Here is a 115,343-nt window from a genome sequence, read left to right as displayed (position 1 = left end):
TTTCGCGGGCTACCTGAGCGGCTGGTTCAACCTGATGTGGGAGTGGCGCTTCTTCTATCGCGATGCGGCGTCAATCCGCGGCCTGGCGCCAACGCTGAGGCTGCGCACCGAAGCGCTGGCCAACGATGGACAACACCATGTCCGTCGCGTGTTCGGCGCCATGCAAGCGCAAGGATTGCTGCGCGCCACGCCCGAACAGCTTGACCAACTGGTCGTCAACACGTGGATCGTTTCGACCTACTGGATCGACTACCTGCGGTCCCGACACGGCATCGATGCCATCAAGCGTGAGCACATCAATTGGGGCGCGTCGCAGGTCATGAGCTTGTTCTCGCCGTTCCTCACGCAGGCCGGCACCGGCTTGCTGAATATCCAGCCAAGCGAAGGCTGACGCAGCGCGCCGCGACCTTGAGAGGCGGCCCTCCACCACCCTCTAATTGCCAACTCCAGCATGCCATGCCATTAAAGGTATGTTGAAGTCAATAAGGCAATTCTCAATTTTTCTAAAAAAAGTCACTAAAGTCACTTTTGCTGTTTTTCTACAGTAGAATCCCGGCCTTGCGAGCGCGCGAGTCCTAAGACATTTCGGATTTAGTCCTACGACATTTCCGAATGCCCACCAAGTTTCATAGGCCGGCGCGTTCGCTTGAATGCGCGGCACCTTGCATCTCTCGCTGCCTTCCCTTCATTTTTGACTCCGCCCATGCAAGCTTTCCGACTTGTCGTTTTGCTGTTTACTGCCCTCGCGGCTACCCAGGTGGCCGCTGCCGATAGCGTCGCCTTTGCCGGCTTCGCCTATGCCGGCGACGCTCAGCAGATCGCGGCCCGCTTCCCGGTTACGCGGCAGGTAGAGGCCGAGCTGACCGCCTCCGGCAGCGCGCCGAACAAGGCCATCAGCCGGTCCCTGGCCGCGCGCCCGCCCGCCAGTTTCACGCTCTCCAGCGACGGCATGGCCAGCTTGAAGAATAGCGACCAGGCTCTCGCCACTGCACTGGTGGTGACCAGCGAGACCATCTCGTCCGAGCGCTTCGGCCGTCTGTACAAAGTGCTGGCCAACGTGCGTGGCCAAGCCCTGGTATTCGATTTCAAGGCCATGACGGTGTTGCGCGCCTACCCGATCAATGTGACCTACCTCGACGTGCTGGACCATCAGCCCAGCGAGCGTGAGAAGCGCGACCGCGTCAAGCGCCTGTTGATCGGCGGCGACAAGCCGGGCCTGTTCGATCGTTACGCTCAGGTCCTGTCTGGCGCGAAGCTGCCGTCGTCGGGCACCCGCTACCTGCAGGTGTCGCAAGTCAACGTGGCGCCCGAAGCGTTGGCCCAATTGCCCGACGGCCTGAAGACGGGCTCCGGCGTGGCCGAAGGCTGGCTCGCCGACATGTTCGGCGAAGCCCTGCTGGATAAGGCAGGCGTACCGATCCTGCCGTTCACCAAAGGCTATGCCATTGGCAATGCGATGGCGATGCGCTTTGCCGACGGCGAGGTCTTCAACCTCAAGCTGCCTGAGCCCGACTACACCATCCAGGTGGACCTGAAGGGCTTCAAGCGGGTCGAGTACGGCAGCTCTGCGGCCGGCACCAGCTACATCTATGCGGTGTACAGCCACGTCAAGCTGGGCGAGCCGATGTCCGGCAAGCAGTACCTCGACGCCGATTTCAAGAACGGCGAAGTGAAAGCCGTCCCCGTCACGCAGTCAGAGATCGATGATTTCCCGGCTTACGCGGATTCCCTGCGAGGCCTGTTCACCAAGCTGTCCAGTTCGCTGGGCGGCCAGGACAGCGACTGGCTGGCCGCGGCTTCGTCGGGCGATAACGTTAGTAAACAAGTAGATGTCACAAGAGGAGTGGTCAAGTCATGCAAGTAATCCGTCAGCTCTGTTGGCTGTTTTTGTTCGCGTGCAGCCTGGCGTCGGCACAAGTGGTGTCATCCAAGGGCATGGCAAACGTGAAGTACGACAGCTCGGTGTTCTCGAGCAAGGCCAGCGCCGAGGACAAGGACCGCGCTTTCAAGACCGCGCAGGTCAACGCCATCGAGCGCTACTATGCCGAGAGCGGTGAGTCGCAGGCCGAGAATTTCGACAGCATCCGCGACAAGGTCGCCGCCAACCTCGACAAGTTCGTGCTGGGCGCGACCATCATCAGCGAGGAAGACAAGAAGGACGCCAACCAGTATTCGGTGGTGGTCCGCGTCGACATCAACGTCGCCAAGCTGCGCAACGCGGTCAAGGGCGGCGCGGCAGTGGCCACCGCCTCGGACGCGCAGAAATCCCCGCTGACCTTCCTGTTCGTGGCGCGCCAGCAGGACTCCGTCAAGTCCTTCGACACGCGCGTCTACAAGCGCGCGGACGTGAAGGAAAACGTCAACGAGAAGTCGACGCGCAACAGCTATTCGGCTAATGCCTCCGTCTCCGTCGAAACCGGCGGCAGCCGTACCCGCAAGGCGGATGACGTGAGCTGGCGCCTGGTGCCGTCGGGCAACCTGAACTCGGTGTTCACCGGCGTGTTCGCGCAGTCGGGCTTCCAGGTGGTGGAAGCCGCCTATGTCGAGCCCTCCTCGGGTGGCCACCTGCGCATCAGCGCGCTGGAAAACGACTACAAGAACGGCAACGACCTGCAGCCCGCCACCATGCGAGAGGCCGTGCTGGGCTTGCAGACCGCTCAGGTCCCTTACCTGGCGCTCGGCACGCTCGACATCGGCATGCAGGACAGCGACCCGGTCACCGGCCTGACCCGCGTGTACGTGACGGTAACGGCCAAGCTGCTTGACGTGACCACGCGTTTCCCGCGCACGGTGTCGTCGGTCGGCCCTGTCCAGTACGCCGGCACCGGCCCGGATGCCAGCGTGGCACAAACCAACGCGCTCAAGCGCGCGGCCGATTCGGCCGCACGCGAGCTGGCGGCGCAACTGAACAACGCCAAGGTCCGCTAATCGCTCCCAGGCCGGCGCAAGCGCGTCACGGTACCGTACGGCCGGCCCCCTACCCCTTTGCTTTCCCTGGAGAACAAACATGTTGAAGAAAGTCATCTCGATCGCTGCACTGTCCCTGCTGGCCGCTGGCCAGGCCCACGCCCTGCCTTCGCTGGGCAGCCTGACGGGTGGTTCGTCCTCGTCCAGCAGCGGCGCCACCGCCGATGCAAGCGGCGCGCAAGATCAGTTGTCCAAGGCCTACGTGGCCGCCGGCCGCGAAGTGCTGGTCGCCCAGTCCTACCTGGCGGACGCGGTCGGCCTGAAGGAACTGTCGGCCAAGGCAAAGGCGACGGCTGACGCGCTGACCGACGGCGCCACCAAGGGCAACCTGGAAGACTCCGACAAGCTGCAGAGCGAAGCCTCGGCCGCCATCGAAGCCAAGCTGAAAGACTCGAACACCAAGATCGACGCCGCCGGCAAGCAATCGTACGCCGAAGGCATGAAGCACCTTGGCCTGGGCGTGCTGCGCTATGTGGGCCTGCGTCCCAGCCTGATCGCCTTCAAGGATGCCGCACAGTCGCAACTTACCAGCGCATCGGTGATGGAAAAGCTGACGCTGACCAACAAGCTGTCGACGGGCACCTACATCGCTAGCGAAGCGCCGGGCCACGTGACCCGCCTGGGCAGCACGCTGCAGGCTGCCACCGCCTACGCGAAGAGCAACGAAATCCCCGTGCCGAAGGATGCCACCGCGGCACTCTCGGCCAAGTTCTAAGCCTGTTGCCATCGTGAACCAGAGCGGAACACTCCCCATGAATTGGCATCGTGCGCTGGCCGTCTGCAGCCTCGCATTGACGGTGTCGGTGGCTGGCTGCAAAGGCCGTGACGCAGAGCCGTCACCTGCCGCCGCATCCGCCGGCGCTTCCGCGCCGGTGGCGAGCGGCAGCGGCGCACCCGACGTGGGCCAGGTCGAAAAGGTGCGGGTCACCACCACCGGGCTTGGCCATACGCCGGCCGAAGCCATCGACCAGGCACTGCGCCAGGCCGTCATGCAGGTCAATGGCATGACCATCGAGCAGTCGTCGACGCAATTCAAGTCCGTGCTGGGCCTGGCCGTGGGACGCGATCCGCTCACGCTGAGCTCGGCCGGCTTCGCGGAGCTGGTCAGCCAGAGCAGCCGTGGCGCCATCAGCAACTTCAAGGTGATCGAGATCAGCGAGCCCGGCCTGACCGAGCGCATGATCAAGGCCACCATCGAAGCCAATGTGGCCAAGTACAAGGCGCCGGCAGACCAGGGCAAGCTGCGCATCGCCATCGCCCCGCTGCGCGTGGACAGCCGCGCCGGCGGCGACACCGTGCACATCGCCGCCGAGCTGCGCCAGCGCATTATGGACGCGCTGACGCAGAGCGGACGCTTTACCGTGCTGGAGCGCGATTTCGCGCCGGAGCTCGGTGACGAAATGGATCGCATTTCGAACGGCCAGACTTCGGCGGACCAGTTCGCCAAGCTCGGCCAGGGACTCGGCGCGGACCTGATCTGGTTTGGCCGCGTCAATGCATTCGAGCCGGGACGCCGCGCCAATGCAGACGGTGAGGGCAGCGTGCCAGGGCACTGGTCGGTCTCGCAGAAGTTCGTCAACGTGACCACCAGCGAAGTCCTGTTCAGCAACACCGCCAAGGGCGACGCCGGCCGCGCGGCAGGCGAGCGCGTGGAAGCCATGGAAGGCGCCGTCGTCTCCAAGGTGGTAGCCGACATCCTGGTGCGCCTCTACCCGGTCAGCGTAGCCTCCCGCGATGGCCACAACGTGGTGCTGAGCCAGGGTGGCCAGTCGGTGAGCAGCGGCACGGCCTATCAGGTCGTCATGCTGGGCAACGAGCTGCGCGATCCGCAGACCGGCCGCTCGCTTGGACGTACCGAGCAGGAGTGCTGCACCGTGGTGGTGGACCGGGTCACGCCCTCCTTGTCATACGGGCATCTGGAAGACGTCAAGGTAAAGCTCGACGATATTCCCGCTGGCTCCCTGCAGCTGCGCGCGGAAATTCCGCCGGCGCCGCCGGCGGCGGATGCCAAGCCCAAGAAGAAGGCAGCACCGCGCAAAGAGGAGTCGTTGGGTCCGCCCAAGAGCGACTCGAACTGGTGACCGGGTGATCTGTTGAAGCCTTAGCGCCGGCCGATCTGAAAGGCGGCTCGCATTACAAATGCCGCACGCCGTCCTAGCGTGCGGCTTTGTCCATTCTGGGTGCCGCCTGCGCATACCATCGCCATTGACGACAGGCAAGCGCGCGAAATGGTCATAAGGTAAGAGTTGGCCCCCTCCTGCGCGACTGGCAGTTGGGGTTCTTTGAGTCACTTACCGGAGAGGAACATGTCAGTGACGCTCAGGTATTGGTCAGAAGACGGCGATGAGGAAACCGTCAATGTATCGTCGGCTCAACTCCTGTCTCAGATTGCGCCCCAACCCCCTTCGCGATCGCAGAAGCCGCCACCGGCCACTGAAGAAAAGCCAATCAAGTGGACCATCCCGGATAACCCGCCGGGTGATTTCGCCTAGCGCACAACGGCAGGGCGACAAAGCAAAAAGCCCGTGCGGCTTGAACCGGACGGGCTTTTGGAATTTGGTTGCGGGGGCAGGACTTGAACCTGCGACCTTCGGGTTATGAGCCCGACGAGCTGCCAACTGCTCCACCCCGCGAATGAGAATATACGCGGATTAGCGGCATCTGGATAGCCCTAATACAAAAAGAACTGAAAAGTGCTAGCGCCCATTCTTTTGGCGTGCGTCGACTGCCGCTCCATGTACGCTCGCGAGTGCACGCAGCCGCGTCAGCGCCACTCAGCTATTTTCATCTATCCACTGCTTCGCCCATTCGTAAGCCGCGGTTTTTGCGTCGGCTGCGGTGGCGTGATTTCGGCCAATGGATTTGGAGTCCTGCACTACCGCGCCGTCCTCCCAGATCGCGCATGACGCGATGTGCAAACCGTCCTTGATCGTCTTGCAGAAGACGTGGACTACGTACCCTTTGTACTCTGTGATGCCGCTTTCCATCTCTGTCCTGGCTCCCCTGCATGCTTCTCGTCGAAATCTCGCTGGATCCTAGCACGCGCAGTTTTTCATTCACATTGGCGCCGGCGTATCCCCGACACGAAATGCCAATTGTCATTTTTTGCAAAATTGCCGAATCACCCCACCGCCGGGGGGGTGCCTTCGACGTCTCTTCCTGTAATCTGCATGCGCAGCGTGGTCAGGGACTCGAAAAACCGCTGTATCTACAGATAATAATGAAAGGGAAATCCAATGAATATTAGAGGGAAATCCAGGTCGGGGATGAATCGCCGCACCCTGCTCACGCCCGCAGTTGCAGCGATCACGCTTGCCGTATTGAGTGCGTGTGGCGGAGGCGGAGACGGCAGCACGGCGACGACCCCGGCGACCCCGGCTGGCAAGGTAACGCTGCAAGGCACGGCAGCCAGCGGCGCCTTTATGGCCAATGCCCTGGTCACCGTCTATGACGCCGACGGAAAAGTCGTGGGCAGCAACACGGCGGATGGCGGTGGCCATTTTGAATTCGATGTCACCGCTTTCCGTGCACCGTTTGCGGTTGTCGCAACGGGCAGCAGCGGCGGCGACCAGTTGACCTATGTCTCGGTGCTGGCGACCAAGCCAACCAATGGCTCTGCAGTCGTCAATGTCACGCCACTGACGACTGCCGTGGCTGCGCTGCTGGTTGGTGGCAACCCCCTGGACCTGACGAAGCCATCGGTGCTTGGCAGCAAGGCAAGCAGCGCCCAGGTGCAGCAAATCGTCAGCTTGCTGCGCTCCGTGCTTGCCAATGTCACGAGCGATGCCGGGCTGGACCCTGCCGCCTTTGATCCGATCTCCACGCCGCTCAGCAAACAGGGGGAAGGCGCCGATAGCGTGCTCGACGTCATCCGGGTCACGCTGACAACGAGTGGCGCAAAGCTGACGAGTACCGGCTCGGTGATCTCGGACAACAATGCCGCACACGAAGTCATCCTGACGGCGGACTCGCTGACATCGCCTCCGCCTGCTTTGCCCAAGCCCGAAGTCAAGACCAATGCCGCAACGTTTGAAGGCATCCGTGCTGCCCTTCAGGCCTGCTTTGCGCTGGACCCTGCCGCTCGCACGGATGGCAACAGCCTGCTTGGCGCTTGCAGCACCGCATTCTCGAGCGATTACCTGAACAACAGCTACGTCGCTCGCGACGACCTGTCCACCCTGCTGGCTGCGAGCGACATGAAGGGCGCGAAGTTTGAGGCGCCAGTTGTCCTGTTCAATTCGACCAATGCCCAGAACCAGGCAACCGCGCTGGTACGCCTGCCCTTCGTTCGCGCCGACAAATCCACCGACCACATCACACGCCTTGTCACCAATCGCGCGCCCGCCGGCTGGCAGTTGACGGGCAACCAGCGCAGCTACGAAGCTGCGGTCACGCGGCGAATCAGCAAGGTCATCGAGCTGAATCCGCTATCGGCGCAGGGGATCGTATCGCGCTATGAGAGTTCGCTGCGTTTTCTGTTCAACCCCGCCCGGGGCGCAGGCACGAACGTGCAACTGGTACGGGTGACGGGCCCGGGATTGCCGGCCGCGGGCATTACCCTCTCGCGCTCGCGCGTTTGCGGCAGCTACAACAATCTGGTGGTACAAAATCTGGCCGGATCGCTGACCTACGCCACAGACGATCCTGTGACGCCCAACCAGGTCATCGGCGACAGCGGGCAATCAAGCAGCACCGTGGTCCTGGCGGCCTCGGCAATCGATAGCAGCCAGGCAGCAAAGTGGGGCGGGCTATCCTCCGGCGGCAACACGTACCTGCCTGCAGCCCTGTCGGACTCCGCCATCGAGAGCCTTCCGGCCTATGGCCGCTACAAGTTCGAGGTATGGAACCGCAACCTCGACTCCAGCTACAAGACCAGCCTGGCTGCGGCTGACGATACGTTCCACGTGACTACGTCGGGCAGCGTGCTCACGCCGTCGGTACTGGCGCGGCAGACCTGGAACAGCATCGACGCAGGCAGCCTGGATTTTGTCACCACGGGGGGCAGCAAGACTGCGGCGCAGTCCGGCACGCAGATCAGCTGGACGCAAAACGCAGAGCCTGTCGACCGCGCCCTGGCGTTTGGGGCGCTGCAGAGTGCGGTACCACTGCCGGAGCGCGTGCTGATTCAGGGATCGCCTGTCGCGCGGTCCGCTCGCAGCGATACGGTCAGTGCAACCAATTCGGCATCGAGCGCGCAGCAGACGCCCTGCAACACCGCGATGTTCCCGGCATTCCGCCTGGCGGGCGACCAGCGCACTGTCGAAATCCGATCCACGACTGCGGACGACACGCAGAAGTTCGTGCGTATTGTTGGTACGGTGCGGTAACTGAGATGCTATCGCCGCTGACAATGGTCAGCGGCGATTACGCATGGAAAAAGGCCGGCGCTTGCCGGCCTTTTTTATCACGCATGATCTGGAATGATCTGGATATCTCCATCTCGGCAATTCATCGTTATTTCCGCCGCTATTTCGATCGCACTTTCGATCGTACAAAAGCAAAACCCCCCAGTACTTTCGTACTGGGGGGTTTCAAGGGAGAGCCTGGCGATTACCTACTTTCACACGGGTATCCGCACTATCATCGGCGTGGAGTCGTTTCACGGTCCTGTTCGGGATGGGAAGGGGTGGTTCCAACTCGCTATGGTCACCAGGCATAAACGGTGGCCGCGTTGAGGTGTGCTCAACGCAGCGAATAGGGATGTAGTAGGGGTTGTGCGTATCGGCCAAGCTGCTTGTTGCTGCGGCAGCGGCACGCGACACTCACACCAGGTAGAAACACACTGGTTATAGGATCAAGCCTTACGGGCAATTAGTACTGGTTAGCTTAACGCATTACTGCGCTTCCACACCCAGCCTATCAACGTCCTGGTCTCGAACGACCCTTCAAGGAGCTCAAGGCTCCAGGGAATCCTCATCTTCAGGCGAGTTTCCCGCTTAGATGCTTTCAGCGGTTATCTCTTCCGTACATAGCTACCCTGCGATGCCTCTGGCGAGACAACAGGTACACCAGCGGTACGTCCACTCCGGTCCTCTCGTACTAGGAGCAGCCCCCGTCAAGATTCCAACGCCCACGGCAGATAGGGACCAAACTGTCTCACGACGTTTTAAACCCAGCTCACGTACCTCTTTAAATGGCGAACAGCCATACCCTTGGGACCGGCTACAGCCCCAGGATGAGATGAGCCGACATCGAGGTGCCAAACACCGCCGTCGATATGAACTCTTGGGCGGTATCAGCCTGTTATCCCCAGAGTACCTTTTATCCGTTGAGCGATGGCCCTTCCATTCAGAACCACCGGATCACTATGTCCTGCTTTCGCACCTGCTCGACTTGTCGGTCTCGCAGTTAAGCACGCTTTTGCCATTGCACTTTAGGTACGATGTCCGACCGTACCAAGCGTACCTTCGAACTCCTCCGTTACACTTTGGGAGGAGACCGCCCCAGTCAAACTGCCTACCATGCACTGTCCCCGACCCGGATTCACGGGCCAAGGTTAGAACCTCAAACAAACCAGGGTGGTATTTCAAGGACGGCTCCACGCAGACTAGCGTCCACGCTTCAAAGCCTCCCACCTATCCTACACAGATCGGTTCAAAGTCCAATGCAAAGCTACAGTAAAGGTTCATGGGGTCTTTCCGTCTAGCCGCGGGGAGATTGCATCATCACAAACACTTCAACTTCGCTGAGTCTCGGGAGGAGACAGTGTGGCCATCGTTACGCCATTCGTGCAGGTCGGAACTTACCCGACAAGGAATTTCGCTACCTTAGGACCGTTATAGTTACGGCCGCCGTTTACCGGGACTTCAATCAAGAGCTTGCACCCCATCATTTAATCTTCCGGCACCGGGCAGGCGTCACACCCTATACGTCCACTTTCGTGTTTGCAGAGTGCTGTGTTTTTATTAAACAGTCGCAGCCACCATTTTATTGCAACCCCTTCACCCTCCTGGCGCAGGCCAGTCAAGCTACAAGGGCGTACCTTATCCCGAAGTTACGGTACCAATTTGCCGAGTTCCTTCTCCCGAGTTCTCTCAAGCGCCTTAGAATACTCATCTCGCCCACCTGTGTCGGTTTGCGGTACGGTCTCGTATGACTGAAGCTTAGAGGCTTTTCTTGGAACCACTTCCAATTGCTTCGCAGCACTAGGCCGCTCGCCCCACATCCTTGAATTCCGCGCCCGGATTTGCCTAAGCGCCTTCTCCAATGCAGGGACCGGGACTTCCAACACCCGGACAACCTTCCGCGATCCGTCCCCCCATCGCATCATACGACGGTGCAGGAATATTAACCTGCTTCCCATCAGCTACGCATCTCTGCCTCGCCTTAGGGGCCGACTCACCCTACGCCGATGAACGTTGCGTAGGAAACCTTGGGCTTACGGCGAGGGGGCTTTTCACCCCCTTTATCGCTACTCATGTCAGCATTCGCACTTCTGATACCTCCAGCATCCTTTACAAGACACCTTCACAGGCTTACAGAACGCTCTCCTACCATGCACTTACGTGCATCCGCAGCTTCGGTGACTGGCTTAGCCCCGTTACATCTTCCGCGCAGGACGACTCGATCAGTGAGCTATTACGCTTTCTTTAAAGGATGGCTGCTTCTAAGCCAACCTCCTGACTGTTTTAGCCTTCCCACTTCGTTTCCCACTTAGCCAATCTTAGGGACCTTAGCTGGCGGTCTGGGTTGTTTCCCTCTTGACACCGGACGTTAGCACCCGATGTCTGTCTCCCGTGATTGCACTCTTCGGTATTCGGAGTTTGCTATGGCGGGGTAATCAGCAATAGACCCCCCAACCATGACAGTGCTCTACCCCCGAAGGTGAGACACGAGGCACTACCTAAATAGTTTTCGGAGAGAACCAGCTATTTCCAGACTTGTTTAGCCTTTCACCCCTATCCACAGCTCATCCCCTAACTTTTCAACGTTAGTGGGTTCGGTCCTCCAGTACGTGTTACCGCACCTTCAACCTGGCCATGGATAGATCGTCTGGTTTCGGGTCTACACCCAGCGACTGAACGCCCTATTCGGACTCGCTTTCGCTACGCCTTCCCTAATCGGTTAAGCTTGCCACTGAATGTAAGTCGCTGACCCATTATACAAAAGGTACGCCGTCACCCGTTTCCAGGCTCCGACTGTTTGTATGCATGCGGTTTCAGGATCTATTTCACTCCCCTCCCGGGGTTCTTTTCGCCTTTCCCTCACGGTACTGGTTCACTATCGGTCGATCACGAGTATTTAGCCTTGGAGGATGGTCCCCCCATCTTCAGACAGGATTTCACGTGTCCCGCCCTACTTGTCGTACACCTAGTTCCACAACGCTGTTTTCGCATACAGGGCTATCACCTGCTATGGCCGGGCTTTCCATCCCGTTCTGCTAACAATGCTGCTAAAGAGTACAAGGCTCTTCCCATTTCGTTCGCCACTACTCTGGGAATCTCGGTTGATTTCTGTTCCTGCAGCTACTTAGATGTTTCAGTTCGCCGCGTTCGCTTCCCTGACCTATGTATTCAGTCAGGGATGACCCATTCGGGCCGGGTTTCCCCATTCGGACATCTCCGGATCAAAGCTTGTTTGCCAGCTCCCCGAAGCTTTTCGCAGGCTACCGCGTCCTTCATCGCCTGTGATCGCCAAGGCATCCACCACATGCACTTGTTCGCTTGACCCTATAACGAGTGTGTCTCAAACTTGCGTTCAAGCCGTGCTCGCTACAGGATGAGTTCTCGCATTTGTGCCGTATTCCAAGTCATCTTTCGATCACTTAAATACATTTTGGTTGATACAATCACAACCCGGTATCGTGTTTTACTGCAGCGTCTCATCAACGCTCACGACACCTTTACTACATCCCATATTTTTAAAGAACAGCCGACTGAGACTGGGTCTCCGGTCGTCTTGGCAAAGCCAAATGCAAGCGCTCAATGCTAAGCGCTTGCATTTGACCATGCTACGCAAGACACGCACTGCGCATCCTGGCTCTAACAACTAACAAACCGATAAGTGTGAACGCTCGACTTGAGATGCACGCTCTGAAAGGAGGTGATCCAGCCGCACCTTCCGATACGGCTACCTTGTTACGACTTCACCCCAGTCATGAACCCTGCCGTGGTAATCGCCCTCCTTGCGGTTAGGCTAACTACTTCTGGCAAAACCCACTCCCATGGTGTGACGGGCGGTGTGTACAAGACCCGGGAACGTATTCACCGCGGCATGCTGATCCGCGATTACTAGCGATTCCAGCTTCACGTAGTCGAGTTGCAGACTACGATCCGGACTACGATGCGTTTTCTGGGATTAGCTCCCCCTCGCGGGTTGGCAACCCTCTGTACGCACCATTGTATGACGTGTGAAGCCCTACCCATAAGGGCCATGAGGACTTGACGTCATCCCCACCTTCCTCCGGTTTGTCACCGGCAGTCTCTCTAGAGTGCTCTTGCGTAGCAACTAAAGACAAGGGTTGCGCTCGTTGCGGGACTTAACCCAACATCTCACGACACGAGCTGACGACAGCCATGCAGCACCTGTGTCCACTTTCCCTTTCGGGCACCTGATGCATCTCTGCTTCGTTAGTGGCATGTCAAGGGTAGGTAAGGTTTTTCGCGTTGCATCGAATTAATCCACATCATCCACCGCTTGTGCGGGTCCCCGTCAATTCCTTTGAGTTTTAATCTTGCGACCGTACTCCCCAGGCGGTCAACTTCACGCGTTAGCTACGTTACTGAAGAAATGAATCCCCAACAACTAGTTGACATCGTTTAGGGCGTGGACTACCAGGGTATCTAATCCTGTTTGCTCCCCACGCTTTCGTGCATGAGCGTCAGTGACGTCCCAGGGGGCTGCCTTCGCCATCGGTATTCCTCCACATCTCTACGCATTTCACTGCTACACGTGGAATTCTACCCCCCTCTGACATACTCTAGCCTTGCAGTCACAAGCGCCATTCCCAAGTTGAGCTCGGGGATTTCACGCCTGTCTTACAAAACCGCCTGCGCACGCTTTACGCCCAGTAATTCCGATTAACGCTCGCACCCTACGTATTACCGCGGCTGCTGGCACGTAGTTAGCCGGTGCTTATTCTTCCGGTACCGTCATCCCCCCGCCGTATTAGGGCAAGGGATTTCTTTCCGGACAAAAGTGCTTTACAACCCGAAGGCCTTCTTCACACACGCGGCATTGCTGGATCAGGGTTGCCCCCATTGTCCAAAATTCCCCACTGCTGCCTCCCGTAGGAGTCTGGGCCGTGTCTCAGTCCCAGTGTGGCTGATCGTCCTCTCAGACCAGCTACTGATCGTCGCCTTGGTGGGCCTTTACCCCACCAACTAGCTAATCAGACATCGGCCGCTCCTATCGCGCGAGGCCTTACGGTCCCCCGCTTTCACCCTCAGGTCGTATGCGGTATTAGCTAATCTTTCGACTAGTTATCCCCCACGACAGGGCACGTTCCGATGTATTACTCACCCGTTCGCCACTCGCCACCAGGATTGCTCCCGTGCTGCCGTTCGACTTGCATGTGTAAGGCATGCCGCCAGCGTTCAATCTGAGCCAGGATCAAACTCTTCAGTTTAATACCTGTGTGATCCTTCGGTTTCCCTATGGATCTCGCTCTTTCGAGCGGTCGCTCACTCTCAGAAAACTGACTGGCTACATCCGCGATTTGCACCCCGGACATAACCAACATGTTTTACTGTGCGAGCACTTTATAACTTGTAAGCTAAAAGACCGAAGTCTTCCGCATCCGCTATCAAGCGCCCACACTTATCGGTTGTTTGTTTGTTAAAGAACTGGTCGCGGTTCGCTTTGCTTACCGCGTCGCTGCGTTTGCTGCAGCAGAGAAACGAGACTATAAAGAACTTTCTACGTTTCGTCAAACACTTTTAATCTTTTGCTGCTTCGGGAAGCCTTGCTATTTTTGCTCTGCCCACCCTTGCCGCTAACCCCACAACCCTTGCCCCGCCTGCTTTGCAGACCGTTGCCGTGTTGCGAGGGGGCGAATATTAAAGGGTCCGGGCCAGCCTGACAAGCCCTTTTCGGCAAATATTGTGAGAGCCTCCTCGATCACCCTGTGTCGCGCACTTTCGGCGCAACCCGGGCCGACCACATCGCGCCGCCAGCCGGCTATACGGCAGTCCGGCAAACCCACCCCAACGGCACGAACGAAAAAATGGCCTGGAGCGCTTAACGCTTCAGGCCATTTTTGTGCTTCTTTTGCTGCTCAGAATAAGTGGTGCGGCTGGCAGGATTCGAACCCACGACCCCTTGGTTCGTAGCCAAGTACTCTATCCAACTGAGCTACAGCCGCACGCGAAGACGGCATTCTAGCGCAGTCAGAGAAAAATGCAAGCCCCTTTTTCCCTGCCCGCCTTGGCTACCAGCGATAGCGGGCGCCCAGCGTGCCCCCAGGATTGCGCCCGGCTTTCAACTTGACCCAGAGCTTGACGCCCCCGTTCGTGCTGCCGTGCGCACCAAGGTTGACGGAGAGTAGCCCACGCAGCATGTCAGGATCGATGCGGGTGCCGTTGATATTGATCACCTGCCTGCGGTCCTGCCAAAGATCCGCCTCGACAAAGGGGTACACCCCGCCGACGCCGGTCAGCCGGGTTGGCTGCGTCCGGTAGACCCGCACCACCACCTCCGCGGCGCTTGCGTCCGCAGGCTGCCCGGACAGAAAACCGGTTGCATTCTTATCGAGGCCGGGCTGATAGGCGAGTTGCAGGCGCGGCTGTATCGTCAGGCCGCCGCTGCGCGGCAATACGGTATCCATCGCGAGCGCCATGCTCTGCATCCGGCCGCCAACGACCCCGGTCGCCGAAGTGGCATCGTCCAGCCGCAGGAAGAACTCGGCGTGTCGCGGCCGGCTGGCGGGTTCAGCATAAACCGGATCGCGCAAGGCCGCCGAAAGCCCGGGGGCATCGTCGTCCGCGCTGGGCGGAGCCGATGCAACTGAAGTACTGCCGCTCCAGGAGGACCATTTGCCGATCGACGCGACCAGCGGTGCCTGCACATCACCGCCACCGGCTGGCGCCGCCGGCGACGGGGATTCACTTGCAAGCTGTGCAACTGAATCGGGTTCGAGCTGGTCCCAGCCGAGGCCGGCGTTGCTACCGGAGGGACGCTCTTCGGCCTGCGCCAGGGAGGCCACCAACATCGCTAGGATCGAGCAGCAACAAAGCCGGCAAGGGTGGGGATGGGCGGCGTATGTGCAAAGCCCGGTCCCAGCGGTGCCTGCACCACCCTGCGTCGCGCACGCAGATGACACACTCCTGGCCATGACTGCAACCCCTGGCTGAAATGAACCATGTCGACTCTGCTTTTGAGCATAGATCAAACAAAGCGCAAGCGTTAGGGGTTGGGCGCGCCTTGCGTGGGGCGCCGCACAGGGCCACCTGGCGAGCGGCCGGACCGTGCCGGCCGCTGCCACATTGCTATGCAAACCAGAGGCGCTCCGCTAGGATCGCGGCTGGCCGCCGGGGCGCAGGACAAAAGCCCCGCGAGCCAGCTGTAGCAGCACAAGAAGAAGCGAAACAACGGAACAGCGGAAGATCCTGATGACCAACGACCCCATTGACAGGCCTGGCAATCCTGGCGAGCCCGATGCTTCAAAAATGAAACAGATTGGCGCCGTCAGCAAGTTGCCGATCGCCCCGGTGCACAGCGTCCTGCGCGATACCCGCGAACTGCTGGGCAGCAGCGGCGAGCTCGAAGCCGGGCGCGGCATGATCACCGCCATCCTCGCGCTCGCCCTGGGCGGGCTGAGCCTGCTGGGCGTGATTGCCTTCCATTTTCCGCAATACCTGACCACGCCCGAGCTACGCCACAAGTATTCGGTCGACGTGTTGCGGCACGTACTGTTTGCCGCGCTGCTGGTGTCCGGCGGCATGTCGCTGAGTAACCTGGTGCTGGGCCGCAAGCGCAGCCTGAACGCCGCGGCATTCGCACTGGTAGCGCTTGCGGTGGCGTTGGGCGGCTCACGCGTAGCCGTGGGCGACTTCCCGGACCACACGCCGTACATCGGCCTGGACTGGTTCATCCTCGACCTGCTCGGCTCGACGCTGATCTTCGTGGTGATCGAAAAGCTGTTCCCGCTCTATCGCGGGCAGGCCGTATTCCGGCGCGAATGGCAGACCGATCTGGTGCACTTCGCGGTCAACCACTTCATCGTTGGCCTGATCCTGTTGACGGTCAATTTCCTGATCTTCCGCTTGTTCGGCTGGCTGGTGCGCGACAGCGTGCACGCGTTCGTGGGCGGCATTCCCTTCGTGCTGCAACTGCTGCTGTGCATTCTCGCGGCCGACCTGGCGCAGTACTGGACCCACCGCGCGTATCACGAGGTACCGTTCCTGTGGAAATTCCACGCAGTGCACCACAGCACCAAGACCATGGACTGGCTCGCAGGCTCGCGCCAGCACATGCTGGAACTGGTGTTCACGCGCGTACTGGTGCTGGCGCCGCTCTACGTGCTGGGCTTCAACAAGGGCGTCATCGATGCGTACATCATCATCGTTGGCTTCCAGGCGGTGTTCAACCACGCCAATGTCCACCTGCCGTGGGGCCCGCTGCGCTACCTCGTGGTCACGCCGGATTTCCATCACTGGCACCATGCATCGGATGAAGAGGCGATCGACAAGAACTACTCGGCGCACTATGCCTTTCTCGACTACCTGTTTGGCACCGCGGTGAAATCGGGCAAGCGTTTCCCTGAAAAATACGGCGTAGTCGGCGACTACATGCCGGACGGCTTCGTGCGCCAGCAGCTATTCCCCTTCCGGCCGATGCCGCCTGCACGCAAGGACGACCAGGCATAAGACGGTCCGGCGTGCTGGCATCGACGCACGCCCGCTCGAGATCGAAGCCCCGCAGGCCGGCGATATTCTGCTGCCGGCCGCCGCCCCATCGCGAATGGGGGCGAAACCAGGTGGCGTGCGTGGGGTGCGGGAAACAGGCCGCCATGGGAGGCGGTGCCTTGCAATGTGCCACCGAAAGGGGCCGTATGCCGTGCGGGCAGGAACCGCATGAAAGCGCGGCGCAAAAGAAAAAGGCCGCTGCATAAGCAACGGCCTTTTTCATCGAGTCTTGGTGCCCAGAAGAGGACTCGAACCTCCACAGTGTTGCCACCGCTAGGACCTGAACCTAGTGCGTCTACCAATTTCGCCATCTGGGCTTCGTTTTGCTGCTTTGCCGCAGCGCTGCGAAGAACGACATTATGCAGAACGCGGAATCTGCTGTCAACTCCCGCCCTGAAATTTCTTTGGCGGCCGCGATCAAGGCTGAAAACAGACGTGCCCAGGCCTGCCATCCAGGTGCAAGGTGGCCGTGGCGGGACGCGTGCTCGCCACCACCTTGCCGGCACGCAACACCAGCAGACGGGTGGCGCGCAGCCGGATCGCCTCGACCGCGTCGCGTGCCTGCAGCAGCACCAGGTCGGCCCGGCAGCCCGGTGCGATACCATAGCCTTCCAGCCCAAGGATGCGCGCCGGTGTTTCGGTGACGGCAGCAAAGCACGCGCGCATGGCGTCCTGCCCGGTCATCTGCGCCACGTGCAGCCCCATATGCGCCACCTCCAGCATGTCACCCGAGCCCAGGCTGTACCACGGGTCCATCACGCAATCATGGCCGAACGCCACCGGCACGCCGGCGGCCAGCAACTCCGGCACACGGGTCATGCCACGCCGCTTCGGATAGCTATCGTGCCGGCCCTGCAGTGTGATGTTGATCAGCGGGTTGGCGATGGCCGCCACGCCAGACTCCCGAATCAGCGGAATCAGCTTGGAGACGTAGTAGTTGTCCATCGAATGCATCGAGGTCAGGTGCGAGCCCGTCACCCTGCCCTGCAAGCCAAGGCGCACGGCCTGGCTGGCCAGCGTCTCTATATGACGGGACATCGGATCGTCGCTCTCGTCGCAGTGCATGTCCACCCGCAGGCCTCGCTCGCAGGCCAGCTCACACAGGATGCGCACGGACTCGGCGCCATCGGTCATGGTTCGCTCGAAATGCGGGATGCCGCCCACCACGTCCACGCCCATGCCGAGCGCCCGCTTGAGATTGTCGAGCGCGCCCGGCGCGCGCAGCACGCCGTCTTGCGGAAAGGCCACCAGTTGCAGGTCGAGGTAAGGCCGGACCTTCTCGCGCACGTGCAGCAGCGCCTCGGTGGCAAGCAGGCGCGGGTCGCACACATCCACGTGCGAACGGATCGCCAGCAGGCCCTTGGCGACCGCCCAGTCGCAATAGGCCAGCGCGCGTTCGACGATGGCGTCCTGCGTCAGCAGCGGCTTGAGCTCGCCCCATAGCGCGATGCCTTCGAGTAATGTGCCAGACTGGTTGATGCGCGGCAGGCCGTAGGACAGCGTCGAGTCCATGTGGAAATGCGCATCGACAAATGGCGGCGTCACCAGTTGACCTGCGGCATCGACCTCGGCAGCGGCAGGCGCCTTGAGCGCCGGCTCCACCGCCTTGATGCGGTCGCCCAGGATGCCGATGTCGATGCCGGTACGGCCATCGGGGAGCGTGCAGTTGCGTAGGATCAGGTCGAGCATGGTGGGGGCCTTGTCATGATGATTGCTTGCCTGGAATCAACGTTCGCCCTTGCGATAGGGCTTCATCAGCGCCTGCGGGTAGGCGGCGCGGCGCGCCACCAGCACCAGCGCGAGGATCGACAGCACATACGGCAACATCAGGTAGAGCTGGTAAGGCAGCGGCGGCAAGCCGGGCAGGCTCGCGCCGCTTTGCTGCAGGCGCAGTTGCAGCGCGTCGAAGGCGGCGAACAGCAGGGCGCCGGCCAGCGCGCGGCCCGGCCGCCACGAAGCAAACACCACCAGCGCCACGCAGATCCAGCCCCGGCCGTTGATCATATTAAAGAAGAATGCGTTGAACGCGGATAGCGTAAGGAACGCGCCGCCCACCGCCATCAAGGCGGAGCCCGCCATGATGGCACCGATACGCATCGCGCCTACGCGAATCCCCTGCCCCTGCGCCGCGGCGGGATTCTCGCCGACCATGCGCACGGCCAGCCCGAGCGGCGTCCGGTAGAGCAGCCAGGCCACCACGGGCACCAGCCCCAGCGCCAGCAGCGTCAATGCGGTCTCCTCACCAAACACCGGACTCAACATACCACCAATTAGCGGAATGCCGCCGATCCAGTGCATCGGGGCAAAGGGCGTGATAGTGGGCGGCGTGGACACCGAAGCAAAGCCGAGCCGGTAGGCATAGTAGGACAGGCTGGTGGCCAGCATGGTCACGCCCAGCCCAGCCACATGCTGGGACAGCGCCAGGCTCACGGTCAGCCAGCCATGCAGCAGCCCGAAGGCCAGCCCGATGCCGGCTGCCACTGCCACCCCGCCCCATAGCGGCGCACCGTGATAGACCGCCAGCCAGCCACCGAAAGCGCCAGCTACCATGATGCCCTCGATGCCAAGGTTGAGTACGCCGGCACGCTCGCACAGCAGCACGCCCAGCGTGCCGAAGATCAGCGGCGTGGCCACGCGCAGCACCGCGATCCAGAATGGCGCCGAGGCCACGATATCGAGCAGTTCCATCAGGCCACCTTACCCGGGGCATCGAAGCGGATGCGAAAGCGTGTCAGCATGGTCGCCACCAGCATGGCGAGCAGGGCCACCGCCACGATCACGTCGGCAATGCTGTTGGGCACGCCCACCGCGCGGCTCATGCCATCCGCCCCCACCAGCACCCCGGCCACGAACACCGATGCCGCCACCACGCCAAGCGGATGCAACCCCGCCAGCATGGCGATGACCACACCCGCATAGCCATAGCCGGGAGAAATATCGAGCGTGAGGTAGCTGGTACGCCCCGCCACCTCCACCACGCCCGCCAGCCCCGCAAGCCCGCCGGACAACAACGCGGCCCACATCGTCACCCTGCGCACCGGCATGCCGGCGAAGGCCGCGGCCCTTGCATTGGCGCCTACCGCGCGCATGTGCAGGCCAAACACCGTGAAGCGATTGACCGCCCACAGAATCACGGCCAGCGCGCAAGCCAGCAACAAGCCGCTGTGCACGCGCGAGCGCTCCACCAGCTTGGCCAGCTCCAGCTCCGGCACCAGCGCCACCGATTGCGGCCAGCCCATCGCGGTGGCGTCCTTCATCGGGCCATCGAGCATCATCGAGACATACAGCAGCACGATGAAATTGGCCAGCAGGGTCGTGACCACCTCATCCACACCGAGCCGGGTCTTGAGCCACGCGGCCCCAAGCAACAACATGGCGCCGGCCAGCATGCCGGCCACCACCATCAGGACAAAGAGCAAACCCATGGGCAGTTGCTGCGCCCAGGGCGCAACCGCGCCATCGACCTGGCCGCCAACCGCCACGGCGGCCAGCGCACCGAGATAGAGTTGCCCTTCCGCACCGATATTGAACAGCCGTGCGCGAAAGGCCACCGCCACCGACAGGCCGGTCAGGATCAGCGGCGTGGCGCGCGTGAGCGTTTCCGACCACGCAAAGCGCGAGCCAAAGCCGCCTTCCAGCAGCAGCGCATAGGCCCGCCCGACCGGTGCGCCGGCCCAGCGCACCAGCAAGGCGCAGATCAGCAGCGTGGCAAGGATGGCGACGATGGGCGCGGCCAGCATGCCCACGCGCGAAACGCTGGTTCGGGCTTCAAGCCGCATGGAGCACCTCCCCCTTGCCCGCTTGCGCGTGCTGGCCACCGCCCGAGCCGGCCATGGCCAGGCCGAGTTCGCCCAGCGTCCATGCCGCCGTAGGCCGGGCTTCGGTCAGGTGTCCGGCATGCATCACGGCGATGCGGTCGGCCAGCGCGTGCAGCTCATCCAGGTCCTCCGAGATCAGCAGTACGGCAGCGCCTTCGCGCGCCGCCTCGAGCAGGCGGGTGCGCACATAGGCCACCGCGCCGATATCGAGTCCCCAGGTTGGCTGGCTGGCCACCACCAGCCTTGGCGCGCTGCCTTCGCCGCGCACCGAGAGCGCCCGGCCCAGGATCAGCTTTTGCATATTGCCGCCCGACATGGTTCGCGCCGGCACCTCGATGCCGGCGGTGCGCACGTCGAAACGCGCGACCAGGTCCCGCGCGAATCGCTGCGCGGCGGCTCGCCGGATGATGCCCCAGCGCGAAAAGCGCGGCTCGCCGAGTTGTTCACTAACGGCGTTCTCCCACACGGCAAGATCGCCCACCACGCCGATCGCATGGCGATCCTCCGGCACGCGTGCCACGCCAGCCCCAATCCATGCGCGGGGCTTTGCGGGCATGGGCTTGCCTGCCAAGGTGACACGCCCCTCGCTGGCCTCGAGCGTGCCGCTGGCCAGCTCCGCCAACGCGGCCTGTCCGTTGCCTGAGACACCGGCAATGCCGACGATCTCGCCGGCACGCACCTGCAGGCTGACCTCACGCAGCAGCGCGCGCCCGTTGGCGGCGCGCGCGCCTACGTGCTCCAGCGCAAACACGGGTGGCGCCGCGCTGCCATTGGCGCCATCCCCGACGCTCGGCCGTGCCGCGCGTTCCGGCATCGCGACCACGCGGCCGACCATCAACTCTGCCAGTTCGGCCTTGGTGGTCTGCGCCGCGGCGCACTGCGCCACCAGCTTGCCACCACGCAGTACCGCGATGCGGTCGGAAACACGCAGCACCTCGTCAAGCTTGTGGCTGATAAAGATCACTGACAATCCTTCGGCGATCAGTTGCGCCAGCGTGGCGAACAGCGTCTCGGCCTCGTGCGGCGTCAAGACGGCAGTCGGCTCATCGAGAATCAGCACGCGGGCGCCGCGATACAACGCCTTCACGATCTCCACGCGCTGGCGCTCTCCCACCGACAGCTCGCTAACCATTGCCTGGGGGCGCACCGCCAGGCCGAAGCGCTCAGCCAGGGCCAGCACCTTGCCGCGCGCGGCGCGCCGTTCCAGGCGCCATTGCCACAGCGGCTGGGTGCCGAGCATGATGTTGTCCAGCACCGAGAGATTGTCGGCTAGCGTGAAATGCTGGTGCACCATGCCGACGCCGGCTGCCAGCGCCGCGCGTGGCTGGCCGGGCGGCAACGGCTGACCGTCCACCTCCACCGTACCGGCGTCGGCCACGTAGTGCCCGAACAGGATGCTGACCAGCGTGCTCTTGCCGGCGCCGTTCTCGCCCAGCAAGGCCAGCACCTCCCCGCGCTGCAACGCCAGCGAGATATCGTCGTTGGCCACAAGCGGGCCGAATCGCTTGGTAATGCCGGCAAGGCGCAGGATAGGGGTGGGCATGGATGGCTGATGATGGCGTTTAAAAGCGTCGACGGTTTGCTCCCCTAGCCCAGACGCGGGCGAGGGGAGCAAACGCAGCCGGGCACTTCAGGTGGCTCTGGCCACCTTACTGCGACGACTTCGGCTCCGTTTCCACCACCTTGACCGCGAACTTGCCATCGAGGATCGCTTTCTCTTTCGCCTTGACCTTGGACATCACGTCGCCCGGCACCTTGCCGTCAAACGTGCCCAGCGGCGCCAGCTCCGCGCCCTTGAACTTCATCAGCGAATAGGGGCCGTAGTCCTCGCTCTTGAACTGGCCGGCCTTGACCTTGCCGAGCGCGGCGCCCACGGTGGGCTCCATGTTCCACAGCGCCGAGGCGACCACGGTAGCGGGATACTGCGGCTGCGTGTTGATGACATTGCCGATCGCCAGCTTGCCCTTTTCCTTCGCGGCGTCGGATACGCCAAAGCGCTCGGCGTAGAGCACGTCGGCGCCCTTGTCGATCATGGCGAAGGCCGCTTCCTTGGCCTTGGGCGGATCGAACCACGAGCCGATGAAGCTGACCGTAAACTTCACCTTGGGATTGACCTCGCGCGCGCCCTCCATGAAGGCGTGCATCAGCCGGTTGACCTCGGGGATGGCATAGCCACCCACCATGCCGATATGGTTGGTCTTGGTCATGCCGCCGGCGATCATGCCAGTGAGGTAGGACGGCTCCTGGATGTAGTTGTCGAACACCGAGAAGTTAGGCGCCTGCGGCTTGCCGGAAGAGCCCATCAGGAACGCGGTCTTGGGATAGTCCTTGGCCACCTTGCGCGCGGCCGCCTCGACGGCGAACGATTCGCCCAGGATCAGCGACGAGCCCTGCTCCGCGTACTGGCGCAGCACGCGCTCATAGTCGGCGTTGGACACGCTTTCCGAGAACACATAGTCGATCTCGCCGCGCGCCTTGGCCTCGTTGAGCGCCTTGTGAATGCGCGACACCCATTGCTGCTCGACGGGCACGGTGTAGACCGCCGCCACCTTCAGCTTGGCCTGCGCCTGCGCCGGCACGACGCCACCGAGTGCGGCCACGCCGGCGGCAGCCGCCGCGAATTTCAACCAGGACCTGCGCTTACCCTCAATACTCATGGCTCTCTCCCCTTGTTGACGATAACTCCACGGCCAGGCCAGCCGGTTCCAGCCCGCAGCCTCGCAGCAAAAGCCGCACCAGGTGGTCGGTGGCCTGTTCATAATCGCGCTGGCCCAGGTGGCTCACCCCAAGCACGGCGCAAACTTGCGACTCAAAATCGGCGTAGGTCTGGGTGGCGGCCCAGATCGTGAAAAACAGGTGCTGCGGATCGACGCTGGCCATCTCGCCGCGCGCGATCCATTCCCGGATCACGCCGGCCTTGCGCGCCACCAGCGCGCGCAGCGCGCCGCTGAGTACGTCGCGGATCTCCGGCGCTCCGTGCAGCAGCTCGTTGGCAAACACGCGCGAGGCATCCGGATGGCTGGCAGACAGCCGCATCTTGGCGCGGATGTACTGCTCCAGTGCCACCTGGGGCCGCTGCTCCGCGCCGATGATGTCGGTCTCGGACAGCCACAGCGCGAGCGTATGCGCCAGCACGGCCCGATATAGCGCCTGCTTGGTGCGGAAGTAGTAATGCAGGTTGGACTTCGGCACGCCGGCGCGCGTGGCGATCTCGTTCATGGTCGCGCCAGCAAAGCCGGCCCGGGCGAACACGTATTCGGCCGCGCGCAGGATCAGCGCCTCGTTCTCCTGGCGGATGCGCCCCCCCGCCACCTCCCGCGGCGGCGGAAAGCATGGCGGCGGCGCCGTAGCCGGCGCTCCCATTACTTGGTGCCGTAGAGGCGGTCGCCGGCGTCGCCCAGGCCTGGCACGATGTAGCCGTGCTCGTTGAGTTCCTCGTCAATGGCCGCGGTGACGATGGCTACGTCGGGATGCGCCGCTCGCAAGGCCATCAAACCCTGCCGCGAAGCGATCAGGCACACGTACTTGAGCGTGCTCACACCGGCTTCCTTCAGACGGTTGAGCGCGGCGATGGCGGAGTTGCCGGTAGCCAGCATCGGGTCGACCACGATCACCAGCCGCTCATGGATGTCTTCCGGCATCTTGAAGTAGTACTCGATCGGCTCCAGCGTTTCCGGGTCGCGGTACAGGCCGATATGCCCGACCCGCGCGGCCGGCAGCAAGTCCAGCATGCCATCCAGGAAACCATTGCCGGCCCGCAGGATCGACACCAGGCACAGCTTCTTGCCCGAGAGCACCGGCGACTGCATGGGCGCGATCGGCGTCTTGATGGCGATGGTCTCCATCGCCAGGTCGCGGGTTGCCTCGTAGGTCAGCAACTGGCTGATCTCGCGCACCAGCCGGCGAAAATTGTCGGTGGTGGTGTCTTCGCTGCGGACCAGCGTGACCTTGTGCTGCACGAGCGGATGATCCACTACCATCACGGACGCGGTGGCGGGCGGTACGGCGGAGAGGTCGGTCATGATGCGCTCCTGGAGGGCGGTAGCGGATAGCACTTGCTGGCTGCTCATGCTGGTTGCTCATGCTGTTTGCTGCGGCGCGGGTCTGGCAAACCCGCTAGAACACCGTGCCGTCGCTGTTGATGGCGAAAGGCGGCGGACCACCTGGCCTGCGCTTGGCGGCAATGCGCCGTCCCGCGGCCCAGGTGCCACCCTCCAGCACGCGGGCCAGCGGGAACAACTCTGCCGACAACCCGAGCGCCTCGCGCACCGACGCGGCCACGAGGTCGAGTCCCGTCACCGTCAGCGCGCGCCATTCCACGATAACCGGCTCATCCACCGTGTGCGCCACGGCAGTAAAGCCAGGGTCGCGCGGCACCATCAGCTCGAAATCGAACAGCAGCCCGCCGTTGCGGTATTCGGGCAAGCCCGTCAAGGCCTCCAGCCCGGTCACAGTCAGGCCGGCATCTTCCAGCGGTTCCAGCAGCGAGTAGGTCAGCCACTGGGTCAGCTTGTGAAAAGGCACCAGGCCATCCGTACAGGCCGGGTGGTGCCAGCAGTCGCCCAGCGACACGCCTTCCAGGCTCACACGCCCGGGCCATACCGGCCCCAGCGCCACCAGCAGCGTGGTCAGCACGAAGCCGGCCTCGATCTGCCCAGAACTGGCATGCGCCTTGAGGTAGTCGAACAGGTTGCCCAGCCGCGCCGGCGAACCAAAGACCGCTGGCGTGGCTTGCGCAACCTCGCCAAGGCGGCGCAACAGCCCGGCGCGTCCATCCAGGCCCACCAGCGGGTTGTGCTGGGCCACCTGGAATGCGGTTGCGATGGAGGATGCATCGATACGCATCAGGCGCTCGGTATCGGAGCGCAGCGGCTGCCCCGGCTGTGCGGAAAAGCCGCCGCGCGCGAACAGGTCGAAGCTGGCCACGCCGAGCCCTTCGGAGCGCGTGAGCAACAAGTCGCTGGCAGGATCGCGATAGCGCCAGTCCGGGCCTGCGCCGGCATCCAGCAATACGCTGGGGATCACCAGGTCGATGCCGATGCGGGCGCGCTCCTCACGGTCGGCCTCGCCGGAGAGCCCGCCGCGTTCGCACAGGATCTGCCAGCGGTCCAGCTTCTCGCCAGGGCCGCCGCTCTCGAAATGACGCCAGCGGCTGTGGTACGGCACGTTGAGGTCGGGATAGCGCTGGCGGATGGTGGCCGCCACGTAATCGGCCACTGCCGGGATCCGCTCCGGATGCCAGGTAAACAGCTCGGACGCGCCGGCTGCGACATGATCCGTCACGGCAGCGCAACGGGTGCGTACCGCATGGCCCGTGAGCAACGCGGCGGCCGGATGGCCCGGCGGCACGGGACTGGCCCAGCCACCGGCATCATCCTCGCCGTTGATGAAGGGATTCGCGGCGCCGCGCACGCCACCCGCTTCGGGTATCTCGTTCATTCGTGCAGTCCTCTACCCTTGGCCAGCGCGAGTTCTTCCGCGTCAGGCGGGGTATAGCTCGTGAAGTAGCCAGCTGCCACCTTGGCGTCGATTTCCACGCGGGCATCAGCCGGGATCAGTGCATCGGGAATCGCAACCTGCTCGACCACCTCGATACCCTGAGCGGTCAGCGCCCCGTGCTTCATATTGCTCATCGAAGCCCAGCGGTCGATACGCTTGATGCCGAGCCAGTGGAACACGTCGGGCATGAGCTCCTGGAAGCGCATGTCCTGCACGCCGGCGATACATTCCGTGCGTGCGAAATAAGTCTCGGCCCGGTCGCCGCCAACCTGGCGCTTGCGGGCGTTGTAGACCAGGAACTTGGTCACCTCGCCCAGCGCCCGGCCTTCCTTCCGGTTATAGACCACCAGCCCCACGCCGCCCTGCTGCGCCATCTCGATGCACACCTCGATGCCGTGGGCCAGGTACGGCCGGCAGGTGCAGATATCGGAGCCAAACACGTCCGAGCCGTTGCACTCGTCGTGCACGCGGCAGGCCACCTTGGTCTCGGGCTTGCCAAGCTGGCTGACATCGCCAAAGAAGTACAGGGTCATGCCGCCGATCGGCGGCAGGAACACTTTCAGGTCGGGGCGCGTGACCAGTTCCGGGAACATGCCGCTGGTCTGCTCGAACAGGCTGCGGCGCAGCATGCTCTCCTTGATCTCGAAGCGGCGCGCCAGCCCCGGCAGGTACCAGACCGGATCGATCGCGGCTTTGGTGACCCGCACGTCGCCATTGGCATGAAGGATCTGCCCATCAGGCGTGAGCCGGCCGGCCGCAATGGCGCCCATCAGTTCCGGCATATTGATGTGGGCGCGCGTAATGGCGATCGAGGGACGGATGTCGATGCCCGCGGCGATCCGGTCGCCGAAGGCGCTGGAAACCAGGTGGCCCCAGGGATCCATCGAGACGATCTTGTCCGGATCGCTCCACTGAGGGTGAGGCCCGATGACCTCGGCCGGCGAGGTATCGGTGAGATCAGCGCGGTGGTCTCGCTGCAGCTTGCCGGAGGCCACCGCCAGCGCGCGGTAAACCGCGTATGCGCCGGAATGGGTGCCGATCACATTGCGCTGAGCCGGATTGGTCAGGCTTGCGATCACGGGGCCGCGCTCCGCAGCCGTGGCGGCCCCCCAGTGGATTGGCTCGGCCGGCTTGTCGCGGCGCGCGTGCGAGGTCAGGACAATATGATCGGACATGGCAGCCTCGGAACAAGAATCCTGACCAAACGGTCAGGTTTACGATTCCATAGTAGGCAACCTTCGTGCCATATCCCAATGCTCGTTTCTACCTTGTGTTGCACGCCGCACGATGCCGCTTGCGCACTGCGCCTGTGCGCAAGCGCCGCGGCTAGCACCACTCCTGGTGCATCGGCACCATGTAAAAGCGGCACCGGGCCACTCGGGCCGGGTGCCGCTGGATATGCCTTCGGATAAACCGGAAGCGATATCGGTGCTATCGGTCGGTCAGGTTGACCGTTGCTGCCCCGCCTGCTGGACCGGCTCGGGGGCCGCTGGCCAAAGCGCCAGGCGCAATGCGCGCAACGGCGCACCGCTCTCCACGTAGCGATGGAACAATGCCCCAGCGGCATTGCTCAGCAGCCAGGCCAGCACCATGCCGAGCGCATTCAGGACGGGCTGGTGCGGAGCCAGATGGAAGACCAGGGCATTCACTACCAGGCAAATCGGGAAATGCACCAGGAACACCGAGTAGGAAATGCGCCCGAAAAATGCCAGGAACCGGGCCTGCGGCCAGTGCTCAAGCCAACTGCCACGGCGCGCCGTGCCGAGCAGGAGCGCGATGGCCAGCGCCACCGCGATACGCAGCCGGAAATCCACGGCCAGCGCTGCCAGCACCACGGCGCACAAGACCAGCAGTGCCACCGGCGAACGCTCTGGCTCGGATGCCCAGAAGGCCAGCGTGCCCAAGCCGTAGGCGCCGAAGAAGTAAATCGCCCAGATATCCCACGTGGCATCACGGTTGAACCAGAACAGTGATGCCAGCACCAGCCCGGCCACCACCAGCGGGCCCATCGGGCTGCCGCCCACGTCGAACCATCGCTCGCAGCGACGGGCAGCCCACAATGCCACCATCAGCAAGGCGAACAACTGCAGGTCGATGGCCACATACCAGACGCCGGCAGACAAGGCTTCGAAATCCAGCACGTTATGCAGCAGCAGCACATGCGCCAGGAACTGGTGCAGGCCGGGGGCGCCGGGAATGGAGTCGTGATGCATCCAGGTGCGCGCAATGGCGGCACCGGCAATGGCAATCAAGATCGCCGCGGTATAGGGCACCACCAGCTTCTGGTAACGGCGCCAGATTGCCAGTAAGGGGCGCGGCACCATCAAATGCCCCGCGGGCGCCAGGCTGCGCGCCGCCAGGAAGCCGCTGATGACGAGGAATACCTGCACGGCAATGCGCGCGTACTGCGAGAACCAGTCGAGCAGACCGGGCGCCAGCACGTGGGCCGCATCGGACATGGGGCCATAGAAGGCAAGATGGTGCAGCACGATCAGCTGTGAACTGATCGCCTTGAGAGCGTCAATGCACGCCATGCGCGAAGGACGGGGGCTCATTTGTTATAAGAATGCTACAAAGTACACAAGGGCCGGATTCTACTCCCAGGAAACAGGATGGCGCCAAAATGGGCCACGATGCACCGCCGCAAAATGGCGAAAAGCGTTGTATTGGTCACACATTGCACCGCAACATATGTACTAGACAGCATATTGACGGCATTCGCCTAAAAACTGTAACGATTCCCCACCGGCCCCCTGCATGACAGCCAGAGCAACACCGCCGCCACGCCCAGCGAAACCCAATAATCGGTAGGCGCGCCGGCCCACCAGTGGATGTGCCAGGGCACGAAACTCGGCGCAAAGCGCGCCAGACCGAACGCCGGGTTCAGCACGAACCAGAGAAAATCCTCGCTGATCCAGAACACCATGATGCAGGCGATCACGCGCGCCTCGGCGCGCCAGTTCCAGCGCCCGCCGAACACCAGTGAAAAATGGAAGAACAGCGCCACGCAGGGGAATACCCACGCGTGATACCCGGTCATCGGGCGCCCGCCCCAGAAGATATCCAGCAGCCAGTGATGCTCGATGCGCCAGGTGGGCAGGTTGGCCGCCCAGCCCGCGGCACCCTCGATCTGGATCTCCACGTTAGCGAAGAAATAGGCCAGCAGCAGGGTCCACGCCACGGTCAGCACCAGCACCATGGGATGGCGCGACGGATAGGACTGGCCCGCGTGCCGGGTGGAAGAAGACAGGTTCAGCGCGCGCATCTCAACGCCCCGCCGTCGCAGCTGCGCCACCGTGGCCGGCTAGCTGGCCGCACCGCGCCAATTGCCCGAGCACGGTTTCCAGCACGCGGCGCGCCGCCGCCGGTTGCCCGAGCGCGCTAGCCCGCGCACGCATCTGGTCGAGCCGTGCCGGCTCCGCCAGCAAGAGGCGCACCCGGTATTCGAGCGATACCAGGTCGACCGCCTTGAGCGCGGCGCCTTGCTCCAGCAGGTAATCGGCATTGCGCTCTTCCTGCCCTGGAATCGGCGCATTGACCACCATCGGCACGCCCATCGCCAGGCATTCGGACGTGGTCAGGCCGCCCGGCTTGGTAATGACAAGGTCGGAGCACGCCATCAGGCGTTCCACCTCGTTGGTAAAGCCGAAGGGAAAGAGGCGTCCGGGGTATGCGGCGGCCAGGGTCTTGAGCCGCGCCAGGGCGTTCTCGTTGCGTCCGGCTAGCACGATCAGCTGGAAATCGTGGTCCAGCCGCATCAGCGCGCTGGCCACCTCGTCAAGGCCGCCAAGCCCTGCCCCGCCGCCCATCAGCATGATGGTGCGCCGTGCCGGATCGAGCCCGAAATGCTGTGCGCAGGCCTGGCGATCCTGCGGGTGGGAAAACGCCGGCACCACCGGAATCCCTGTGGTGTGGATGCGGCCAGCCTCGATCCGGCTGGCCCGCATGCGAAACGCGATTTCCTCGCTGGCGGCAAAGTAACCTGTCATATGGGGAATCACCCACATGCCGTGCAGGTCAAAGTCTGTCACCTGCACCCACACGGGCACCGCCAGCCGCTGCCGGCGCACCTCATGCATCAGGATCTCGGCGGGCAGGAAGTGCGTGCAGACGATGGCATCCGGGGCGAACTCGTCGATCGCACGGCGCAGCGCCCGCGTGCTCAGGCGCTCGGCGGCGCGCCGCAGCTTTTGCATCGGTGCGGCCGGGTCGGCATCGGAAGTGTGCTGGTACAGCATGCCCCAAAGGGCCGGATAGCTGTTCACCAGCTTGATGTAGAAGTCGGTGTAGAGCTTGCGAAACGTCGCCGGGACGTATTCCATCACGTCCAGGTGAAGCGTCTGCACACCGGGGAATTCGGCTTCGGCGGTCAGGCGCAGGGCTTCAGCGGCGCGCATGTGGCCGGCGCCGGCGGAAACACTGAGGAAGAGGATCTTCTGCTGCTGCATGGGAATTGGGGGAAATTGGGCTGCCGGGGTGATCCCGGAGGTGCCGGGACACTGGGGTGCTGGGGCGTTGGAGAGTTTCGGCGCGGTGCTCACTTCATGACAAAGGACTTGATCAGCGTCAGTTCACCGGGCTTGCGCATCGGCACGCGGAACACCTGCTGCTTTTCGTTGGGCGTGTTTTCATCGGTGATCAGCGCCACTTGCGCCACGGTAATGGCTTCGGGGCCGGCGCCGCTGCCGTAGTAGTTCACATAGACCAGGTAGGTACCGGGTGGCGGCGCGGCAATCGAATAGATCTCCGGGCCATAGCCGGTGGTGACGTCGACATCGAGCGCGCCGCCGTTGCTGGCCACGCGATTCGCATAGAAGGTGTGCTGGCCGTCGGGGGCCACCACATGCAGGTCCAGGTCGGTCTGATCGCTGTCCCAGGACAGCACCACCCGCAGGCGCGGACGGGTCTTGCCCTGGTAGCCGTCGTAGAACTGCACGCGCTTGCTGGCGCCCTGCGCACTGCGGATCTCCACGCTGTTGCTACCGCCCGAGAAGGCGTAGGGCCGTGAGAAGCGGCCATCCTCCTCGACCCGCTGCGGCATCGCCACGCCGTTGACCACCAGGGTGGCAACCGAGCCGCCACCGCGCCGCCCGCGCCCGCCGGGTGCGGGGCTCGACGCGGCGCTCGCGGCATCCGCCTCGGCCTTGGGCGCCGCGCGGATGCGCCCGGCAATCATGGCGCTGGCGGCTTGCCCAGCTCGCGTGGAGACCGCCACCGCCGGGTAATGCACTTCCTGCGTATAGGCCGAAGCATCACCGGCCGAGTTGCGCCAGCCGTTGCGCGGCGTGGTGAACTCGATGGCATCGTCGGCTCGCACGGCGCCGGCCAGCAACAGTGCCGGCAGGGTCAGGCTGATCAAGGCTAGTTTTGGCGAGTGCTGCATATCCACGGTTCCTTCCTGCGTTCTTTGCGACTGCTTTCTGGCTAGGCGTCGGTCTGGCTATCAGTGTGCCTGATCGATATGTCGGCTCAGAAACGCACCGACTTCATCAGCGCCAGTTCGCCCAGCTTGCGCAGCGGCACCACGAGCGTCTCACGCTTTTCATTGAGCGTGTTCTCGTTGTAGATCAACGTGAGCTTGGCGGTAATCAGGTCGCGATCGTTCTTGCCTTTCTCGAAGTTGTAGCCATCGGCGTTGAAATTGCCCCAGTAGTTCACATAGAACAACCACACCCCGGGACGCGGCGCCGCGCTCGAGAAAATCTCCGGCCCCGCACCATCCACGCTATCCACGTCCAGACCGCCCCCCTCCGGCAGCAAGGGGCTGGCAAAGAAGGCATGGCCACCGTCAGGTGAAATCACATGCAGGTCGACCTCGGCCTTGGGATCGTCCCAGGTCAACACCGCGCGCAGCTTGGCCTGGATCTTGGTCGCGTCGGCCTCATAGAACTGCAAGCGCTGGCGCGAGGCGCCATCAGCGGACACGATCTCCACACTGTTGGAGCCCCGGCCAAACGCCCACGGCCGCGCGAAGCGCCCCTGCTCGTCGGCATACAGCGGCATGGCCGTGCCGTTGACCACCAGCGTGGGCGGCTTGCGGCCCTCCTTGCCGACCTTGCGCAGGCGCCCCTCGATCAGCGTGCGGTACTTCTGCGTGCCCCGGTCCACCGGCGGCTTGGGATAGGCGGCGGTATAGCGCTCGAGCTCGTTGGACAAGCCGCCGTGGCGCCAGCCGCCCACCGGGCCGTCCAGATCGGCAACCGGCTCGGCCGTGGCCACCAGCGGCACCGCGACGCAGGCCAGGGCCAGCACGCCGTGGCGCCAGTTGCGGGACAAATTGCGGGTGAGATTCATGATGGGTTTTGCGTACGTACCAGCTTGCGCGCCATGGCTTCGACAAAGCCTTCGTCCTGCCCGCGCGGGTGGCGGGCAAATGCAAGATGGAGATATTCGTGGGCCAGCGCAATGCGGTCGTCCTCGCTGGCCAGCCGGTGGATATAGAGCCGGTTGCGGCGCGCGTCGGCATAAGGGCGGCCTTCGCGCACTTCGCACACCGCGGGCAGCGGCGGCGTTTCATAGCCCGGCTCCGCCGCCAGCCAGCGCTCCCAATGCGGCGCGCGCTGCGCCAGCCACTGCCGCGCATTGGCCACCGCCAGGCAATCGCCGGCCACTGGGCTCTGGAACGAGGTGAGCGTGGCCTGAGGCCACCAGCGAGCCAGGATGGCATCGAACGACTGCCCCTGCCCGGCCGCGCGCCGGGCCTCCAGCCAGGCCATGCGCCCCTGGCCGCTCGCGTCGTGGTGATAACGCACGGCCACGCCGGACAGCACCAGCGCATCGGTCACATCAGCGGCACGTCGCGCCGCGGCGGTAGGGACACGCGGCAGCACACGCTGGGTGCGGCTGCTATCGGCAATATGAAAGCAGCCTTGCTCACGCGTGGCTTGCTGGATCAGGTAGCTGCGCGCGGCCACCGCCAGGGCACGGGCGGCTTCGGGCTCAGTGGTGTCGCCCTCGCGCTCGACAACCCGCGCCACGTAGTCATTGAGGCCGAAGCGGCCCACTACGCGCGGCGCAGCGCCGGGCTTGCGCAGCAGCGTCAGTTCGCCACGGCTTTCCACGCGCAGGGTGTTGCCATTGGCAAACTCCGCGCGGTAGGTGCCGTTGAGCGGGCCATCCGCCACGGCCTGGCGACTTGCGCCGGTGCCGTTGCCGGTACCGGCGGCTTGCAGATCGCGCAGCGCATAGCGCTCGAACATGTCGACCAGCACGCAGGCGCCATCATCAGGCACCGGCACGGTGGCCAGCAACGGCTGCAGGCGGGGCGCCGCACGGCGCAGCACATTGGCACTGGCGCCGGGGCCGCCCAGCCAGACCGGGCTGCCATCGGCAAGCCAGCCGGCCGCGCCGCCGATGGATGCGCCCGGCCGCGCCGGGTCCGGCATGGTCCAGGTCTTGGCGCGCAGCAGGCTGCCATAGTTGGCCAGCGTGCCTTCGCCGCGCCCCACCGTCAGTACCGAGACCAGCGTCGCGGCGGCTGCCTGTTGCGCGGCGGGGGACACGGCATGCAGCCCGGCAAGCAGATCGGCAACGGCCACGTTGCGAGCCGGCTGCATCGCCTGCATGTCCTGTAGCCACGCGGGTGCGCCTGCCTCCTTCCAGAAACGGCGCCAGTCGGCAGCGGACAAACCCAGCCGCCGCGGCTCGAAATAGCGTCCGCAGGATTGAATCAGCGCACGCTCGCGGTCGATGCTCTGGCCGGGCGTGCAGCAGTAAACCTCCTCCGGGTCACCACCACGGCAGGTGTAGTCATCGGATGGCTTGTCGCGGCCGACCAGGTAGCCATAGACGAACAGCTTCCACACGCTGCCCAATGGGGTCTGCAAGCTGGCAGGCAATGGCGTGGCAGCGGGCGCGGCGGCGTTGCCGTCGAGGCCGAACAATTGCGCGTCCGCGCCCGCGAGCCGCGCGAAGCGCAGGGGCTCGGCGGGCGCGAGCGTGGCAGCCAGCGCAGGCCCGGCGCACGCCGCGCCCACGGCGGCCAGCACCGCAAGCCGTCGCCACCAGGCACGGCCGGCCGCCATGCGCGCTGCCCCGTTCATGCCCGCCTCACTCCACCGTGAAGGGGAAGCCCGCCGTCTTGCCGTCGCCTTGCAGGGCTTTGGCATCTGGCTGGTACATGCGGAAGTAGCGCACCGGGGGCAGGTTGAACTTGCCTGGCAGCGAGAAGCGTACCAACTGGCGCAGCACCACCGGGCGCTCCAGCGAGACTACCGGCTGGTGGTATGACAGCATGCCCATCTCGTACGTCACGGCGCGCTGGAACGGCTGCAGGCCGGTGGCCTTGTTGTCCGGATCGGGCAAGCCGTCGATCCGCAGGCCCCACGTCGTGCCCTCGACCTCGCCGCCGGGCGGCAGCGGTGCTTCGACCAGCCCGTAGCGGTAGGTGCCCTGGCGCGGGCTCAGTACGATCTCATCGACGTAGAGCGTGTTGCTGTCGAGCTTGTCACCCGGCTTGACCGGCTTGGCCGAGAAGGTCAGGCCGGCCGTACCCGCGGCGGCGGCTTCGGCTGGCTTGCCGTCTTTCGCTGCGCCATCGCTCGTGGGCACCAGGCGATAGAGCTTGCGCTCGATGCCGATCGGCAGGCGCGAGGCTTCCTGGGCACGGCTGCGGTAGGACACCACGGCATTGGTGTTGAACGACTGTGAGGCCGCATCCATGTTCTGCGGCACGGTAAGCGCGAGCGTCTCGGGCAGTTGCGCCCCGCTCCAGCGCCATTCCGGCAGGCCGAGCGGGCTGCGCGCAGCCTTCCAGTTGCCCTGCGGCACGCGCAGCGCGGGATCGCCCTCGCCGGCCAGCCCGCGGCCCAGCCCACCGCCAAGGGCCTTGTTGAGCCACACCAGCGTCACGGCCCGGTCAATCGTCGGTGAGGCAGCGCCGGCGCGGGCCAGCAGCGCCTGCACCTCGGAGGTGGCCGCGCCCTTGCCCGCCATCAGCAGCAGGCTCTGCACCAGCGGCGAAGGATCGCTCGCCAGCGTCTGGCGCGCGGCCTCGGCGGCGCTGGCCAGGCCTTCCGGCATCGGCTGGCCGATCTGCCTGTAGAGCTGCGCGGCCAGCACGGTCGCCACGCGGCGGCCTTGCGGCGAATCCGGCGCGGCAAACACCAGGCTTTCGCCCACCGCCGCGCCAGGCGCGTCGGCGCCGGGGCGAGCGAGCTCGCCGGCCACGCCACCGAGCTGCGTGGCCACCGGCAGGCCCATCTCGTTGATGAACCACAGCGCGAGTGCACGGTGCAGCAGCGGCTCCTTCATGGCCTGCTTGTAAGCTTCCAGCGTGCGCTTCCAGTGATCGGGCGGCAGGCTGATGCCGACGGCGCGCGTTGCCAGCCAGTCGGCGTAATAGGCATACGCCGTCAGCAGCGCGCTATTGCCCACCGTATCGCCCCACCATCCAAACTGGCCATTGACCCCGGCCAGCAGCGCCAGGCGCTGGCGCTGGGTGCGTAGCAGCGCGTCGATGCCCTGGGTGCCGCCGCCCGTGTCCGCGCCGGTGGCGGCCAGGCTGCGCTGGGCCAACGCCAGCGGAATCAGCCGGCTGGCGGTCTGCTCGGTGCAGCCATAGGGATAGGCCAGCAGATCGTCCGCCACGCGGGCGAACTGGCTGGCGGCGCCATCGACGAAGCGCAGGCGTATGTCTTGCGCATCCGCCGGCAGCTTGAACGCCGCATTGGCGCCGGCCAGCGGCAGCGTCAGCTCGCGCTGCGAGAGCCAGCCGGTGGGCTCGACCGTGAGCGTGGTCTGCAGTCGGTCCAGCACCTTGCCCTGCAGCTTGATCTCCGCATTGACCACGCCACCCTGCAGAGCACCCTGCGCAACCGGCAGGCGCACGTAGTTGGCACCACGCTTGAGCGTCACGCTCTGGTTGACATTCAGGCCGGCGCCGATCACCACGAGGTCCGCGGCCACCTCCTGCTCACCCTGGTTGAAGGCCACCATGTCGATGCGCGGCGCGTCCTCGGCGCGGTAGCGTTGCGGCCCGGTCCATTTGAGATACAGGCCCTTGTCGGACCGGATGCTGGCGGTGCGCTGCCCGACCATGCCGTCGCCCGACATCGCGCGCACCGTGATGCGCCAGCGAGTCAGGGAGTCGGGCATGGTGAAGCTCATGCGCGCGCGGCCGTCTGCGCTGGTACGCAGGTTGGCCTCCCACGCGGCAGTGTCCTTCTCGTCCCGGCGCGGGCGCTCCAGCACCTTCACGCCCCGCTCGTTATAGCGGCCGCGCTCAGGGCCACCGGCGCCGGGCTGGCCCGACACGGCGAGGTCGTAGCCGATGAAGTTCAGGCTGGAAGTGGTGCGCACGCTGTTGCGGCGCGGATGGTAGAAGAAGTCGACAATGCTCGGGGCGATTTCAGGCTGCAGCACGTAGACCATCTCATCCACCACGCTGACGGTGAGATTCGCCGGCACGGGCTTGCCATTGAAGGCACTGGTGAGGTCCAGCGTGACGGTCTCGCCGGGGGCATAGACAGGCTTGTCGCTCTTGACCGCCAGCTCGATCGTGGGCTGCACCACGGCAATGCCGGCGTTCTGGAACACGTAGTCGCCGTCCTTCACGTACAGCACGGAGAACGTCATATTGGGGCTGAAATCGTTGCCCACCTTGATCCGCGCCCGCCATTGCTTGTCGGTAACCTTCTCCAGCGACAGCCAGTCGCCGCCCTTGGACAGCAGGCCGCGCCGCTCCACCCGGTCACGCTCCAGCGTCAGCAAGGCATCCTCGACGGCGAGCGGGAACGTCACCAGCGCTTCGGCCGTGTCGCCGATGCGGTAGCGGTCCCGGTCGAACACGATCTCGATATTGCCCGGCACGGTCTGCAGGCCCTCGCCCGCCACCCAGTGGCTGGCGGCGGCCAGCAGATTGCCCGCGCCGTCCTTGACGGAGAGCGTGTACGAGCCCGGCTCGCCGAACTTGACCGGGAACGACACAGTGCCATTGGCGGCGGGGCTCAGCGTGCCCTCGCTGCGGGTGCGGGACTCCAGCCGCACCAGTTCCCACTTGGCCGGCGCCTGCGCCGAAGCCTGCCCGGCGGCGGCCAGCGCCTGCAACTGGAAGGTCACGCTCTGGCCCGGGTTAGTGAAATTGGCCGGCGCCGTCAGCTTGTATGGCGTGGCGCCACGCGCGATCAGCAGTTCGCGCGTGACCTTGACCCGATAGGCCGCGCCGTCGTTGGCGAACACCGTCACCACATAGCGGCTCGGGTCCTTGGCGGCAGGCAGCACCAGCGCGGCATTGCCGCTGCCGTCGGTGGTCAGTTCCTGCTGCTCCAGCTTGACCGGGAACAGGCCGGCATATTGCAGCTCGCCCTCCACCATCGTCACCTGCTGCGCGCGCAGGCTGACGGACAGCTTGGCGTCCTTGACCGGCTTGCCGTCGGGATAGCGCAGCTGGATCTTGCCCTTGACCGCCTCGCCGGTGGCATAGTCGGCCTTGTCCAACGCAAGATTCACGTCGAAATGCGGCTTGATGTACTCGGCCACGCGGAAGGCGCCGCCGTAGGTGTTGCCACCGTAGTCGAAGCGCAGCGTATAGCCGCCGGCCAGGGCATTGGCGGGCAGCGTGAAGCGCGCGTCGGCGCCATTGTCAGCGGCTAGCGCGGTAGCGACCGAGGCCAGCGGCGCGCCGTTGGGGTCCAGCACCTCCAGCTTGATATCACCGGGCGCTGCGGGGCCGGATTCGGTGGCATTGCGGAAATTGCGGCCGATGAACTTGACCCGGACTTCGTCGCCGGGGCGGTACAGCGGCCGGTCGGTGAAGGCGTACAGCTTGGTGTTGTAGATCTCGCTGTCGTAGTAGAAGTTTTCCGAGATAAACGCGCCGCCGGCCGGATCCACGCCCAGCAGGTAGCTGCGCTCCGGGCTGGCGTGGGCCAGATCTGCCGCACCGTCAGCGCCAGTGGTAGCGCTCTGGAGCACGCCGAGGCCGTCGGTCCAGGCGAGGCTGGCGCCGGCGACCGGGCGGCCGCTCTTGCGCTGCGCGGCCCAGACCAGCATGCCGTTGCCGGAGCTCTTGGTGATGGCCACGGTATCGGACACAAACAGCAAGGTATGGGCGCGGTAGGTGCCGATGATGCCTTCGACGATGTACAGGCCCGGCTTGAGCTTGCCCAGCGGCACCATCACGTTGCCCGCATCTCGCGGCAGGAATTCGCTGCTGCTGCCTTCCAGCTTGACATCCTTGGGCGGCGCGATTTCCTTGGCGTCCCAGATCGGGTAGCGGAAGCGCTCGACCACGTCGTAGCCCTTGAGCGGCTCGTACTGCGGGTTGTTCTCGAAGCGGGTCGGCTGGGCAATCTGGTCACCCATGCTGAACTGCGGCGCGTCCTCCACCGCCTTGCTGCGGGTCGCGAACGACAGCACGCGTTGCCATGCGCGGCGCGCCTGCTTGTACCAGCTATCCCACAGGTAGGACAGGGTATTGGCCAACCCTTCGCCGCGGTAGTTCGCCTTGACGTCGATCCGGTGCAGGTTCTTTTGTGCCTTCAGGAAGGCGATCGGATCGGCGACCCGGTAGACGAGGATGTCGGCGCCGCCATAGCGCTGCAGCTCGCTCTTGTATTCGCGTCCCGGGGCTTCCAGGCGCACCTGTGCCGTCTGGTCGCTGCCGTAGCTGGCGTCCGACAGCAGGAAGAATGGCTGCCCTTGGAAAGCGCTATAGCCGCTTGACGGCACCGTGTCGAGCGTGACGCTCGGCCGCTCGGCGGCGCCCGCCGCCTGGGCGCCTGCCGCCTGGGCGCCTGCCAGCAAGGCAAGCGCCAGCAGCATGCGGGGGATGGAGGAACGCAGAAGCGCGCTTGCGCGCGTCATGACGACAAGCATCGTCTTTACCTCGACAAAAAGGCGAAACGGAATACGCCGATGAAATTGGGATTGCCGTCCTGCGGCTGCCAGCGCGAATCGTTCCATTGCATCAAGCGAGAAAGGGTGACGGCACGCAGGCCGTTATCGGTACGGGTCACGGTGCCGGTGTGATAGGCCAGGTACTGGCCCATCCAGATCATCAGGTGCTGTTCATCGCCCTGGTCGTAGAAAAGCAGGTCGCCGGGCTGCGCCAGGTTGACGTTCCTGGCGACAAAGCGGCTATTGCCCTGCACCAGGGCCAGGGCGGAGGCATAAGCCCCGGTGCTGCCGTCGGCGCGGGTCCAGCGCTGGCCAAGCGTGCGCTGGCTCGGGCTCAGGCTAAGCTCCGGCGGCAACTGGCGGGCCGAGGCGCTGCCTTGCATGCCGTTGGCGCGCAGCCAGCGCGCGTCATGCACCTTGAGCGCCTCGCCCACGGCAAAGCGCACCAGGCCCGCACAATCGCGCTGGACCCAGCGCGGGGTCGGGCCCTGGCGCAGTTGCTCGCCAACGATGCGCACGAACCAGGCACGAAACGCCGCCGATTGCGAGGCATCGAGCGCATCCGCGTCTGGCGTGTCCGACGCCAGGCCCGACAAGGCCCAGGCCCGATTGCCGCCGGCCAGGGGCAAGGCAAGCGCCAGCGCCGCCAGCATCGAGCGGCGGCCTCGGCTCACAGCTATCACTGCGCGGCCTCTTGCGGCGCCGGTGCTGCCGGCGCTATCGACGGGGCCGCGGCCAGCACGCCGCGCGGCGGCGTGCCTGCCTGCTGCCAGGTCACCGGCACCCACGCACGCCCCGAAGGCAAGCTATCGGGCAGCACCAGCGAGACCGTCGGGTAGGCCGCTAGGGTCTTCAGCTTAGGGAACAGGTGAGCGCGCGCCGCGTTCAGGAACAGGGCTTCCTGGTCCGCGGGCAACGCCTTGGTGGCTTCGCGGCGCACCAGCGGCGCCAGCGTCGACGGGGTGAAGCTGAGCACGGTACGGGCCTGCTGGCCGCGCTGCATGGTGTCGGCCACCGCCGGGAAGCGCTTGCCCTGCACCGCCAGCGCGTCATCCACCAACGCGCCGTCAGGCGAGAACAGCACCGTGTTGCCAGCCAGTGCCAGCGTCACGGGGAAATAGGCACCCGCCGAAAGCTGCGCCGCGAACGGCGCCCCCTTGGCCTCACGCGTGCCGTAGGGCGAGCTGACCGCGCGCGACCACAACACCGCGCCGCCCGCGCCCTGGCGGCTCTGCACCGGCAGGCGCGCATAGGCGCCCTTTTCCGTGCCGGCATTGGGTTCATAGGCGCCAATCACTTGCTCGAACAGGCTCGCCAGTACCGGGCGCAGCGCGGCAGCGGCATCGGCCGACTTGACCCGCGCCATGAACAACGGCGCCACCAGCGCCGACTTGCTGTACCAGCACACGGCAGCCGGCCCGTCGAAGGCCTGGGCCACCTGCGTAGCCAGTTCGTCATTGCCGCCGCTGACCTTCTGCAGCATCTTGCCTGCGGCCTGCCAGTCCACCGGCAGCGTGGCGCACGCCGCGGGGTCGGCCGGCAAGGCCTTCCAGAGTTCGGCCGTGTTCCACTTGCCCGGCAGGCGCGCGCCATCGACCAGCACCGCGCTGTGCCAGGCGGCATCATCGGCGCCGGCCTTGGAATCGGACTTGGAATCGGACTTAGAATCGGACTTAGAATCGGCGCCAGCAAAATCGAAACGCAGCGCTTCGATGCCCGGGAAGAATGCCTGATAGCCAAACGAGAGGTAATTCGCGCCCACCAGCACGCGATGGCCCTTGGGCGGACCCTTGGCGGCGTCGAGCGCGAACGATTGCAGCGGGGTCTCGCGCGCGCCGGCATCCTCGGACAGCCAGGCGGCCACCGCCTTGGCGCGTGCGCCGATGGGCTTGCCTTCCGCGTCCAGCAGCATGCCGGCTTCCGAAAGGACTACCAGGCGATCACCCTTGCCCGCCAGCAGCAGGCTGCGCGCCGGGCCGATCCGCAGTGCATACAGCGGCGTGCCGCCGACTTCACCGGCACGGCTCAGCTGCGTGTCAGCCGGGGCGATCGTGCCAAGTGTCTGCAGCACCTTGGCCAGCCCGTTGCGCTCCATCGACAGCGCCCAGTAGCGCAAGGTGCCATCGGCGCCGCGCCAGGCCATGAGCCGGCCCGGTTCGTCGAACACGCGCTTGAGCAACGCATCGCCCCAGTCCAGGTCGTGCTCGAAGGCAATGCGACGCAAGGCGCCCGAGGCAGACAGGCGGCCTTCGTTGTCTTCGTAATATTTGACGAAATCTTCGGTGAGCACATCGCGCAGCAGCGGCACGCGCAGCATGTCGCGCGGCAGGCTGGACAGGCTTTCGCTGTCGACCAGCGCATCGGGGCGGCTGAAATCGAGTTCAAGCTGGCGGGGCTGCCCCTTCCAGGCGCGCCCGAACGGGTGCCAGACCATTTGCACGGCCACACCAGCGGCAATCGCCAGCGCGGCGGTGCCAAGCGCGATTTTCTTGCGCGAAATCTTCATGATTCCCTTGACGATCGTGATCACTGCACGTCACAGACGCAGCGAACCCGGTAGCGTACCGCGCACATCAATCAAACCGCAACCCAGCCACCGTGAATTTTTGTGACTGCCTGCGCAGCCGCGCGCTCGGCGCCACCCGCCGGCGTAGCGCGCTTTCCGACCGGACGCCTTTTCCCAGGCGGCTCTCCGGGCGGATATTTGCTTATGACGAAGATGTACTTTGCCGAAGCAGGCCACAGGGGTAGCCTCGCCACTTTTGAAATATTCGACATATGTTCTCGTTTGCCACATTCGCCAGTGCCGGCACGTTCCGTGCCCCCCGCCTGCTGGCAAAGCTAGCGTTCGTCGCTGCCGCCGCCCTCTCGATTTCCGCCCCACACGCCGCCCAGGCCCAAAGCCCGGTGCTGGACAAGATCCGCAACACCGGCACCATCGTGCTGGGCTACCGTGAATCGGCGCTGCCCTTCTCCTTCGCCAACGACAAGGGCGAGCCCGCAGGCTACGCGGTGGACCTGTGCCTGCGCGCCGCGGAGGCCGCGCGCGTGAAGCTCGGGCTGAAGACGATCAAGGTGCGCTGGATGCCGCTCACCCCGCAGAACCGGATCCCCGCCGTGGTCAATGGCCTGGTCGATCTCGACTGCGCGCCCAACACGAACTCGCTGGAGCGCCAGAAGCAGGTCGCCTTCAGCGTCTCGCATTACATTTCCACGGTCCGCATGCTGGTGCGCGCGGATTCGGGCATCAAGTCCTTCGAAGACCTGCGCGGCAAGAACGTGGTGACCAGCGCCGGTTCCACGGGCGATCGCCATGTGCGCCGCCTGAAGGGCCAGTATGGTTTCCATGACATCTACGCGAAGGACCATGGCGAATCCTTCCTGCTGCTCGAATCCGGCCGCGCGCAGGCATTCGTGATGGACGATGTACTGCTGTCGGGACTGCGCGCCCGCGCCAAGGACCCTTCGCAGTTCGTGATCGTGGGGCCCGCTCTGTCGATCGAGCAGAATGCACTGATGATGTCCAAGGCCGATCCGGAGTGGAAGCAACTGGTGGACCAGACCCTGGCATCGGTATTCGCCGGCCCACAGGTGATCGCCTTGCAAAAACAATGGTTCCAGCAGCCAATCGGCGCGCGCAACATCAACCTTGCGCTGGCACCGAGCCCGGAAGTCCGGGATGCGTGGAAGCATCCTTCGGATGTCGCGACCGAGTAACGGCCTTCGAAGCCCGGCGATCCACCAAAATCAACGCCCCCGCAGACCATCACGCCTGCGGGGGCTTTTTTTCACATTACGCAAACAAAAAGTGTGCGGTTAGGCGCACGGAACGTCAGGCGTCAAGCAAGTCTTGGCGATAAAGGCAATAGCGGCTTTCCATAGGACGATACAAAGCGTGCATTTCACAATACAGCGCATGTTGACAGCCAGGCGAAATGTTGGCGACACTGAGGACCAGCGGACAACGCGGCAACGGTATCCCACGCAATCGGCGTGGCGGCCTTAGCCGTCAGTTTCCGTGTATTCGAACCGCCGGAAGGCGGCATTTACCAGGAGAAAACATGAACAAGTTCGTCGCGACAGCCATCGCGCTGTGCATTGGCGCCGTCTCCGTGGCTGCCCAGGCGCAATCGACCGGGAAGAAGCAATTCGACCCGTATAGCCAGGGCGCCAAGTCGGGCGATAAGTTCGACCCGTATAGCCAGGGTGCCAAGTCCGGTGACAAGTTCGACCCGTATTCCCAGGGCGCGAACAAGAGCACCCGCACGGACCTGACCGACGCCTCCGCGCCGCCGGCCAAGAAGTCGACCAAGAAGAGCAAGAAGAGCAAGAGCAAGAAGCCCGCCGCATCAGCCGCAGCCGCGAACTGATCGGCAAGGGCGCCGCGCAGGTACCGGGCGCCCTGACAGCAGAAAGCCCGCCAATTCAAACTGGCGGGCTTTCTGCTGTCTGCTGTCTGCTGCCGGAGAATCCGCTTTGGCGCGCGGGAAAGGCCTCAGGGCGAAGTCGTATCCAGATCCATGCCGGTGACGTCGATCCGTTGCACCTTGTCCTGCTGGCGAATCTCGGTGCGCAGCACGAATGCCTCGGCGGGGCAATACCAGTCGGTAACATGCATCAGCGTGGGCTCCACCTGCACCACCTCCTCCCCCACCATCAGCGGCCCCAGCGAAGTCCGCTTCTCGTAGGTGATCGGCATGCACTCCTTGCGGCCCAGCACGGTATCGATCATCTGGCGCTTGCCCACGTGGCGGGATCCGACGCTGATCGAGGCATATAGCGCCCGCATGCTGCCCACGACCTCGTCCGCGCCCACCGGATAGATCTGCAGCGAGACGCTGGACTCGAACGCCTCGCCCTCCAGGGTGCCGCCTTCGCGGATATCCATGCCTGCGTAGCTGAACACGCCCTGGCCCCTGAAGGCGGCTTCGCCGTACATGCGGGCATAGCGCCCTTGTGCATTGATGACGGCATGCTCGCTCTCGATACTGCTCTTGGCAGAGTCGGGGCTGCGGTCGATATTGACCATGTGGACCTGGTCCATGATGACCGGCGGCCCCATCAGGGCAGACAGCGCCGACTTGGAGCGCACCTCGAGCTGCGCCCGGCACCCGGTCTGGTTCTTGGTCGCCCGGCGCAAGGTCATGGTGATCGACATGGGCATGGCGCCGTCGCCTTCCATCTGCACCCGCGAGCCGGAGCGGAACCATGGCGCGTCGCACAGCGGGGCAAGCGCCCGCGCCGGCGCCTCCTCGGACGCGGCAGCAGCCACCGCCACTGTCTGAGCCTGCGCAAGGCTGCCCATTGCCAGCAGCACTGCGCTGGCCATAGAAGCAGCCCTGAACCGTTGCGCCTTTGTCCTCACATGAATCCTGTCTAGAATGATTTCGCGCCCCCGCTCGTTCCGACCCGGTGCCCCACACGCAAGGCCAGCCAGACGTTGTAGCTCGCGCTGGCTAGAAACTAGCGCTTTTTTGCCCGCGTGTGTCGGCAATCTTAGTCGGTCACCGTCGCTGCCGGCCCATGCGGGCAGCTTGCCAGGGAGTTCCTATGCTTCAGTATTACGCCAAGCTTTGGTGGGTCGTGGCCTTGCGCGGCATTCTCGCCGTTCTTTTCGGGATTTGTGCGTTTTTCGCTCCTATTGCCACACTGGCTGCACTCGTGCTCTTGTTTGGCGCCTTTGCCGCCGCCGACGGCGTCAGCGCGCTGCTGATGGCCATCTCGGGCAGCCAGCGCGAGGCTAGCGACCGCGGCATCCTTGCACTGCAGGGCCTGCTTGGCCTGGGCGTGGGCTTGCTGACCTGGTTCAGCCCCGTGGTCACGGCGTTTTCCCTGCTGTTATATATCGCCGCCTGGACGCTTGCCACAGGGGTGCTGCAAATTGTCGCGGCGATCCGCCTGCGCAAGGACATTCCCAATGAATGGTGGCTGATCCTGGCCGGGCTGGTGAGCATCGTGTTCGCTTTCCTGCTGCTGTGGCAACCCCTTGCCGGCGCGCTGGCGGTGCTGTGGATGATCGGAGCCTGGGCGGTGGTTTGCGGCATTCTGCTGATCGGCGTCTCGCTGCGCTTGCGCCGGGCCAGAAATATGCCTATTGCACCACTTTCAAGCTAAGCCACGCGCGCTGCCCGGGCTGTCCCGCGTGCGCCGACCCCGCGCGCGACGGTGGGTTGCGGCGGTCGTGCTAACATTGCGCGCCGCGCCACTTGGCAACCACGGTTGGCCATGGGGTAACGGCTATAAGGAAGGACGAAGCAGAAGGCGCGTGGAAACGGGCACGATCGCTTGCTTCTTTTGTCTACCAAAGCCGTCGCTGCTGCGTTGTGATGTTTTCGCCCGGTGCCCGGGCAGCGCGAAACCGTCAAACAGCCTGGCAGCGCGCTGCGGCAACAACCTGACTCCGCTTTTTTAGCGGGGCCAAGACGGTATACCAAGCTTTGATCATCATGCAGGTGGCCGCGTCATCGCGAGCCAATGCAATGATTGTGTGGCAGCTGGCGGGACAAGCCATCCGGTCCGCCAGCGCGCGGATCGCCGCACCCGCAAGCCCGAGAACCGGTCGTCATGTGCGCAAGCCAGGGCGGTCACCCGATCCCTTTCCAGGAGACGTATGCGTAGTTCCGTGACCTCGCGAGACACCTCGCGAAGCACCGCACAAGGTGTTTCGCAATCTGCCGGCTTGCCCACGACCACCATCGTCCTGGTTTGCCTGTTTATTCTCCTGGTCTGGTTCGGCACGCTCGACGCTCGCCACCTGCTGCGCTCCGATGAAGGCCGCTATGCCGAGATCGCCCGCGAGATGTTCTCTACCGGCGACTGGGTAACCATTCGCTACAACGCACTCAAGTACTTCGAGAAGCCGCCCTTCCATATGTGGGTGACGGCGCTGTCCTACACCGTGTTCGGCGTAGGCGACTGGCAGGCCCGGCTGTGCGTGGCGCTGTCCGGCATGGTCGGCCTTGTGGTTTCGATGCTCGCCGCCCACCGCTGGTATGGCTTCCGGGCCGCCTTCCTGACCGGGCTGGTGCTGGCCGCCGCGCCGATGTGGAGCGTGGCCTCGCACTTCAACTCGCTGGACATGACGCTGTCCGGCGCGATGGCCTGCGTGCTGGCCTTCATGCTGCTCGCGCAGCACCCGGCTGCTACGCCGGCCGCGCGGCGCTACTGGATGTGGGCCTGCTGGATAGCGATGGGCGTGGCGATCCTGACCAAGGGGCTGGTAGGCATTGCCCTGCCCGGTCTCGTGCTGGTCATCTACACCCTGATCTCGCGGGATTTCGGCCTGTGGCGCCGCCTGCACCTGATTACCGGCATCGCGCTGATGCTGATCGTCACGGTGCCCTGGTTCTGGCTGGTGTCTGAGCGCAACCCCGAATTCCTGAATTTCTTCTTTATCCACGAGCACTGGCAGCGCTATACCTCGACGGTACACTCGCGCAAAGGCCCGCTGTGGTACTTCGTGCCGTTGCTGGTGGCGGGCTTCATCCCCTGGCTGGGCCTGGCGCCGCGCATGTGGCAAGTGGTCCGTGGCGAAGGCGCGGCGGCACGCGTGGCGCCGGCACGGCCATTCCAGCCGGCGCTGTTGCTGGCCGTGTGGGCCATTGCCATCTTCGTCTTCTTCAGCCTGTCCGGCTCGAAGCTGCCCGGCTACATCGTGCCGATCTTCCCGGCGCTTGGCATGCTGGCAGCCGTGGCGCTGCAGCACATCGATGAGCGCAGCTGGAAGCGGCAGCTCAACGGCATGCTGGTCATTGCGGCAATCGGCTTGCTGGCCAGCCCGGTGGTGGCCACGCTGAATTCCGACAACACGCCCAACGAGCTGTACCGCTTGTTCGCAGTCTGGGTCGGCGCCGCCTTCGTGCTGATGCTCGGCGCCGTGTTCCTCGCGCGCAAGCTGCTGGCGAGCAAGGGCCTGATGGTCAGCATCACCGTGTACTCGCTCGGCTTGTTCACCAGCTTCACGGTGGCGCTGCTGGGACACGAGGTCATGGGACGGCAGACTTCGGGCGTGGACATGGTGCCCGCCATCAACGCCGTGCTGACGGATGACATGCCGATCTACGGCGTGCGCATGCTGGACCACACGCTGCCGTACTACCTGCGCCGCACCACCATCATGGTGGAATGGCCGGACGAACTGGAGTTCGGCACCAAGCAGGAGCCGCAGAAATGGCTCCCCACGCTGGATGCCTTTATTGCAAAATGGCAGGATGGCCAGCACGCCGTGGGCATCATGTCGGCTGCCACCTACAAGTTGCTGCAAGAGCGCAAGGTGCCGATGTACAAGATCGGGCAAGACAAGCGCCGCGTCGCGGTCACCAACTTCCCGCCTCCCGGCCAGGCGCCGGCGGCCCCGCAGCAAGAACCGAACCGCGCGCCATGACGCTCTCTACCTTCGCTTTCATCTTCACTGGCGTGCTGCTCAATGCGTGCGCGCAGTTGCTGCTCAAAGCCGGCACCAACGCCGTGGGCGCCATCACCATCGAGCGCGCGACGCTGTTTGCCACGGCGTTTCGCGTGCTGACGCAGTGGCCGGTACTGGCTGGCCTGACACTGTACGTAGTCAGCGTCGGCGTGTGGATCGTCGGGCTGTCGCGGGTCGATGTATCGATCGCTTACCCGATGCTGTCGCTCGGTTATGTGGTGAACGCCCTGGCAGCCTGGTGGCTGTTCGGTGAAATGATCGGCCCCCTGCGCGTAGCAGGCATCCTGCTGATCCTCGCCGGCGTGTTTCTCATCGCGCGTTCCTGATCACCGCACCTTCGCACCATCGCAACAAGAACCTGATCGCCATGACCGCTTCCGCTGCGCAAGCCTTCCTGCCCTTCGTCAAGCCGAATATTGACGCCGCTGCCATCGCCGAGGTGGGCAAGGTGCTGGCCTCGGGCTGGATCACCTCCGGCCCCAAGATGCACGCCTTCGAGGCCGCCCTGTCCGAGCTGTTCGGGGGCCGCCCGGTGCGCACCTTCGCCAATGGTTCGGCGACGATGGAAATCGCGCTGCGCGTGGCCAATATCGGCCCCGGCGACGAAGTCATCACCACCCCGATCACCTGGGTTGCCACGGCCAATGTCGTGATCACGGTCGGCGCCAAGCCCGTCTTCGTCGACATCGACCCGCGCACGCGCAATATCGATCTCGATGCCGTGGAAGCCGCCATCACGCCCCGTACCCGCGCCATCATGCCGGTCTACCTGTCGGGCCTGCCGGTGGATATGGACCGCCTCTACGCCATCGCGAACAAGCACAACCTGCGTGTGATCGAGGATGCCGCGCAGGCCATCGACTCGCGCTGGCGCGGCCAGCGCATCGGTGCCTTCGGCGACCTGGTCAGCTTCAGCTTCCAGGCCAACAAGAACATCACCAGCGTCGAAGGCGGCTGCCTGGTGATGAACTCGCCCGAAGAAGCCGAACGCGCCGAACGCCTGCGCCTGCAAGGCGTGATCCGTACCGGCATGGACGGGATGGATGTGGAAGAGCCCGGCGGCAAGTTCAACCTGACCGATGTCAACGCCGCCATCGGCCTGTCGCAACTGGCGCAGCTTGACGCCATCACGGCACGCCGCGCCGAACTGGCCGAGGCTTACTACCGCTGCGCCGCCGACAGCGGCCTGGCCGAACTCGGCATCGAGCTGCCGCTGCCGCGCGACGGCGAACTGGCCACCACCAACTGGCATATGTTCCAGGTGGTGCTGCCGGCCGAACGCATCGAAGGCGGACGCACCGCGGTGATGGAGGCCATGCGTGAGCAAGGCGTCGGCACCGGCGTGCACTATCCCGCCGTGCACCTGTTTTCTTATTACCGCTCCCTGGGCTGGCGCGATGGCATGCTGCCGCACGCCGAGCGCATCGGAAGGGGGATCGTCACGCTGCCGATGTTCCCCGCCATGCAAGCCGCCGACGTGGAGCGGGTATGCGCAACTCTTAGTGAAACATGCAAACGCCTCTTCAAATGAGCCCTGTCGAAGTCTCCGTCGTCATTCCCGTCTATAACGAGGAAGATGGCCTGCAAGCCCTGTTCGACCGGCTCTACCCGGCGATGGACGGGCTCGGCTGCAACTACGAGATCATCTTCGTCAACGACGGCAGTCGCGACCGTTCGGCACAGATCCTGGCCAGCCAGTTTCACAAGCGCCCGGACACAACCCGCGTCGTGCTGTTCAACGGCAACTTTGGCCAGCATATGGCCATCCTGGCCGGCTTCGAGCATACCCGCGGCCAGATCGTGATCACGCTGGACGCCGACCTGCAAAACCCGCCGGAGGAAATCCCCCGGCTGGTGGCGACCATGCGCGAAGGCCATGACTACGTTGGCACCATCCGCCGCGAGCGCAACGACACGGCGTTCCGCCGCATTGCGTCCCGCGCCATGAACCGGCTGCGCGAGCGCATCACGCGCATCAAGATGACCGACCAGGGCTGCATGCTGCGTGCCTACGACCGCAATGTGGTCGACACCATCAATGCCTGCCGTGAGGTCAATACCTTTATCCCCGCGCTGGCCTATACCTTCTCCTCCAATCCGGTGGAAATCGTGGTCGAGCACGAGGAGCGCCACGCCGGCGAATCCAAGTATTCGCTGTTCCAGCTCATCCGGCTGAACTTCGACCTGGTGACCGGCTTCTCCATCGTGCCGCTGCAGTGGTTCTCCGCCATCGGCACCTTGCTGTCGCTGGCGTCGGCGGGCCTGGTGGCGGTGCTGCTGGTTCGGCGCTTCGTGCTTGGCGCGGAAGTGCAGGGTGTGTTCACCCTGCTCGCCTTCAACTTCTTCCTGGTTGGCATCATGCTGTTCGGCATCGGCCTGCTGGGCGAGTACATCGGCCGCATCTACCAGGAAGTGCGCAACCGTCCGCGCTATCGCATCCAGGCGGTGCTGGAAGGCACGCCAGAACAGCAAAAGGCGACGGAGGCCTCGTGCGCGCAGTAGTCTTTGCCTATCACAACGTCGGCGACCGCTGCCTGCGCGTGCTGCACGCGCGTGGCGTGGAAGTGGCGCTGGTTGTCACGCACCGCGACCGCCCGGATGAAAACATCTGGTTCCGCCGCGTTGCCGATACCGCCGCCGAACTCGGCTTGCCCGTCACCTACGGCGAAGACCCGGCCGATCCGGCGCTGGCCGCCGCGGTGGCCGCGGCGCGCCCCGACGTGATCTTCTCTTTCTACTACCGCGCGATGATTCCCGCGGCAGTGCTGGCGCTGGCGCCGCAAGGCGCGTTCAATATGCACGGCTCGCTGCTGCCCAAGTATCGCGGCCGCGTGCCGGTGAACTGGGCCGTGCTGCACGGAGAAAGCGAGACCGGCGCCACGCTGCATGCGATGGAAGCCAAGCCGGATGCCGGCTTCATCGTCGACCAGACGTCAGTGCCGATCCTGCCCGACGACACCGCCGGCGAGGTCTTCGAGAAAGTGACCGTGGCCGCCGAGCAAACGCTCTGGCGCGCCCTGCCCGCCATGATGGCCGGCAACATCAAGCCGCTGCCCAACCGCCTTGCCGAAGGCAGCTACTTCTCCGGGCGCAAGCCGGAGGACGGCCGCATCGACTGGCAGCAGCCGGCCGCGCAGGTCTACAACCTGATCCGCGCTGTCGCGCCGCCCTATCCCGGCGCCTTCACCGATGTGGGCCCGCGCCGCTTCGTGGTGGCACAGGCGCGCCTGCCGCATGCCGGCAGTGCAGCCGCAGCAACCCAATTGCAGTCCACCAGCGCCGCCCGCCCGGGCTTGCACGTGATCGACGGGCAGATCGTCGGCGTGTGCGGCGATGGCGGCCTGATCCTTGTACGCGAACTGCTGGACGATGGCGCCCAACCCGCGCCCGTCTCGCCTGCCGCGCTTTCCACATTTCTTACCGCATTGTCCAAAGAGGAAAACCGATGAAAAAGGTCCTGATTCTTGGCGTCAACGGCTTCATCGGCCACCACTTGACGCGCCGCATTCTCGAAACCACGTCGTGGGAAGTCTACGGCATGGACATGTCCAGCGATCGCCTTGGCGACCTGATCGACCATCCGCGCATGCACTTCTTTGAAGGTGACATCACCATCAACAAGGAGTGGATCGAGTACAACATCCGCAAGTGCGACGTGGTGCTGCCGCTGGTGGCCATCGCCACGCCCGCCACCTACGTGCGCCAGCCGCTGCGCGTGTTCGAACTCGACTTCGAAGCCAACCTGCCGATCGTGCGCGCCGCCGTGAAGTACGGCAAGCACCTGGTGTTCCCGTCCACCTCCGAGGTGTACGGCATGTGCCATGACGACGAGTTCGATCCCGAGACGTCCGAGCTGATCTGCGGCCCGATCAACAAGCCGCGCTGGATCTATGCCTGCTCCAAGCAGTTGATGGATCGCGTGATCCACGCCTACGGCATGGAGCAAGGCCTGAACTACACCCTGTTCCGCCCGTTCAACTGGATCGGCGCCGGCCTGGACTCGATCTTCGAGTCGAAGGAAGGCTCCTCGCGCGTGGTCACCCAGTTCCTCGGCCACATCGTGCGCGGCGAGCCGATCAAGCTGGTGGACGGCGGCGCGCAAAAGCGTGCCTTTGCCGACGTCACCGACGGCATCAGCGCACTGATGCGCATCATCGAGAACCCGAACGGCATCGCCACCGGCAAGATCTACAACATCGGCAACCCGCGCAACATCCACTCCGTGCGCGAGCTGGCCGAGATGATGCTGAAGATGGCCGGCGACTACGCCGAGTACGCGGAAGAAGCCAAGAAGACCCAGATCGTGGAAACCTCCTCGGGCGACTTCTACGGCAAGGGCTACCAGGACGTGCAGAACCGCGTGCCGAAGATCGACAACACCGTGGAAGAGCTCGGCTGGAAGCCCGAGGTCAGCATGGAAGACGCGCTGCGCGCCATCTTCGAGGCTTACCGCAGCAAGGTGATCGAGGCGCGCACCCTGGTCGATTCGGCCAACTGAGCGCACGCACCCGATGGCCCGTATCGCCCTGAAGGTCGACGTCGACACGCTGCGCGGCACTCGCGAAGGCGTGCCGGCGCTGCTCGCCATGCTGGCCCGCGTGCGGGCCGAGGCCACCTTTCTGTTCAGCCTTGGCCCCGACCATACCGGCTGGGCGCTGCGGCGCGTGTTCCGTCCCGGCTTCCTGAAGAAGGTGTCGCGTACCTCGGTGGTGTCGAACTATGGCTTGCGCACGTTGATGTACGGCGTGCTGCTGCCTGGTCCCGATATCGGCCGCAAGGGCGCGGCCGAGATGCGCGCGGCGCGCGCGGCGGGGCACGAGTGCGGCATCCACACCTGGGACCACGTCTACTGGCAGGACAACGTGCGCGAGCGCGATGCGGCCTGGACCCGGCGCCAGATGCAGAGTGCGTTCGACCGCTACGTCGAGATATTCGGCGAAGCACCGCCCACCCATGGCGCGGCCGGTTGGCAAATGAACGATGAGGCCTTCCGCCAGATCGACGACTGGGGCATGGTGTACGCGTCCGATGGCCGCGGCACCGGTCCGTATATCCCCACAGTCGACGGTGTGGCATGCCGCCACGTGCAGATGCCAACCACGCTGCCGACGCTGGACGAACTGATCGGCGTGGGCGACCTGACGGAAGACAACGTCCATCAGGCCGTGCTGCGCCTGAGCGAAGACGGGCGCGACCACGTGTTCACCCTGCACACCGAACTCGAGGGCGGCAAGCTTGCGCCGGTGTTCAACCGCCTGCTGGATGGCTGGCGCGCGCAGGGGCATGAACTGGTGTCGATGGCCACGCTCTACCGGCATATCGATCGCAGCGCCCTGCCGCAACTGCCGGTGACATGGGGCGCGATCGAGGGAAGAAGCGGCGAGCTGATCCTGCAGCCGTAGGCATCCGACCGGGACGGCTTGTCGCCCGCGCCCGCCCACATCAAAACACAGTCAGTACCATCAACGATCGTCAATGGCCGGCAACCGGCCATTGACGATGCGTTCATGCGCGCACCGCTTGCGTGCCCGCGTGCCTCGCGGCCTCGCTTCGGCCCGTTGGCGAAGGCCCCGGCGGACCCTCGGCAACGCTCAGCTACGGTCCCTCCCCGCCAGCCTCAGGCCGTTGAAGACCACCAGCAAGCTCGCCCCCATATCGGCGAACACCGCCATCCACATGGTGCCCAGGCCCATGACCGTGAGTGCCAGGAAAATCGCCTTGATGCCAAGCGCCAGGGCAATGTTCTGCTTCAGGATCGACGAAGTCCGCCGCGACAGCCGGATAAAGGCAGGGATCTTGCGCAGGTCGTCATCCATCAGCGCCACGTCGGCGGTCTCGATCGCCGTATCGGTCCCGGCCGCGCCCATGGCGAAGCCGATATCGGCACGGGCCAGCGCGGGCGCATCATTGACGCCGTCACCCACCATGCCCACCACGACGCGCTTGCTACCATTGCCCGGCGCTCCTTCTGCCCCCTTCACGCTCAGCGCGGCGATGGCGTCTGCCTTGTCCTGCGGCAACTGATTGCCGCGTGCCTCGTCGATCTGCACCTGCGCTGCGATGGCTTGCGCGGTATGCGGGTTGTCGCCCGACAGCATCAGCGTCTTGACGCCCAACGCGTGCAGTTCAGCCACCGCCTCGCGGCTGCTGTTCTTGACCGTGTCGGCCACGCCGAACAGCGCCTCGACGCCGTGATCCGCGCCCAGCAGCACAACGGTCTTTCCCTGCCGCTCCAGCGCTTCCAGCGTGGCCTCCAGTTCCGGCGAGCACAGCCCGCGGTCATGGATCATGCGATGGTTCCCCAGATAGTAGCTGCGCCCGTTCACGCTGCCGCTGACCCCGTACCCGGGCAGCGCCGCAAAGTCCTGCACTTCCAGCGGCACGATGCCGTGCGCACGCGCGGCGTTGACCACGGCCATCGACACCGGATGGTCGGACCGGGCAGCCAGGCTGGCCGCGATCACGCGCGCCGCATCGCTCGCGGCCGCACCTGCCGCGGCGGTTGCGCCCAGGGGCTGGAAATCGGTCTGGGCCGGCTTGCCGTGGGTGATGGTGCCGGTCTTGTCCAGCGCCAGCCATTTCAGATCCTTGCCCTGCTCCAGGTAGACGCCCCCCTTGATCAGGATGCCGCGCCGCGCCGCGGCCGCAAGGCCGCTCACGATCGTGACCGGTGTGGAGATCACCAGCGCGCACGGGCAGGCAATCACCAGCAGTACCAGCGCCTTGTAGATCCATGCGCTCCAGTCGCCGTCCATCGCCAGCGGCGGCACCACGGCCACCAGCACCGCGCCAAGGAAGACCAGCGGCGTGTAGATGCGGGCAAAGCGGTCGACAAAGCGCTGCGTGGGCGCGCGGCTGCCCTGCGCCGCCTCTACCGCGTGGATGATGCGCGCCAGCGTGGAGCCGCTGGCCGGTGCGGTGACTTCGTACTCCAGTTCGCCAGCCTGGTTGATGGTGCCGGCGAAAAGCGCATCGCCGATGGTCTTGTCGACCGGGACGCTTTCGCCGGTGATCGGTGCCTGGTCCAGCGTGGACTGGCCACGCAACACCCGCCCGTCTAGCGCTACGCGTTCGCCAGGGCGCAGGCGCACCAAGGCACCGATGGCCACCGCGCTTGCCTCCACGGGCAGCCAACTGCCGTCCGCCTGCCGCACCGTGGCCTGCTCCGGCGCCATTGCCATCAGGCCGCGCACGGCGTTGCGGGCACGGTCCAGCGACGCCGCCTCGATGCGCTCGGCCAGCGCGAACAGCACCATCACCATGGCCGCTTCCGGCCACTGCCGGATCAGCATGGCGCCGGTGACAGCGATGCTCATCAATGCGTTGATATTCAGGTTGCCATTGGACAGCGCAATCCAGCCCTTCTTGTAGACGCCCAGCCCGGCTATTGCCACTGCCGCCAGCGCCAGCAGGGGCGCAAGCCATTCCTGGCCGGGCACTTGCAGCCACTGCACAGCCTCCGCGCCGAGCGCGGCCACGCCGGCGAGTGCCAGCGGCCACCATGGCTTGGCGGCTTGCGGCGGCAGCGCCGCGGCCTGCTCCGACAGCGGCTCGGCCCTCATGCCGAGGCTCTCGATGGCCCGCACCACGGGCTCCAGGGAGTCCAGCGTATGGTGCACCGTCAGCACGCGCTGCATCAGGTTGAACTGCAGCGCGGCCACGCCGGCCATGCTGCCCAGCTTGTTGCGGATCAGGGTCTCTTCCGTGGGGCAGTCCATCGCGTCGATGCGATAGCTGGCCGCGGCTGCGCCGGCAGGAACGGCTACGGCAATCGGCGGCGTCGCGCTGGCGCTGCCGCAGCAGGCGGCGGCGCCAGCCTGAGCGTGCTGGTGGCCGTGGTCGTGGCGATGGTCGTGCTGGTGACCATGATCGTGAGCGTGGCCATGGTCGTGCTGGTGTGCTTGATCGTGCTTATGCGCGTGTTCGTGTGCATCAGAATGCCCATGACCGCAGCAAGATGGGTCACGGAGCGAAGCTTGGTCTGGCGTTGCGCTAGGCATGGCGGATTTCCCTGCTTGTTTTTGCTTACCGCCCATTTAAGACCCTGAAGCGACTACAGGGTCAAGCGCTGTCTGCACATCGGTCGATGCGAGCGCGCGAGGTCACCGTTGCGCCACGGTTTAAGCCACAGTCGCGCCAGGGTCATGCTTGCTGCCTATATAATCCGCCGCATGCGCCGTTTCCTGATCCTGCTTTTCGCCATCATGCTGCCCGTCCAGTTCGCCTGGGCCGGGGCTGCGGCGTATTGCAATCACGAAAGCACGCAGCAGGGCAACGGCTCCGCCGCAGCCAGCACCAGCTGGCATTTCGGCCACCATAGCCACGCCCATCAGGGCAAGCTCAGCCAGCACGGCAGCAATGACAGCAACGACAGCAAGAACGGCAAGGACAACATCAAGCTGCCCGACCTGGACTGCGCCGTGTGCCACTTTGCCAGCGCCCAGCTGGTCTTGCCGGACATGCCCACAAGCGCCTCGCACCACGGAGTGGCCATCAGCTACCGGGCGCTAGCCGCGTCCTACCTGTCGGCGCCCGGCGCCACCCCCGACCGCCCGCAGTGGCCGCTCGCCGCCTAAACGGCGAGACGACTCCCTTTACCTCCAGACTCTCGTCTCGCCGAACTTCCCTGGCTTTTTCCCGGTGAAATTCGATGAGAACACTTGTGATGCCGCTCGGGCTGGCGGCAGCTTTGCTCAGCCCTGCCGCGTTCGCCCAGAACGCGGCGACGACCCCATTGCCCGCAGCGCAAGCGGCGCAACAAATCCCCGAGCCCGCCGGCACGCTCACGCTGGACGATGCGCTCGCCCTCGCGGCCGGGCGCAACTTCACGCTCTCGGCCGCCGGCCATGAGCTCGATGCCGCCGAGGGCGGCATCATGCAGGCCCGCACCATCCCCAACCCGGAAGTCGCGGTGCTCTTCGAGGACAACCGCCGCGACACCCGCACCACTACGGCCCAGGTCAACCTGCCGATCGAGCTCGGCGGCAAGCGCGCCGCGCGCATCGGCGCCGCGCAGAAGGCGCGCGAGCTGGCCCAATCGCAACTGGGCGCAACGCGCACTGACCTGCGCGCGGCCGTGGTTGGCGGCTTCTTCGCGGTGGTCATCGCGCAGGAGCGCGTCAAGCTGGCGCGAGGCTCGGCCGAGATCGCCGCCAAGGGCGCACAGGCGGCAATCCGCCGCGTTGCCGCCGGCAAGATCGCGCCGCTCGAAGAGAGCAAGGCGCGCGTGGAGCAGGCCAATGCGGAACTCGAGGTCGCCGACGCCGAGGCGGCACTTGCGCTGGCACGCCAGTCGCTGGCCGGCCTTTGGGGCAGCAGCGAAGCTCGCTTCCAGGTAGCCGCCGGCAACCTGGACACCCTGCCCGCGCGGCCCGACGGCGCCAGCCTCGCCCAAGCCCTGGACAGCGCGCCGGAACTCGCAAGCCAGCGGCTGGAACTGGAACGCAGGCAGGCCATCATCGGCGTGGAGCGCAGCCGCCAGTACCCCGACCTGACCGTCAGCCTGGGCAGCAAGCGCGACAACGGCTCGGACCGCGGCACCATGCCCGTGCTGGGCGTGTCGCTGCCGCTGCCGCTGTTCGACCGCAACCAGGGCAATCTCTACACCGCACTGCGCCAGGCCGACAAAGCGGCCGACGAGTATCGCGCCACGCAGGTGCGGCTCGCCAATGAGTTGCAGCAAGCCACGCGGCAACTGAGCGTATCGCGGACCTCGGCCGACTCGCTCAAGGACACCGTGCTACCGGCCGCCCAGCAAGCCTATGAGGCCGCTACGCACGGCTTCGAAGCCGGCAAATTCAACTTCCTCGACGTGCTCGATGCGCAGCGCACCTGGTTCCAGGCGCGCATCCGCTATCTCGGCGTGGTCGCCAATGCCTATCAGGCAGCGACCACCATCGACCGCATTCTTGGCCGCTAGCACCAAAGGAATTCCATCATGGCAATCAGCAACAAGCAGAAAACGAGCATCGCCATCATCCTGGCAGGCGGCGCCATCGCCGCCGCGGGACTGATCTTCGCCGGGCGCGGCAGCGCCGACGCCACGACCGAGGCCGGCCACGCAGCAGGCGCACATAGCGAAGAGGCGGCCCACGGCGACGGCGAGCACCACGGCAGCCCGGCCAGCGCGGCGCACGGTGACGCCGCCCGGCACACCGACGGGGAGCACCACGAAACGCAAGAGAAAGAAGGCCACATCGAGATGACCCCGGCACAGGTCCAGGCGGCCGGGCTCACGCTGCGCACGGCAGGACCAGCGCACATCGAGGGCACGACATCCTTCCCCGGCGAGATCCGCTTCAACGAGGACCGCACGGCCCACGTGGTGCCGCGCGTAGCCGGTGTGGTGGAAGGCGTGTCCGCCAACCTGGGGCAACAGGTGAAGAAAGGCGATTTGCTGGCGATGCTGGCTAGCACCGCGCTGTCCGACCAGCGCAGCGAACTGCTGGCCGCGCAAAAGCGCCTGGAGCTGGCCGAGTCCACCTTCCAGCGCGAGAAGAAGCTGTGGGAGGACAAGATCTCCGCCGAGCAGGACTACCTGGCCGCGCGCACCGCGCTGCAGGAAGCCCGCATCGCCACGCAAAACGCCACGCAGAAGCTGACCGCCATCGGCGCCAGCGGCAACGCGGGCAGCGCCAGGTCGCTCAACCGCTTCGAGCTGCGCGCGCCCTTCGACGGCACCGTGGTCGAGAAGCACCTGGCGCTGGGCGAAGCCGTGGCGGCCGACGCCAACGTGTTCGTCATCTCCGACCTCAGCACGGTATGGGCCGAGTTCGTGATTGCGCCCAAGGACCTGGATCGCGTGCGGGTTGGCGAGAAGGTGAAGATCGCCTCCACCGCCTTTGACGGCAAAGCCGAAGGCACGGTCTCGTATGTCGGCTCGCTGCTGGGCCAGCAAACGCGCACCGCCACCGCCCGTGTCACGCTGGCCAACCCCAAGGCGGCCTGGCGTCCCGGCCTGTTCGTCACCGTGGGCGTGACCGACTCCAGCGCCGAGGTGCCAGTGGCGATCGAGGCCGAAGCCCTGCAGAGCAACGGCGATCAGCAGGTGGTGTTCGCTGTCGTTCCAGGCGGCTTCCAGGCGCAGCCGGTCAAGACCGGCCGCAGCGACGGCAAGCTGGTGGAGATCACCGACGGCCTGAAAGCCGGCACGCAATACGTGGCGGGCAACAGCTTCGTGATCAAGGCCGAGCTTGGCAAGGCCGGCGCCGAACATAGCCACTAAGCGGAGAATCCCTCATGTTTGAAAGACTGGTCCGCTTTGCCATCGAGCAGCGGTGGCTGGTGCTGCTGGCGGTAGTCGCCATGGCGGCGCTCGGCATCTACAACTACAGCCGTCTGCCCATCGACGCCGTGCCCGACATCACCAACGTGCAGGTGCAGGTCAACACCTCCGCACCGGGCTATTCGCCGCTGGAAACCGAGCAGCGCGTCACCTACCCGATCGAGACCGCGATGTCCGGCCTGCCGGGCCTGGAGCAAACCCGCTCGCTGTCGCGCTATGGCCTGTCGCAGGTGACGGTGATCTTCAAGGACGGCACCGATATCTATTTCGCGCGCCAGCTGGTCAACCAGCGCATCCAGGAAGCCGCGCAGAACCTGCCCGCGGGCGTTGCGCCACAGATGGGCCCGATCTCCACCGGGCTCGGCGAGATCTACCTGTGGACGGTGGAAGCCGAGGACGGCGCCAGGAAGGCCGATGGCACGCCCTACACGCCCACCGACCTGCGCGAGATCCAGGACTGGGTCATCAAGCCGCAGTTGCGCACGGTGCCCGGCGTCACCGAGATCAACTCCATCGGCGGCTTCGCCAAGGAGTACCTGGTGGCGCCCAGCCCGGAACGGATGGCCTCATACGGCCTGAGCCTGCAGGACGTGGTGGCAGCGCTGGAGAAGAACAACGCCAACGTGGGCGCCGGCTATATCGAGCGGCGCGGCGAGCAATACCTGGTGCGCGCGCCGGGGCAGGTCAGGTCCGTCGACGATATCCGCGAGATCATCGTGGGCAGCGCGCAGGGCCAGCCCATCCGCATCCGCGACCTGGCGGACGTGGGCATCGGCCGCGAACTGCGCACCGGCGCGGCCACCGATAACGGGCGCGAAGTGGTGCTGGGCACCGTCTTCATGCTGATCGGCGAGAACAGCCGTGCCGTGTCGCAAGCGGTGGACCAGCGCATGGCCGCCATCAACCGCTCGCTGCCGGCCGGCGTCAAGGCCGTCACCGTGTACGACCGCACCGTGCTGGTGGACCGCGCCATCGCCACCGTCAAGAAGAACCTGGTCGAGGGCGCGATCCTGGTGATCGTGATCCTCTTCCTGTTCCTCGGCAACCTGCGCGCCGCCATCATCACCGCGCTGGTGATCCCGCTGTCCATGCTGTTTACCTTCACCGGCATGGTGACCTACAAGATCAGCGCCAACCTGATGAGCCTGGGCGCGCTGGACTTCGGCATCATCATCGACGGCGCGGTGGTGATCGTGGAGAACTGTGTGCGGCGCCTCGCCCATGCCCAGCAACAGCACGGCCGCCCGCTCACCCGCAGCGAACGCTTCCACGAAGTCTTTGCGGCCTCGCGGGAAGCACGCCGCCCGCTGATCTTCGGCCAGCTCATCATCATGATCGTGTACATCCCGATCTTTGCGCTGACCGGCGTGGAGGGCAAGATGTTCCACCCCATGGCGATGACGGTGGTGCTGGCGCTGATCGGCGCGATGATCCTGTCGGTCACCTTCGTGCCGGCGGCCGTGGCGCTGTTTATCGGCGACAAGGTAGCCGAGAAGGAAAACCGCCTGATGCTGTGGGCCAAGCGCGCCTACGCGCCGATGCTCGGCAAGACCATCGCCAACACACCGGTGGTGCTGACCCTTGCCGCGGTGGCGGTGCTGTTGAGCGGCCTGGTGGCGACGCGGCTGGGCAGCGAGTTCATCCCCAACCTGAACGAAGGGGATTTCGCCGTGCAGGCGCTGCGCATTCCCGGCACCAGCCTCACCCAGTCGCTCGCCATGCAGCAGCAGATCGAGACGCGCCTCAAGGAGAAATTCCCCGAAATCGAGCGCGTCTTCGCCCGCACCGGCACAGCCGAGATCGCCTCGGACCCGATGCCGCCCAATGCCTCGGATGGCTACATCATGCTCAGGCCGCAGGCAAAGTGGCCCGATCCGTCCAAGACGCGCGAACAATTGCTGGCGGAGATGGAGGCCGAACTGGCAACCATCCCCGGCAACAAGTACGAGTTCTCGCAGCCGATCCAGCTGCGCTTCAACGAGCTGATCTCCGGGGTGCGCAGCGACGTGGCCGTGAAGATCTTCGGTGACGACAACGCCGTGCTGGAGGACACCGCGCAAAAGGTCGCCACCGTGCTGCGGGCCGTCCCCGGCGCAACCGAGGTCAAGGTCGAGCAGACCAGCGGCCTGCCGATGCTGACGGTGGACGTGGACCGCGCCCGCGCGGCCCGCTACGGCCTCAACATGATCGATGTGCAGGACACCGTGGCCATTGCCGTGGGCGGCAGGGACGCTGGCATCTTCTTCCAGGGCGACCGCCGCTTCAATATCGGCGTACGCCTGCCGGAAGGCATCCGTGGCGATGTGGAGGCGCTGCGCCGGCTGCCGATTCCCTTGCCCAAGGGAAATACGGCAGCCGCCAGCTATATCCCGCTGGGCGAAGTGGCCACGCTCACGCTCGCCCCGGGGCCCAATCAGGTCTCGCGCGAGAACGGCAAGCGCCGCATCGTGGTCAGCGCCAATGTGCGCGGGCGCGACGTGGGCACCTTCGTGCCCGAGGCGATGGCGTCGCTGGATCGTCAGGTCAAGGTCCCGGCGGGCTACTGGGTCACCTGGGGTGGCACCTTCGAGCAGTTGCAATCGGCCACCACGCGGCTGCAGATCGTGGTGCCCGTGGCGCTGCTGATGGTGTTCGTGCTGCTGTTTGCCATGTTCGGCAATGTGCGCGATGGCCTGCTGGTCTTTACCGGCATCCCCTTTGCGCTCACTGGCGGCATCCTGGCGCTGTGGCTGCGGGGCATTCCGCTATCGATCTCGGCGGCGGTGGGTTTTATCGCTTTGTCCGGCGTGGCTGTGCTCAACGGACTGGTGATGCTGTCCTTCATCCGCAGTCTGCGGGAAGAAGGCAAGCCGCTCGATGAAGCCATCCATACCGGTGCGCTGACCCGGCTGCGTCCCGTGCTGATGACCGCGCTGGTGGCGTCGCTGGGCTTTATCCCGATGGCGATTGCCACCGGGACCGGGGCCGAGGTACAGCGTCCGCTCGCCACGGTGGTGATAGGCGGCATCCTGTCGTCCACCGCGCTGACCCTGCTAGTGCTGCCGGTGCTGTACCGGCTGGCGCATCGGCGCGATGAGGATGAGGCTGGCGTAGCAGATGACGCAGGCAACACACGCCTGGCTGGCGGCGTCGTGGTGCCGCCGGCCTTGCCGCTCGGTTAGCCTTGCTTGCAGGAGTCCCCCTGTGCATAAGGCGCCCGGCGATGCCTGCACGATTTCCACCCGGCAGTTCATTACGCGCCCGGTGGCCGTGGTCTTGTCGGCGAGCGGTTGAACGTTTCAACAGGGCTCCTCTGGTCTGAAGAATCCAAAATGAGAATCTGAAATCTCCGAATCCTGCCGACGTTTGAAATCGATATTCTTCGCCGGGCACCGATTCTGGTCGAGCGTGCAATGCCAAAGCGCTATCGCACGCTCCCTATTTGGAAAGGACAAGAAAGAGGATGAATCATGCGCATTTTTGTGCCAGATGCAGTCTGCCATTGAGCCGTTGCGCTGGCTGCGCGGCGCCGTCCCAGATAATCATCTGGCGGCGCTTGAGGTGTGCGCGCAGTGCCTTGAGGAAATCCACGATCTGTGCGCTCTTGATCGCGCCGTCGTAAATGCGGAACAGGCAGTTGTGATAACTCAGGCCCGCGATGGCCGAGACATGTTTCCAGTTGCAATGAAACCGGATGACTGGCGTTTGTCCTTCCGGAGCCCAGGTGCACGCGCGTGGGTCGTTACGAGAGCCCAAACTCGTCAATGAAGACAATCGGCCGTTGCTCCCGCATACACTTTTTGAGCGCGGGCCAGGTCTTTTGCTTCCACACCAACACGGCGTCCTCGTCGCGTTCGATAGCGCGTCGGTCTGGCCGTTGGGCGAGAAGCCGAGCGAATCCAGGATGCGCCTGACACGGGCTTCGTTGTATGACACCCCGAAGCTTTGATCGATGAGTAGGCGCACCCGTTTGAGCGTCCACAGTTCGGTGTCAAGCCATGCTCGGTGGGGCGCTGCAGCAAGGCACGACACAACTCGCGCTGGGCGTCGTCGAGCAACAACGACCGTCCACGGGCCATGGCGCGCAGCGCGTCAACCGGATGGTCTGCGGGGTAACCGCACACTCATAGTCGCGCGCGTCATTGCGGGTGGGAGCCGGAAGCCTGGCGATGGCCTCGTCGCGGCCGGAGCGGACGAAGTGTCGCACGGCGGTAAAGCCGCTGCCGTCGGCGCGCATGCAGAAAAGAAAACTTTCGTTCGTTGAGCACAGCCCCAAGCCAGCGGGCGGTCCAGATGCTCGAACAGGATCTGGCGTTCGTTCTCGTGCACGCTGTGCAGCGAAGCAGCGAACATGATTGCCCCGCCGTGCACCCTGAGCACGCACGCGTTGTTAAGTGTGGCGACAATCTCAGTTCATTTATTTTTTGCTGAAAACAAGAACTATCCTGTTTCGCTAAAGGGAAATTCTGGCGAATATCTGCTGACGCACACGCGCCATACCGGGGTTTTGGCGGCCAATATGACTTTCATGGAACCACGCCTGCCCGCCTCAATCCACCCAAGCTAGGCCTCAGCAAGCCTTGTAGGCAGCATGTGGATGAGGCTTGTGACGAGGCGGTCGAGGTTTGTCGCGATCGGATCGTACTCGATGGGTGCGTGTTGCGATCAGCGCAGCTTTGGCCCAGGGCAGGCCATGCAAAGCAACAGGCTGGACACATTCGAGTGCGGAGATGGCGTAGGTACGATTGATTCGATAGTCCGAACCGATGTCATGCTCTTGCGCAGCGGTAAAGCAGCACAGGGCGTGTAGGTTGTCACAGAGAACTTTGGAGCCGAATTCCTGTATAGCGGCCAACCGTGGGGGTCAGACAGGTGTTCGAACAGGATCTGGCGTTCGTTCTCGTGCACGCTGTGCAACGACGCGGTGAGCATGATCTCGGCCCCGGGGAGATACAGGCCGAAGGCCAGATGATCGCGGGTGGCCGATCGAGGGACATGGCTGTGACGGATGGCAAAACGCAAGTACGAGGCAACAGCGGCGATCAACTGGAAGCATGCCAGCGCGGGAAATAGGCACAGACGCACTGGAGTAGCCAGTCATTGAGACGAGCGAAGACATCGCCACTGAGCTTGCTGCGGGCCTGAGCAAAGGCCTGCTCGCTAACCTGCCGACACAGAGTGCTCTGGCGAGTGAGTGGGCGAAGAATTGACCGAGTTCTGCTTGGACGTTCATGCGCATGGTGCCGAGCAGGAAGGCGATCAGCGGCGGCAGGGAGAGCTTGCGCTGCCGGGTGAAAGCCGCGGGACGCTTGGGATGGCTGGCGAGGTCGTGAACGGTCTTGGTGTGCAGATAGTCGGCAAGGGCGGCGAACAGTTTGGACAGGGACATGAGGGCCAAGCGAAGATCGAGAAACGATCCGCTATTGGCCACTGTCCTTGCCTGTCATGACCTTGCGTTGATCAATCGCGGCCTTTTTGGGGACCATGCAGGCGCGCAGCGCGAGGTCCTTCAGAGCAGCTATCTCGACTCAATGGGAGCGATCAAATGCAACTTAACTGGTGACAGGAGGGCCTCAATGACTCTGAAGTAACTGCCATCTCACCTTTTCAAACCAATCAACGGATAGGAGGCAATATGAGCGCGATTTTGAATATTGGGAGCAGCGTTGATAATTTTTTGTATCCAGATGAATTGGATCGATATCAACATGAAGGAGTTATCGGTAAATTTAGAGACGAGTGGGATATTGACGACAAGGAAGCTCTCGACATATTTTCGGAGATGAAGAAATTTCTTTATGTGTCACATTACGCACAAAAACAATGCATGGAACTAGAAATTGATGAGCCACTTTTAATGATAGATAAAATGTGGCACCATTTCATTCTATTCACCAGTGATTACGAGAAATTTTGCAATCGCTTCTTTGGAAAGATGCTGCATCATATACCATTCTGCTCCGAACACTTGACACAGAAAATCAAAACGCTGTCAAAAAACGGGATAACGTTAAACGAATATAAGCGCGACAGACTGGAAAAACAAATCCAAGTCATTATATCGACTTTCGGCTTCTACACATTAAAAAAATGGTATGTTCACTATGGCAACAAATACTCTCCAGATAAGGTTAACATGCTGCAGCGACCGGTTTATCACGGGGATTTAGATAAACTGGGCTCACCAATCGAGCAGAAAACTGCAGATAAAATGACGGCCGGCGAGCTAATTAATTGCCTAATTCAGCAGACATCCCCATCAATGTACTGTGGCGGCAGTAGTTGTGGAATGTACTGCACATGCAATTCAGGCAACCTTTATACCTAAAACTCTCGACAGAGATTAAGTGTGACGCCCAAGATCTTGTGAAATTTCACATGGATCTTGGGGGAAATAAGCCGCGGAGTCGACAATTGGAAGAAAAAACGAATGCATCACATTACCTTTTGCTGCTATTGGTTCGCTATAAATACCACTTCTTTAGCGTAGTCACTTTAGCATGCCTAACTGCGATATTGAACACATCGTTCGGAGCTATGCTGAAATGGCTTACAGATGGCCTACAAAAAGGATCATCCAGCGTACTATTTCCTTTTATATCCTTGTTCGCACTGCAAAGATTTCTCCTTCCAATTACGGGCGCTAGCGGCGCATTGATATCAAATAGGCTAGCAAACAAAATTGAGAGTGACATTCGAAAGAGCTGGTATGAGTACGTTGTTGGCTTAGACTACGGCAGCTCCAAGCTAAAAAATTCAGGAGAATACCAAAAAAAAATGCAGGAAGCCGTCGCTTCAGTTAGAACTCTATTAAACAACACATTAAGATCACTTCTATCCATAACCTTAGATGTCATATCCATCACTCTATTTGCCATTTTTTTTATAGGCGCGAAGGCGGGACTTCTTTTACTTTTCTTCGCCATATTTTATTCAGCATTTGTTATCAAATCGACAAGAAAGAGAATGCCAGTCATGAAAGAAATTGCGCAGTCAGATGCCGAATGCGCTGCTTTTATGCACGATAGCTTTATAAACTCAGGCGTAATATCCCCGGATGTTCGGAAAAATAGAGTTAACCAACATGAGATCTTGCTTTCAAAACTAGAAGGCAGGAAGAATTTCAATTCCAGGAAATTATTTTTCGATAGTTCTTTTTCTGCTGTAATTTGCCTATCTGCGTCCTTCTTTTTGCTAACCGCATACTATCAAGAAGGATCAACCTCGATTGGCGTTATCATTATGCTAGCAACCAGCCTGGCGCAATTAATAGTCCAAATCAATACACTCGGATTCAATTATCGCAGCATCCTAAGCGCCAGAATCGACATTATGCGGATTTCCGACGGCCTGAAAATTAAAGAAAAATCCAATTCGGGCGCCGCCCCTCCGATCTTTGGCGCAAAAAACTATATATTTTCATTTCAAGAATTTATGGCTTCCGATGTTTCCGCAGACAACACACCGTCAATACATGGATCAATCAGCCTCAATTATGGAATGATAAATACCTTACGAGGAACCAGCGGCATCGGCAAGAGTACCGCTGCGCGCGCGATGCGCGGGGAACTTCGTGCTTCGGCGAGGCAATTGCTTATTAATGGTATGGATTCAAGCGGCATACAGGCAGATATCCTTCTGGAAAAAATTGGTTATGTTTCCCAGGACAACACCATTTTTAACGAATCAATAATTAAGAATTTACGGTATGGAAAAAGCAACGCAACGCAGAATGAAATCGTTGAATCTCTTTCAAAGGTCGGATTGGGAAAATTCAGCAACAGCCTTGAATTCGTAGTTGGAGAGAAGGGAGGACTTCTCTCCGGAGGAGAGCGGCAACGGCTAGTTATAGCTAGGGGATTGCTGCAAGATTGTGAAATTCTGATACTTGACGAACCATTTTCAGGACTGGACGAAGAAATGGCTTATGAGCTCGCGGGCACCATAGTGAGCTTGGCGTGCGAGATGTGCATCTTTGTGATAATGCATCAGCGCCCGGAACCGCTCTTTGGCCATAACTCCAAAATTAATCAGCACACCATGGAAGAAAAAGGGGGAAGAGTTTATATTTCAAACTTGGAGGAAAAATTTTGAATTCTCTTAATTTCCTGACCGATGAGTTGCATATCAGACCTTACATTTTTGAATCTCCTGCGACCGAAGAGATTACAACATGGAGCGAAATTAATTCCCTTTTGTCTAGCGGGATAATTGATTACCCAAGAGTAAGGATTATCGGCGCAAATAATGAATATAGCAAAAGCTATAGCGGATTTTTGCGCTATTCATTTTCGGAGAGAGGCGAGAGGCGACCCCAGCTCGTTCCTGGAGTCATTCATAAGACAATGCGGGATGGATGTGCGGTAATAATTGATCGGTGCGAAGCGTTTCTTCCTGGGGTTAGATCTCTGGTTAGTGAAATAAGTTCTACTTTATGCTGTCAGGCGTGGGCTAACCTGTATGTTTCTCCGAAGGGGCCAAGTGGATTTGGTTGCCATTTTGACGACCATGACATCTTCGCAATACAAATTCACGGTAGTAAACGATGGTCGATTCATCCTCCTACGTATCACGCGCCAAACCGGGGGGACAAGAGCTTCCACTTGACATCACCCAAGGGCAAGCCACTGAGAGAACACGTGCTTTCCGCTGGGGATGGCCTGTATCTGCCGTTTGGCTATTGGCACGATGTCGAGACGGTAACTGAAATCTCCATGCATGTGACGATTGGTCTGGATTTTGCTAGAAAGCTAGACGCCTTTGAATTAATTTACGATGAACTTGCCAAAGACAGATTCTTCCGAGATAAAATAGATTATTCGAATACCTTGGTTGAGGCTCGCGAATTTAAAGATCGGTTGGTTGAAGCGATACGAGATTTAGAAATGGAGAGCTTCCTTTCGAGACTGCGCGAACAACGTCTCGACAAGCGCCAAAAATTCAATCTCCCAAAATTTTAGGATACACCATGGATAGTTATAAATTTGATTTAATTAAGTTCTCCTCAGAAGTCCGCGAACTACTTAAAAGTGAATTGGAAATTTCGGTTGGAAATATGGAAGTTGTTCCATTCGGGGAAAAATTGTACAAATTGGTGAGAGCCCATGCGTACAATGAAGGCGTGCAAGACGCTCAGCGTTTGTTGGATAGAAAACTGTCAGATATATCTGAACAACTTGATTTGTTGCTTCAGCATGAATAGTAAATATTTACTAAAACAAATAAGGGAGGTTTGGATTGACGCTTATCTAAATGGTGAGGTGGACTGGCTCTCATATTTGGAGTCCCCTTCATTCTTCATCAAAAGAGGCGAAGAACTTATATCCAAATCTGAACAAATATCCTATATAAAAAGAAGTAGATCTAAATTTCCCACAAAAAAACAAGAGGGAGTAGAGTTTAGAGAATCAATTATCGAAATTCGAGAACATAATGGCTGGTCCACTATCTTTGGATCCGCCTCCTTCAAGAGAAACGGAGAGATCGTTAGTCAATGTAATTTCTTTGAACTGTGGCTAATTATCGAGGAACGCTGGCAGATCGCGTCGTTGTGTATCGAGGATTTCGATCAGGCTAGCGAAGCGTAACGATGACGCATATGCGCCATGGAGATGGTCAATCTATGTCAAACGTCTTGGCTTTCAACGGTAATTATGGAGGGGCAAGAAAAGGCTCTGATTTTCTGCAGCACCTTGAACGCCGTCCTCCGGAACTTTGGTATCAGGGTAAGCTGGTCGAGAATGTTCGTAATTTTGAGCCTATCAGAAATGGCGTAGAGACTCTGGCTGCACTATATGATTATCAATGGAGTCACAGTGATCGGATGCTTGAGACCTTTGATGGTAAGAAGGTGAGCCGATCGTTTTCAATTCCAAAAGAAAAGAGCGACCTCTTTGCATTAGGCAAGGCGCTTCTCACTAGCGCGAAGTTTAGCCAAGGTATGCTTGGCCGAGAGCCCGCTTATTTAAACAGGTCAATTGCCTCATTCGCTGGAAGCGCTGATTTTTTCGATATTGGCGGTAAGATTTTTTCGAATAATATTAAGGAATATTTCAGATTTGTTCGCGACAACGATCTTTCTCTAACGCACACAATATTGAATCCCAGGGTAAATCGTCGAGTCGGACCTGCTTTTCAACATGATCCAACAGTAGCGGCCCACGTAACCAAGGAATCAGATTCCGGCATCTTTGTTACCGGGGCTCGGCTAGTGGCAACTCTTCCTTTTGCTGATGAAATCGCAGTTTTCCCGGCGCGGCTGATGGATGTATCGGATGCATCTAAGGATTACGCATTTGCTTTTGTGCTGCCTACCAATTGCAAGGGGTTAAAATTCATTTGTCGTGATTCGATTGATTACGGACTCGGTCGCAACAATCATCCACTCAGTGCGAGATATGAGGAGATGGATGCAGTAGCGCTATTTGACAGTGCTTTTATTCCCTGGGAAAGAGTTTTTTGTTATCGTGATATAGATGTTTGTAATCAATTTTACGATGCCACTGGGGCTACCGCACACGTTACATACCAGGTTGTATGCAAGAATATAGTCAAGATCGAGTTCTTTTTGGGATTGATCTCACTTATGATACGCGGATCTGGGTTGGAGGCATTTCAGCACATTCATGAGAAAATGGCCGAAATTTGGGCCGGATGGCAGGCGATGAAGGCTTTCAAGTCCGCATCTGAGGCTGGGGCAAGATTAAATGATTTTGGTATGCTTGTTCCGGATTGGAGCCCATTGGAAGCGGCTAGATTTATGTTTCCTCGCCTATACCCTAGGATGGTGGAGATAGTTCAACAAATAGGAGCCAGTGGCCTGGTTACTTTGCCAACGAGTGAGGATTTGGATGGGCCATTACGTGATGAAATTGATAAGTATTTTCAAAGTGTAAGACTGGAGGCAGCTGAGAAGATTGATTTGTACCGGTTGGCTTGGGATGCCTCGGTTTCTGCGTTTGCGGGCCGACAGGTACTATATGAAAGATTTTTCTTTGGTGATCCTGTGCACATGGCAACACGTATATTTCGGAATAATAAATGCTCTGAGTTGATGGAACGAGTTAATAATTTTATCCGCGATAATGGTGTTTAGGCTTGAAACCGATGCATATCGGCTGCATATTTTTTGACGCCGAGGCGGATCCCACAATACAAAATCGACTCACTCAGCGAGTTTTCTCTTCCAAACGGATGAACGATCCGCTCTCCACAGCTTCCTTGGTTAGACCCGAGAAGAGGTCAGTTGTGTAATTCTCCTAACGGTCGTCGATCGCGTCTGGGTAATCCGCTCCGAGCAATCCGTAAAGTTTGGTGGAGTAAAGCAGTTACGAAATAATCCATTGACTGGAATTGCATGGAGACGGCGAATTCGAGGCGTGAATCCTGCAAATTCTGGCGCGTTCTGGGTCAACAGCGCGTACCGTAGAGCTATTCAAGCGGCGTCAGCTAAGCAAATTCACCGGCCAGCGTTGGAACTCTCGATCAGCTTCAGGTCGCGGCGTTCGGCGGCATGCTCCTTCTTAGCGAACTGACAGGACGGAATTTTAACGCCCTAGGGCCTGCCGGTGCTTGCGATATTCGCTGTCGGCGCCAGACTGTCTACCGTGTGTGGGTGGTACGGTTATCTCCACCGGCGCTGCCCTATCTATCTCCTCCTCCGGATTTCTCGTCGTCCGAAGTCCGATGCTCAAGTAACACTATATGTGTGTTGACGATGTTCGGTTTCTTTGCCACTACAAATAAAGGTCAGTATGGTTTACGCCGCTTTTCGGTTTATCCGTGCTCTATCTGCATTCATTCTTTGTGCGTCCTTTGCGTCTAGCTGCGCTCACGGGGAAACTGGTTGGATATTACCTAGCACGTCGATTATTTATGGCCCCGGTGTAATTACATTTGATGCGGCTATATCAAAATCACTTTTTGTTGCGGACAAACTACCTATGCGTCTGGATAATTTGTCGATAACAGCACCGGATGGAAAAAAAATCAATACTATCAATTCTTTTAAATTAAGAAGACGCAGCGTTTTTGATCTGTATTTTCGACAAATCGGCACCTATAGAGTGAGCGTTGCGGTCAAAGAGATATCTGCCACTTGGAAGGGTAAGAATGGTCGAGATGAAAGTATTCGAGGCACTGTTGAGCAAGTCCTTAGCAAACTGCCGGCGGATGCGGAGTTTGTTGTTTTGACTGAGCGCCTTCACCGAAATGAGACTTTCGTGACCGTCGGTCAGCCGTCGGACGTAGCCCCTGTTGGCTCTGGACTCGAGTTGGGGTTTGTGGAAACGGACGCGTCGACTTTTCGAGTCAAAGGGAATGGATCTCGATTCGTGTTTCTGATCGATGGAAAGCCCGCTGCCAAAGTCTTGGTGACAGTCACACGTGGAGGCATGCAGTGGCGTGACAGAGTGGAAGCGCGTGAGTTCATCACCGATACCGCGGGTCAGTTCTCTGTTGATTGGCCTGAGGCTGGGTTCTACTTGCTGGACGCCCAGGCGATTGACGACAAAACCACCATCCCGAAAGCCAAAGAGCGCATCCTGACTTACACGGCCACGTTCGAGGTGCTGCCCTTAAGACCCACCCCTCCGGTGATCAAGCGGCACGTCCAGCCTTGAGGACAAGCATGGTCGAATAGTGGCATCGCGCCTCGCAGCCAGGGCAACCTAGCCTATCGTCTTGGCGCTTGGCTCCACGCGGATGTTCTGCGAAGCGCGCGGGGGCAACGCGAGCCACCAATTTTCTCGCGGCCCGGTAAAGCTGGCTCGGCGTGGGTCGATCATAGGCACGCCGGAGTTCGGCTAGGACAGCGATGATCATGTCAGCGTAGGTCGCCCTGATATCCGCATACGGTGAGAGTTCGATTTCGCTTGTATCCAACTCATGTGGGATTCACACCGCGGTGGCGATCACACTCAGCTGAGCGCCACCGCGCCGAAGGCCAGGAGCGTGCGCGTGGCTGACTCAACAAACGGATTTTACTGTTGAGCACCGACTTGAGACGCCGAATCAGGTTATCGATGCGCCAGCGCCGCCAGTATAGGCGCGGGGCCGTGATGTGCGAGGCCGGTACACTAGTCAGCGGGCTGACACAGTGTCGCCATCCTCCAAACCAGCGCCAACGCCCGTTGTAGCGCCGGGCGCGCCATCACTGTAATTGGGCTCTGATCGAGAAGGCGTTCCACCTCTGCGCCGAGTACAAAGCCATCGCCTCCGACTCCAATTTGATAGAACCGAAGTTTCCTGATTTTCGCCACATTGAAGGCGGTGGCTCCTAACCCCTGCGTGTCGAGTCTGCCGCGGACCCGGCATATTGCGTCGGAAACTCCAGCTCCGCCACCGTCTCGCCGGGCCGGCTGCGCATGCTCACACTGCCCCCATGCAGCCGCATGATCGTATCCACGATGGCCAGCCCAAGGCCGGTCGAACCCGCCGAATTGCTGCGCGCGGGGTCGCCTCGGTAAAAACGCCCGAACACATGCGGCAGCGCCTCGGCGGCAATGCCGGCGCCACCATTGCTCACCTGGATCCGGGTAGCGGCGGTGTCCGCCACTACCCGGATGTCCACGGCGCTGCCCGCGGGCGCATGCCGCAAGGCATTGTCGACGAGGTTGGTCACCGCGCGCCGCAGCAGCGTCTGGTCAGCACGCACGGCGCCCTGGCCTGCAAGTTGCACCTTGATGTCGCGGTCCGCCGCCACGGCTTCGTAGTACTCGGCAACCTTGTCCAGCTCCGCGCGCGCGTCCAGCTCTCGCATCTTCATGGCCACCTGGGCATGGTCCGCGCGCGCAAGGAACAGCATGTTCTCGATCATGCGGGCCAGCCGTTCGTATTCTTCCAGGTTGGATTCCAGCAGGTTCTCGTACTCCTGCACCGGGCGGCTATGGCCCAGCGTGACCTGGGTCTGGCCGATCAGGTTGCTGATGGGCGTACGAAAATCGTGCGCCAGGTCGGCAGAGAATTCGGAGAGCCGATGGAAGCCGTCTTCCAGCCGTGCCAGCATGTCGTTCAGCGCGGCGACAAGCGCGCGCAGCTCGGTGGGCGCCTGGCCGGCATCGAGCCGCGTGGCGAGCCGGCTCATGGTGACGGCGGAAGCGTCCTGCGCCATGCGCCTGAGCGGGCGCAGGCCACGCCTGGCCAGCAGGTATCCCAGCCCCGCCGCGACCGCTGCGCCGCATAGCGTTGCCCACAGCATCTGCGTCTGGTAGGCCTTCATCAGCGCCACGCGGTACCCGGCATCACGCAGCACCACGATCTCGACCGCGCGCTCGGAATCCCCCAACTGCCCCAGCGCGGAGATGCCGCGCGAGGCGACGCCATTGCGGGGATACCAGGTATGCAGCTGGGATTTGTCGGGCGGTGTGGCCGCGGGCAGGACTGGCAATGCCGGCACCGGCTCATGGCGCGGGTTCAGGGTGACCAGCGGCTCGCCGCCGCTGCCACGCACCAGCAGGATCAATCCTTCATGGCCCAGTGCGAGATCGGCGAAGCGATGCGTGTCGGCACGGATCTCCGCCTCCGAGCCCACCTCGCGCAGCAGATGGCGCACCAGCAGCACTTCGCTGACCAGCTCGCTCTCGTCGCGATCCTGCAACTGGGCGGCAAGCGCGCTTGCCAGGTAGGTGCCAACGGCCACCAGGATAGCCACGGTGGCGGCGCCGTAGGCCAGCGCCAGCCGTGCCGTGAGCGATGCCGGCAGGCGGAGTACGGCGCGGATCAAGCGGCGGCCCCTGACATGGACCGGCTCACCGGGATTCCTCTTCCAGCACGTAGCCCATGCCGCGGCGCGTGTGGATCAGCTTGGCGGGAAAGGGATCGTCGACCTTGGCACGCAGCCGGCGGATGGAGACATCAACCACATTGGTGTTGCTGTCGAAATTCATGTCCCAGACGTGGGAGGCAATCAGCGAGCGCGACAGCACTTCGCCGCTGCGGCGCGCCAGCAGTTGCAGCAGCGCGAACTCCTTGGAGGTCAGTTCCAGCTTCTGGCCATTGCGCGTGACGCGGCGCTTGACGGTATCGATCTGCAGGTCCGCCACTTCGATCAGCTCACTTTCACGCAGCGGGCCACGCCGCAGGATGGTGCGGATGCGCATGACCAGCTCGGCGAAGGCGAAGGGCTTGACCATGTAGTCATCGGCGCCCAGCTCCAGGCCCTTGAGCCGGTCCGGAAGCGCATCGCGCGCGGTGAGGAACAGGACCGGCGTATCGCGCTCGCGCCGCAGTTCCTGGAGCACCTGCCAGCCATCCATGCCCGGCAGCATGACATCCAGCACGATAAGGTCGTACTCCTGCCCGCGTGCGTGGGCCAGGCCGTCCACGCCATCGCGCGCCAGGTCCACCACGAAACCGGATTCGCTCAGGCCCTTGCGCAGGTAGTCACCTGCCTTGGGTTCGTCTTCGACAATCAATATGCGCATAGTTATTCACTCCGGGCCATCCACTTGCCCTGCAAGACCGACACGCTATACGAGCAAGCCCCGCCGCGGCGGAAGATGTCAGCATTGTCATGTTGGCGTCACGCTACCGCACCTTTCGATGCAGGTACAATACCGGCTGCTGATTCCCCTGCCCCGATGAAACGCGTCCTTAGCTACTTCCTGTTGTGCCTTGCCATGATCGCGCTGCCCGCACAGGGTGTCGCGGCGGCAGTCATGATGGTCTGCAGCGCGGCGCAATCCGTGCATTCGGGGCATTCGGGGCAGGTGCCATCCGTCGTGCTGCCGGCCGATTCGCCGGCCGTGGAATCGATGATGTTACGCCATGCGGCCATGAAGTCGCAGGCGGAGGCCGCGCTTGGCAGCCATGCCGGCGCGCATTGCCATGACGCGGCCGACCCGGCCCGGCAGACGGACGGGACGGCCAGCCTGTCTGGCATGACTCACCAGCCCGCCCATCAAGAGCATCAAGACCATCAGGATCACCATGCCAGCCATGGCGCCGGTGGCGCCTGCAGCGCCTGCTCGGCCTGCGCGCTCGGGGCCGTCATGCCCACCATCCTGCCTGAACTCGCCCTGGCCAGCCACGGCCATGCCGCACCGGTAGCCACCCTGGCCACCTACGCCGGCTTCCTCCCCCCCCCCCCGACCGCCCGCCCGCCGCACGCTGCTGACACCCGAGGTGCGTCCAGCGCACGCTCGCCCCCGGTTCGTCTTACCCCGCGCCGTCATTCGCGCATCCCACGAACACTGAGGTTGTCATGCATTTCGTCCGCATTCTTGCGGCGGCTTGCCTGGTGCTCGGGCCGACCTTGTCGTCGGCCCAGTCCAGCGCGCCCGCCGCCGATCCACTCGATCCGCGCGCATCCGTGCCGCCGCTGCCGGCACCGAACGTGCTGGCGGGCTACGTGCCGTTCCAGGCGCAAGCCATCGCCCCGTGGCGCGAGTCCAACGCGCAGGTCACGCCGATGGCGGGCAAGGACGCAACGGGCGCCAATGCGCCCATGTCCATGCCCGCGTCGACACCAGCGGCCAAGCCCGCCGCCGCCGGCCACGGCCACCACCACTAAGGAGGCCGCATGTCTTTCCCATTGCCAATCCGGCCGGGACTGGCCGCGGCGGCCTGTGCCCTGCTGCTGGCCGGCTGCGCCGGATTTACCGCCGATGGTGGCTTCGGCACCGCGGCCACCGCCGCGCGCGAGCGCCTCGGCAAGGATGCCATCTGGGTCCGCTCCGACCAGGACCGCGCCGCCGTCTACGAGCGCACCCAGGCCTTGCTGGCGCAGCCGCTCGACGCCGACAGCGCCGTGCAGATCGCGCTGCTCAACAACGCCGGCCTGCAGGCGGCCTTTGCCGACCTGGGCATTTCCGAGGCCGAGTACGTCCAGGCAACGCGCCTGCCCAACCCGGGATTCTCCTTCAGCCGCACCCGCCAGGGCGACGACCTCAAGATCGACCGCGCCATCTCCGTCGGCCTGATGAACCTGCTGGTGCTTCCGCTGGCGGCCCGCATCGAGCAGGACCGCTTTACCCAAACCCGGCTCGCCGTGGCAGACACCTTGCTGCGCCAGGCGCTGGAAACGCGCAAGGCCTTCGTCAACGCAGTGGCCGCGGAGCAATCGGCGCGCTATGCGGAGCAGGTCAAGAACGCCGCCGAAACCGGCGCGCTGTTCGCCCGCGACCTGGCGCGTGCAGGTAACGTCAGCGCGCTTGACCACGCGCGCGAGCAGGCCTTTTACGCCGAGGCCGCGACCCAGCTGGCCCGCACCCGCCAGCAGGCACTGGCCGCGCGCGAGCAGCTCACGCGCCGGCTTGGCCTGTGGGGCACCGGCGCGCAATACCGACTCCCCGAACGCCTGCCGGACTTGCCGAAGGGGCGTCCCGTCATGGCGGACCTGGAGGGCTATGCCATTGCCAGCCGCCTCGATCTGCAGGCCGGCAAGCTGCAACTGGATAGCCTGGCGCGCTCGCTTGGCCTGACCCGCGCTACGCGCTTTATCAGCGTGCTGGACGTGAGCTACCTGCACAACTCGGAAACCGGCAAGCCGCGCGAAACCGGCTACGGCATCGACATCGAGATCCCGTTGTTCGACTGGGGCGGCGCCCGCGTGGCGCGGGCCGAGGCGGTCTACATGCAGGCCGCCAGCCGGCTCGCCGAGCGTGCCATCAATGCCCGCTCGGAAGTGCGCGAAACCTACGCCAGCTATCAGGCGCGCTACGACATCGCCCGGCATTACCGCGACGAGGTAGTGCCGCTGCGCAAGCGCATCTCCGACGAAGGCATGCTGCGCTACAACGGCATGCTGGTCAGCGTGTTCGAGCTGCTGGCCGACGCGCGCGAGCAGGTCGGCGCCGTCAACGGCTATCTGGATGCGCTGCGCGAATACTGGGTGGCCGAAACCGAGCTGCAGGGCGCGCTCGGCGGACGGCTGCCGGACGGCAGCGCATTGCCTCTGCCTGCATCCGCCTCCCCGCCCTCGCCGGCCTCGCCCGCCACGCCCAAAGGACAATGACCATGGTTACCCGAAGACAATTCCTGCATGGCTCCGGCGCCACCATGCTCGGCGCGGCGCTGGTGACGCGCGCCGGCGCCGCGGTGCTGCCCGAGGCCGCGCTGCAAGCCAGCCCCGCCACCCAGCCGCCGCTCGCGCCTGCCACCGGCCGCCCGTACAACCCGGTGGTGACGCTCAATGGCTGGACCCTGCCCTGGCGCATGCGCCAAGGCTGGAAGGAGTTCCACCTGGTGGCGGAGCCCGTCGAGCGCGAGTTCGCGCCCGGCATGAAGGCGCACCTGTGGGGCTACAACGGCCAGAGCCCTGGCCCCACCATCGAGTGCGTGGAAGGCGACAAGGTGCGGATCTTCGTCACCAACAAGCTGCCGGAACACACCACCGTGCACTGGCACGGCATCATCCTGCCGGCTGGCATGGACGGTGTCGGCGGCCTCTCGCAGCCGCATATCCCGCCCGGCAAGACCTTCGTCTATGAGTTCGAGATGAAGCACGCCGGCACCTTCATGTACCACCCGCATTCCGACGAGATGGTGCAGATGGCGATGGGCATGATGGGGTTCCTTGTGGTGCATCCGAAAGACCCGGCGCAGATGCGGGTCGATCGCGATTTTGTGTTCCTGATCTCGGCCTACGACATCGACCCCGGCTCCTACACGCCGCGCGTGGCCGAGATGACGGATTTCAATATGTGGACCTGGAACAGCCGCGTGTTCCCGGGCATCGACAGCCTGCCGGTACGCCTGGGCGATCGCGTGCGGATCCGCTTTGGCAACCTGACCATGACCAACCACCCGATCCACCTGCACGGGCACCGCTTTGAGGTGAGCGGCACGGACGGCGGCTGGGTGCCCCCGTCCGCGCGCTGGCCGGAGGTGACCACCGACGTGGCGGTGGGACAGATGCGCGCCATCGAATTCATCGCCGACAACCCCGGCGACTGGGCCTTCCACTGCCACAAATCCCACCACACCATGAACGCGATGGGCCATCAGCTGCCGACCATGATCGGCGTCAAGCAAAAGGACCTGGCCAAACGGATGAACGCGCTGGTGCCGGATTACATGGCGATGGGCGAGGCAGGCATGGCGGACATGGGCGGCATGGAGATGCCGTTGCCGGACAACACCTTGCCGATGATGACGGGACAGGGGCCATTCGGGCCGATCGAGATGGGCGGCATGTTCACGGTGCTCAAGGTGCGCGCCGGCCTTGGCCGCAACGATTACCGCGACCCCGGCTGGTATCGCCACCCCAAAGGCACGGTTGCCTTCGAATACGCCGGCACGCCGCGCGCCAGCCAATGACCACGCCAGCCAGAAAAAGGAAAGACAACATGCGAAACAGGAAATCCCGCGCCGCTACCGCCTGGATGGCGGTGGCCAGTGCCGTCGCCCTTGCCCTCCCGTGCGCCGGCGCCTTCGCCGCCGGCGACCACGGCGGCCATCATGCCGGCGAGGCCACCAGCGCCGCCAGCGCGATTGGCGAGCCTGGCGACGCGGCCAGCGTGAGCCGCACCATCCAGGTGAACATGACCGACAACATGCGCTTCAGCCCGGCCGATATCCAGGTCAAAGCAGGTGAGACCGTGCGCTTCGTGGTGCGCAACGCCGGCAAGCTCCGGCATGAGATGGTACTCGGCACCGAGGCCGACCTGAAGGCGCACTACGCCGAGATGCTGAAGCTGCCCGAGATGGAACACGCCGACCCGAACGCCGTCACGCTCGAAGCCAGCCAGCGCGGCGAAATGGTGTGGCGCTTTACGCGCAGTGGCCGGGTGGACTTTGCCTGCCTGCAGCCCGGCCACTATGACGCCGGCATGCGCGGCAAGGTCAGCGTGCGCTAAGCGATTTCGCGGCGCGGCGACGCCGCGCCCTGTATGCAATACCAGCCAACCAGGAAGGAGTGCAAATGAACCCCAGCAAGAACCTGCTCGCGCTGCTGCCGCTACTGGCAGCCTTCGCCGCCTTGCCGGCCCAGGCCGCCACCGATGCCTGCAATGCTCTCGCCCCGGCCAGCGCGGCGCAAGCCGAGGCTGTGCCAATGACCGATGGGGAAATCCGCAAGGTAGACGCCGCGGCCGGCAAGCTGACCATCAAGCATGGCCCCATCGCCAACCTGGATATGGGCGCCATGACAATGATCTTCCGCGTGCAAGACCCAGCCCTGCTGGGTCAGGTCAAGGAAGGCGACCACGTGAGCTTCAGCGTGATCCGGGCCAACGGCGCGCTGACGGTAACCACGCTGGTGGTGCAGCCGCCGGGGAAGTGAGAGGGTTTTTATCCGCCGTTTATCCGACCCGGAAGAAATCGACCGTCTGCCCCGCGTTGACTGCCCGCTGCAGCCACTCCGGACGCTCGCCGGTACCGTCCCAACTCTGGCCCATGGCATTGCGGTAAAGCGCCCGGGCTGGCTTTTCCGCCTCGGGGGCTGCCGCCGGCGCGGCGGCCGGGGGCGTAACGGCCAGCGTGGCCCTTGGCACTGCCTGAGCCGGTGCCGGCGGAGCCGGGGGGGCAGCGAAACAGCCCGCTTCGAGTAAATCGTCGAGCGTGAGGCCGTGGCGATCCATCTGCTCACGGACCCACGTCGCCGCGGCTAGTTTGGCTTCATCAGACTCTGACATGACTTTCGTAATTGACTTTGCCGCCGGACAGATGGCCGGCAAAGCGGAGGAAGGGGGGCAATCCGGCGGGTCAAGCCGCCTGTGAGGCAGGATTTTACAGGGTCTTGCGCCTTTGCTGGCGCAGACATTTCCTAAGCGTTAATGCCAGTTGCCGCGCGGCCCCTGGCACGCCCTCAGATCCCGCCAACGCACCGCAAGGTGCACACTCCGTCTCTCGGAGCCCGCCCGCATGCCAAGGCAGCGGCGACACTAGGCCAGGCACGCGGCATTGACGATGCCCGCCGCCAGCGATACCACCCCCATCAGCGCACCCATGCCGCGATTATCCGCGGTGATTTCCTCGCTGACGCCGCGCAGCGCCCGCGCCACCAGCACATAGGCCAGCACCTGCACCACGAACGCGCCAAAGCCCCACAGCACGAACATCGAGAAGGCTGCGTTGTGCTGGATGCTGGCCGAGAGCGTCAGAGAAAACCCCAGCACGGCGCCGCCCAGCGACAAGGCCGCCGCCACATTGCCCCGGCGTATCAGTTCGAACTCGCGGTGCGGCGTGATCCGCGTGTACACGATTAGAAACAGCCCCAGCATGGCGAAGCTGGAAAGAATGTAGATCAGGTAGGCGTAGACCGGTTGCATGGGCAATGTCATGTGGATTCCTGGTTGGGTTGGACCGGATTTGGAGCAGATTTGGAGCGGATCAGAAAGGATGCGATGCTGCCTTAGCCGCCGCCGGAGCGCCCAGACCCGCCAAAGCGGCTGGTAAAGCCGCCGCGCGAGGACACGGCAGGCGCCCGGCTGACAGCGGCCGCGCGCATCGACATGCCGCTGCCCGCGCCACGCCCGAGACTGCCGCGGCCCAGCGTGGCCTCCTCGACCATCGTCGCATGCGGCGTGCCTGGCGCTTGGCTCACGCGGGTCAGGTTGCCGTTGCTGTCATAGACGCCCATGGGCCGCGAGTTGCCGCTCGACATGTCGCGCCGGGTCTGCGTGCCATCTGGGTGGTAGACGGTGCCGGACTCGGTGTAGTACGGGCCGTACCAGCGGGCCATGCCGCCGTGATACCCGCCGTAGTAGCCGCCGCCATGGCCACCGCTGCTGGTGCTGGCGCTGCTGCCATCGCTGCCAGCCGTATCCGCCAGGCTGGAGGCGTAGATGTTGTCGAGCGGCACGCCTTCGCAATCCTCGGGCGCATTCCAGTCAGCCACGCAATCGGCTTGCGAGGCATAGCTGGCGCGCCGCACGGTGACGGCTTCGTCGTCGCCATCATCGCTGCATGAACCGATCACCGCCACGCCGGCCGCCAGCGCGCAGGCGCCGATCAGCCATAGCGCCGGCGAGCGGGACTTGCGCCGGAGCGCGGGCTGGCCGGACCGCGCGGACCGGCTGGAGCCGCTTGCCCGCGGCTGGTAGGCGCTGCCGTACTTTGACGGCTGGCCGCCCTTCTTGCCTTTCTTCTTGGCCATTGCGCTGCGTTTCTCCTTTCTTCGGATTAGCCGTGCTGAAAATAATGCGGGACGAAGAAGCTGGTGTTCTTGGCGATCGGTCCCAGTTCCTCGCGCACGCACAGGCCGCTGGGCACGTCGTCGACCAGCCACACGCCGAGCGTGGTGTAGCGATCGTCAAAGCGCTGGGCGCTCGCGTAGGCCTGGTAGATAAAGCCTTCCTCGCCGTACTCGCCGGGATTCTCGAAACGCCCCTGCGGGGTCACCAGCGCCACGCTCTCGCCCTCGCGCGACAGGAACGGCTTCCTGGCATAAGAGCGCCCGGCAAAGGTGGCTTCGCGAAACGAGGCCTCGAGCAGATTCGGATGGCCTGGGAACAGGTCCCACAGGATCGGCAGGATGGCCTTGTTGGAGAGCACTGCCTTCCAGGGTGGCTCCACCCATCGCACCGCGCTGCCTGCCAGCTCCGTGCGATAGTCGGAAGTGGCCATCCATTCCCACGGGTAGAGCTTGAAGACCAGCTCCATCGGCTGGTCGTCGCCGTCGTAGAAGCCGCCGCGCCCATCGGAGCCAACCTGCTCCAGGTCGGTCAGCTTGACCGACCACCCTGCCTGCAGCGCCGTGTCCATCAGGTACTCGACATTGCAGACATCCTCCTGGCTGTCGAACATGCAGGCGAAATGCAGGACCTTGGCGTCGCGATAGTGGCGGCGCAGCCATTGCCAGCGCGACACCAGCGCTTCATGCAGGCTGTTGAACTGGTCGGCATCCGGGCGCACCGCCGCCTTCCAGAACCATTGCGCCAGGCTCGATTCGATCAGCGAGGTGGGCGTATCGGCGTTGAACTCGTACATCTTGGGCACGCCAAGCGCATCCATGGTCATGTCGAAGCGGCCGAACAGCGTTGGCTCGTCGCGGTCCCAGGAGGTACGGATCAGCTCGGCAAAATCCGGGGCAATGGCGAGCTGCGCAAACAGGTCGTGGTCAATCACGTGCTGCACGGCTTCCAGGCAGCGCTGGTTCAGATCGAGCGCGGCGGCATACAGCGCCTCGATCTCCTGCGCCTCGAACTCGTAGGCGACGTCTTCGCGCCAGTAGAAGAACGTGTTGCGATCCACCTGGCGCGGCAGGTTCTGCTCGTCGAGCGAGTGGAAGTGAAAACCGATGCGCTCAAGCTGCTGCGGCCAGTCGGCACGCGGGGTCTGGGCAATGCGTTTCATGGCAGGGCGATCTCCGCGGTGCCCGGCGCTGGCGCCGGCGCGGATGCGGTAATGAGGAATTCGTCGAAGGCCAGCGAGCGACGGCCCGGCCAGGGGGTCCAGTCGGTGAAGCGCGTGACGAGAGGCGCCCACCAGCCGGCTGCGTGCTCCAGCACCATGTGGTGATCCATGGCATCGGACTCGGTCACGCCGCGCACCGGATTGGCCTGTGCCCAGCGCATCGCGGCGACGATGCTGGAGGCCACCTGCAGGCTGGTGGCGGAGTTGTGCGGCGCCAGCGCGCGTGCCCGGTGGATGTCGAGCTGCGAGCCGTGCCACACCGCGCCATGGCGCCCGCTCATCAGCAGCACGCCAAGCTCATCCACGCCATCGACGATCTCGTCCTTGAGAATGCGGTGGCTGGCAATGCGGCTGGCGTCGCGCTCGCCCAGCCACTGCATGGATGCCATCGTGGCGCGGGTGGGGCGGTAGGCGTAGTAGGCCGTGGGCCGGTATTGCGGCTCGCCGGGCGTGGCACAGCTGAAATACTCGGCGATCGAGATCGATTCGTTGTGCGTGATCAGGTAGGCATCGAACGGACCGTGCAGCGCGGACCAGGAGCGCACACGGGTACGGTGCCCGGGCCGGTCCAGCACGATCGCCGCATCGCTGCCGTAGCCATGGCGCCGGCCACCGGCAGGCAGCGCGGGCTCGTGGCTGCCCCAGCCCAGTTCGGCGTCCTGCAGGCATTCCGTGATGAAGCCCTCGGCCGACCAGGTATTGGCGAATTCGCCGTGCGCCGGATAGCCCGGGGCGCACTGGCTGTCGTGCTCCGCCACCTGGATCACGCGCACGTCGAGCCGGCGCGCGAGCCGGGCCCAGCCAGCCTGGTCCCGCGGTGGGGTGTCCGGCACGCCGGCGTGCCGCGCGAGTTTCAGCAAGGCGGCTTTGACCAGCAGCGAGACCAGCCCGGGATTGGCGCCGTGGGCAACCAGCGCGGTGGACATCCGCTCGCGGCCGCGGGCGAATGCCAGCATCTCGCTGCGCAGGGCGTAGTTGCTCAGATGGGATGAGGCTACGCCGTCCTCGTAGTCCCATGGCTCGATGCCGCTATCCAGGTAGAGCGCGTGGTGTGCCTGCGCAAGCGCAATCAGGTCGCGGCTGCACACGGCGGGCGCCAGGTTAAGCAGGCAGGTTTGCGCCCCCAGCAGCGGACTCAGCACCCGTGCAAAGTTGTCCGGCGCCACCGTGGCATGCAGCGGCGTGGCGCGGTATTGCCGGGCCAGCGCCAGGCGGTGAGCGTCCATGGCCCGGTCGACAACCGTTACCGCCGCTTCCGGGTGAGCCCGCGCCAGCAAGGGCAGGATGGCCTGGCCGATGCAGCCAAAACCGACAATGACGATATGCTCGATGCACTTGCTAGACATGATGACAACGTGCCGGGCCAACACGCAGGCTGGACCGGAAAAATTCAAGAAAAATAACGACGAAGGCGATGGACCCGCTCAGGGCACCCACCAGTACCGCGTGATGTGAAAGAAGATCGGCGCGGCGAACACTACCGAGTCCAGCCGGTCAAGCATGCCGCCGTGGCCCTGGATCATCTGGCCCCAGTCCTTGATGTTGCGGTCGCGCTTGATCGCCGACATCACCAGCCCGCCCAGGAAGCCCATCAAGGCGATCACCAGCGCGATCAGCCCCGCCTTCCAGGGTGAGCCGTAGGGCGTGATCCACCAGAGCGAGGCGCCCAGCGCGGTGGCGCTGGCCACGCCGCCGACAAAGCCTTCCACGGTCTTGGACGGCGACAGCAGCGGCGCGATCTTGGTCTTGCCTAGCAGCTTGCCCCACACGTACTGCAGCACGTCGCTGCCCTGCACCACGATCACCAGGAATGCGATCAGCAGCAGGTTGCGATCCTCGAAGCCGGGAATCGGCAAGGTCAGCAACGCCGGCACATGCGATACGCAGAACACGCAGATCATCACCGCCCACTGCACCCCCGCGCAACGCTCGAGAAAGCGCGTGGTCTCCGCGGACAGCGCGGAAAGTATGGGCAGGATCAGGAAAGCGTAGACCGGGATGAAGATGGAAAACAGCCCGTACCAGCCGGTGTACACCAGCACGTATTGCAACGGCAGGAAGACGAAGAAGGCGGCGACGATGGCGCGATGGTCCCCCCGCCGCGTGGTGGTGATGGTGATGAACTCGCGCAAGGCGAAGAACGACAGCAGGTAGAACAACACGATGATGGCGGTGCGCCCCATCACGAACGCTACCCCTAGCACGCCGATCATCCACCACCATGCCGACACGCGCGCGGCAAGGTTGTCGATGACCGCGTGCGGGCCGCCCCGGGCCACGCGCCAGCGCAGCAGCGCGGTCACCGTGGAAGCCAGCACGAGTACGCCCAGCACGCCGCCAAACAGCAGCCACGTCTCATGCATCATGGTCAGGTGAGGAAAGGTCATGGGTTCTTAGTCCAGCGCGGGCGCCAACGTCAGCAGGCCGTCCCGGCAGCGCGCCAGGAAGTCATCCTTGGCTTCTTCCGCGCCAAGGGTCAGCGGCTTGCCGAACGTCACGGTACATAGCAGGGGCACCGGCACGATCTCGCCCTTGGGCATCACGCGGTTGAGGTTGTCGATCCACACGGGCACGAACTCGATCTCTGTGCAAGCCTTCGCCAGGTGGTAGATGCCGCTCTTGAAGGGCAGAAGCCGTTCGTCGGTGGTATTGCGCGTGCCCTCGGGAAACAGGATCAGCGAGTCGCCTTTGCGCACCGCCTGCTGCATCAGGGCCACGGGATCGCTGCCCGGCTCGCTGCGGGTGCGATCGATCAGCAGCGCGTTGAATACATCCTTGCCGATAAAGCGGCGCAACGCCGACTTGTTCCAGTAGTCCGCGCCGGCCACGGGCCGCGTAAGCGAGCGCAGCTCCGGCGGCAGGCAGCCCCAGATCAGCACGAAGTCGCCATGGCTGCTGTGATTGGCAAAATAGATACGCTGCGCCGCGGCGGGCAGGCAGCCGTTCCAGCGCGCCTGCATGCCAGTCAGCAAGCGCGCGAACAGGATGATGGCGCGCGCCACCAGTCTGGAAATCCACATCGTGTGTTATCTCAGCAGCAGTAGCAGCAAGGCCACCAGCAATTGCAGGGCGGCGAGTCCCGCGGCCCAGTGGAGAAAGCGCAAAGCGCCGCGAACGCGCCGCGCCAGGGATCGCCCGGCGGCCTCGGGAGCCGCCCATCCGAGCAGCGCCAGCGCCTGGTCCAGCGAGGCCAGCGTCGAGACTGGATCGGCGATGCGCAAGGCCTCGGCAAGCGCGGCAAACAAGCGGCGATCGATTGCCACGCGGATCAGCAGCCACAGCTGGACCGCGCCGAGCAGCGCCGCCACGATGCCAAGCACCAGATAGATCTGCCCCGCCGGCGACAGGGTACCGGCCAGCAGCAGATTGATGAGTGCCAGCACCAACCCGGCCCAGAGCACGCGGCCCGCGCCATCGAGTCCACCCACTGCGGCCTGCGCCATCCAGTGCCCGGCGGCGGCATCCAGGTGATGGTCGTCATGCATCGGAACGGACATGGCCTGCTCCCCCAGAAGACTGTGCAGCCGCCTGCCGGCGGCGGATGAATTGCGACAGCGCTGCCACGCTATCCGGGCCCAGCACCACCGCCGGACGCCCCTTGCGCAGCAGGGCCAGCGCCTGCCCGGCATCGCGCGCGCCAGCGTGGCCTGCGATCCAGGCGGCGGCCACCAGCGCGCTGCGCGAATACCCCAACGCGCAGCATACAAGCACCTTGCGGCCATCGCGATGCCAGGCTTCCAGCACGGCCACCGCTTCGTCCAGCTGCGCCGGCGCGGGCACGGTCAGGTCCAGCACCGGCACGCAGCGGTACCAGGCGGCATCCGCCAGCCGCGGCAGCTCGGCGGTCAGGTCGAGCACGGCATCGGCCCCGAGGCGGCGCAGTTCGGCGCCGCCAGGGAAGCGGCCGACCCAGAGGCCGGGCACGATCTGGCTGGCGCCGGGCTGGCGGCGCGTCCACCAGCGCGAGTTGGCCAGCGCGCCCAGCAGGTAGGGCGCCAGCACCCAGCGCGTGGCCATCGGCATGGTGCCGTCGTGGCGCTTCTGGAACATGGCCGCAACGCCCTGCCGGTAGATCGCCGCGACGCAAGCCAGCGACAGGGCCAGCCAGCCCAGCAGCAAGGCGGCGAGGGCCGAGGCGGGCAACAGCGCCAGCGCTACCCCCCCGACGGCCAGTGCGCCCACTGCGTAGCGCCCGGCCAGTTGCCGCGTGCGCACGCGGGCAGCGGGCTCTGCATTGCCCTGCCCCATCCCGAAGGGAAACAGGAAAACGCAGAACCAGCCCACCAGCCAGCCGGTGGGCACATCGATGACATGGTGCTGGTACGTGGTCAGCACCGACACGCCGATCAGCGCGAACCAGCCGTGCAGCAGCCAGCGCCAGGCGCCGCGCGCGTGCATGGCATAGGCCACCCACAGGATCACCAGCAGGCTGATGTGCAGTGACGGCGCCTGGTTGAACGGCTTGTCGAAGCCGCCCAGCAGCGTGAAGAGGTGGCCGGGCACGCCGTCGGCCTGCGGGCGATCAAAGGCGAAACGCAGCGGAAAGGCGATGAAGCAGGCCACCGAGATCAGTTGCGCCGCCAGCAAGCGCTTGGCATGGACAAGCAGATCGGCGCGCGTGCGCCAGAGGAAAAAGGACAGTCCGTAGAGCAGGTCGATCGACCAGTACGGCACGATGCTCCAGGGCACAAAGGGAATGTGCCGCTCCCATGCAAAGTAGAAGAACGGGACCTCGGCACGCTGGCTCGCCAGCCAGTTGGCCAGCCCATAGGACGAGAAAAACAAGGCGCCCATGCCAGCCAGCAGGACCACGGCAAGGCCCCAGGGGCGAGCCTGGGCAGCGCCCGGCTCCCCTGCGGCCATGTCCGCGGCCCGGTCTTCGGCCTGCTGGCGCAGCATCACGCGGCCCTGCGCGCCAGGCTGACCGTGAAGATGCCCCACGGGTCGATACGCTGCGCGATCTTCTCGAAGCCGGCTTGCCGCACCAGCTCATCCATCTCCGCCTGCGAGCGGCGCCGCATCACCCAGGCCGAGCCTGCGCGATGGCTGGTGAGCGCGCGCGCGATGAACTCGAGCTGCGGGTGCCAGGGCTGCCCGGTATAGACGAGGTAGCCGCCCGGTGCCACCGCCCGCGACAGGCCGCCAAGCGAGCGAGACACCATGCCGTTGTCGCCGAACAGCTCATACAGGCCCGAGACGATGGCCAGCGTGGGGGCCGGATCGAGCGCGGCGAGGTCGTCGCCGTCGAAGGCGTCGCCCTTCTCGAAGCGAGCAATGTCGGACAGGCCCTTGCTGCGGATCAGCGCGCGGCCCTGTTGCACGTTGATATCGCTGTAGTCGCGCAGCAGGATGCTCTGTACCTGTTGCGCAGCCGCTCCGTCGATGCTCTTGGCGGCCAGCGCCTCCAGCACATAGCGGCCATGGCCCGCGGCGATGTCGACAATGCGCACCGGCACGCCGGCGGCGCGCAGGCTGTCGATGGCAACGCCAAGCAGCTCCTCGATGTTCACCTTGCGCTGGCGGATGCCCCGCCAGCCGATCGCGTCCAGGTAGTTGCGGTCGACCATCGGGCCGACGCCAAACCGCCCCTGCGCCTTGTTGCAGTAGACGTAGTCAAGCGTGGAGCCAGAATCGAAACCGGTCTTGTGCCCGAGCCGCACCCCGTCGGACAGCAGGCCGCCGAACTTCAGGCCGGCGCGCGCGAGGCCCCAGTAGATGCCTGCCGGGCTGGCCGGGGACAGCGGCTGCGCCAGCCGGTCGGACTCATCCTTGAAAGCACCGCTGCGATCGGCGCTCAGCAGGGAGACCGGCGCCGATGGCGTCTCGAACTCACGCACGATAAAGCGCCGCGCCGCCGCCACGGCCTGCGCGCGGTCGCGCTCGCCCAAGGTGTCGTGGTAGAAGCCGTCCAGCACGATGCGCTCCTTGACGCTGGAACCCAGCCGCTCATAGAACGCATCCTGCGGGCCACGATGCACCACCCAGTCCGCGCCGGAGATCAGCAACTGCGTGGGCACGGTGATGGCGGCCGCATCGGCCACGATGCGATCGGCCGTCTCGTAGAGATCCAGCAGGATATTGACGGCAATCGGGCGCGTAATCAGCGGATCTTGCTGGTAACTGGCGATGCGCTCGGGATCGTGCGTGAGGAACCTGGCCTTGACGTAGCTGTTGACGAAGAACTTGCCCCGCAGCTTGTGCATGAGCTTGAGGCCCGGCCGCGCCAGCGGCACGTAGAGCTTGACCTTGAACGCCGGCGAAGCCAGCACAAGGGCGCGGATCCGCGGCGCGTAGTCGTGCACCCACGTTGACGCCAGGACAGCGCCAACGCTCTGCGCGACCACGGCAATGCGTTCTACCGGAATGCCGTGCTCGGTGGCGATGTGGTCGATGAACGTCTGGATATCGCGCACCGATGTGGCCAGGCTGGGGCTATAGCCGCGCTCGCCCGGCGAACGGCCATGGCCGCGCGCGTCCCAGGCAAAGAAGGCGTGGCCGGGCAAGCCCAGTTCGTCCACCAGGTGGGCGATGCGGCCCGAATGCTCGTGCCCGCGGTGAAACAGCACAACGGCGCCCTGCGGTGCCTGGCCCGTGGCGGGCGCCGCAGGCCAGTGGCGATAGAACAGCGGCTGGCCATCGTGGGTTTCGAACTGTGACTCAACAGCGGTACGGCCGGTTTGACTATCCACGTAGCATCACTCCACGGGTTGGGAAGACGATTTGGCGTGCGGGGCTGCCTGGGCGCGGGCCTGGCGTGCCTGCTCGCCCTCGGCCACGCCGCGGCGCACCCGGTTGGCGATGGTCAGCAACGACAGCAGCGACAACAGCACCCACAGCCAGTGGGCTGCGTGCGCCAGGCTCAGCCCGAGGCCGGCCCATAAGCCCAGCGCGCCCAGCACCAGGGCCCGGTCGCTCTTGCCCAGGGGGCCGTCGTAGCGGCGGCTGGCACCCGCCAGCGGCCCGATCAGGCCAGCGCACTCGACGATGACGGCCAGCAGCGCAAACACCATGATCTCGCCGGCACCAAACGGCACAACGAGGGCGAACGGCAGGATCAGCGCAATATCGGAGACGATGTCCCCAAGTTCATTGAGATAGGCGCCCAACACGCTCTGCTGCCCGTGTTCGCGGGCCAGCATGCCGTCGATGGCGTTGAGCGCCATGCGCACGAACAGCCAGAGCGGCATCAGCAGGAACACGCCCGGCAGCCAGGCTAGCGCGGCCACCAGCGCCCCCGCTACCAATGACCCGCCAGCCGCAGCCAGCGTGACCTGGTTGGCGGTAACGCCGCGCGCGGCAAGGCGCTTCACCAATGGCCGCAGAAGAGCCTGGAACTTCGGTTTGATCTGGTAAAGCGTCATGTTTCACGACCTTTTCAGGCCTTATGTCATCTTCGGTCGCCGTTTTCGGCCATGGTATCCGCGCCGGCGGCCACTGGTCATGCCGGAACCGTTGCCCAACCTCCCTGCAGCCGCCCTTGACGGGCGGATGGTGTGCTGCACGCCCGACAATCGGGCAAGGATAGCTTGATTGCGCGTTTTCGCCAATGATTAAGAATTTATGAGATTTTTGGCACATTTTCGACACAGTTTGGGCGTGCCGAGCCAAGTTACTCCCCGCCAGGATTGGCGAGTCACGCCAGTTGGCAAAAGTTGGGGCGCCACGGGAAGACTTTGCGCGAACTTCGAAGGCGTTGGAGCTTGTGGAAAGCACGTGGCGGCGGACAAGCGATGCCGCCGAGGCAACGCCCGCTGCATGACAGCATTGTCATGTGCCGGTCATGTTGTCGTGGGTGCCTGTTTCTTAGACTGCCAGCACGGTCGATCGAAAGAGATCGCCCGCCCCTCGAATCCTCGGAGAGAAACAATGCGTACACTCAAGCAAGCCCTGCTCGCCACGGCGCTGGCCGCCACCCTTGGCGGTGCCGCCAGCCTCGCCAGCGCCGCCCCGCGCAGCGTGGACCCGTATCTCGATGGCGCGGCCACCGGCCAGGCGCGGGACATCTACACCCAGGGCGCCAACAAGCTCGGCCCGCGCGACCCGTTTACCGATGGCGCACGCAGCGGCACGCGGGACCCGTTCACCGACGGCGCGCGCAACGGCACCCGCGACTCGTTCAGCGACGGCGCGTAAGCATCGGCGCCGAGCGCCGCCGATCAGCGGATCTCGCTGTAGATTTGCCTGGCTTCGTTGGCCGAAGCTAGCGGGCGCCCAAGCGTGCGCGCGCCTTCGGCCGCCTGCCCGACAAGTGCCGCGTTGCCTGGCGCGGTGCTGCCGTCGCGCAGCTTCAGGTTGTTCTCGAAGCCCACCCGCACGTGCCCGCCAAACGCGGCGGCCGTGGTCACGCAGGCATTCTCCTCTCGCCCGAAGGCACAGATCGCCCACGGCAGCGCGCCGTCATAGACCTGCAGGAACGGCAGCAGGTCGCGCGGCGACGATACCTGCCCCGCCGAGTACCGGCCCAGCACAAACAGCACCGACCAGGCGCCCGGCGGCACCAGCCCGCGCGCGCGCAGCGCTTGCCAGCGCGCCACGTCGGCTGCGTCGTACAGGATGATCTGCGTCATCACGCGCTCGCGTGCCAGCCAGGCCAGGAAATCGGCCAGCTCGGCCTCGGCAATGTCCGGCACGGCGATCTCGCGCAGCCCAATGGAAACCGCCTCGGGCCGCAGCTCGCGCACCATGGCGATCTGCTCGGCCGCGCGGTAGATGCCGGCGGCTTCGCTGGTCACCTGGACCAGCAGGGCGTCGCCCACTTCCTTCTTCACCACGGCAAGCGCTTCGCGATAAATCTGTGGATCCAGCGAATGGCGGCCGTCGGGCTGGCGCACGTGCATGTGCATCATGGCCGCGCCGGCTTCCAGGCAGGCCCGCGCGTCGGCCGCCAGTGCCGCCGCGGTCAGCGGCACGGCCTGGTGGTCCTTGGCGGTCTTGTAGGCGCCGTTGGGCGCGACGGTAATGATCAGCGGCGAATCCGCCAGCAAGGTGTGTTCACTCATAGTGCGCTCTGGTCTACCAAATCGATCTGATCGATCTCATCGGTTTAGTGAATCTTGTGAATCCGGTGAGGTTCAGGGTTCGATCTTGGGCAGCTCCGGCGCGATCAGGTCGAGCCCCGCGCGCAGCAGCCGGTCATAGCGCTCGCGTTCCGCGGCGATGGTCTGCGGCGTCCACTGGTAAAAGCCTTCGCCGCTCTTCATGCCGTGGCGGCCGTCCGACGCGCGCTCGGTCAGGCACCGGGCCGGCTCCGCCGCGTTGTTGAAGGTCGGATACATGGTAGCCCCGGCTGCCGCGTGCACGTCGATGCCAGCGTGGTCGCGCTGCATGACCGGCCCGGCGGCCAGGAAACGAAAGCCGAAGCCAAAGCGCACCGCCGCATCCACATCCTCGGGCGAGGCGATGCCGCGGTCGATCAGGTCGAAGGCTTCGCGCGACAGCGCGTGCTGCAGGCGGTTGGCAAGGAAACCCGGCAGGTCCTTCTTCACCTTGACCGGCACCATGCCGCAACGGCGCATGAAAGCAATCAAGGCATCGGCGCCGGCCTCGGCGCTGCCCTCGCCCAGCACCACCTCTACCAGCGGCACCAGGTGCGCCGGCATGAAGAAATGCAGGCCGAGCATGCGCTCGCGGGTGGGCAGGCCCGCGCCGATGGCGCTGATCGGGAAACTCGAGCTATTGCTGGCGAGGATGGCATCCGGGCGCGCACGCTGGGCCAGGTCGGCGAACAGCGCGCGCTTGATGTCGAGCCGCTCGGGGATGCACTCGATCACCAGGTCGACCGTGCTCCAGTCGACTGCGTCGAGCCCTGCGGCTACCGTCAGTCCCGCCAGGCCAACCTCGGCCGCCGGGCCGATCGCGGCAAGATTGGCGGCTACCCTTGCGGCGACCGCTTCCGCGCGCTGCGTATCCGGTTCCACCACGGTGGTGCGGCAGTGCGCGCGGGTGAGCACCACGGCCACGTCGGCGCCCATGGTGCCGCCGCCTACCACCACGGCGTGCGCGGTGCCGGGAGCGGCTAGCGAAAAGTGGGCGGCGTCGGGCATGGCGTTCCTTTGAACTGTCTGGTGTCGGGATTGGGCATGAGTGTAGACAAGCCGCTTTGATTGATGAATCAGATTTTCTGGATAAAATGATCGATAATCAAGATCAATCTGCCATCCATGCCGTGAAAATCAACCTGTCGATGCGCGATGTCGAGACCACCCTGGTGCTCGGCCGCACCCTGAACTTCCGTCAGGCAGCAGGGCAGTTGCACCTGTCTCAATCTGCGCTGTCCACCCAGATCCTGCGCATCGAGGAATCCCTCGGCGTGCGGCTGTTCGATCGCACCACCCGCACCGTGCGGCTGACCGCGGCAGGCGAAGTCTTCATGCAGCAGGCGGCGATCCTGCAGGCGGCTTTCCGGGACGCCATCGACGCCGTGAGCGGCATTGCCAGCGCCGAGCGCGGCCATGTTGCGGTGGCCGCCCTGCCCTCGCTGGCCGCCCGCCTGCTGCCGCGCGTGCTGATGGCCTATCGGCGGGAGCATCCCAAGGTTACGCTCAAGGTCTTCGACACGCTCTCCGGCCCGGCCTTCGACCTGGTGCGCGCGGGCGAGGTGGACTTCGCGCTGACCGCGGCCGACCCGCAGCAAGCGGACCTGCACTACGACCCCATGATGTCCGACCGCTTCGTGCTGCTGATCCCCAGCGAGCACCCGCTGGCCCACGGCAAGGGGCCGGTGCGCTGGGCCGATACGGTGGACGCCGGCCATGTTTCCATGACGCACCCCAGCAGCGTGCGCCAGTACGCCGAATGGGCCTTCCTGCAGAACCGTATCCGCTTCCAGCCGGTGTTCGAGGCCGAGCACCTGGCCACCATCGCCGCCATGGTCGAATGCGGCTTCGGCGTGGCGGCGCTGCCTGAGATTGCGGCCGGCACGGTGCGCCAGGCCGGCATTGTCGAGCGCTTGCTCACCGCGCCGGTGACCGAGCGCTCGATCGGGCTGGTGACGGCACGCAACCGCAGCCTGTCGCCCGCGGCGGTGGCGCTGGTCGGCGTGCTGCGCGCCCACCTGGCCCAAGCCGGCGGCGGCGTGGCCGATCCGGCCTGAGCGGGCGGGAACGGGATCGCGCGAAGCGGTGAGCAAGGTGGTGAGCCAAGCGCAAGAGGCTTGAAAGCGCGCACGATATCGCGGTATGTTCGGAGCCCGCAGCCACCTAAGCGTAAGGACCCCTCAGTGACGCTGTCGTCGCCCACAGTACAACCCGGGCCGTCCCGCGCCCGGCAACGGAGGCGTGCTTGAATATCGTCGTCGACGTGCTCATCCTGGCGGGCGCGCTGCTGGCCATCGTGGCGGTGGTGCAGGTCGCCGCCGCCAAGCTGGCACTGCCAGAGTCCACGCTACTCTCGGCCATCGGCATCGCCATCGGCGCGGGCTATGTGGCCATCGACGCCGCCTACCCGCAGTTCGCCTTGCATTTCCTCCATCCCCTGATCGACCCGGCACTCCCGCCCGAGGCCTATCTGTGGATCTTCCTGCCGCCTTTGCTGTTCCACGCCGCGCTGACCGCCGACGTGCGCAGCATGCTGCCGGACGCCGCGCCGATCCTGCTGCTGGCCATTGTCGCGGTGATCGTGGCCACTGGCGTGATCGGGCTGGTCACCACGCTGGTCAGCGGCGCCAGCCTGGTGGTGTGCCTGCTGCTGGGCGCGGTGGTAGCCACCACCGACCCCGCCGCGGTGATCGCCATCTTCCGCGATGTCGGCGCACCCGGCCGGCTGATCCGGCTGGTCGAAGGCGAGAGCCTGCTCAACGACGCCGCGGCCATTGCCATTGCCGGCGTGCTGGTGGCCATGCTGACCGGCCATGGTGCCGAGGCCACGCTGGCCGCTGGCGCGCGGGAACTGGCCTGGTCGTTCGTGGGTGGCGTGCTGTGCGGCGCGATCGCCGGACGCCTGCTGGCCGACCTGCTGCCGCGCCTGGCCGGGCTGGCCATGGCCGAGGGCGCGCTGACGCTGGCGCTGCCCTATCCGCTCTACCTGCTCGCCGACCAGTTGCTCGGCGTGTCCGGGGTGGTGGCGGTGGTATGCGCCGGCCTGATGGTGAGCGCGCTCGGGCCCACGCGGCTGAGCCCGCGCAACTGGAACCACATGCGCATGATCTGGGAGCAGTACGCCAGCATCACGGGGGCCGTCGTGTTCTTGCTGGCGGCGGTGCGCGTGCCGTCCTTGCTGGCCGGGGTGACCGTGCATCACGGCTTGCTGCTGCTGGCACTGGTAGTGGCCGCGCTGGGGGCGCGCGTACTCACGCTGTTCGGCCTGCTGCCGCTGCTCTCCTGGCTGAAGGTCAGCGCGCCGATCAGCCATGCCTACAAGCTGGCCATTGCGTGGGGCGGCCTGCGTGGCGCGGTGACGCTGGTGCTGGCGCTGGGCATCGCCGAGAACGAGGCGCTGCCCTACGAGGCACGGCATTTCATCGCCATCCTGGCCACCGGTTTCGTGCTGGTCAGCCTGCTGCTGAACGGCACCACCCTGCGCGGGCTTATCCACCGGCTCGGGCTGGACCAGCTCACCGCCCAGGACCGGGCATTGCAGCAGCAGGCCATCCAGCTCTCCACCGAGGAGGTCGAAACCACGCTCGACCACATCGCGCAGACCTTCGACCTGCCTCCCGCGGCAGCGCGCGAAGTGGCGCAGCACTACCGGCGCGAGATCGAGCTGGGCGCGCTGGAGTTCGATTTCGACGCCGCGCTATCCGAGCGCGACCGCGTCACCATTGGCCTGGTCACGCTGGCCACGCGCGAGCGCGAACTGATCCCGGAGTACGGCGACGGCGTGATCTCGGTAGCCAACCTCGACGCCATGATGCGCAACACCACGCTGATGATCGACGCCGCGCGCGAGCATGGCCGCCTGGGCTACAACCGCGCCGCCCGGCATATCCTCGACTACCAGCGTGGCTACCGTGTCGCGCTCTTCCTGCACCGGCGCCTGTCGATCGACCGGCCGCTGGCCCACGCGCTGGCCGACCGCTTCGAGCTGCTGGTCTGCCGCCAGACGGTGCTGGAGCGGCTGCGCCAGTACAACCGCTCGCTGCTCACGCCGGTGTTCGGCGCGCGCATGGCGACCCTGCTGGACGGCGTGCTGGAAGAGCGCGTCAAATCGGCCGGCGGTGGCCTGGATGAGATGCGCGCGCAGTTCGGCGGCTACACGGTGGCACTGGAAAAGCGCCTGCTGATGCTGTTTGCCCTGCGCAAGGGCCAGCGTTCGCTGGAGGCCATGCGCGAGGAGAAAGTCATTTCCAGCCAGGCCTACAACCAGATCGCGCAAGTGATCCAGCGCGCCTGGCGGGCCAACCTGGCGCGTCCGCCGCTGCGCAGCGCGCTGTCCGCGCAACCGATGCCAGCGCCGGAGTCGCCGTCGCGCGAATGAGGGCCGCCAGGCCTCGCGCAAGTTATCGCGCCAGCTAGCGGCGCCCGCGCGATCAGGGTGAGTCCGCCCGGACGGCCGGTTCCGGCTGATACCGGACCGTGTTGTTGCGTCCGTTGCGCTTGGCCTGATAGAGCGCGATATCCGACTTTTTCAGCACCTCGCCAACCTCCTCCGCCGACGAAGGAAAATGTGCGACGCCAAGCGAAACCGTCACGACGCCACCGGTGGGGTTAGGCGTCTTTTCCACGGCCTCGCGCAAGCGCTCCGCAATCAGGAACGCATTGTCCGCGGTCGTGCCGGGCAGCAAGATGACGAACTCCTCCCCGCCGCTGCGGCATGTCACGTCGCCGCCCCGGGAACCGGCCCGCATCAGGCCTGCGATGTGCGTCAGCACCTCGTCCCCGACATCGTGCCCGTAGCGGTCATTGATCGACTTGAAGTGATCCACGTCGAGCGTGATGACGGCAAAGGACTGCCCGCCAAGCTCGTACAGGCTGAGCGCATTGCCCAGCCCGCGGCGATTGCGCAAACCCGTCAGTGCGTCGGTGATGGATTCATGGTTGAGCCGGTCCAGCGTGCTGCTGGTCAGGCTCATGCCCCGCAGCAGCGCTTTCTTGAGGCGATCGGCTTCGATATACCTGGCCTGGATCCGCTCGATCCGCTCCATCCCGTCGGGCGTGGTCCCCATCCGGGCGTCATCGGCCAGTTGCCCCAGCGGCCGCGAGATCCAGCGGGAAAACCACAAGATAAGGACCAGCGACAGGAGCAGGATGGGAATGCTGTTGCGGAATGTCACCAGCACCAGATCATTCAGATCAGCTAGCGTGGCTTGCGTGGATCTCTGCGCCACGATGCCCCACCCGGTGGACGCGACCGGCGCATAGCCTGCAAGCATCTCGACACCGTATTGGTTCACTATCTGCTGCGCGCCCGCTGCGCCGCTGGTTACTGCCAGCACGACTGAATTCTTGAAGACCGACTTGCCGACATGGGAGTCGTCCGGATGAAAAATCACGGTGCCATTACGATCCACCACATAGACATAAGAGCTATCCCGATAATAATGGCTATCGAGAATCTCATGCAGCAGATTCTTGGCATTCAGGTAAATGGTGCCCCCGACATAACCAAGCAGCCGCCCCTGCGCATTAATAATGGGATGGGAAATAAAGATAATCAGCCTTCCGCTGGAGGTGGTAAATGGCTCGCTGATCGCTGGGGTGCGGGTGGTCAGGAGCTTGTGCCCCCAATCGGTCTTCACGCTCTGTCCGCTCCGGCCCAAGGCCGCTGGCGATACGGATAGCACCATGCCGTCCTGGCGGACGATGGCCACCGAATTCAGGCTCCTGGTCTGCAAGCGCAAGCGCTCGGCCTCCTCGTTCACACGGGCCGGATCATCCATGGCCTCGGCAAGCAAACTGGCGCTGTACGCCAGCTGCTGCATGGTGCTTTCAATATGGGCTCCCGTGGACTGCGCCAGCTTGGCCGCATAGACACGGTTGGCTTCCAGCGTATTGCGGATCAGCAGGTCACGCTGCACGCGGTAACTGGAGTGGAGCGCATTGGCCATGGTCAGCAGGACCGATCCCAGGGCCAGGAGCAGGATCAGGCCACCTAGCCCTATTTTGGGCGAGCGCTCCGGAAGTGGCTTACACGGTTGCGCTGACATCTCTTTTGCAGGCCGACAATCGTCAGAACTTCAGAAGGGGCCGAGTTTAGCACGGTCCGCCGGCTAATATTCCTGCTGCAACGTGCAAATACAAGCCCGCGCGGCTAAAGATTGGGAAAGGAATTTCAAGTTACCCCTCGAGTGGCGTATTGATTCCCCCAATATTTCTATTAACCACGCCTGAGAGACAACTAAAGTAATGTACTAAGCAGGCCCTCCGGCACGCTCCCGTTCCGCCGCGAGGTATGCATCGCGCGAGGGCAGCAGATGGCTACGGCATAGTGCGACAAGATCCTCGCGCCGGCCCTCGCGCAAGGCGTCGATCATGGCCCAGTGTTCCTGCCTGGCGCGCTCGCGATAGCCCGCGGCAGCCAGCGACCCAAAGCGGATCGGATGGGCGCGGCGCGCGTACTCCTCGATGGCCTGCCGCAGCACCGCATTGTCGACCAGGGCGAACAACGCCCGGTGAAAGCGCTGGTTGATGCGGAACACCGCGCGCGCATCGCCCGCGGCCACCGCAACGTCGTGCTCCTGCTGCACGGCCACCAGCGCCTGCAACCGCGCCGCGGGCACCGGCAGCGCGATCAGGCTGGCGGCATGCGTTTCCAGCACTTCGCGCAGTGCGTATAGCTCCATCACCTCGCGCGCCGGAAAGGCGCGCACCACCGCGCCAACGTTGCGCTTGCGCTCGACCACGCCCATGCCTTCGAGCGTGACGAGCAGCTGGCGCACCACATGGCGCTTCAGGTTGAAGCGCGCCATCAGGTCGTCTTCGACCAGCCGCTCGCGCGGACTCAGCAAGCCAAAGACGATGTCTTCCTCAAGGATCGCTGCGGCGGCCAGCATGGCTTGGGCGCCGCCGGCGGCATCATCCTGAGCACTATGCGCCGCTTGCGCGCGCGTTCCTGCACGGGTTGGTTGATCCATGACTGGACGCTCAGGACTTGCGCGGCACGGTTTCGCTGGTCCGCGCGGCGCGCAGGAAATCGAAGTCCACGCCCTGGTCGGCCTGCGTCACCGTGGTCAGGAACAACTTGCGATAGCCGCGCTCGGCGGTAGGCCGCACCACTTCATGCTCGGCCGCCCGGCGGGCCAGCTCCGCGTCGTCGATCAGCAGGGAAATTTCGCGCCGCGCCACCGACAGGCGGATGCGGTCGCCGTTGCGCACGTGCGCCAGCGGGCCGCCGATGGCGGCTTCCGGCGTCACGTGCAGCACGATGGTGCCAGCCGCGGTCCCGCTCATCCGGCCGTCCGAGATGCGCACCATGTCCTTCACGCCGGCACGCGCGAGCTTCCTGGGAATCGGCATATAGCCGGCCTCGGGCATGCCGGGCGCGCCGGTCGGACCGATGCGCTTGAGCACCAGGATATCGTCGGCGTTCACGTCCAGCGCGTCGTCGTCGATGCGCTGCGCCATGTCCTCGGCATTTTCGAACACCACGGCGCGTCCTTCATGCTCCATCAGCACAGGATCGGCGGCGGATTGCTTGATGATGGCGCCGCCCGGAGCCAGGTTGCCGCGCAGCACGGCCAGGCCACCCACCGGATAGATCGGCGCGTCGAACGGGCGAATCACCTCCTGCGCGAACGGCGCGGGCGCGGCGTCGAGCTCCTCGCCCAGCGTGCGGCCCGACACCGTCAGCGTGTCCAGGTGCAGCAGCGGGCGCAGCTCGCGCAGCAGCGCGGGCATGCCGCCTGCCGCGTGGAAGTCTTCCATGTAGTGCTGGCCGGAGGGCTTCAGGTCCACCAGCACGGGGGTCTCGCGGCTCATGCGGTCCAGCCCGGCCAGGTCGATGTCGATGCCCAGGCGCCCGGCGATGGCGGTCAGGTGCACGATACCGTTGGTGGAGCCGCCGATGGCCAGCAGTACGCGGATGGCATTCTCGATCGCGCGGCCGGTGAGGATGCGGTCCGGCGTCAGGCCGGAGCGGGCCATGGCCACGGCAGTGGTACCGGTGCGCTCGGCCACCCGCACGCGGTCGGCGGTGACCGCCGGGGCCGATGCGCCGCCGGCCACCATCATGCCGAGCGCTTCGGTCAGGCAGGCCATGGTGCTGGCCGTGCCCATCACCGAGCAGGTGCCCACGCTGGCAACCAGCTGGTTGTTCACGTCGGCAATCTCGGGCGCATCGATCTCCTCGGCGCGGTAGCGGCCCCAGTAGCGGCGGCAATCGGTGCAGGCGCCCACGCGCTCACCGCGATGCGAGCCGGTGAGCATGGAGCCGGTGACCAGCTGGATCGCCGGCACGCCGGCCGAGGCCGCGCCCATCAGTTGCGCGGGCACGGTCTTGTCGCAGCCTCCGATCAGCACCACGGCGTCCATGGGCTGCGCGCGGATCATTTCCTCGGTGTCCATCGACATGAGGTTGCGCAGGTACATGCTGGTGGGCGCCGAGAAGCTCTCATGCACGGAGATGGTGGGAAAGTCCACCGGCAGGCCGCCCGCCAGCATAACGCCGCGCTTGACGGCCTCCACCAGTTGCGGCGCGTTGCCGTGGCAGGGGTTGTAGCTGCTGTTGGTGTTGACGATGCCGATCACCGGCCGCGACAACGCGTCGTCGGTATAGCCCGCGCCCTTGATGAAGGCCTTGCGCAGGAACAGCGAGAAGCCTTTGTCGCCATAGTTGGTCAGGCCCTTGCCCAAGCCGTTCTCGGCGTCTTGCGCTGGCTCGAAGGGGTCCTGGCCGGCCTGTGCCGAGGCGGAAGGGTCCTTGCGGGAATCGTGGGAGCCGGCCATGCACATCTCCAATAATATTATTGATAATCGAGGCAGGAATCATATCTGGCCTTGCTGCCTCGCCGCAACGGAAAATTCAGCCCCGCACCTTTAATTGAAGATTCAGATCAGTCGATAGAAAACTTCTGATTCTTCTATCAAGAGACGCCCCCTACACTCTGCCATAGCGACGAGCCGGGCGTCCCGCGCTGCACAGCCTTGCTGTGACTTCCCATCCATACCAACCCGGCGCAGGAGATTCCCCGATGACCGGCATTCGACGCCACGCGCGAACGCGCGTTTCCGCGCCCAGGCGCCACCTGATTCTCTGCGCGCTCGCCGGCGCCATGCTGGCAGGCACAGCCGCCTTCCCTGGCCTGGCCGCTGCCGCCGACTATCCCACCAAGCCGATCCGCCTGGTCGTGCCCTACCCGCCGGGCGGCGCCACCGATGTCATCGGCCGCACCCTGGCGCAGCACCTGTCCACCGCACTGGGCCAGCAGGTCGTGGTCGACAACCGGGCCGGCGCCGCCGGCAATATCGGCGCGGAACTGGTCGCCAAGTCGCCCGCTGACGGCTACACCCTGCTGATGGGTGCCCTGACCAGCCACGCGATCAACGCGGCGCTGTACAAGAATCGCGTCTCCTACGACATCGAGAAGAGCTTTGCCCCGGTGGCCATCGTGGGTACCGTGCCGCTTGTGTTCGTGGTCAATCCCAGCGTCAAGGCCAACAGCCTGCCGCAGTTGATCGCGCTGGCAAAAACCACCCCTGGCGCGATTACCTTTGCCTCCGCCGGCAACGGCTCCCCGCAGCACCTGGCTGGCGAGATGTTCAAGCGCATGGCCGGCGTGGACATGCTGCACGTGCCTTATAAAGGCAGCGGCCCCGCCATGACCGACCTGATCGGCGGGCAGGTGCTCAGCATGGTCGAGACCGTGCCGGCGGCGCAGTCCTACGTCAAGGGCGGCAAGATCCGTGCGCTGGCCGTCACCACCAGCGAGCGCGTGGCGGCGCTGCCTGACGTGCCGACGGCCAATGAAGCGGGCCTGAAGGACTTCGAGGTCAACTCCATGTTCGGCATCGTGGCCCCGGCCGGCACCCCGGCACCGGTGGTGGACCGGCTCAACGCCGAACTCAAGAAGATCCTGGCCGAGCCCGACGTGAAGGCTTCCCTGCTCAAGCAAGGCGCCATCGCCACCTGGACCACGCCGGCGCAGACCCAGGCCCGCATCAAGTCCGAGCTGGCCAAGTGGACCGCGGTGATCCGGGAAGCAGGCGTCAAGCCAGAGTAAGGGGGCCAGCGGCCCAGCAGCCCCGAAGCCCGATCCCGGATCGCGGCCTGCCCGCCCCGCCCTGATGTGGCGGGACGGGCGCCTGCCGTCGCGCGCCTTGACACCCTGACGATTGCGCCTATGATGACTAGCGCAATGCTGCGGCGCAGCAAGTGACGATTGCCACCGGCGAAATCCCTCGGACGCGTTGCCTCGTCATGAACTATCGGAGACGCTCATGGCTACCCTCTCTCACGCTGAACACGTCGAGACGCCTCTGCCTTACCCCGTCATCGATTTTGGCCTGGCAAGCCCTTGGGCGCAGGTGGCGCAGAAGATCGGCGCGCTGAACCTGCAAACGGCAAAGACGCTCATTGCCGAAGGCACCGACTACCTGCGTGAGGCGGCCGCGCAACCGTTCAGCTTCACCACGTTCCGGCCCGAGCTGGCCGACGTGATGGCGCAGCACATTGCCGCCTATACCCACAGCCTGATCGAGATCGTGTTTGGCGCGAACGCTGATGTTTCCGACAACGTCCAACGCCATTTCGCCGCGATCGCCGGCCAGGATCCGTTTCAATGGTGCCTGATGGGCCGGGATTTCCTGCCGGAGTACGGCAACGGGCTGCCCGCCATGGGCGCGGCGATGACGGGATGGGTCGCGGCCTACCTGCCAGGCGGCAAGCCGCTGCCGGAAGTCAACGCCGAAGCCGCGCCGCGCAAGACTGCGCTGCTGGCGGCACCGGCCGACGTCGTGGAGCCGGTCGTGGAGCCGGTCGTGGAGCCGGCCAAGCCAGCCGAATAAGCCCGGGGCCCGCTCTTTGAGCGGGTGGCGCGAACCGGCGCGGCGAAACTTCAATGACAATCCGCCCTGAAGTGGGGCTCCCCGGCCCCGCCATCCTCCTCGCGTAGACCTCGCGTAGAAAAAGGCGCCGATCCAATGCGTCTGAATCAGCGCTTGCACAGTGCTCTTGGCTACATCATTGGCAGGCGGTGCCGGGCACAGGCTTGCCCGAGTTGGTCATGCCCTGGCAGGCGTCGCCAACGCTGGTATCGGCGTCGAAGGCGGCGTTGTTATATGGCTTGAGCCTGCCCGCTACCGTGCAGCAAAAGCGCGGCTCGCCCGGGACGGGCGTTGCCGGCGGCGCGCTCTTCGCCATGCGGGAGGACGCAGGCACCTGACTGGCGGCGGGAGTTGGCGCGGGAGCAATACGGGAGGCTGGCGGCTTGGCGGGCTGGTCGACGCTCTGGTCGTCGTCATCCGGAGACACGCACTGGCCCTTCTGGCAGATACGCTCCCCTTTGCACTGCATGTCATATTGGCAACCCGCTGCGTATGCATGCAGCGGCGACGCCATCGCCAACGTGGTGGCGAACAGCAAGCCCAGCGTTCTCATGTTTCCTCCTACTCGACTGCCAGCGCGAATCGTACGAATCGCCCGCACCGGATCCTATATTCCGGCACTGGCGAGCGCCGGGCATCGTGCTGTTTTGCACGAGATACCCGACTCCGGCGTCGACCGCCACGTCAGCCGAAGCGATCCACCGCCACCTCTAGCATAGGCACCGGGACCCGCCACAGGGAACCCCGCCATGCAAGCGTGTGAGCGCCGCACCACCAACGGCGGCGACGGCAAACGAGCGCTGCGCGCCATGCCCGGCCAGGCCGTCCAAACACCCGTGTGAAACCGCTTGCGAGCGGCGCGCGCACGCTGCAAGTCCTTGTATGATTGCCGCTGGATTCATTGCACTGCCCTGCCCCACCGACCATCCGATCCTCCGATCCTCCAGAGGCAAGCCGAATGATGTTTCGCACTGTTGAGTCAGAGTTGCTGAACCAGCCGGTGCCGGCGCCGGTGCAAGCCGATTTTGCCCAGCATGAATTCGAGAGGCTGCAGCGCTTTTGCCTCATGACCTTCGCGGCCAGCGTGGGGATCTGGCTCGTGTTCGATCTGCTGGTCAGCGTCAAGGGAGGCCAGGGTTTCACGATCAACTCGATCCTCCACCTTGCCCTGTTGTCGGCGCTGACCGCGGCCGTGCCCTTTGTACGGCGCGCGCAGCAATTCCAGATCCTCAACTTTGCCTTTGTGCTGGCCTTCTGCGTGGGTGCGCGCCTGGTGCTGAACGGCATGCCTGACGACACCCGTCCGATCTGGTCGATGCTGGTGGCGGCCAGCGTGCTGTTCTGCGCCTCCACGCTGCCGCTGAGCCCCAGGGCGTTTTTCGGCGTCATCGCGCTGGCCTGGGTCCTGCTATTTCCCATGATGGCGCCGCAGGACCTGCTGGAACTCAAGGGCATCCTGGTCGTCTGCTACGCGCTCTATTTCACCGGCATCACGGTGTACACATTCATCACGCTACGGCGCGCGAAGCTGCAGAACTTTGTCATGGCGAAGACCTTGCTGCAGCAGGCTTATGTGGATGCGCTGACCGAGATTCCCAACCGCCGTGCCTTCATGCTCAACGTGGGCAGCCTGGTGCCGCGCGCCACCACGGAGCAAGACCATTATCTGGCAATGGTGGACATCGATGACTTCAAGAAGGTCAATGACCGCTACGGCCACGATGTTGGCGACGAAGTGCTCAAGCACGTGGCCGCGGGGATCAAGCTGGTGATGGGGGACTGCCAGTATGCGCGCCTGGGGGGAGAGGAATTCGGCATCTATCTCAAGGGGATGACGCGCGCCGAGGCGGAAGTCCGCATCGGACTGCTGTGCCGCAGCATCCGGGATGCGCCATCGGAGCCCCCCGTGACCATCAGCATTGGTGTCACCCACATGGTCAGCGGCGACACGCTCACCAAGGCGTTCATCAAAGCCGATGAAGCGCTCTATGATTCAAAGAGGACCGGCAAGGACAAGTACACATTCCACCAGGAGCCCTGCCAGCCCGAAGGATCGCCATGACCCATATCAACCTGCTTTGCGCTGCCTGGCTGGCATCCGCCTGCCTTGCCGGCGCGGCGCTGGCTCAGTCCAGCACCGTGGTTATCAACCAGAGCGGCATTTCTGCCTCGGGCACATCCGGGAGCAGTGTCGTCATCGTCAATGGCCAGGTGGTGACTTCCCATGACGCCACCAAGGGAGGCGGCCCCGAGAAGACCGAGCAACGCATGGTCGGCGCATTCTCCGGCGTGCAGCTCAATGCCCCGGCCGATGTGGTGTTCTCGGTTGCGCGCGCCTACTCCGTTTCCATCACCGGCCCCGAGGACATCCTGCCGCTGGTGCTCACCAGCCTGGACGACGGCAAGCTGACCATCGGCCTGAGCGCGCCAGTCGTGCTCGCGGCGCCGCTCAGGGTGGCCATTACCGGGCCCTCGCTCCAGGCGGTCAGCATTCCCGGCGCCGGCACCCTGCGTGCGTCCGGCCTGCACGAGGCATCCATCGACCTGCGTCTGTCCGGGTCCGGCTCGATCGTGGCCGAGGGCACCGTGGGCAGCGTGCGCGCCGCCATCTCCGGCTCTGGCGAGGTGGATGCCAGCGCCTTGCGCGCGCAGCGGCTGGACGCGCAGCTTAGCGGCTCGGGCCGCATCCTCGGCTACGCGTCGGATGCGGCCAGCGTGGCGCTGACGGGATCCGGCGACATCATCGTTGCCGGCAAGCCGCACCAGCGTGCCGTCAGCCGGACCGGTTCCGGCCAGGTATCTTTCGAATAGCCAGCCACGCTACAGCGCCCACGGCATCGACCGCAGCGCGGAACTTATTGCGCGCGGCGCGGTGTAATCCAGCGCGTAGAAATCCGTGAAATCCACCGGGATTCCGTCCGCGCTTATTCGGTAAAGGCGAGGGTGACGCCCGCCGCCTCGGCAGGCGGCACCACCAGCAGGCCGTCGATCTCCTCGACGCCGCGGATCTCGCCTGCCGCCAGCGCGGCGCGCGCCGTTGCCAGCGCCGTGGTGCGCAGCACCAGCGCCACCATGCGGTCGCGGCCATCAATCAGCGCCGGCACGCTCGCGCCAAAGCGCCGCGCCGCCGCCTCCGGCGTCAGCACCACCACCGACGCACCGCCGGCGCGCAGCAGCTCGCCGTGCGCCCCCTTGCCCACATGCTCGGCGCCGAACAGGCGCGACAGCAGGCCGATGGTGCGCGCCGGGTCTGCAGCCGCGATCACGTATTGCGCCACGCCGGTCACGCCGTTGGGATGGACTTGCCAGTGCCCGCGCCAGACCAGTTCCGGCGTGAAGTGGTGGCAGAAGTAGAGGCGCCCGTTTGGCACCAGGTGCGCGGCCAGCCGCACCGTGCGAAAGCGCGCTTCGCCGGTGGCGCCGGGCAGATCGACCGGGCGCGTGAACTCACGCGGCGGCCCTTCCACTTCCAGCCCGCGCGCCAGGATCTCGCGGTGCAGGCCGGTGGAGTCGGCGCTCTTGAAGACGAGCCCGGTCAGGCCAGCCGGTTCGGCCAGCAGGTCCGCGCGGCCGGTCGTCGCCTTGCCGGCTTCAAAGCCGAGCAGTTCCAGGTAATCCGTATCGAAGATCGCGAGATGGTTGCTGGACCCGAGCGAATGATGGCCGCGCGGCGTCAGCTGGAAACCCAGGCGGCGATAGCGGCTGGCGGCGTCGTCCAGGCCTTCGTGGACATTGACGACGACGTGGTCGAGCAGCGGGATCAGGCTTGGCATAAGAGGGGTTCCGGTGGAATAAGCGAGCGATGGGTGAGCGTACGCGAGCACGGTGCGATCCCCAACTGCGCGTTTCGTCTTTGCATATGCGCGCGGCGCGCGCCTGCCGGGTGCGCCGCGCGCCGCGCAGCCAACGTCTTTGCTTAGACGAAAAGCGCGTTTCCCTCGCGCGGCGGCGCCCCCTACACTCGCTGGCTGCCCAGCCTTCGTGCTCCCTGCTTCCTGCATTCCTTCGATTACCGTGGAACCCCTGCCATGTCCCTGACGCGACGCGACTTCCTGATTCAATCCGGTGCCCTTGCCGCTTGCGCCTCCCTGCCGGGCACGCTGCTGGCACAGGCTGCCGACACGCCGCGCAAGGGCGGCGTGCTGACGGTGCTGCTGGGCGGCGAGCAGCGCATCCTCAACCCCGCGCTGCGCGCGTCCACCGGTGTCTATGTGGTGTCCAGCAAGATCATCGAATCGCTGGTGGACCTGGACGCCAGCGGCAAGCCCGCGCCCGTGCTGGCCACCAGCTGGAGCAGCTCACCGGACGGCAAGACCATCACCTTCAAGCTGCGCGAGGGCGTGACCTGGCACGACGGCAAGCCCTTCACCTCGGCCGACGTGCAGTACAACGCGATGGAACTGTGGAAGAAGCACCTGAACTACGGCACCGCGCTGCACCTGTACCTCGATGCCGTCGATACACCCAACGCACAGACCGCGGTGTTCCGCTATTCGCGCCCGATGCCGATCGAGTTGCTGCTGCGCGCGCTGTGCGACCTTGGCTACGTGGTGCCGCGCCACAAGTTCGAAGGCTCCAACGTGCTGGAGAACCCCGCCAATACCGCGCCGATCGGCACGGGGCCGTTCCGCTTTACCCAGTACGAACGGGGCCAGTTCGTGATCGCCGAGCGCAATGCCGCATATTGGCGCAAGACCGCGCCGTACCTGGACCGTGTGGTGTGGCGCATCATCACCGACAAGTCCGCCGCGGCTGCCGCGCTTGAAACCGGCGAGGCACAACTGACCACCTATTCGCATGTCGGCCTGGCGGATCTTGAGCGATTCAAGAAGGATGGGCGCTTCAAGGTGTCCACCAAGGGGCTGGAGGCCAACTCCTACAACAACACGCTGGAGTTCAACGTGCGCCGCAAGGAGCTGTCGGACGTGCGCGTGCGCCGCGCCATCGCGCACGCCATCGACGTCGACTTCTTCATCAAGAACTTCCTGTACGGCACCGCCAAGCCGGCCACCGGCCCGATTCCCTCGACCTCGTCGTTCTATCCCGGCGGCAAGCAGCCCTACCCGTTCGACCGCAAGCGCGCCGAAGCCCTGCTCGACGAAGCCGGCTTCAAGCGTGGCGCCGACGGCAACCGCTTCACGCTCAAGCTGGTGCCGATCCAGAACGGCGAGGACGTGCCACTGTTCGCCACTTACGTACAGCAGTCGCTGGCGCAGGTGGGCATCAAGGTCACCGTGCAGCAACTCGACATCGCCGGCGCGTTGTCGACCGTGTACCGCGACTGGAATTTCGACCTTGCCACCGGCTGGCACCAGTACCGCGGCGACCCCGCGGTGTCGACCACCGTCTGGTACCGCTCTGGCAGCCCCAAGGGCGCGCCCTGGACCAACCAGTACGGCTGGCAGTCCGCCAAGGTCGACAAGCTGATCGACGACGCCGCCTCGGAGATCAACCCGGCCAGGCGCAAGGCGCTCTATGCCGAGTGGGTCAAGGAGGTCAACGACGAGCTGCCGGTCTGGATGGTGACCGAGCGCGAGTTCTACTCGATCACCAGCAAGCGCGTGCACAACGACCACAACACGCCACGCTGGCCATCCAGCAGCTGGTACGACACCTGGCTGTCGGCCTGAGCCGGCCATGCGCATCTTGTCACTCGCCCTGCGCAGGCTGGCAGCCAGCCTGCCCTCGCTGCTGCTGATCCTGTGCGGCCTGTTCCTGCTGCTGCAATTCGCCCCGGGAGACACCGTCGATGCGCTGGTCGCCGAAATGGGGGGCGCGGATGCCGCCGTCGTCGGCCAGCTGCGGCAGTTCTACGGGCTCGACGCCTCCACCACGGTGCAGCTTGGCCGCTACCTGTGGCGTCTGGTGCATCTGGACCTGGGCTACTCCGCCATCTATGGCAAGCCGGTGGCCACCGTCATCCTGGAGCGCCTGCCCGTCACACTGCTGCTGATGGGCTGCGCGCAGGTGCTGGCCGCCGTGTGCGGCATCGCGCTGGGCGTGGCCGCGGCGCATCGGGTGGATCGCTGGCCGGATACGCTGGTATCCATGCTCGGGCTGGTGTTCTATGCCACGCCGTCGTTCTGGTTCGGGCTGATGGGCATCGTGGTGTTCGCCATCCACCTGGGCTGGCTGCCACCCGGTGGCTACCAGGACGTTGCCGCCGGCTACACGAGCCTGGCGCGACTGGCCGACATCGCCTGGCACCTGGTGCTGCCCACCGTGACCCTGGCGCTGATCTACCTGGCTATCTACCTGCGCATCATGCGCGCGTCGATGCTGGAGGTGTTGACGCTGGACTTCGTGCGCAGCGCGCGCGCCAAGGGCCTGTCCGAGTACGCCGTGCTGGTGCGCCATGTGCTGCGCAACGCGCTGCTGCCGCTGCTCACGCTGGCCGGGCTGCAGTTCGGCACCATGCTGGGGGGCTCGGTGGTGATCGAAAGCGTGTTCGCGCTGCCGGGGCTGGGCCGGCTGGCCTATGACTCGGTGGTCCAGCGCGACCTGAACACCCTGCTGGGCATTGTCTTTATCAGCGCGCTGCTGGTGATCGCCATCAATTTCATCGTCGACATGCTGTATGCGCTGCTCGACCCCCGCATCCTTCACGAACGCAAGGCATGAAGCTGCTCCGACGTTACCTGCGCAACCCCGCCGCGGCCTTCGGCCTGCTGGTGTTGCTGGGGGTCATTGCCATGGCGGCCTGCGCCTCGGCCGTGTTTCCCGCCGATCCCCTTTCCCTTGCCGGCCGCCCGTTGCAATGGCCGCTGGAAGATCCGCATTTCTGGCTAGGCACCGACCAGACCGGGCGCGACATCGCCGCCCAGATCTTTCATGGTGCGCGCGTCTCGTTGCTGATCGGCTTCGTGGCTACGCTGATTGCCGTGTCCATCGGCATCCTGATCGGCGCGTTCGCGGGCTACTACGGCGGCTGGACCGACAACCTGCTGATGCGGCTGACCGAAGGCTTCCAGACGCTGCCCAGCTTCTTGCTGCTGCTGGTGCTGGTGTCGGTGTTCGGCTCCGGCATCACCACTGTGACGCTAGCCATCGGGGTGGTGTCCTGGCCTGCCACCGCGCGGCTGACGCGCGCCGAGTTCCTGACCCTGCGCAACCGCGACTTCGTCCACGCCTGCCGCGCGCTGGGCATGCGCGACCTGCAGATCATCTTTCGCGAGATCCTGCCTAACGCGCTGCCGCCGGTGGTGGTGTACGCCAGCGTGGTGATGGCGCTGGCCATCCTGCTGGAAAGCGCGCTGGCCTTTCTCAACCTGTCGGACCCGAACGTGGCCTCCTGGGGCAACCTGATCGGAGGCGGACGCAGCGTGCTGCGTTCGCAGTGGTATGTCTCGGCCATTCCCGGCGTCGCCATCCTGCTCACCGTGCTGGCTGTATCGCTGGTGGGACAGGGCCTGAACGACGCACTCAACCCCAGGCTGAAACGCGCATGAGCGGACCGTTGCCCTTCCTTCTCAGTATCGACGCGCTCAGCGTCGCCTTGCCCGCCGGCGCCGACCGCCCGCTCGCGCTGGATGGCGTGTCGCTGGCGCTGGCGCCAGGCGAAATCCTGTGCGTGGTTGGCGAAAGCGGCTCAGGCAAGTCCATGACCGCCGGCGCCGTGCTTGGGCTGCTGCCCGATGGCGTGCGCCGCAGCGCCGGGCGCATCCTGTTTGAAGGCCGCGAGCTGACGGCGCTGTCCGAGGCGGATCTGCGGCGCATACGCGGCGCACGTATCGGCATGATCTTCCAGGAGCCGATGACAGCGCTCAATCCGCTGCGCACCATTGGCGACCAGATCGGCGAGGTGTTCCGCACCCACACCCGGTTGCCCAAGGCGGAAATCGCGCGCAAGGTGCGCAGCCTGCTGGAAGACGTGCAGATCCCGCAGCCGCATGCCGCCGCTGGCGCCTATCCGCATGAGCTGTCCGGCGGACAGCGCCAGCGCGCCATGATTGCCATGGCGCTGGCGCTCGAGCCCAGCTTGCTGATCGCCGATGAGCCCACCACCGCGCTCGACGTCACCACCCAGGCGCAGATCCTGCGGTTGATCCGCGAGTTGCAGCAACGCAAAGGCACGGCGGTGCTGTTCATCACACACGACTTCGGCGTGGTGGCGGAGATTGCCGACCGCATCGCGGTCATGCGCCAAGGCGAGGTGGTGGAGACGGGGCCGGCGGCCGAGATCCTGGCGCGGCCGCAACATCCCTACACCCAAGCGCTTCTGGCCGCCGTGCCCACGCTGGAGCCGCCGACGCCGCGCGTGCAGACGCGTGACACGCTGCTCGCCATCGACGGCATCGGCAAAACCTACCGCGGCGGCGGCTGGCTCGGCCGGGGACGGCGCCAGGTACAGGCGCTCGATCAGGTATCGCTCGCGCTGCCGCGCGGCGGCGCGCTCGGCATCGTGGGAGAGAGCGGCTGCGGCAAGAGCACGCTTGCGCGTTGCCTCGTAGGCCTGCTCGACCCGGATCGCGGCAGCCTGCGGCTCGATGGCGCCGATCTGCTGGCCAGCGGCTCGGGCCAGCGCCGGCAGCGCGCCCGGCGCATCCAGATGGTGTTCCAGGACCCGTTTGGCTCGCTCAACCCGCGCCGCCGCGTGGGCGAGCTGGTCGCGCAGGGGCCACTGATCCATGGGGAACATCCGCTGCGGGCACGCCTTCGCGCCGCCGAGCTGTTCGAACTGGTAGGGCTGGATCCCAGCGCGCTCGACCGTTATCCGCACGAGTTCTCCGGCGGCCAGCGCCAGCGCATCGGCCTGGCCCGGGCGCTGGCCCTGTCGCCCGACGTGCTGGTGGCGGACGAGCCGGTGTCCGCGCTGGATGTCTCCGTGCAGGCACAGGTGCTGGCGCTGCTCGACGACCTGCGCGCGCGCACCGGCTTGTCGCTGATCCTGATCACGCACGATTTGCGCGTGGCGGCCCAGGTCTGCGACCGGGTGGCGGTCATGAAGGACGGCCGCGTGGTGGAAGAAGCCGATACCGCCACGCTGTTCGGCGCGCCCCGCCATCCTTGCACGCAGGCCTTGCTGGCCGCCGTGCCCGGCAGGCGAGCGGTGGGCCGGGCAAGCGCAGCGGTAGGCGAGTGCAGCGTGCGCTGAAGCTTGTCGACCGCCGCGCCGCCCCCGACATGCGCGTGCGCACAACAATTTCGCGCGGCACCGCTTGTTGACGTTGCAGTGCAAGAATGGCAGCATTCCCGGCTTCGGTGGACTGCCCACCTGGCCAACCACTCGCCCGCCGCCAACGCGGGCTTCGGAGTATTCAAGTCATGCGCGTCGCATTTATCGGCCTGGGTGTCATGGGCTATCACATGGCTGGCCATCTCGCCGCCAAGGGCCATCAGGTCACCGTCTACAACCGCACGGCTGCCAAGGCCGAGCAGTGGGTCGCCGCGTTCGGCGGCAAGTCCGCCGCCACCCCGGCGCTGGCCGCGCAAGACGCCGAAGTGGTCTGCTCCTGCGTGGGCAACGACGATGACCTGCGCTCGGTCCTCACTGGCAAGGACGGCGCCTACAGCAACGCACCGGCAGGCTGCGTGTTCGTGGACCACACCACCGCCAGCGCCAATGTGGCGCGCGAGTTGCATGCCGCGGCTAACGAGCGGGGCCTGCACTTTGTCGATGCGCCCGTCTCGGGCGGCGAAGTCGGCGCGCAAAAGGGCATCCTGACCATCATGTGCGGCGCCGACGAGGCCGTGTTCGGTCGGGTCGAGGCCGTGCTGGGCGCCTATGGGCGCGCCGTCACCCGCATTGGCGGCTCCGGCGCGGGCCAGCTGGCCAAGATGGTCAACCAGATCTGCATCGCCGGCCTGCTGCAGGGCCTGTCCGAAGCCATCGCCTTTGGCGAGCGCGCGGGACTGGACATGAAGGTAGTGCTGGATGTGATCAGCAAGGGCGCCGCCGGCTCCTGGCAGCTGGAAAACCGCGGCCCCACCATGATCGAAGACAAGTTCGATTTCGGCTTCGCGGTGGACTGGATGCGCAAGGATCTGGGCCTGTGCCTGGACGAGGCACGCCGCAACGGCGCCAGCCTGCCGGTCACCGCCGTGGTCGACCAGTTCTACGCGGACCTGCAGCAAGACGGCTGTGGCCGCGCCGACACCTCCTCGCTGATCAAGCGCCTGCGTTGATCCTGCGCTGAGACCGAATGGCTGCCGGGCACGTGTGCTGCCCGCGCCGCCGGCCGTTCTGTCGGCCGTTCTGTCGCCCTTTTCCCGGTTGCCCCCTTTCCTGACGCCGCGCTCGCGGCGTCATCCAATTCCTACATCCGTATCAGAGGCCGTCCCGCTGGGCCGGACTGCGTGCCCGGCTATCTTGTCAGCATGGCAGGCGCGCCCGTTAGCGCCGTCAGCAGCATCATTCACGTAGGAGACCACCATGTTGAGACTGGCAAGCGCACTCATCGCGAGCGCAGCGCTTCTGTTCGGATTGAACGGTTGTACCGCTACCGGCGCCGTGGCTGGCGGTGTGGCGGGTCATGAGCTGTCGCACGGCAGCACCGCGGGCACTATCGGTGGTGCGGTGGCAGGCGGCGTCATCGGTCACGAACTGGGCAAGTAAGCAACAGTTAACCACGAGATCAACGACGATCCAGAACACAAACCAGATAGCGCGAGCCTCGCGCTGATCCACCCGTCAAGGAGCCAATCATGGCCATCGGTACGATCCTGCTTATCCTTCTTATCCTGCTGCTGGTCGGCGCACTGCCCACGTGGCCATACAGCACGGGATGGGGCTACTACCCCAGCGGCGGCCTAGGCCTGGTCGTGCTGATCGTCGTGATCCTGGTGGTCATGGGCCGGCTGTAACGGCTGTAGCGCAAGCTGACTTCCCCAGATAAAAAACGCGCCGCATGAAGATACGGCGCGTTTTTTATTATTTTCATCGCTGAAAGAATGGCAGCGCCGCCGCACGGATTGGCGGGCAATGCATCAAGAACGAGTTCAATACGACTTCGGCAAACCCAGCACACGCTCGGCGATATGGCACATGATGAGTTGCGCGCTGACCGGGGCAATGCGCGGGATATATGACTCGCGCAGGTAACGCTCCACCCGGTACTCGCGCGCATAGCCCATGCCGCCCAATGTCAGGACCGCGGTCTGGCAGGCCTGGTGCGCGGCCTCCGCCGCCAGGTACTTGGCGGTATTGGCTTCGGCCCCGCAGGGCTTGCCGTTGTCGTACAGCCAGGCCGCCTTCCACACCATCATATCGGCCGCTTCCAGCGCCATCCACGCTTGCGCCAGCGGGTGCTGGATGCCCTGGTTCTGGCCGATCGGGCGCCCGAACACGGTGCGCTCCCTGGCATAGCGCGTTGCCGCTTCCAGAGCGACGCGGCCAAGGCCGACGGCTTCGGCGGCAATCAGGATGCGCTCGGGGTTGAGGCCATGCAGGATGTACTCGAAGCCGCGCCCTTCCTCACCGATGCGATCGGCCACCGGCACCGTCAACCCGTCGATAAAGAGCATGTTCGAGTCCACCGCGGCGCGCCCCATCTTGTGGATCTCGCGCACCTCGATGTGCTTGCGGTCCAGCGCCGTGTAGAACAGGCTCAGGCCCTGCGTCGGCTTGGCCACCTTGTCCAGCGGCGTGGTGCGGGCCAGCAGCAGCATGCGGTCGGCCACCTGCGCGGTGGAGATCCAGATCTTGCGGCCGTCCACGCGATAGCTGGCGCCATCCGCCGACAGCACGGCCTGGGTCTTGAGATGGGTGGTGTCCAGCCCGGCGTCGGGCTCCGTCACGGCGAAGCAGGCCTTCTCGGTCCCGGCGATCAGCGGCGCCAGCGCCGCCTCCTTCTGCCGGTCGTTGCCGAACACCACCACCGGGTTGAGGCCAAACACATTCATATGGATGGCCGACGCACCGGAAAAACCCGCGCCGGACGCCGACACCGTCTGCATGATCAGCGCCGCCTCGGTAATGCCAAGCCCGGCGCCGCCGTATGCTTCCGGCATCGCGATGCCGAGCCAGCCCGCCTGCGCCATGGCCTGGTGGAAGGCATGGGGAAACTTGCCTTCGTCGTCCAGCCCCGACCAGTAGTCGGCGCCGAAGTCGCTGCATAGCTGCGTCACCGCTTCGACGATGGCGCGCTGCTCGGGGGTTCTTTCAAAGTTCATGCCTACCTCATTCCGGCTGGATGCCAGCGTCCTTGACCAGCTTGGTCCACTTGACCAGTTCGCCGGCCACGAAGCCGGAGAACTGCTTGGGCGATTGCCCGAATGCCTCAAAGCCCAGCGCTTCGAAGCGCGGGGCGACTTCCTTGCTCGCGGCGATGCGCGAGAGCTCGCGGTTGAGCCGCTCGACCACCTCCGCAGGCGCCTTCGCTGGCGCGAACACACCATTCCAGGACGTAATATCGAAGCCTTTGAGCTCAGGCGTGTCGGCCAGCGGCGGCAGCTCCGGCAGCAGCCGGCTGCGCTGCGCGGTGGTCACCGCCAGCGCCCGCAGCTTGCCCGCCTTCACGTTGGCAATGCCGGCCGCCACGTCGACAAACATCATCGGCACCTGCCCCGCGATCACATCGGTCATGGCCGGCGGCGTGCTCTTGTACGGCACATGCAGCAGGTCCAGCCCGGCCATGCGCCCGAGCGTGGCGCCCGACACGATGCCGGTGCTGTTGCCGCTGGCGTAAGACATGCCCGGATGCGTGCGCGCATAGGCGATCAGGTCCGCCACGGTCTTGACCGGCAACTTCGGGTTGACCACCAGCATGAATGGCAGGTTGCCCATGCGCGCCACCGGGGTGAAGTCGCGGATCGGGTCATATGGCAGCTTCTTCATCAGCGAAGGATTGGCCGAATGGGTCGTGTTGGTGGTCATGAACAGTGTGTAGCCGTCCGGCGCGGCCTGCGCGACGATCTCGGCGGCAATCGCGCCATTTGCCCCGGGACGGTTGTCCACCACCACATTGGTCTTGAGCGCGTCGCCGAGCTCCTTGGCGGTGATGCGGGCCACCGCGTCGGTGCCGCTGCCGGCGGCGAACGGCACCACCATGCGGATCGGCTTGCTGGGATAAGCGTCGGTCGCCGCCGCGAACGGCGCCGCGGCGAGGCTCAGTAATGGCAGCGCGGCGCGCAGCAGCGTGGTGAGGCTTGGCATAGTGTTGTCTCCTGTTTTTGGCTAGCCATCTCGTTGTCGTGGATTAGCCTTGTCAGCTTTGTCTTTGCGATGCCCCCTGGCACCATGCCGCCTCATCGTGCGGTCTTCTCTTTGTAATTGGTGTCCTTGACCAACTTGGCCCAGCGCGCGGCGTCGTCGGCAATGATGGTGGCAAACTGCTCGGGCGTGCTGCCGACGGCCTCATAGTCGATGGCGGCAAGGCGCTCCCTGATATCCGGCATCGCGACGATCCGCACGATTTCCTGGTTCAGCCGGGTGACGATTTCCTTCGGCGTGCCTGCCGGCGCCAGCAGCCCGGCCCAGGAATTGAAGTTCATGCCCTGGATCCCGGCCTCCTGCATGGTCGGCACATCGGGCAGCGCCGG

Annotated in this window: 95 protein-coding genes, 3 tRNA genes, 3 rRNA genes and 1 pseudogene (2 of these 102 only partly in view); 49 read left to right on the top strand and 53 right to left on the bottom strand. The window is 64.2% G+C overall.

The window, feature by feature from the left end; genetic code table 11:
- The 6 genes from F7R26_RS27480 to F7R26_RS27455 all read left to right on the top strand — a co-directional run.
- Positions 1-391, top strand: partial view of a TetR/AcrR family transcriptional regulator gene (locus F7R26_RS27480; protein ID WP_150984664.1) — the 3' portion only. It extends 260 nt beyond the left edge of the window; 391 of the gene's 651 nt are visible here — the last part of the coding sequence; its start codon lies off the left edge, out of view; its stop codon occupies positions 389-391.
- Positions 392-703: 312 nt separating this feature from the next.
- Positions 704-1,864, top strand: a complete 1,161-nt coding sequence (locus F7R26_RS27475; RefSeq protein ID WP_150984665.1) for a hypothetical protein — start codon at positions 704-706, stop codon at positions 1,862-1,864.
- Positions 1,855-2,928, top strand: coding sequence for a hypothetical protein (locus F7R26_RS27470; protein ID WP_150984666.1), 1,074 nt, complete (start codon positions 1,855-1,857; stop codon positions 2,926-2,928). The genes F7R26_RS27475 and F7R26_RS27470 overlap by 10 nt, the downstream gene beginning before the upstream one ends.
- Positions 2,929-3,007: 79 nt before the next feature.
- A complete protein-coding gene (locus F7R26_RS27465) occupies positions 3,008-3,682 on the top strand; it encodes a hypothetical protein (protein ID WP_150984667.1) in 675 nt (224 codons plus the stop codon).
- 37 nt (positions 3,683-3,719) lie between these two features.
- The gene (locus F7R26_RS27460; RefSeq protein ID WP_150984668.1) at positions 3,720-5,048 is read left to right on the top strand and encodes a CsgG/HfaB family protein; all 1,329 of its coding nucleotides are present in this window, start codon (positions 3,720-3,722) and stop codon (positions 5,046-5,048) included.
- A 225-nt stretch (positions 5,049-5,273) separates the two neighbouring features.
- Positions 5,274-5,459, top strand: a complete 186-nt coding sequence (locus F7R26_RS27455) for a hypothetical protein (RefSeq protein WP_150984669.1) — start codon at positions 5,274-5,276, stop codon at positions 5,457-5,459.
- A 65-nt stretch (positions 5,460-5,524) separates the two neighbouring features.
- Here F7R26_RS27455 and F7R26_RS27450 read toward each other — a convergent pair.
- Together F7R26_RS27450 and F7R26_RS27445 are read right to left on the bottom strand one after the other, a co-directional pair.
- Positions 5,525-5,600 (bottom strand) — tRNA-Met (locus F7R26_RS27450).
- Positions 5,601-5,741: 141 nt separating this feature from the next.
- Entirely contained in the window at positions 5,742-5,954 is a 213-nt protein-coding gene (locus tag F7R26_RS27445) for a hypothetical protein (RefSeq protein ID WP_150984670.1), read from the bottom strand.
- Between the two features lie 279 nt (positions 5,955-6,233).
- On the opposite strand from F7R26_RS27445, the gene F7R26_RS27440 reads away from it, so the two are divergent.
- Positions 6,234-8,294, top strand: a complete 2,061-nt coding sequence (locus F7R26_RS27440; protein WP_150984671.1) for a hypothetical protein — start codon at positions 6,234-6,236, stop codon at positions 8,292-8,294.
- 214 nt (positions 8,295-8,508) lie between these two features.
- Here F7R26_RS27440 and rrf read toward each other — a convergent pair.
- From rrf to F7R26_RS27415, 5 genes are all read right to left on the bottom strand, one after another.
- Positions 8,509-8,621, bottom strand: a 5S ribosomal RNA gene (gene rrf, locus F7R26_RS27435).
- A 136-nt stretch (positions 8,622-8,757) separates the two neighbouring features.
- Positions 8,758-11,636 (bottom strand): 23S ribosomal RNA (locus tag F7R26_RS27430).
- A gap of 366 nt (positions 11,637-12,002) precedes the next feature.
- Positions 12,003-13,534, bottom strand: a 16S ribosomal RNA gene (locus F7R26_RS27425).
- Together the 16S, 23S and 5S rRNA genes form the textbook arrangement of a ribosomal RNA operon.
- A 658-nt stretch (positions 13,535-14,192) precedes the next feature.
- Positions 14,193-14,269: transfer RNA gene (locus tag F7R26_RS27420), tRNA-Arg, on the bottom strand.
- Between the two features lie 66 nt (positions 14,270-14,335).
- On the bottom strand, positions 14,336-15,115 hold the full coding sequence (locus F7R26_RS27415) for a hypothetical protein (RefSeq protein WP_150992963.1): 780 nt from the start codon (positions 15,113-15,115) through the stop codon (positions 14,336-14,338).
- A 457-nt stretch (positions 15,116-15,572) separates the two neighbouring features.
- On the opposite strand from F7R26_RS27415, the gene F7R26_RS27410 reads away from it, so the two are divergent.
- Entirely contained in the window at positions 15,573-16,772 is a 1,200-nt protein-coding gene (locus F7R26_RS27410) for a sterol desaturase family protein (RefSeq protein WP_170302022.1), read from the top strand.
- 269 nt (positions 16,773-17,041) lie between these two features.
- Here the strand turns inward: F7R26_RS27410 and F7R26_RS27405 are convergent.
- The 19 genes from F7R26_RS27405 to F7R26_RS27315 form a co-directional block, all read right to left on the bottom strand.
- A tRNA-Leu gene (locus F7R26_RS27405) sits at positions 17,042-17,128 on the bottom strand.
- Between the two features lie 100 nt (positions 17,129-17,228).
- Positions 17,229-18,500 carry an amidohydrolase family protein gene (locus F7R26_RS27400; protein WP_150992959.1) on the bottom strand — a complete coding sequence of 424 codons (1,272 nt, stop codon included), beginning with the start codon at positions 18,498-18,500 and terminating at the stop codon, positions 17,229-17,231.
- A gap of 36 nt (positions 18,501-18,536) precedes the next feature.
- Positions 18,537-19,502 carry an ABC transporter permease gene (locus tag F7R26_RS27395; protein ID WP_150992957.1) on the bottom strand — a complete coding sequence of 322 codons (966 nt, stop codon included), beginning with the start codon at positions 19,500-19,502 and terminating at the stop codon, positions 18,537-18,539.
- Positions 19,499-20,590 carry an ABC transporter permease gene (locus tag F7R26_RS27390; RefSeq protein ID WP_150992955.1) on the bottom strand — a complete coding sequence of 364 codons (1,092 nt, stop codon included), beginning with the start codon at positions 20,588-20,590 and terminating at the stop codon, positions 19,499-19,501. The genes F7R26_RS27395 and F7R26_RS27390 overlap by 4 nt, the downstream gene beginning before the upstream one ends.
- On the bottom strand, positions 20,580-22,172 hold the full coding sequence (locus tag F7R26_RS27385; protein ID WP_150992953.1) for an ABC transporter ATP-binding protein: 1,593 nt from the start codon (positions 22,170-22,172) through the stop codon (positions 20,580-20,582). Before F7R26_RS27385 ends, F7R26_RS27390 begins: the two co-directional genes overlap by 11 nt.
- A gap of 106 nt (positions 22,173-22,278) precedes the next feature.
- Positions 22,279-23,286 (bottom strand): BMP family protein, encoded by a 1,008-nt coding sequence (locus tag F7R26_RS27380; protein ID WP_150992951.1) that lies wholly within the window; start codon positions 23,284-23,286, stop codon positions 22,279-22,281.
- Positions 23,276-23,992: a TetR/AcrR family transcriptional regulator gene (locus F7R26_RS27375; RefSeq protein ID WP_150992949.1), complete on the bottom strand. Its 717-nt coding sequence runs from the start codon at positions 23,990-23,992 to the stop codon at positions 23,276-23,278. The genes F7R26_RS27380 and F7R26_RS27375 overlap by 11 nt, the downstream gene beginning before the upstream one ends.
- Positions 23,992-24,651 carry a uracil phosphoribosyltransferase gene (gene upp, locus F7R26_RS27370; protein ID WP_043358238.1) on the bottom strand — a complete coding sequence of 220 codons (660 nt, stop codon included), beginning with the start codon at positions 24,649-24,651 and terminating at the stop codon, positions 23,992-23,994. The genes F7R26_RS27375 and upp overlap by 1 nt, the downstream gene beginning before the upstream one ends.
- A 94-nt stretch (positions 24,652-24,745) precedes the next feature.
- Entirely contained in the window at positions 24,746-26,068 is a 1,323-nt protein-coding gene (locus F7R26_RS27365; protein ID WP_193692254.1) for a URC4/urg3 family protein, read from the bottom strand.
- On the bottom strand, positions 26,065-27,303 hold the full coding sequence (locus tag F7R26_RS27360) for a GTP cyclohydrolase II (RefSeq protein ID WP_043355607.1): 1,239 nt from the start codon (positions 27,301-27,303) through the stop codon (positions 26,065-26,067). Before F7R26_RS27360 ends, F7R26_RS27365 begins: the two co-directional genes overlap by 4 nt.
- A gap of 267 nt (positions 27,304-27,570) precedes the next feature.
- Positions 27,571-28,683 (bottom strand): acyltransferase family protein, encoded by a 1,113-nt coding sequence (locus F7R26_RS27355; RefSeq protein ID WP_150992947.1) that lies wholly within the window; start codon positions 28,681-28,683, stop codon positions 27,571-27,573.
- Positions 28,684-28,850: 167 nt separating this feature from the next.
- Positions 28,851-29,327 (bottom strand): hypothetical protein, encoded by a 477-nt coding sequence (locus tag F7R26_RS27350; protein ID WP_150992969.1) that lies wholly within the window; start codon positions 29,325-29,327, stop codon positions 28,851-28,853.
- Between the two features lie 67 nt (positions 29,328-29,394).
- Positions 29,395-30,576: an MGDG synthase family glycosyltransferase gene (locus tag F7R26_RS27345; protein ID WP_150992945.1), complete on the bottom strand. Its 1,182-nt coding sequence runs from the start codon at positions 30,574-30,576 to the stop codon at positions 29,395-29,397.
- 89 nt (positions 30,577-30,665) lie between these two features.
- Complete coding sequence (locus F7R26_RS27340) at positions 30,666-31,511, bottom strand: YfaP family protein (protein ID WP_150992967.1); 846 nt, start codon at positions 31,509-31,511, stop codon at positions 30,666-30,668.
- Between the two features lie 86 nt (positions 31,512-31,597).
- Positions 31,598-32,422, bottom strand: coding sequence for a YfaP family protein (locus F7R26_RS27335; protein WP_241754752.1), 825 nt, complete (start codon positions 32,420-32,422; stop codon positions 31,598-31,600).
- The gene (locus tag F7R26_RS27330) at positions 32,419-34,170 is read right to left on the bottom strand and encodes a DUF2300 domain-containing protein (RefSeq protein ID WP_241754751.1); all 1,752 of its coding nucleotides are present in this window, start codon (positions 34,168-34,170) and stop codon (positions 32,419-32,421) included. The genes F7R26_RS27335 and F7R26_RS27330 overlap by 4 nt, the downstream gene beginning before the upstream one ends.
- A 7-nt stretch (positions 34,171-34,177) precedes the next feature.
- Complete coding sequence (locus F7R26_RS27325) at positions 34,178-38,932, bottom strand: alpha-2-macroglobulin family protein (RefSeq protein ID WP_150986646.1); 4,755 nt, start codon at positions 38,930-38,932, stop codon at positions 34,178-34,180.
- A gap of 17 nt (positions 38,933-38,949) precedes the next feature.
- A complete protein-coding gene (locus F7R26_RS27320) occupies positions 38,950-39,618 on the bottom strand; it encodes a DUF1175 domain-containing protein (RefSeq protein WP_150986645.1) in 669 nt (222 codons plus the stop codon).
- Positions 39,619-39,644: 26 nt separating this feature from the next.
- The gene (locus tag F7R26_RS27315) at positions 39,645-41,471 is read right to left on the bottom strand and encodes a DUF2138 domain-containing protein (RefSeq protein ID WP_150986558.1); all 1,827 of its coding nucleotides are present in this window, start codon (positions 41,469-41,471) and stop codon (positions 39,645-39,647) included.
- 272 nt (positions 41,472-41,743) lie between these two features.
- On the opposite strand from F7R26_RS27315, the gene F7R26_RS27310 reads away from it, so the two are divergent.
- The gene (locus F7R26_RS27310) at positions 41,744-42,682 is read left to right on the top strand and encodes an amino acid ABC transporter substrate-binding protein (protein WP_150986559.1); all 939 of its coding nucleotides are present in this window, start codon (positions 41,744-41,746) and stop codon (positions 42,680-42,682) included.
- 344 nt (positions 42,683-43,026) lie between these two features.
- Positions 43,027-43,335, top strand: a complete 309-nt coding sequence (locus tag F7R26_RS27305; RefSeq protein ID WP_043355619.1) for a hypothetical protein — start codon at positions 43,027-43,029, stop codon at positions 43,333-43,335.
- A gap of 125 nt (positions 43,336-43,460) precedes the next feature.
- Here F7R26_RS27305 and F7R26_RS27300 read toward each other — a convergent pair whose 3' ends face one another.
- A complete protein-coding gene (locus tag F7R26_RS27300) occupies positions 43,461-44,294 on the bottom strand; it encodes a hypothetical protein (RefSeq protein ID WP_150986560.1) in 834 nt (277 codons plus the stop codon).
- Between the two features lie 221 nt (positions 44,295-44,515).
- On the opposite strand from F7R26_RS27300, the gene F7R26_RS27295 reads away from it, so the two are divergent.
- From F7R26_RS27295 to F7R26_RS27260, 8 genes are all read left to right on the top strand, one after another.
- On the top strand, positions 44,516-45,079 hold the full coding sequence (locus F7R26_RS27295; protein WP_150986561.1) for an HdeD family acid-resistance protein: 564 nt from the start codon (positions 44,516-44,518) through the stop codon (positions 45,077-45,079).
- 496 nt (positions 45,080-45,575) lie between these two features.
- Positions 45,576-47,348 carry a glycosyltransferase family 39 protein gene (locus F7R26_RS27290; protein ID WP_241754750.1) on the top strand — a complete coding sequence of 591 codons (1,773 nt, stop codon included), beginning with the start codon at positions 45,576-45,578 and terminating at the stop codon, positions 47,346-47,348.
- Positions 47,345-47,716 carry a DMT family transporter gene (locus F7R26_RS27285; RefSeq protein WP_043355625.1) on the top strand — a complete coding sequence of 124 codons (372 nt, stop codon included), beginning with the start codon at positions 47,345-47,347 and terminating at the stop codon, positions 47,714-47,716. Before F7R26_RS27290 ends, F7R26_RS27285 begins: the two co-directional genes overlap by 4 nt.
- A gap of 41 nt (positions 47,717-47,757) precedes the next feature.
- Complete coding sequence (locus F7R26_RS27280; RefSeq protein WP_150986562.1) at positions 47,758-48,921, top strand: DegT/DnrJ/EryC1/StrS family aminotransferase; 1,164 nt, start codon at positions 47,758-47,760, stop codon at positions 48,919-48,921.
- Entirely contained in the window at positions 48,900-49,892 is a 993-nt protein-coding gene (locus tag F7R26_RS27275; RefSeq protein WP_150986563.1) for a glycosyltransferase, read from the top strand. The genes F7R26_RS27280 and F7R26_RS27275 overlap by 22 nt, the downstream gene beginning before the upstream one ends.
- Entirely contained in the window at positions 49,880-50,839 is a 960-nt protein-coding gene (locus F7R26_RS27270) for a formyltransferase (RefSeq protein WP_150986564.1), read from the top strand. The genes F7R26_RS27275 and F7R26_RS27270 overlap by 13 nt, the downstream gene beginning before the upstream one ends.
- Entirely contained in the window at positions 50,836-51,888 is a 1,053-nt protein-coding gene (locus F7R26_RS27265; protein ID WP_052495092.1) for a bifunctional UDP-4-keto-pentose/UDP-xylose synthase, read from the top strand. Before F7R26_RS27270 ends, F7R26_RS27265 begins: the two co-directional genes overlap by 4 nt.
- Before the next feature lie 13 nt (positions 51,889-51,901).
- Entirely contained in the window at positions 51,902-52,792 is an 891-nt protein-coding gene (locus F7R26_RS27260) for a polysaccharide deacetylase family protein (RefSeq protein WP_150986565.1), read from the top strand.
- A 189-nt stretch (positions 52,793-52,981) separates the two neighbouring features.
- On the opposite strand, the gene F7R26_RS27255 is transcribed toward F7R26_RS27260, so the two are convergent.
- Positions 52,982-55,390 (bottom strand): heavy metal translocating P-type ATPase, encoded by a 2,409-nt coding sequence (locus tag F7R26_RS27255; protein ID WP_170301883.1) that lies wholly within the window; start codon positions 55,388-55,390, stop codon positions 52,982-52,984.
- A 171-nt stretch (positions 55,391-55,561) separates the two neighbouring features.
- On the opposite strand from F7R26_RS27255, the gene czcI reads away from it, so the two are divergent.
- The 4 genes from czcI to F7R26_RS27230 all read left to right on the top strand — a co-directional run bounded on the left by czcI (position 55,562) and on the right by F7R26_RS27230 (position 61,835).
- Positions 55,562-55,966: a cation efflux protein, CzcI family gene (gene czcI, locus F7R26_RS27245; protein ID WP_241754749.1), complete on the top strand. Its 405-nt coding sequence runs from the start codon at positions 55,562-55,564 to the stop codon at positions 55,964-55,966.
- A 74-nt stretch (positions 55,967-56,040) separates the two neighbouring features.
- On the top strand, positions 56,041-57,309 hold the full coding sequence (locus tag F7R26_RS27240; RefSeq protein WP_150986567.1) for a TolC family protein: 1,269 nt from the start codon (positions 56,041-56,043) through the stop codon (positions 57,307-57,309).
- Between the two features lie 18 nt (positions 57,310-57,327).
- Positions 57,328-58,614, top strand: a complete 1,287-nt coding sequence (locus F7R26_RS27235) for an efflux RND transporter periplasmic adaptor subunit (protein WP_150986568.1) — start codon at positions 57,328-57,330, stop codon at positions 58,612-58,614.
- A gap of 14 nt (positions 58,615-58,628) precedes the next feature.
- Positions 58,629-61,835: a CusA/CzcA family heavy metal efflux RND transporter gene (locus F7R26_RS27230; RefSeq protein WP_241754748.1), complete on the top strand. Its 3,207-nt coding sequence runs from the start codon at positions 58,629-58,631 to the stop codon at positions 61,833-61,835.
- A gap of 346 nt (positions 61,836-62,181) precedes the next feature.
- Here F7R26_RS27230 and F7R26_RS27225 read toward each other — a convergent pair.
- Positions 62,182-62,750, bottom strand: a pseudogene (locus F7R26_RS27225) (IS630 family transposase); the annotation flags it as partial.
- Positions 62,751-63,004: 254 nt separating this feature from the next.
- Between F7R26_RS27225 and F7R26_RS27220 the strand changes: the two are divergent.
- From F7R26_RS27220 to F7R26_RS27185, 8 genes are all read left to right on the top strand, one after another.
- Positions 63,005-63,220: a hypothetical protein gene (locus F7R26_RS27220; protein ID WP_170301885.1), complete on the top strand. Its 216-nt coding sequence runs from the start codon at positions 63,005-63,007 to the stop codon at positions 63,218-63,220.
- Between the two features lie 627 nt (positions 63,221-63,847).
- A complete protein-coding gene (locus F7R26_RS27215; protein ID WP_170301886.1) occupies positions 63,848-64,102 on the top strand; it encodes a hypothetical protein in 255 nt (84 codons plus the stop codon).
- 186 nt (positions 64,103-64,288) lie between these two features.
- Positions 64,289-64,981 carry a glycine-rich domain-containing protein gene (locus F7R26_RS27210; RefSeq protein ID WP_150986570.1) on the top strand — a complete coding sequence of 231 codons (693 nt, stop codon included), beginning with the start codon at positions 64,289-64,291 and terminating at the stop codon, positions 64,979-64,981.
- Positions 64,982-65,067: 86 nt separating this feature from the next.
- Entirely contained in the window at positions 65,068-66,747 is a 1,680-nt protein-coding gene (locus F7R26_RS27205; RefSeq protein WP_170301887.1) for an ATP-binding cassette domain-containing protein, read from the top strand.
- Entirely contained in the window at positions 66,744-67,613 is an 870-nt protein-coding gene (locus tag F7R26_RS27200) for a JmjC domain-containing protein (RefSeq protein ID WP_170301888.1), read from the top strand. Before F7R26_RS27205 ends, F7R26_RS27200 begins: the two co-directional genes overlap by 4 nt.
- A gap of 8 nt (positions 67,614-67,621) precedes the next feature.
- Positions 67,622-67,855 (top strand): DUF2164 family protein, encoded by a 234-nt coding sequence (locus tag F7R26_RS27195; RefSeq protein ID WP_150986573.1) that lies wholly within the window; start codon positions 67,622-67,624, stop codon positions 67,853-67,855.
- Positions 67,856-68,275: 420 nt separating this feature from the next.
- On the top strand, positions 68,276-69,748 hold the full coding sequence (gene hpaB, locus F7R26_RS27190) for a 4-hydroxyphenylacetate 3-monooxygenase, oxygenase component (RefSeq protein ID WP_150986574.1): 1,473 nt from the start codon (positions 68,276-68,278) through the stop codon (positions 69,746-69,748).
- A gap of 658 nt (positions 69,749-70,406) precedes the next feature.
- Entirely contained in the window at positions 70,407-71,273 is an 867-nt protein-coding gene (locus F7R26_RS27185) for a DUF4198 domain-containing protein (RefSeq protein WP_150986575.1), read from the top strand.
- A 656-nt stretch (positions 71,274-71,929) separates the two neighbouring features.
- Here the strand turns inward: F7R26_RS27185 and F7R26_RS27180 are convergent.
- The 3 genes from F7R26_RS27180 to F7R26_RS27170 form a co-directional block, all read right to left on the bottom strand.
- Positions 71,930-73,375: a heavy metal sensor histidine kinase gene (locus tag F7R26_RS27180; RefSeq protein ID WP_150986576.1), complete on the bottom strand. Its 1,446-nt coding sequence runs from the start codon at positions 73,373-73,375 to the stop codon at positions 71,930-71,932.
- A gap of 25 nt (positions 73,376-73,400) precedes the next feature.
- Positions 73,401-74,075: a heavy metal response regulator transcription factor gene (locus F7R26_RS27175; protein ID WP_150986577.1), complete on the bottom strand. Its 675-nt coding sequence runs from the start codon at positions 74,073-74,075 to the stop codon at positions 73,401-73,403.
- 336 nt (positions 74,076-74,411) lie between these two features.
- The gene (locus tag F7R26_RS27170; RefSeq protein WP_193692252.1) at positions 74,412-74,687 is read right to left on the bottom strand and encodes a hypothetical protein; all 276 of its coding nucleotides are present in this window, start codon (positions 74,685-74,687) and stop codon (positions 74,412-74,414) included.
- A 167-nt stretch (positions 74,688-74,854) separates the two neighbouring features.
- Here F7R26_RS27170 and F7R26_RS27165 point away from each other — a divergent pair, with 167 nt between their 5' ends.
- The 5 genes from F7R26_RS27165 to F7R26_RS27145 all read left to right on the top strand — a co-directional run bounded on the left by F7R26_RS27165 (position 74,855) and on the right by F7R26_RS27145 (position 78,874).
- Complete coding sequence (locus tag F7R26_RS27165; protein WP_150986579.1) at positions 74,855-75,163, top strand: hypothetical protein; 309 nt, start codon at positions 74,855-74,857, stop codon at positions 75,161-75,163.
- A 9-nt stretch (positions 75,164-75,172) separates the two neighbouring features.
- Entirely contained in the window at positions 75,173-76,606 is a 1,434-nt protein-coding gene (locus tag F7R26_RS27160; RefSeq protein ID WP_150986580.1) for a TolC family protein, read from the top strand.
- 2 nt (positions 76,607-76,608) lie between these two features.
- On the top strand, positions 76,609-77,910 hold the full coding sequence (locus F7R26_RS27155) for a multicopper oxidase family protein (RefSeq protein ID WP_150986581.1): 1,302 nt from the start codon (positions 76,609-76,611) through the stop codon (positions 77,908-77,910).
- A gap of 29 nt (positions 77,911-77,939) precedes the next feature.
- Positions 77,940-78,449, top strand: a complete 510-nt coding sequence (locus tag F7R26_RS27150; RefSeq protein ID WP_416351366.1) for a cupredoxin domain-containing protein — start codon at positions 77,940-77,942, stop codon at positions 78,447-78,449.
- Between the two features lie 65 nt (positions 78,450-78,514).
- Positions 78,515-78,874, top strand: coding sequence for a copper-binding protein (locus F7R26_RS27145; RefSeq protein WP_150986582.1), 360 nt, complete (start codon positions 78,515-78,517; stop codon positions 78,872-78,874).
- A gap of 19 nt (positions 78,875-78,893) precedes the next feature.
- Here F7R26_RS27145 and F7R26_RS27140 read toward each other — a convergent pair whose 3' ends face one another.
- From F7R26_RS27140 to F7R26_RS27090, 11 genes are all read right to left on the bottom strand, one after another.
- On the bottom strand, positions 78,894-79,226 hold the full coding sequence (locus F7R26_RS27140) for an H-NS family nucleoid-associated regulatory protein (protein ID WP_043355655.1): 333 nt from the start codon (positions 79,224-79,226) through the stop codon (positions 78,894-78,896).
- 249 nt (positions 79,227-79,475) lie between these two features.
- The gene (locus F7R26_RS27135) at positions 79,476-79,874 is read right to left on the bottom strand and encodes a DUF350 domain-containing protein (RefSeq protein ID WP_150986583.1); all 399 of its coding nucleotides are present in this window, start codon (positions 79,872-79,874) and stop codon (positions 79,476-79,478) included.
- A 71-nt stretch (positions 79,875-79,945) separates the two neighbouring features.
- A complete protein-coding gene (locus F7R26_RS27130; protein ID WP_150986584.1) occupies positions 79,946-80,689 on the bottom strand; it encodes a hypothetical protein in 744 nt (247 codons plus the stop codon).
- A gap of 26 nt (positions 80,690-80,715) precedes the next feature.
- Positions 80,716-81,888 carry a glutathionylspermidine synthase family protein gene (locus F7R26_RS27125; protein WP_150986585.1) on the bottom strand — a complete coding sequence of 391 codons (1,173 nt, stop codon included), beginning with the start codon at positions 81,886-81,888 and terminating at the stop codon, positions 80,716-80,718.
- Positions 81,885-83,294, bottom strand: a complete 1,410-nt coding sequence (locus F7R26_RS27120; RefSeq protein WP_150986586.1) for a saccharopine dehydrogenase C-terminal domain-containing protein — start codon at positions 83,292-83,294, stop codon at positions 81,885-81,887. The genes F7R26_RS27125 and F7R26_RS27120 overlap by 4 nt, the downstream gene beginning before the upstream one ends.
- A gap of 78 nt (positions 83,295-83,372) precedes the next feature.
- Complete coding sequence (locus F7R26_RS27115; protein WP_241754747.1) at positions 83,373-84,335, bottom strand: phosphatidate cytidylyltransferase; 963 nt, start codon at positions 84,333-84,335, stop codon at positions 83,373-83,375.
- Between the two features lie 6 nt (positions 84,336-84,341).
- A complete protein-coding gene (locus tag F7R26_RS27110) occupies positions 84,342-84,968 on the bottom strand; it encodes a lysophospholipid acyltransferase family protein (RefSeq protein WP_150986587.1) in 627 nt (208 codons plus the stop codon).
- A 6-nt stretch (positions 84,969-84,974) separates the two neighbouring features.
- Entirely contained in the window at positions 84,975-85,445 is a 471-nt protein-coding gene (locus tag F7R26_RS27105; protein ID WP_241754746.1) for a hypothetical protein, read from the bottom strand.
- Positions 85,426-86,847 carry a phosphatase PAP2/dual specificity phosphatase family protein gene (locus tag F7R26_RS27100; protein WP_416351372.1) on the bottom strand — a complete coding sequence of 474 codons (1,422 nt, stop codon included), beginning with the start codon at positions 86,845-86,847 and terminating at the stop codon, positions 85,426-85,428. Before F7R26_RS27100 ends, F7R26_RS27105 begins: the two co-directional genes overlap by 20 nt.
- Positions 86,847-88,637: a bifunctional alpha/beta hydrolase/class I SAM-dependent methyltransferase gene (locus F7R26_RS27095; protein WP_150986588.1), complete on the bottom strand. Its 1,791-nt coding sequence runs from the start codon at positions 88,635-88,637 to the stop codon at positions 86,847-86,849. The genes F7R26_RS27100 and F7R26_RS27095 overlap by 1 nt, the downstream gene beginning before the upstream one ends.
- Before the next feature lie 6 nt (positions 88,638-88,643).
- Positions 88,644-89,309 (bottom strand): CDP-alcohol phosphatidyltransferase family protein, encoded by a 666-nt coding sequence (locus tag F7R26_RS27090; RefSeq protein ID WP_193692251.1) that lies wholly within the window; start codon positions 89,307-89,309, stop codon positions 88,644-88,646.
- 505 nt (positions 89,310-89,814) lie between these two features.
- Here F7R26_RS27090 and F7R26_RS27085 point away from each other — a divergent pair.
- A complete protein-coding gene (locus F7R26_RS27085; RefSeq protein WP_150986590.1) occupies positions 89,815-90,081 on the top strand; it encodes a hypothetical protein in 267 nt (88 codons plus the stop codon).
- A gap of 23 nt (positions 90,082-90,104) precedes the next feature.
- On the opposite strand, the gene F7R26_RS27080 is transcribed toward F7R26_RS27085, so the two are convergent.
- Together F7R26_RS27080 and F7R26_RS27075 are read right to left on the bottom strand one after the other, a co-directional pair.
- The gene (locus F7R26_RS27080; protein WP_150986591.1) at positions 90,105-90,947 is read right to left on the bottom strand and encodes a beta-keto acid cleavage family enzyme; all 843 of its coding nucleotides are present in this window, start codon (positions 90,945-90,947) and stop codon (positions 90,105-90,107) included.
- A 72-nt stretch (positions 90,948-91,019) separates the two neighbouring features.
- Positions 91,020-91,991, bottom strand: a complete 972-nt coding sequence (locus F7R26_RS27075) for a 3-hydroxyacyl-CoA dehydrogenase family protein (RefSeq protein WP_150986592.1) — start codon at positions 91,989-91,991, stop codon at positions 91,020-91,022.
- Positions 91,992-92,113: 122 nt separating this feature from the next.
- Between F7R26_RS27075 and F7R26_RS27070 the strand changes: the two genes are divergently transcribed.
- Together F7R26_RS27070 and F7R26_RS27065 are read left to right on the top strand one after the other, a co-directional pair.
- On the top strand, positions 92,114-93,040 hold the full coding sequence (locus tag F7R26_RS27070; protein ID WP_150986653.1) for a LysR family transcriptional regulator: 927 nt from the start codon (positions 92,114-92,116) through the stop codon (positions 93,038-93,040).
- 188 nt (positions 93,041-93,228) lie between these two features.
- Entirely contained in the window at positions 93,229-95,361 is a 2,133-nt protein-coding gene (locus F7R26_RS27065; protein WP_150986593.1) for a cation:proton antiporter, read from the top strand.
- 52 nt (positions 95,362-95,413) lie between these two features.
- Here F7R26_RS27065 and F7R26_RS27060 read toward each other — a convergent pair whose 3' ends face one another.
- The 3 genes from F7R26_RS27060 to F7R26_RS27050 form a co-directional block, all read right to left on the bottom strand.
- Complete coding sequence (locus F7R26_RS27060; protein ID WP_150986654.1) at positions 95,414-96,985, bottom strand: sensor domain-containing diguanylate cyclase; 1,572 nt, start codon at positions 96,983-96,985, stop codon at positions 95,414-95,416.
- A 249-nt stretch (positions 96,986-97,234) separates the two neighbouring features.
- The gene (locus tag F7R26_RS27055) at positions 97,235-97,876 is read right to left on the bottom strand and encodes a GntR family transcriptional regulator (protein ID WP_150986655.1); all 642 of its coding nucleotides are present in this window, start codon (positions 97,874-97,876) and stop codon (positions 97,235-97,237) included.
- 91 nt (positions 97,877-97,967) lie between these two features.
- Positions 97,968-99,767, bottom strand: coding sequence for an IlvD/Edd family dehydratase (locus tag F7R26_RS27050; RefSeq protein WP_241754745.1), 1,800 nt, complete (start codon positions 99,765-99,767; stop codon positions 97,968-97,970).
- Positions 99,768-100,012: 245 nt separating this feature from the next.
- On the opposite strand from F7R26_RS27050, the gene F7R26_RS27045 reads away from it, so the two are divergent.
- Together F7R26_RS27045 and F7R26_RS27040 are read left to right on the top strand one after the other, a co-directional pair.
- Positions 100,013-101,041, top strand: a complete 1,029-nt coding sequence (locus F7R26_RS27045) for a Bug family tripartite tricarboxylate transporter substrate binding protein (RefSeq protein WP_150986594.1) — start codon at positions 100,013-100,015, stop codon at positions 101,039-101,041.
- A 217-nt stretch (positions 101,042-101,258) separates the two neighbouring features.
- Positions 101,259-101,825: a phasin family protein gene (locus F7R26_RS27040; protein ID WP_150986595.1), complete on the top strand. Its 567-nt coding sequence runs from the start codon at positions 101,259-101,261 to the stop codon at positions 101,823-101,825.
- A 175-nt stretch (positions 101,826-102,000) separates the two neighbouring features.
- Here F7R26_RS27040 and F7R26_RS27035 read toward each other — a convergent pair whose 3' ends face one another.
- Positions 102,001-102,417 carry a hypothetical protein gene (locus F7R26_RS27035; protein WP_150986596.1) on the bottom strand — a complete coding sequence of 139 codons (417 nt, stop codon included), beginning with the start codon at positions 102,415-102,417 and terminating at the stop codon, positions 102,001-102,003.
- Between the two features lie 405 nt (positions 102,418-102,822).
- Between F7R26_RS27035 and F7R26_RS27030 the strand changes: the two genes are divergently transcribed.
- Both F7R26_RS27030 and F7R26_RS27025 read left to right on the top strand, forming a co-directional pair.
- Positions 102,823-103,926: a GGDEF domain-containing protein gene (locus F7R26_RS27030; RefSeq protein ID WP_241754744.1), complete on the top strand. Its 1,104-nt coding sequence runs from the start codon at positions 102,823-102,825 to the stop codon at positions 103,924-103,926.
- Positions 103,923-104,675, top strand: a complete 753-nt coding sequence (locus F7R26_RS27025) for a head GIN domain-containing protein (RefSeq protein WP_150986597.1) — start codon at positions 103,923-103,925, stop codon at positions 104,673-104,675. The genes F7R26_RS27030 and F7R26_RS27025 overlap by 4 nt, the downstream gene beginning before the upstream one ends.
- Before the next feature lie 113 nt (positions 104,676-104,788).
- Here the strand turns inward: F7R26_RS27025 and F7R26_RS27020 are convergent, their stop codons facing one another.
- Entirely contained in the window at positions 104,789-105,637 is an 849-nt protein-coding gene (locus F7R26_RS27020) for a VOC family protein (RefSeq protein WP_150986598.1), read from the bottom strand.
- Between the two features lie 255 nt (positions 105,638-105,892).
- On the opposite strand from F7R26_RS27020, the gene F7R26_RS27015 reads away from it, so the two are divergent.
- The 7 genes from F7R26_RS27015 to F7R26_RS26985 all read left to right on the top strand — a co-directional run bounded on the left by F7R26_RS27015 (position 105,893) and on the right by F7R26_RS26985 (position 112,667).
- A complete protein-coding gene (locus F7R26_RS27015; protein ID WP_150986599.1) occupies positions 105,893-107,494 on the top strand; it encodes an ABC transporter substrate-binding protein in 1,602 nt (533 codons plus the stop codon).
- A 7-nt stretch (positions 107,495-107,501) separates the two neighbouring features.
- Positions 107,502-108,485, top strand: coding sequence for an ABC transporter permease (locus tag F7R26_RS27010; RefSeq protein ID WP_150986600.1), 984 nt, complete (start codon positions 107,502-107,504; stop codon positions 108,483-108,485).
- Positions 108,482-109,312, top strand: a complete 831-nt coding sequence (locus tag F7R26_RS27005) for an ABC transporter permease (RefSeq protein ID WP_150986601.1) — start codon at positions 108,482-108,484, stop codon at positions 109,310-109,312. Before F7R26_RS27010 ends, F7R26_RS27005 begins: the two co-directional genes overlap by 4 nt.
- Positions 109,309-110,958: an ABC transporter ATP-binding protein gene (locus tag F7R26_RS27000; RefSeq protein ID WP_150986602.1), complete on the top strand. Its 1,650-nt coding sequence runs from the start codon at positions 109,309-109,311 to the stop codon at positions 110,956-110,958. The genes F7R26_RS27005 and F7R26_RS27000 overlap by 4 nt, the downstream gene beginning before the upstream one ends.
- Positions 110,959-111,128: 170 nt before the next feature.
- Positions 111,129-111,989, top strand: coding sequence for an NAD(P)-dependent oxidoreductase (locus tag F7R26_RS26995; RefSeq protein ID WP_150986603.1), 861 nt, complete (start codon positions 111,129-111,131; stop codon positions 111,987-111,989).
- A gap of 247 nt (positions 111,990-112,236) precedes the next feature.
- Positions 112,237-112,419 carry a glycine zipper 2TM domain-containing protein gene (locus F7R26_RS26990; protein ID WP_150986604.1) on the top strand — a complete coding sequence of 61 codons (183 nt, stop codon included), beginning with the start codon at positions 112,237-112,239 and terminating at the stop codon, positions 112,417-112,419.
- A gap of 89 nt (positions 112,420-112,508) precedes the next feature.
- Positions 112,509-112,667, top strand: a complete 159-nt coding sequence (locus F7R26_RS26985) for a DUF3309 family protein (protein WP_150986605.1) — start codon at positions 112,509-112,511, stop codon at positions 112,665-112,667.
- A gap of 135 nt (positions 112,668-112,802) precedes the next feature.
- Here the strand turns inward: F7R26_RS26985 and F7R26_RS26980 are convergent, their stop codons facing one another.
- The 3 genes from F7R26_RS26980 to F7R26_RS26970 form a co-directional block, all read right to left on the bottom strand.
- The gene (locus tag F7R26_RS26980) at positions 112,803-113,975 is read right to left on the bottom strand and encodes an acyl-CoA dehydrogenase family protein (RefSeq protein ID WP_150986606.1); all 1,173 of its coding nucleotides are present in this window, start codon (positions 113,973-113,975) and stop codon (positions 112,803-112,805) included.
- A 7-nt stretch (positions 113,976-113,982) separates the two neighbouring features.
- On the bottom strand, positions 113,983-114,957 hold the full coding sequence (locus tag F7R26_RS26975) for a Bug family tripartite tricarboxylate transporter substrate binding protein (protein WP_150986607.1): 975 nt from the start codon (positions 114,955-114,957) through the stop codon (positions 113,983-113,985).
- Between the two features lie 92 nt (positions 114,958-115,049).
- A protein-coding gene (locus F7R26_RS26970) for a Bug family tripartite tricarboxylate transporter substrate binding protein (RefSeq protein ID WP_150986608.1) crosses the window boundary here: on the bottom strand, positions 115,050-115,343 show its end. 684 nt of this gene lie beyond the right edge of the window; 294 of the gene's 978 nt are visible here — the last part of the coding sequence; its start codon lies off the right edge, out of view; its stop codon occupies positions 115,050-115,052.

The sequence above is a fragment of the Cupriavidus basilensis genome (genome assembly GCF_008801925.2).
Lineage (GTDB): Bacteria > Pseudomonadota > Gammaproteobacteria > Burkholderiales > Burkholderiaceae > Cupriavidus > Cupriavidus basilensis.
This window is presented reverse-complemented; position numbering and strand designations above follow the sequence as displayed.

Excerpts from the sequence above, each read along its gene's own strand:
- F7R26_RS27075 (WP_150986592.1), bottom strand. The coding sequence starts at position 91,991 with ATGCCCGACGCCGCCCACTTTTCGCTAGCCGCTCCCGGCACCGCGCAC.
- F7R26_RS27385 (WP_150992953.1), bottom strand. The coding sequence starts at position 22,172 with ATGCCCACCCCTATCCTGCGCCTTGCCGGCATTACCAAGCGATTCGGC.
- F7R26_RS27345 (WP_150992945.1), bottom strand. The coding sequence starts at position 30,576 with ATGCAGCAGCAGAAGATCCTCTTCCTCAGTGTTTCCGCCGGCGCCGGC.
- F7R26_RS26980 (WP_150986606.1), bottom strand. The coding sequence starts at position 113,975 with ATGAACTTTGAAAGAACCCCCGAGCAGCGCGCCATCGTCGAAGCGGTG.
- F7R26_RS27025 (WP_150986597.1), top strand. The coding sequence starts at position 103,923 with ATGACCCATATCAACCTGCTTTGCGCTGCCTGGCTGGCATCCGCCTGC.
- F7R26_RS27000 (WP_150986602.1), top strand. The coding sequence starts at position 109,309 with ATGAGCGGACCGTTGCCCTTCCTTCTCAGTATCGACGCGCTCAGCGTC.
- F7R26_RS27360 (WP_043355607.1), bottom strand. The coding sequence starts at position 27,303 with ATGTCCGATCATATTGTCCTGACCTCGCACGCGCGCCGCGACAAGCCG.
- F7R26_RS27305 (WP_043355619.1), top strand. The coding sequence starts at position 43,027 with ATGAACAAGTTCGTCGCGACAGCCATCGCGCTGTGCATTGGCGCCGTC.
- F7R26_RS27350 (WP_150992969.1), bottom strand. The coding sequence starts at position 29,327 with ATGGTGCTGGTGCTGACCGTGGCGTGGACCCTGCTGCTGGCCTATTTC.
- F7R26_RS27240 (WP_150986567.1), top strand. The coding sequence starts at position 56,041 with ATGAGAACACTTGTGATGCCGCTCGGGCTGGCGGCAGCTTTGCTCAGC.
- F7R26_RS27335 (WP_241754752.1), bottom strand. The coding sequence starts at position 32,422 with ATGAATCTCACCCGCAATTTGTCCCGCAACTGGCGCCACGGCGTGCTG.
- F7R26_RS26985 (WP_150986605.1), top strand. The coding sequence starts at position 112,509 with ATGGCCATCGGTACGATCCTGCTTATCCTTCTTATCCTGCTGCTGGTC.
- F7R26_RS27295 (WP_150986561.1), top strand. The coding sequence starts at position 44,516 with ATGCTTCAGTATTACGCCAAGCTTTGGTGGGTCGTGGCCTTGCGCGGC.
- F7R26_RS27375 (WP_150992949.1), bottom strand. The coding sequence starts at position 23,992 with ATGGGAGCGCCGGCTACGGCGCCGCCGCCATGCTTTCCGCCGCCGCGG.
- F7R26_RS27470 (WP_150984666.1), top strand. The coding sequence starts at position 1,855 with ATGCAAGTAATCCGTCAGCTCTGTTGGCTGTTTTTGTTCGCGTGCAGC.
- F7R26_RS27445 (WP_150984670.1), bottom strand. The coding sequence starts at position 5,954 with ATGGAAAGCGGCATCACAGAGTACAAAGGGTACGTAGTCCACGTCTTC.
- F7R26_RS27130 (WP_150986584.1), bottom strand. The coding sequence starts at position 80,689 with ATGGCCAAGAAGAAAGGCAAGAAGGGCGGCCAGCCGTCAAAGTACGGC.
- F7R26_RS27475 (WP_150984665.1), top strand. The coding sequence starts at position 704 with ATGCAAGCTTTCCGACTTGTCGTTTTGCTGTTTACTGCCCTCGCGGCT.
- F7R26_RS27045 (WP_150986594.1), top strand. The coding sequence starts at position 100,013 with ATGACCGGCATTCGACGCCACGCGCGAACGCGCGTTTCCGCGCCCAGG.
- F7R26_RS27105 (WP_241754746.1), bottom strand. The coding sequence starts at position 85,445 with ATGTCCGTTCCGATGCATGACGACCATCACCTGGATGCCGCCGCCGGG.
- F7R26_RS27030 (WP_241754744.1), top strand. The coding sequence starts at position 102,823 with ATGATGTTTCGCACTGTTGAGTCAGAGTTGCTGAACCAGCCGGTGCCG.
- F7R26_RS27115 (WP_241754747.1), bottom strand. The coding sequence starts at position 84,335 with ATGACCTTTCCTCACCTGACCATGATGCATGAGACGTGGCTGCTGTTT.
- F7R26_RS27160 (WP_150986580.1), top strand. The coding sequence starts at position 75,173 with ATGTCTTTCCCATTGCCAATCCGGCCGGGACTGGCCGCGGCGGCCTGT.
- F7R26_RS27175 (WP_150986577.1), bottom strand. The coding sequence starts at position 74,075 with ATGCGCATATTGATTGTCGAAGACGAACCCAAGGCAGGTGACTACCTG.
- F7R26_RS27120 (WP_150986586.1), bottom strand. The coding sequence starts at position 83,294 with ATGTCTAGCAAGTGCATCGAGCATATCGTCATTGTCGGTTTTGGCTGC.
- F7R26_RS27265 (WP_052495092.1), top strand. The coding sequence starts at position 50,836 with ATGAAAAAGGTCCTGATTCTTGGCGTCAACGGCTTCATCGGCCACCAC.
- hpaB (WP_150986574.1), top strand. The coding sequence starts at position 68,276 with ATGTCAAACGTCTTGGCTTTCAACGGTAATTATGGAGGGGCAAGAAAA.
- F7R26_RS27275 (WP_150986563.1), top strand. The coding sequence starts at position 48,900 with ATGCAAACGCCTCTTCAAATGAGCCCTGTCGAAGTCTCCGTCGTCATT.
- F7R26_RS27140 (WP_043355655.1), bottom strand. The coding sequence starts at position 79,226 with ATGTCAGAGTCTGATGAAGCCAAACTAGCCGCGGCGACGTGGGTCCGT.
- F7R26_RS27355 (WP_150992947.1), bottom strand. The coding sequence starts at position 28,683 with ATGAGCCCCCGTCCTTCGCGCATGGCGTGCATTGACGCTCTCAAGGCG.
- F7R26_RS27460 (WP_150984668.1), top strand. The coding sequence starts at position 3,720 with ATGAATTGGCATCGTGCGCTGGCCGTCTGCAGCCTCGCATTGACGGTG.
- F7R26_RS27315 (WP_150986558.1), bottom strand. The coding sequence starts at position 41,471 with ATGAAGATTTCGCGCAAGAAAATCGCGCTTGGCACCGCCGCGCTGGCG.
- F7R26_RS27415 (WP_150992963.1), bottom strand. The coding sequence starts at position 15,115 with ATGTTGGTGGCCTCCCTGGCGCAGGCCGAAGAGCGTCCCTCCGGTAGC.
- F7R26_RS27040 (WP_150986595.1), top strand. The coding sequence starts at position 101,259 with ATGGCTACCCTCTCTCACGCTGAACACGTCGAGACGCCTCTGCCTTAC.
- F7R26_RS27290 (WP_241754750.1), top strand. The coding sequence starts at position 45,576 with ATGCGTAGTTCCGTGACCTCGCGAGACACCTCGCGAAGCACCGCACAA.
- F7R26_RS27090 (WP_193692251.1), bottom strand. The coding sequence starts at position 89,309 with ATGACGCTTTACCAGATCAAACCGAAGTTCCAGGCTCTTCTGCGGCCA.
- F7R26_RS27465 (WP_150984667.1), top strand. The coding sequence starts at position 3,008 with ATGTTGAAGAAAGTCATCTCGATCGCTGCACTGTCCCTGCTGGCCGCT.
- F7R26_RS27035 (WP_150986596.1), bottom strand. The coding sequence starts at position 102,417 with ATGAGAACGCTGGGCTTGCTGTTCGCCACCACGTTGGCGATGGCGTCG.
- F7R26_RS27010 (WP_150986600.1), top strand. The coding sequence starts at position 107,502 with ATGCGCATCTTGTCACTCGCCCTGCGCAGGCTGGCAGCCAGCCTGCCC.
- F7R26_RS27380 (WP_150992951.1), bottom strand. The coding sequence starts at position 23,286 with ATGAGTATTGAGGGTAAGCGCAGGTCCTGGTTGAAATTCGCGGCGGCT.
- F7R26_RS27455 (WP_150984669.1), top strand. The coding sequence starts at position 5,274 with ATGTCAGTGACGCTCAGGTATTGGTCAGAAGACGGCGATGAGGAAACC.
- F7R26_RS27165 (WP_150986579.1), top strand. The coding sequence starts at position 74,855 with ATGCATTTCGTCCGCATTCTTGCGGCGGCTTGCCTGGTGCTCGGGCCG.
- F7R26_RS27145 (WP_150986582.1), top strand. The coding sequence starts at position 78,515 with ATGAACCCCAGCAAGAACCTGCTCGCGCTGCTGCCGCTACTGGCAGCC.
- F7R26_RS27020 (WP_150986598.1), bottom strand. The coding sequence starts at position 105,637 with ATGCCAAGCCTGATCCCGCTGCTCGACCACGTCGTCGTCAATGTCCAC.
- F7R26_RS27310 (WP_150986559.1), top strand. The coding sequence starts at position 41,744 with ATGTTCTCGTTTGCCACATTCGCCAGTGCCGGCACGTTCCGTGCCCCC.
- F7R26_RS27400 (WP_150992959.1), bottom strand. The coding sequence starts at position 18,500 with ATGCTCGACCTGATCCTACGCAACTGCACGCTCCCCGATGGCCGTACC.
- F7R26_RS27325 (WP_150986646.1), bottom strand. The coding sequence starts at position 38,932 with ATGACGCGCGCAAGCGCGCTTCTGCGTTCCTCCATCCCCCGCATGCTG.
- F7R26_RS27320 (WP_150986645.1), bottom strand. The coding sequence starts at position 39,618 with ATGCTGGCGGCGCTGGCGCTTGCCTTGCCCCTGGCCGGCGGCAATCGG.
- F7R26_RS27080 (WP_150986591.1), bottom strand. The coding sequence starts at position 90,947 with ATGAGTGAACACACCTTGCTGGCGGATTCGCCGCTGATCATTACCGTC.
- F7R26_RS27125 (WP_150986585.1), bottom strand. The coding sequence starts at position 81,888 with ATGAAACGCATTGCCCAGACCCCGCGTGCCGACTGGCCGCAGCAGCTT.
- F7R26_RS27440 (WP_150984671.1), top strand. The coding sequence starts at position 6,234 with ATGAATCGCCGCACCCTGCTCACGCCCGCAGTTGCAGCGATCACGCTT.
- F7R26_RS27100 (WP_416351372.1), bottom strand. The coding sequence starts at position 86,847 with ATGCTGCGCCAGCAGGCCGAAGACCGGGCCGCGGACATGGCCGCAGGG.
- F7R26_RS27220 (WP_170301885.1), top strand. The coding sequence starts at position 63,005 with ATGATTGCCCCGCCGTGCACCCTGAGCACGCACGCGTTGTTAAGTGTG.
- F7R26_RS27410 (WP_170302022.1), top strand. The coding sequence starts at position 15,573 with ATGAAACAGATTGGCGCCGTCAGCAAGTTGCCGATCGCCCCGGTGCAC.
- F7R26_RS27300 (WP_150986560.1), bottom strand. The coding sequence starts at position 44,294 with ATGGCCAGCGCAGTGCTGCTGGCAATGGGCAGCCTTGCGCAGGCTCAG.
- F7R26_RS27055 (WP_150986655.1), bottom strand. The coding sequence starts at position 97,876 with ATGCTGGCCGCCGCAGCGATCCTTGAGGAAGACATCGTCTTTGGCTTG.
- F7R26_RS27235 (WP_150986568.1), top strand. The coding sequence starts at position 57,328 with ATGGCAATCAGCAACAAGCAGAAAACGAGCATCGCCATCATCCTGGCA.
- F7R26_RS26990 (WP_150986604.1), top strand. The coding sequence starts at position 112,237 with ATGTTGAGACTGGCAAGCGCACTCATCGCGAGCGCAGCGCTTCTGTTC.
- F7R26_RS27255 (WP_170301883.1), bottom strand. The coding sequence starts at position 55,390 with ATGCCTAGCGCAACGCCAGACCAAGCTTCGCTCCGTGACCCATCTTGC.
- F7R26_RS27340 (WP_150992967.1), bottom strand. The coding sequence starts at position 31,511 with ATGCAGCACTCGCCAAAACTAGCCTTGATCAGCCTGACCCTGCCGGCA.
- F7R26_RS27155 (WP_150986581.1), top strand. The coding sequence starts at position 76,609 with ATGGTTACCCGAAGACAATTCCTGCATGGCTCCGGCGCCACCATGCTC.
- upp (WP_043358238.1), bottom strand. The coding sequence starts at position 24,651 with ATGACCGACCTCTCCGCCGTACCGCCCGCCACCGCGTCCGTGATGGTA.
- F7R26_RS27050 (WP_241754745.1), bottom strand. The coding sequence starts at position 99,767 with ATGGCCGGCTCCCACGATTCCCGCAAGGACCCTTCCGCCTCGGCACAG.
- F7R26_RS27135 (WP_150986583.1), bottom strand. The coding sequence starts at position 79,874 with ATGACATTGCCCATGCAACCGGTCTACGCCTACCTGATCTACATTCTT.
- F7R26_RS26995 (WP_150986603.1), top strand. The coding sequence starts at position 111,129 with ATGCGCGTCGCATTTATCGGCCTGGGTGTCATGGGCTATCACATGGCT.
- F7R26_RS27195 (WP_150986573.1), top strand. The coding sequence starts at position 67,622 with ATGGATAGTTATAAATTTGATTTAATTAAGTTCTCCTCAGAAGTCCGC.
- F7R26_RS27005 (WP_150986601.1), top strand. The coding sequence starts at position 108,482 with ATGAAGCTGCTCCGACGTTACCTGCGCAACCCCGCCGCGGCCTTCGGC.
- F7R26_RS27110 (WP_150986587.1), bottom strand. The coding sequence starts at position 84,968 with ATGTGGATTTCCAGACTGGTGGCGCGCGCCATCATCCTGTTCGCGCGC.
- F7R26_RS27230 (WP_241754748.1), top strand. The coding sequence starts at position 58,629 with ATGTTTGAAAGACTGGTCCGCTTTGCCATCGAGCAGCGGTGGCTGGTG.
- F7R26_RS27085 (WP_150986590.1), top strand. The coding sequence starts at position 89,815 with ATGCGTACACTCAAGCAAGCCCTGCTCGCCACGGCGCTGGCCGCCACC.
- F7R26_RS27280 (WP_150986562.1), top strand. The coding sequence starts at position 47,758 with ATGACCGCTTCCGCTGCGCAAGCCTTCCTGCCCTTCGTCAAGCCGAAT.
- F7R26_RS27170 (WP_193692252.1), bottom strand. The coding sequence starts at position 74,687 with ATGGCCGTGGCTGGCCAGGGCGAGTTCAGGCAGGATGGTGGGCATGAC.
- F7R26_RS27260 (WP_150986565.1), top strand. The coding sequence starts at position 51,902 with ATGGCCCGTATCGCCCTGAAGGTCGACGTCGACACGCTGCGCGGCACT.
- F7R26_RS27015 (WP_150986599.1), top strand. The coding sequence starts at position 105,893 with ATGTCCCTGACGCGACGCGACTTCCTGATTCAATCCGGTGCCCTTGCC.
- F7R26_RS27365 (WP_193692254.1), bottom strand. The coding sequence starts at position 26,068 with ATGAACGAGATACCCGAAGCGGGTGGCGTGCGCGGCGCCGCGAATCCC.
- F7R26_RS27185 (WP_150986575.1), top strand. The coding sequence starts at position 70,407 with ATGGTTTACGCCGCTTTTCGGTTTATCCGTGCTCTATCTGCATTCATT.
- F7R26_RS27330 (WP_241754751.1), bottom strand. The coding sequence starts at position 34,170 with ATGAACGGGGCAGCGCGCATGGCGGCCGGCCGTGCCTGGTGGCGACGG.
- F7R26_RS27150 (WP_416351366.1), top strand. The coding sequence starts at position 77,940 with ATGCGAAACAGGAAATCCCGCGCCGCTACCGCCTGGATGGCGGTGGCC.
- F7R26_RS26975 (WP_150986607.1), bottom strand. The coding sequence starts at position 114,957 with ATGCCAAGCCTCACCACGCTGCTGCGCGCCGCGCTGCCATTACTGAGC.
- czcI (WP_241754749.1), top strand. The coding sequence starts at position 55,562 with ATGCGCCGTTTCCTGATCCTGCTTTTCGCCATCATGCTGCCCGTCCAG.
- F7R26_RS27210 (WP_150986570.1), top strand. The coding sequence starts at position 64,289 with ATGAGCGCGATTTTGAATATTGGGAGCAGCGTTGATAATTTTTTGTAT.
- F7R26_RS27390 (WP_150992955.1), bottom strand. The coding sequence starts at position 20,590 with ATGCGGCTTGAAGCCCGAACCAGCGTTTCGCGCGTGGGCATGCTGGCC.
- F7R26_RS27285 (WP_043355625.1), top strand. The coding sequence starts at position 47,345 with ATGACGCTCTCTACCTTCGCTTTCATCTTCACTGGCGTGCTGCTCAAT.